The following is a 111,600-nucleotide window of genomic DNA, read 5'->3' on the forward strand; positions in this document are numbered from 1 at the left end:
CCGCTGGGTCACCAACCAGAACACGCGCTGGGGCTCGTGCACCCCGGCGGAGGGCAGCATCCGTCTCTCCCACCGTCTTCAGGGGATGCCCGAGTACGTCGTCGACTACGTACTGCTGCACGAGCTGGCCCATCTGCTCGTCCCCGGACACGGCCCCGACTTCTGGCGGCTGCTGGAGGCGTACCCGCGCACCGAGCGGGCCCGGGGCTACCTGGAGGGGGTGGCCGCGGCCGCGCGGCTGCCGCATCCGCCGGGAACGCGCGGCGAGTGACAGGGCCGCCGGGGGCGTCCGGTACCGCCGGACTGTGTTTGTGTACCGGGTCTGTACCGACTTCGTCCGGTGTCGGAGTTTGCCGTTAGCCTGGCGCGACGCACTCGCATTCGGGACGGGGGACGGTCGTTACGCATGCCCAGGGAATTCCAGCGCGGCCACAAGGCCAGGATCAGTGACCTGACCGCGGGGACGGATCTGTACGTAGGCGTGCAGATCTCGGCACCCGGACTGACCGTCGACATCAGCTGCTTCGGGCTGGACGCCGACGAACGCCTCTCGGACGACCGTTACTTCGTCTTCTTCAACCAGCCGAAGTCCCCCGAGGAGGCCATCCAGCTGCTGGGCGCTCAGGCAGGCGACACGGAGTCCTTCCGGGTCACGCTGGAGAAGATCCCGCCGCACATCCGGAAGCTGTCGTTCACGGCCGCCGTCGACGGTGCCGGGCAGATGTCGCAGATCGAGTCCGGGTACCTGCGCATCGTGGCGGGCGGCGAGGAGGTGGCCCGGTACGCGTTCGACGGCTCGGAGTTCTCCACCGAACGGGCCGTGATGCTGGGCGACTTCTACGTCAAGGACGTGTGGCGGTTCGCGGCCGTCGGCCAGGGCTTCGACGGGGGCCTCGAGGCGCTGCTGAAGAACTTCGGCGGCGAGGTCCTGGAAGAGGAGGAGGGCTCCGCCGCGGGCCAGGACCCGCAGCCCGGTGCCGCTTCGGGCTTCGCCCCGCCCGCCCAGGCCACCGCGCCCCCGGAGTTCGCCGTCCCCTCCGGGCCGGCCGCACCGGCCCCTCCCGCTCCCGCTCCGGTCGCTCCCGCTCCGGTCGCCCCTGCTCCACTCCCGGCCGCCCCCGCGCCGCCACCCGCCGCGCACGGCTTCACGCCGCCCCCGGGAGCCACCCCGCCGCCCCCGCCCCCGGCGCCGGGTCCCGCGCCCTCGGTGCACGCGGCGCCGACGATCATCGCCCCCCTGACCCCGCCCGGCGGCCCGGTCCCGCCGCCCGCCCCGGCACCCATGCCCTACGGGCAGCCGCCGTACGGCCAGGCACACGGTCAGACCCCGCCCCCGCCACCCGCCCAGTACCAGGCACCGCAGGCCCCGCCCCCGCCTCCCGGCTACGGTCACCAGCCGCCGTTCGGCCAGGTCCCCGGCCGGCCCGCGCCCTACGGAGCGCCGCAGACCGCTCCCCAGGCCGCCGGAGTGTCCGCCGCGCTGAACCTGTACAAGGAGGCGCCCACCGGCCGGCGCTGGACCCTGCAGAACAGCAAGCTGGTCCGCGCCGACCTCGGCACGGAAGGCGGCCGGCCCGTGCTGGCCCGGCAGGGCAGCATGGTGCTCTACCAGGGCAAGGTCGACTTCACCTACAAGGGCGCCGGCTTCGCGGGTCGGATCACGGGCAACGTCACGGGCCAGGAGATGCAGCTGATGCGCTGCACCGGCCAGGGCCAGGTGTTCTTCGCCGAGAACTCCACCCATCTGCATCCGGTCGAGCTCCAGGGCGACGCGATCTGCGTCTCCGCCGAGAACGTGCTCGCCTTCGACGAGAGCCTGGAGTACGAGGTCCGCCGCGTCGAAGGACACGGCATCCCCGGCGGCGCCCTGTTCACGATGCAGTTCCAGGGCACCGGCACGATCGTCGTCAAGACGCACGGCACACCGGTCGTCCTGCCCGTGACGCCGACGACGTTCGTCGACTCCAACGCCGTGGTCGCCTGGTCGGCCGCCGCCCAGGTGATCGTCTCCAGCCAGGTGCGGATGCGCCGCAACGCCTACCCGGGCGACACCGGAGAGGGCGTCAACCTCCAGTTCCGCGCAGCCCCCGGCAATTTCGTCGTCGTCCAGCCCTACGAGGTCTGAGGGAGCCCGTCATGAACCAGCCGCTCGCGGGTTACGCCCCCGCACCCGTCACCGCGCGCATGGAGAACCACGGCAGCCACATGCTGAAGGTCGCCATGCAGACCGGGAACGACCTCTTCGCGCGCGTGGGCTCGATGGTCGCCTACGAGGGCTTCATCCAGTACGAGCCCAGCCCCTCGGCCGTGCGCCAGATCGCGCGCGACTGGGTCACCGGCGAGGGCGCCCCCCTGATGAAGTGCACCGGTGACGGACTGCTCTACCTCGCCGACTACGGAGCCAACGTCGTCGTCATGAACCTCGGCGGTGACGCGATCTCCGTCAACGCCACCAACCTGCTGGCCTTCGACGCCGGCCTGACCTGGGGCGTCGAGCGGGTCAAGGGGCTGGCGAAGTTCGCCGGGCAGGGCCTGTGGAACACCAGGATCTCCGGACAGGGCTGGGTGGCGCTGACCTCCTGGGGCGAGCCGATCGTCGTCGACTGCGGCGAGGGCGAGAACGAGACCTATGTCGACCCGGACGCCCTCGTCGCCTGGTCGCCGAACCTGAAGGTGAAGGGCAAGCGCAGCTTCAGAGCGCAGTCCCTGATCGGCCGGGGCAGCGGAGAGGCCTACCAGATGGCCTTCTCCGGTCAGGGCATCGTCGTCGTACAGCCCAGCGAGGACAGCACCGACCGCCTGCGGACGCGCGGCTGAGGGGGAGACAGGAGACCATGCAGAGCCCGCTTTTCGCCTTCAACGAAGCCCAGACGCAGGAGCGCTGGAGCCTGCAGAACAAGCAGATGCTGCGCGTCACCCTGGAGGGCCACGACGACATCCTCGCCCGCAAGGGCGCGATGGTCGCCTACCAGGGCATGATCGAGTTCGACGCCGAGTACCAGACCGGCAGCCAGGCACGCACGCGCGCGTACACCGGCGAGGGCCTTGACCTGATGCGCTGCCACGGACAGGGCACGGTCTACCTCGCCAACCTCGCCCAGTACGTGCACATCATGGACGTCGAACAGGACGGCCTGACCGTCGACAGCAGCTATGTGCTGGCGATGGACTCCTCGCTGTACCACGAGGCCGTCGCCGTCGACAGCATGTACGGCATCTCCGGCTCGGGGAAGTACCAGCTGAACATCACCGGCCACGGCAGGGTCGCACTGATGACCTCCGGTGCGCCGCTGCTGATGCAGGTGACGCCGGACAAGTACGTCAACTGCGACGCAGACGCGATCGTCGCCTGGTCCACCGGCCTGCGCGTACAGATGCAGGCCCAGACGCACTCCACCGGCGTGTGGCGGCGCCGCGGCAACACCGGCGAGGGCTGGGAGCTCAGCTTCATGGGCAGCGGCTACGCGCTCGTCCAGCCCAGCGAGCTGCTGCCGCCGCAGAACGCGGTGATCGGGCAGGGCCTCGCCGCGCAGTTCGGCATGGGGCAGCAGGGGGCGCGGGGACAGAACCAGGGGAACGTCTGGGGCTGAGCCGAGGCCACGGGCAGGGGCGACCACCACCGGTGGTCGCCCCTCGCATGGTCAGAGCACGGTCAGAGCCTGGCGCGCGTCGCCTCCAGCAGGCGGACGACCGACTTGTCCGCCACGTCCGGCACGTCGTCGTAGGCGAACCAGCGCAGGTCCAGGGACTCGTCGCTGATGGCCGCGACCGCCCCGCTCGGCGCGAGCGCGGCGTACTGGACGTCGAGATGCCACGCGCACGGCGTGTGGTGGCGGTCGAGGCGGACGGGACCGCCGGGCAGCAGGACCAGCCCCTCGATGCCCGACTCCTCGGTCGCCTCGCGCAGGGCGGCGTCAGCCAGCGTGGCGTCCTCCGGCTCGCAGTGGCCGCCCATCTGGAGCCACATGCGCAGCTTCCTGTGGAGGGTCAGCAGCACCCGGCCGCGCTCCGGGTCGATCACCAGGGCGCTCGCCGTGATGTGCCCGTCCGCGCAGGCCTTCCACAGGCCGTCCGGACGCGTCTGCAGGTGTTCCAGGTAGAGCGGGCGCAGATCCTCCTGCTCCCCGTACTCCCGCAGGACGAGGACCGCGTCGTCGTGGAGGCTCACTCGGTGTTGTCGCCCTTGCGGTTCTCGGCGTCCTTGTCGTCTTCGGTGGTCCCGGTGGTCTCGGTCTTCTTGTGCAGGTCCGGCTTCGGCGCGGAACCGCCCGCCGCCTCGCCGAGCATCCTGTCCAGCTCGGAGAAGTCCATCTGCTCGCGGTGCACGAAGCCGTCCGGGTCGTCCAGGTCGGCGGCGGTGGGCAGCATGTCCGGGTGCGCCCACAGGCCGTCGCGGCCCTCCACCCCGCGCGCGTCGGTGAGCGAGGCCCACAGACGGGAGGCGTCCCGCAGCCGGCGCGGGCGCAGCTCCAGGCCGATCAGCGTGGCGAACGTCTGCTCGGCCGGGCCGCCCGAGGCCCGGCGGCGGCGCAGCGTCTCGCGCAGCGCGTCGGCGGACGACAGACGCGGCTTGGCCGCCGCGTGCACCACGGCGTCCACCCAGCCCTCGACAAGGGCCAGAGCGGTCTCCAGGCGGGCCAGGGCGGCCTTCTGCTCCGGGGTGTCCTCCGGCTGGAACATGCCCTGCTGGAGGGCGTCCTGCAACTGCTCGGGGTTCTGCGGGTCGAACTGGCCGACCACGTCCTCCAGCTTGGCGGTGTCGACCTTGATCCCGCGCGCGTACCCGTCGACCGCGCCGAACAGGTGCGAGCGCAGCCACGGCACATGCGAGAACAGGCGCTGGTGGGCGGCCTCGCGCAGGGCGAGGTACAGCCGCACCTCCTCCTTGGGCACGCCCAGGTCCTTGCCGAACGCCTCGATGTTCAACGGCAGCAGCGCGGCCCTGCCGGCCGGGCCGAGCGGCAGACCGATGTCGGTCGAGCCGACGACCTCGCCGGCCAGCACGCCGACGGCCTGGCCGATCTGCGTGCCGAACATGGCGCCGCCCATGGAGCGCATCATGCCGATCAGCGGGCCGGCCATGGCCTGCATCTCCTCCGGCAGCACGTCGCCCATGGCGGCGCCGACCCGCTCGGCGACCGGGTCGACGAGCTCCTGCCACGCCGGCAGGGTGGCCTCGACCCACTCCGCGCGGGACCACGCCACCGCGGAGCCGGCGCCGGACGGCAGGGACGTCACGTCGTCCAGCCACAGGTCGGCGAGCCGGACGGCGTCCTGGACCGCGGTGCGCTCGGCGGGACCGACGCTGGCGTCCTTGGTGCCGTCGGAGGTGCCCTGGGAGACCGTCTGGCGGGCGATCTGCTTGGCCATGTCCCAGTTCACCGGCCCGCCCTCGTAGGAGAGCATCTGGCCGAGCTGCTGGAACGCCGCGCCCAGGTCGGTGCGGTTCAGCGAACCGAACATGGCTGCGAGCGGATTGTCGGCGCCGGGCCCGCCAAAGCCTCCGGCTCCGGGCAGTCCGAAACCGAACGGGTTGGCCGGTCCCTGCTCACCGCCGCTCTGCTGGTCCTTCTTCTTGCCCTCGTCGCCGTCGTCCGGCTCCTCCGGCGGAAGGCCGAATCCGAATGGGGTGTCACTCACGGGGTTCCTCGGCTGGTAAGGCCACCGGTTCTCTCCGGCGGCGCGGCTGCCCGACAACACCACCCAGCGTAGACACCGCGAGCGGTTCGGGCCTCGGTGCTTCGCCGACAGAACGCCTGCGGCAGGATGGATGCCACCTGGTACGTACGCGTCATTCGCGCCCGTATGTGAAGACAACCGCTGGAGACGCCCGGTGAGTTCCCCAGATCCACAGGTTCGCGCAGCGCGAAACCACGAGAGCACTCCCGCCGCGCGCGGGCCCGTCGTCGCGGTCACCGGAGCCGCCCGCGGGATCGGCGCGCTGCTCACCGAGCGGCTGGCAGAGTCCGCCGAGGTCAGGCAGGTCATCGCCATCGACGAGCGGCGCGGGGAGTGCGCGGCGGCGCAGTGGCACATCCTCGACGTGCGGGATCCGGTGATCGCGGAGAAGCTGCGCGGCGCGGACGTCGTGGTGCATCTGGCGCTCGACCTCGACCTGGAGACCGATTCGGCCGCCCGGACGGCGTACAACGTCCGGGGGACGCAGACCGTGCTGACCGCGGCGGCGGCGGCCGGGGTGCACCGCGTGGTGCTGTGCACCTCAGCGATGGTCTATGGGGCGCTGCCGGACAACGAGCTGCCGCTGTCGGAGGATGCGGAGCTGCGGGCGACCGCCGAGGCGACCGGGGTCGGGGACCTGCTGGAGATCGAGCGGCTGGCGCGGCGCGCGCCGCGGGCGCACCCCGGGCTGAACGTCTCCGTGGTCCGGCCCGCGGTGCTGGTCGGCGGCACGGACACCGCGCTGACCAGGTACTTCGAGTCGCCGCGCCTGCTGGTCGTGGCCGGGTCGCGGCCCGCGTGGCAGTTCTGCCACGTGGAGGACCTGTGCAGCGCCCTGGAGTACGCCGTGCTGGAGAAGGTCGACGGGGAGCTGGTCGTCGGGTGCGACGGGTGGCTGGAGCAGGAGGAGGTCGAGGAGCTCAGCGGGATCCGCCGGATGGAGCTGCCGTCGGCGGTCGCGCTGGGGGCGGCGGCCCGGCTGCACCGGATCGGGCTCACGCCGTCTCCGGCGGGGGACCTGGCGTACACGATGTACCCGTGGGTGGTGAGCGGCAGCCGGCTGCACGACGCCGGATGGCGGCCGCGGTGGACCAACGAGGAGGTCCTCGAGGCGCTGCTGGAGGAGGTGTCCGGGCGGCACACGGTCGCCGGGCGGCGCCTGGGCCGCAAGGACGCGACGGCGGCGGGGGCGGCCGGGGCGACGGTGGCCCTGCTGGGCGCGGCGGCGGTGGTGCGGCGGGCCCGGAAGGCACGCCGACGCTGAGAGGCAAACCGCGAGGCCTTTCGGACGCGGCCGTCCCCGTATGAGGCAGTCCCTGTACGAGGCACCCCCCTGTACCAGGCACGTCCTGTAGGACACTCCGAACCCGCACGCGCGCGTGCGGGGTGATCGCGCTATTCCCCGGCCTTCCGCGTGTGCGGCACGATGGACGCATGGCAGCCACCAACGATCATCCCGGCGAGTACGCCGCCGAGGACCCCATCAAGCTGATCGGCGTCAGGGAGACCCCGCTTTCCCTGGACGAGGTGTTCAAGGCGCTCGGGGACGACGCCGCCGGCGGGACCGCGCTGTTCGTGGGGACCGTGCGGAACCACGACGGGGGCGCGGGTGTCGACGCGCTCGGGTACTCCTGCCATCCCAGCGCGGAGGCGGAGATGCGCCGGGTCGCCGAGAAGGTCGCCGCCGGGTACCCGGTCCGGGCGCTGGCGGCCGTGCACCGTGTGGGGGACCTGCAGGTGGGGGACCTCGCCGTCGTCGTCGGGGTGTCGTGTCCGCATCGGGGCGAGGCCTTCGAGGCCTGCCGGAAGCTGATCGACGACCTCAAGCACGAGGTGCCGATCTGGAAGCACCAGAGGTTCTCGGACGGTACCGAGGAATGGGTCGGCGCCTAGCTCGCCGGCGTCCGGCGCTCGGAGACCCGTCGCCGCAGTTCCGGTTGCGTAACCGAACCCCTGGCGTGAGCGTTGTCAGTGCGGATGGTTAATCTGCTGATCAGTCAGTTGCTGTCGCTCATCTGGGGTTGGGAGGTCGGCATGGCGGCGCTCGCCTGGTTGCTGATTCCGTTTATGGCTGCGATAGGCGCCGGACTGTGGGGGAGCTGGGCGAACCGGACCCGCAAGGCGCGCAGCGACGGTCCCGAGCTGGACGGTTACGCCCGTTTCCGTGAGGCCATGGAGAGGTCCCACTCCGGTACATGAGCGTTCCGCCCTGACGGTGCGCTGACAGAACCGTCCCGTACTGTCGAGTCATGCCACGCCGCACCGCGACGATGCTCGCCTCCACCCTGATGCTGATCGCGCTCCTGTGCGCGGGAGTCCTGTTCCCCGTGCCGTATTCGGAGATGTCACCGGGGCCGACGGTCAACACCCTGGGCGAGCACGGCGGCGAGCCGGTGCTGCAGATCTCCGGCCGCAAGACCTACCCGGCGGACGGCCACCTCAACATGACCACCGTCCGGGTCACCAGCGCCGAATACCGCATGAACCTCGTCGAGGCCGTCTACGGCTGGCTGGCGCACGACAGCAAGATCGTCCCGCACGACACGCTCTACCCCGACGGCAAGACGGAGGAGCAGTCGACCCAGGAGAACGCCGAGGAGTTCACCCTCTCCCAGGAGAGCGCCAAGGTCGCCGCCCTGAAGGCACTCCGTATCCCGGTGCAGTCCTGGGTGATCGTCTCCACGGTCGTCAAGGACACCCCGGCGCAGGGCAGGCTGCACGCGGGCGACGTCATCAGGGCCGTCGACGGCGCGCCGGTCAAGCAGCCCTCCGACGTCTCCAAGCTGGTCACCAAGCACGAGCCCGGGCAGAACGTGGTCTTCACGATCGTGCCGGCCAAGGAGCAGGCCGACGCCGCGAAGCAGCACAGGACGGCGACCGTCACCAAGGACGTCACCATCACGACCGCGCAGTCCGCCGACACCGGGGCCAAGCGGGCCATCGTCGGGATCTCCGCCGGGACCGATCACACGTTCCCGTTCACGATCGACATCAAGCTCGCCGACGTCGGTGGCCCGAGCGCGGGACTGATGTTCGCGCTCGGCATCTACGACAAGCTCACGCCGGGCAGCCTGACCGGCGGGAAGTTCGTGGCCGGCACCGGGACGATAGACGATGACGGCAAGGTCGGCCCGATCGGCGGGATCGAGATGAAGACCGTCGGCGCGCGCAGCAAGGGTGCCCAGTTCTTCCTCACCCCCGCCGAGAACTGCGCGGCCGCCGCCAAGGACACCCCCTCGGGGCTCACCCTCGTCAAGGTGCACACGATGGGCGACGCGCTCACCGCACTGAAGGACATCCGCGGCGGCAAGACCGCCGATCTGCCGAAGTGCACGGCCAAGGGCTGACGGGCAGCGCCCCGGCCGTGTACCGGACGGGTACCGAAGGGCGGCGGGCGGAGCTCAGTCCTCGAAGGTCGCGGCCAGGGCCTCGGCCAGCCCCGGCACCAGGTCGGCGCCGGTGAGAACCTCCGTGGCGGAGTCCTTCTCACGCAGGCGCAGGGCCGACTCGCGGGCGCCGTCGCGCAGGACCGCGACCGTCATGCGGACCTCCTGGCGCTCGGGGTGAACGGCCACCCACTTCGCCAGCTTCGGCCCGTCCAGTCCCTGCGGGACCTGCGCCTCGGCGGACGGGGGCAGCATCAGGCGCTCCACGGTCAGCGCGCAGCCGGCCACCGCATCGGGCCAGGCGATGGTGGCGAGGAACTCGTCGAGGGGCCGGTCGGCCGGGACCTCGTCCTGCTCGACCGGGGTGAGACCGGAGGTCTCCTGCTCGTCCTCCAGGCCGAGCTGGGCCGCGAGGGCGGGTTCCTGGGTCCGCAGCCGCGCGGTGTCTACGAGGGCGAAGAGGCGAGCGGGCTGGTCCCAGCCGAGGCCGGAGGCGTACTCGTCGATTTCGAGTACCGCCCGGGTGAGCGGGTTCGCTGCCATGGGAGTGTTGGACATGGTCACAATCCTGCCTCGTTCCTGGGCGGAATCGGGAACCGAGTAAACGGTGAGTAAGTTGCATAGGTGTGGGCCCACGATTCCGGGGGCCCACCGTACGGTCCACGGACTCGGGGGCCTGACGCAACGAAACCGAACCAACAGCGACTTTCGAGGTGCACACCTTGGCTTTCCAGATGCCGGACCGCGGCGGAGGCCCGACAGGGCCGCGGATGAGAGTGGGCCGTCCGTCCCGGCGTGCCAGGACCCTGCTCATGACACTGGGCGTCCTCGCCGTCCTCGGCATGGTCTTCGCCATGTTCGCGGGCTTCTGGACGGACTGGTTGTGGTACCGGTCGGTGCACTACTCGTCCGTGTTCACGACCACACTGTGGACCAAGATCGGACTGTTCTTCGTCTTCGGCCTGCTGATGGCGGCCGCGGTCGGACTGAACATCTGGCTGGCGCACCGGCTGCGGCCGCCGCTGAGCGCCATGTCGATGGAGCAGCAGAACCTCGACCGCTACCGGATGAGCATCGCGCCGTACAAGAAGTGGCTGCTGTGCGGCATCACGGCGCTGGTCGGGCTGATCGCCGGTGCCTCCGCCGCGAGCGAGTGGCGGACCTGGCTGATGTGGGTCAACGGCGTGCCGTTCGGCAAGCAGGACCCGCAGTTCCACCTGGACGTCTCCTTCTACGCCTTCGACCTGCCCTGGTACCGCTTCCTGCTGGGCTTCGGCTTCGCCGCCACGATCCTGTCCCTGATCGCCGCGGTGCTCACCCACTACCTGTACGGCGGGCTGCGCGTCACCAGCCCCGGCGCGCGTGCCACGGCCGCGGCGACCGGGCACCTGTCGGTGCTCCTCGGCGTCTTCGTGACGCTGAAGGCGGTGGCCTACTGGCTCGACCGGTACGGACTGGCGGTGAAGTCCAGCGACTTCAAGGCGACCGGAAACTGGACGGGCCTGAGGTACGTCGACGCCAACGCCTATCTGCCGGCCAAGACGATCCTGTTCTGCATCGCCGTCATCTGCGCGGTGCTGTTCTTCGCCACCCTGTGGCGGCGCACCTGGCAGCTGCCGGTCATCGGGTTCGGCCTGATGGTGCTCTCGGCCATCCTCATCGGCGGCCTGTACCCGGCGATCGTGCAGAAGTTCCAGGTCGAGCCGAACGAGCAGGCCAAGGAAGCCCCGTACGTCCAGAAGAACCTCAAGGCGACCCGTGAGGCGTACGGCATCGACGACTCCAAGGTCGCCGACTACGCGGGCACGAGCAGTACCCAGGACAAGGCGAAGCTGCGGGACGCCGCCGCCGACACGGCCAGTTACCGGCTGATGGACCCGAACATCGTCTCGCCGACGTTCGAGCAGCTCCAGCAGGTGCGCAACTACTACGGGTTCCCGTCCAACCTGGCCGTCGACCGGTACAAGACCAAGGACGGCAAGGTCCAGGACACCGTCATCGGCCTGCGCGAGCTGAACCTCGCCGGGATCCCGAAGAACAACTGGATCAACGACCACTTCCGCTACACCCACGGCTACGGCGTGGTCGCGGCCAAGGGCACCGAGGCCGACTCCGAGGGCCGCCCGGTGTTCACCGAGTACAACCTGCCGTCCACGGGCGACCTCCCGCGGTACGAGCAGCGGATCTACTACGGCGAGAAGACCAGCACCTACTCCATCGTCGGCGGTCCCCAGAAGGAGATCGACTACTCCGACGACAGCGGTGAGAAGACCACCAGCTACAAGGGGAACAGCGGTGTCAGCCTCTCCAACCCGCTGAACCGGGCCGCGTACGCGATGGCGTTCAGCGAGCCGCAGATCCTCTACTCCGGCGCGATCGGCGACGGTTCGCGGATCCTGTACAACCGCACGCCCAAGCAGCGCGTCGAGGCGGTCGCCCCGTGGCTGACGATCGACGGCGTCTCGTACCCGGCGGTGGTCGACGGGCGCGTCCAGTGGATCGTCGACGCCTACACGACCACCAACGGCTATCCGTACTCCTCGCGCACCACCCTCGGGGACACGACGCTGGACTCGCTGACCGCCGCCAACAACCAGCGGGTGGTGGCCCAGCAGAACCAGGTCAACTACATCCGCAACTCGGTCAAGGCGACCGTCGACGCCTACACGGGCGAGGTCAAGCTGTACCAGTGGGACACCAAGGACCCGGTCCTGAAGACCTGGATGAAGGCGTTCCCGGGCACGGTCGAGCCGAAGAAGGACATCTCTCCGGAGCTGATGTCCCACATCCGGTATCCGCAGGACCTGTTCAAGGTGCAGCGCGAGCTGCTCACGCGCTACCACGTCACGGACGCGCAGACCTTCCTCAGCGGCAGCGAGGTGTGGCAGATCCCCAACGACCCGACCAACAAGTCGGGCGACGCGGTGCCGCCGTACTACCTGAGCCTCAAGATGCCCGGTGAGTCGTCCCAGACGTTCTCGCTGACGACGACGATGACGCCGAACGGCCGTGACAACCTGAGCGCGTTCATGACGGTCAACGCCGACGCGAACACGAGCGACTACGGCAAGATCAGCATCCTGAAGCTGCCCACGGGCAAGACGATCGACGGCCCGAAGCGGGTGCAGAGCCAGTTCAACTCCGAACCCTCCATCGCCGAGTCCATCCGGCTGCTGAAGGGCGGCGACTCGGAGGTCGAGTACGGCAACCTGCTGACGGTGCCGCTCGACGGCGGACTGCTCTACGTGGAGCCGGTCTACCTGCGCGGCGGCGGCCTCAAGTACCCGCTGCTGCGCAAGGTCCTGGTGACGTACGGCGGGAACACCGCGTTCGAGGACACGCTCGACAAGGCGCTCAACAAGGTCTTCGGCACGGAGGGTTCGACCACCGAGCCACCCGGCCCCGAGACCGGCGGCGGTGGCACCGGCAGTGGCAAGACCAACCCGCCGCCGTCGAGCAACCCGACGGTCCAGGAGGCGTTGAAGGACGCCCAGAAGGCCTTCGACGACGGTCAGACCGCCCTGAAGAACGGCGACTGGCAGGCGTACGGCCAGGCGCAGAAGGACCTTCAGGACGCGCTGAAGCGGGCCGAGGACGCGCAGGCGGAGAAGGCCGGCGGCAGCGGGAAGAACGGCGCCGGCAAGGGCGGCGCGAGCCCGGGTGCGAGCGCCGGTCCGACACCGGACAGCAGTCCGAGCGGTAGCCCGAGCGGGGGCTGATCGCTCCCCCTCTAGCCCAAGGGCCCGGATCCGTACTGCGGATCCGGGCCCTTCGCCGTGGGCGAACGCATGTGCCGACAGGCCCGGCGGCCGTGCCGCCGTGGGGAGTTGGGCGATCTGTGTTTGACTTGTCTCTCTGTGGGCATGTCGACAAAACGCTGAAGTGACCTCACTGGCTGGGGTATTACAGATGTACCCGGGTTGCAGGTGGTGCGACGATGGACGTTATGGGGGACAAGGCAACTCTGTTCGAGACGGGGCGATTTGTGCAGGCTTCCGACTCCGAGGAGACCGGAGGCGAGACCCGGGACGAGTCCGTGGCGGCCGCCGACGAGGCCGCCGAGCTGGCGCGCCGTCGCCTCGCCGCCGAGGCGGGCGACGTCGAGGCCATGAGCGTCCTCGGGGCCATGCTGCTGCGCCGCGGCGATCTCGACGGAGCCGAACCCCATCTGCGCTCCGCCACCGCGGGCGGTGACCGCGCCGCGGCCAACAACCTGGGAGTCCTGCTCCACCAGCGTGGATATGCCGACGAGGCCGCCGGGTGGTGGCGTATCGCCGCCGTCGCCGGCTCCGCGGCGGCCGCGCACGCGCTCGGGCGGCACCACCGCGAGCGCGGCGACGAGCCCGCCGCCGAATACTGGCTGCGCCAGTCCGCCGAGCAGGGGCACGTCCTCGGCGCCTACGTCCTCGCCGACCTGCTGGAGCACCGCGGCGAGACCGGGGCCGAGCGCTGGATGCGGGTCGCCGCGGAGCGGGGGCACCGGGAGGCGGAGTACCGGCTGGCGCGGGCGCTGGACCGGCGGGCCGGGGGAAAGCCCGGTGGCGACGGGGCCGGACTGATGGCGGAGGCCGAGCAGTGGTACCGCCAGGCCGCCGCGCGCGGGCACCGGCGGGCCGCCCTGCACCTGGGCGCCATCCTGGAGCGGCGCGGCGACCTCAAGGAGGCCGGCCGCTGGTACCTGACCTCCGCCAAGGACGGCGAGGCCAGGGCCGCCTGCGCGCTCGGGTTCCTGCTGCGGGACGCCGGCGACGCCGAGAACGCGGCCCTGTGGTGGCTGAGAGCCGCGCAGGACGGCGACGGCAACGCGGCGAACGCGCTGGGCGCGCTGCACGCCGAGCGCGGCGAGACGCAGACCGCCGAGCGGTGGTACCGGGCGGCGATGGACGCGGGCGACATCAACGGCGCCTACAACCTCGGGCTGCTCTGCGCCGAGCAGGGCCGTACCGCGCAGGCCGAGCAGTGGTACCGGCGCGCGGCCTACGCCGGGCACCGGGAGGCGTCGAACGCGCTGGCCGTCCTGCTGCTCCAGGGCGGCGACACCGGCGGGGCCGAGCCGTGGTTCTCCAAGGCGGCGGAGGCCGGGAGCGTCGACGCCGCGTTCAACCTGGGGATCCTCTACGCCGGACGGAACCTGGACCCCCAGGCCCTGCGGTGGTACGAGCGGGCGGCGGCGGCCGGGCACACGGAGGCCGCGTTGCAGGTGGGGATCGCCCGGCTGCGGGCGGGCGACGAGCGGGCGGCCGAGCGGCACCTGCGGTGCGCGGCCGGCGGCGGGAGCGCGGAGGCCGCGTACCGGCTGGCCACCGTGCTCGACGCCCGGCGCCCACCGGCGCCCGCGCACGGGCTCGGGGAGCCGGCGATCCAGGAGAAGACCGAGTGCGAGGAGTGGTACGAGCGGGCGGCCGGCCAGGGGCACCGGCGCGCGCAGGTGCGGGTCGGGATGCTGGCCGCGGCCCGTGGGGACGTGGTCGAGGCGGCGCGGTGGTACCGCAGGGCGGCGGAATCCGGGTCCCGCAACGGCGCGTTCAACCTGGGGCTGCTGCTCGCCCGGGAGGGCAGTGAGCCCGAGGCGGCCACGTGGTGGGCGCGGGCGGCCGACGCCGGGCACGGGCGGGCGGCGCTGCGGCTCGCCCTGGTGCACGCGCGGCGCGGCGAGCTGGCCGAGGGACAGGGGTGGGCCGACCGGGCCGTGGCGCTGGGGCCGGCGGAGGTCGCCCAGCGGGCCGCGCGCCTGCGGGACGCGCTGCGCGAGGAGCTGTCGGCCTGACGTGGATCACCGGCGCCCCCGTAAGCGATTTGCTTCTTGGTCCGCCGGTCACGTAATGTTCCATTCATCGACGCGGGGTGGAGCAGCTCGGTAGCTCGCTGGGCTCATAACCCAGAGGTCGCAGGTTCAAATCCTGTCCCCGCTACTGAAGGCCGAGGGCCGGAATCCGATCAAGGGTTCCGGCCCTCGGTGTTTCCGGAGGCGCTCCCGAGGACGGATCACGAAAGAAGGACCCCCGGCACCGTCGAGGTGCCGGGGGTCCTTCTCACGAGTGTGGCGGGTCAGGCCGCCGCGCAGTTCGGGCACAGGCCGCGGTACGTGACCTCCACGTCCGAGACCGTGAAGCCGAAGCGCTCCGAGTCGGGCAGGTCGGCCAGCGGGTTGCCGCTCGGATGGACGTCGCGGATCGCGCCGCAGCCGGCGCAGACCAGATGGTGGTGCGGCTGGTGCGCGTTGGGGTCGTACCGCTTGGCGCGCTTGTCCGTGGCGACTTCCAGGACCTCGCCCAGGGAGACCAGCTCGCCCAGCGTGTTGTAGACGGTCGCCCGGGAGATCTCGGGCAGCTTGGCGACAGCCCTGGCGTGGACCTCGTCGGCCGTCAGATGGACGTGTTCGCCGTCGAGGACCTCGGCCACCACGCGCCGCTGCGCGGTCATCCGCCATCCGCGTCCGCGCAGCCGTTCCAGAAGGTCACTCATACCGACCAGCCTAACAGCAAGGGGAAATAGTTCCCGAACCAGTGTGACTTTGGAGCTCCACTTGACTTGGACTAAGTCCATTGTAGGATCGAGGCTGGCTTTGGCCAAGAGACAGGCACGATGGAAATGACCCAGGAGGCGACGTGACCCAGGGGCCGCTCACGACGGAGGCCGGTGCTCCGGTTGCCGACAACCAGAACAGCGAGACGGCGGGCGTCGGCGGCCCGGTGCTCGTCCAGGACCAGCTCCTGCTGGAGAAGCTCGCCCACTTCAACCGCGAGCGCATCCCGGAGCGCGTGGTGCACGCCCGTGGCGCCGGCGCCTACGGCACCTTCACGGTCACGGCCGACGTCACCCGGTACACGCGCGCCAAGTTCCTCTCCGAGGTCGGCAAGCAGACGGAGACCTTCCTCCGCTTCTCGACCGTGGCGGGCAACCTCGGCGCCGCCGACGCGGTCCGCGACCCGCGCGGCTTCGCGCTGAAGTTCTACACCGAAGAGGGCAACTACGACCTCGTCGGCAACAACACCCCGGTGTTCTTCATCAAGGACGCCATCAAGTTCCCCGACTTCATCCACACCCAGAAGCGCGACCCCTACACGGGCAGCCAGGAGGCGGACAACGTCTGGGACTTCTGGGGCCTGTCTCCGGAGTCGACGCACCAGGTGACCTGGCTGTTCGGCGACCGCGGCATCCCGGCGTCGTACCGGCACATGAACGGCTACGGCTCCCACACCTACCAGTGGAGCAACGAGGCCGGCGAGGTCTTCTGGGTCAAGTACCACTTCAAGACCGACCAGGGGATCAAGAACCTCACCGCCGGTGAGGCCGCAAGGCTCGCCGGTGAGGACCCCGACTCCCACCAGCGCGACCTGCGCGAGGCCATCGAGCGCGGCGAGTACCCGACCTGGACCGTGCAGGTGCAGATCATGCCGGCGGCCGACGCGGCGGCCTACCGCTTCAACCCGTTCGACCTCACCAAGGTGTGGCCGCACGAGGACTACCCGCCGATCGAGATCGGCAAGCTGGAGCTCAACCGCAACCCGGAGAACGTCTTCGCCGAGGTCGAGCAGTCGATCTTCAGCCCCGCCCACTTCGTGCCGGGCATCGGTCCCTCCCCGGACAAGATGCTCCAGGGCCGCCTCTTCGCGTACGGCGACGCCCACCGCTACCGCGTCGGCATCAACGCCGACCACCTGCCGGTGAACCGTCCGCACGCCACCGAGGCGCGCACCAACTCACGTGACGGCTACCTGTACGACGGCCGCCACAAGGGTGCGAAGAACTACGAGCCGAACAGCTTCGGCGGGCCGTTCCAGACGGACCGGCCGCTGTGGCAGCCCGTGCCGGTCTCCGGCGTCACCGGTGACCACGAAGCGGCGGTCCACGCCGAGGACGACGACTTCGTCCAGGCCGGCAACCTCTACCGCCTGATGTCGGACGAGGAGAAGGAGCGCCTGATCGGCAACCTGGCGGGCGCCATCTCGCAGGTCTCGCGCGAGGACATCGCCGAGCGCGCGATCGGCAACTTCCGTCAGGCGGACGGCGACTTCGGCAAGCGGCTGGAGGCCGCGGTCCAGGCCCTGCGCGGCTGATCTCCAGCACTGGACCGCTTGTCGTGGACGGCGGGCCGGATCCCTTCGGGGGCCCGGCCCGCCGGCGTGCGTTCAGGCCGTGCCCGCACCCGCGGCCGCCACGTGCTGCCGGACCGGCGCCCAGCAGCGGATGATGTCGCGGACCGAGACGATGCCCGCCGGCTCGTCGTGGTCCAGGACGATGAGGTGCCGGAAGCCGCCGCGGGTCATGGCCCGGGCCGCCTCCTCCAGGGTCCAGGACGGCGTGGCGAACACGACGTCGGTGGTGGTGTGCGCGTGTACACGCTCCGTGTCCGGGTTCTGGCCCAGGCCCACGGAGTTGAGGACGTCGCGTTCGGTGAGGATGCCGATGCCGCCTGCGTCCGGGTCGTGGACGACGGCGGCGCCGACATGGCGCGCGGACATCAGGGCCGCCGCCTGTCGGAGGGTGTGTGCGGGACCGATGGTGAGGACCACCGTGCTCATGGCGTCGCGGACGAGCATGGGATGGAGCCACCTCCTCGGGGAATCCGGCTGATGCGTGCCCGGCGCCGAAGGCGCCTGTGGATCACTGCACAAGTTCACAAGTGAGGGAACTCCCAGAGTCTCAGGCAAAGCGGGGGCCAACAAGGGGGCGTGCGCGGCCGGCCGGGGGCGGGCGCACGCGTTCCCTGTCGAGCGTCAGCGCTGGTTGAGATACCCCAGCATCTCGCCGTGCAGCAACCCGTTGGACGCGGCGGCGTTGCCGCTGTGCGGACCGGGGCGGCCGTCGAGGCCGGTGAAGGTGCCGCCGGCCTCGGTCACGATGATCGCGTTCGCGGCCATGTCCCACAGGGACAGCTCCGGCTCGGCGCAGAAGTCGATCGAGCCCTCGGCGACCATCATGTACGGCCAGAAGTCGCCGTAGGCGCGGGTGCGCCAGACCGCGCGGGTCAGGTCGAGGAAGCCGTCCAGCCGGCCCCGCTCCTCCCAGCCGCCGAGCGAGGAGTACGAGAAGGAGGCGTCGGCGAGTTCCGCCACGCGGGACACCTGGAGCCTGCTCGCCTGCGCCAGGCTGCGGCCCGTGAAGGCGCCGTGGCCCTTGGCGGCCCACCAGCGGCGGCCCAGGGCGGGGGCGGAGACGACGCCCACGACGGGCTGGTAGCCGCCCGCGCCGGCCTCCATCAGGGAGATGAGAGTGGCCCAGACCGGGACGCCGCGCACGTAGTTCTTGGTGCCGTCGATCGGGTCGACGACCCAGCGGCGGGGACCGGTGCCCTCGATGCCGTACTCCTCGCCGAGGACCGCGTCGCGGGGGCGGGCGCGTTGCAACTGGCCGCGGATGAGTTCTTCCGCCGCCTTGTCCGCTTCGCTGACCGGGGTCATGTCCGGCTTCGTCTCGACCTTGAGGTCGAGGGCCTTGAAACGGTCCATGGTCGCGGCGTCGGCGGCGTCCGCGAGGACGTGGGCCAGGCGCAGGTCGTCGAGGTAGTCCGGCATGCGAGAACCGTATCCGTCCGGGGCGACACGGGGCTACGGGGGCCGGGTGGCCCGGTGTGCGGAAGTGCCGCGTGACGCGGGTGCGGCGCCCGCGGTGGCGCGTACATGCTGTCACGGACCCTTGACAGTGCGTTCGGGGACGTCAAATCTGGGCGCAGAGCCGCTCGCCCCAGGGAGGCGATGATGCCTGCAGCGCGGGAATCCCTGCTGGACGCCGCCTACACGGCGCTGACACGGCGGCCGTGGTCCGCGGTACGGATGGTCGACGTGGCCGCGGCGGCCGGGGTCTCACGGCAGACGCTGTACAACGAGTTCGGCAGCAAGGAGGGGTTCGCGCGGGCCCTGGTCAGGCGAGAGGCGGACGGCTATCTCGCCGGGGTCGAACGGGCCCTGACCGCCCCCGTCGACCCGCGCGAGCGGCTCACCGCCGCCGCCGAGTGGACCGTGTCCGCCGCCCGGGACAACGCGCTGGTGAAGGCGATGCTCACCGGCTGCTGGAGCGGACGGCTGCCCTCGCCGACGCTGTCGGCGGTGCCGTCCTCCAGCGCGGTTCCGGCCCAGCGCCGGGCCGACGGCCCGCTGCCGTCGCCCGGCGACTTCGTGGCGATCGTCCGCGACCGCGCCGTGACCCTGCTCTCCGCCCCCGGCACGCCCAGGGCGGACACCGCCGAACTGGCCCGCGCCTGCGAGCTGGTGATCCGCCTCGCCCTGTCGTGCGTGGTGGCGCCGCCGGGCCGGGAAGGGGTCGCCGAACTGGTACGCGGCGCGCTCCCGCGCCAACCGGGCTGACCGGCCCGCCCTCCGCGCCGTCGTGTCAGTGCGTGGAACCGGACAACTGGAGCCCGATCACCCCGATGATGACCAGGCTGATCGAGACGATCTTCAGCGTGGAGACCAGGTCGCCGAGGAAGACCATGCCGTAGATCGCGGTGCCCGCCGCGCCGATGCCGGTCCACACCGCGTACGCGGGGCCCACGTCGAGCTTCTTCAGGGACAGGGTGAGCAGACCGAAACTGCCCAGGGCGAAGCAGCAGAAGGCGACGGTCGGCCAGAGCCGCGTGAAGCCGTGCGACAGCTTCAGGCACACGGCGAAGCCGGTCTCGAGCAACCCGGCAACGATGACCAGCAGCCACGCCATGTGCTGTCCTCCCGTGGGTCCGCATGCCGTGACCGCTTGGTCGTGCTTGGGGCAGGTCATGATCCGGCTCCGTGCGATTATGCACTTGCCGGACACCACCGCACCCAAACAACGCGGAGGTCAGTCGCCTTCCCTGCGCTCCCGCGTGGCCAGCAGCCGGCGCAGCGAGTACAGCCGGGCCGGGTCCGCGTGCCCCTCGACGACCCACGCGTCCAGCGCGCAGTCCGGCTCGTCGTGGCTGCACGCGCGCGGGCAGCCCTCGGTGCCCGGTTCCAGGTCGGGGAAGGCGTGGATGACCCGGGACGGCTCGATGTGCGCGAGCCCGAACGACCGTACGCCCGGGGTGTCCACGACCCAGCCGGCCGCGCCCGCCAGCGGCAGCGCGAGCGCGGAGGTGGTGGTGTGCCGTCCCCGGCCGGTCACCGCGTTCACATGTCCCGTCACCCGCCGCCGCTCCGTCGGCACCAGCGCGTTGACGAGTGTCGTCTTGCCCACGCCGGAGTGGCCGACGAACGCCGTGACCTTCCCGTCGAGATGCTCGCGCACCCGGTCCGCGGCGGCGCCGGCGTCCAGCTCCGCGCGGCTGGTGACGACGTAGGGGATGTCCAGATCCCCGTACAGCTCCAGGAGTTTGTCCGGCGGGGCCAGGTCCGACTTCGTCAGGACCAGCAGCGGCTCCAGACCGCCGTCGTACGCCGCCACCAGGCAGCGGTCGATCAGCCGGGGGCGCGGCTCGGGGTCGGCCAGCGCGGTGACGATGGCCAGTTGGTCGGCGTTCGCGACGACCACGCGCTCGTAGGGGTCGTCGTCGTCCGCGGTGCGGCGCAGGACCGAGGCGCGCTCCTCGATGCGGACGATGCGCGCGAGGGTGTCCTTCTTCCCGGTGAGGTCACCGACCAGGGCCACCCGGTCGCCCACGACGGCGGCCTTGCGGCCGAGTTCGCGGGCCTTCATCGCGACGATCGCGCGGTCGTCGACGAGGCACGTCAGCCGTCCCCGGTCGACGGTGAGGACCATGCCCTCGGCGGCGTCCTCGTGCTTGGGGCGGATGTTCGTGCGCGGCCGGTTGCCCCTGCGGTTGGGGCGGCTGCGGATGTCGTCCTCGTCGGTGTGCTTGCCGTAGCGGCGCATGGCGTGATCCCCGCGTTCCTACGCCCCGAGCATCCCGGTCCACAGATCGGGGAAGTCCGGCAGTGTCTTCGCCGTCGTCGCCACGTTCTCGATCTGCACGCCCTCGACCGCCAGGCCGATGATCGCGCCGGCCGTCGCCATGCGGTGGTCGTCGTAGGTGCGGAAGACCCCGCCGTGCAGGGGGCGCGGGCGGATGCGCAGGCCGTCGGCCGTCTCGGTCACGTCACCGCCGAGCTCGTTGATCTCCTTGGTCAGCGCGGCCAGGCGGTCGGTCTCGTGCAGCCGCAGATGGGCCACGCCCCGCAGGGTCGAGGGCGAGTCCGCGAGCGCGGCGACGGCCGCGATGCCCGGGGTCAGCTCGCCGACCTCGCCGAGGTCCACGTCGATGCCGTGCACGGCACCCGAACCGGTGAACACCAGGCCGTAGTCGGTGAGTTCGCAGGAACCACCCATCTCGGTGAAGATCTGCCGCAGCCGGTCACCCGGCTGGGTCGTCCGGGCCGGCCAGTCGGGGATGACGACCTTGCCTCCGGTCACCAGCGCCGCCGCGAGGAAGGGCTGGGCGTTGGACAGGTCGGGCTCGACGACCAGGTCCCGGCCGAGCAGGGCGCCCGGGGTGACCCGCCAGACGTTCGGCTCGCCGCCCGACTCGGGGGTGTCCACCTGGGCGCCGACCGCACGCAGCATGTCGACCGTCATCCGGATGTGCGGCAGCGACGGCAGCGACGACCCGGTGTGCCGGACCTCCACGCCCTGGTTGAAGCGCGGTCCGGACAGCAGCAGGGCGCTGACGAACTGGGACGAGGAGGAGGCGTCGATCTCGACCGGCCCGCCGTCCAGCGCGCCGCTGCCGTGCACGGTCATCGGCAGCGCGCCGCGGCCGTCGTCGTCGATCCGGGCGCCGAGGACGCGCAGCGCGTCGATGACGCCGTCCAGCGGACGCTCGTACGACCGCGGGTCGCCGTCGAAGCGGATGGGGCCGTCGGCCAGCGCGGCGACCGGCGGCAGGAAGCGCATCACCGTGCCGGCGTTGCCGACGTCGACCGTGGCCGGGCCGTGCAGCCCCGCGGGGATCACCCGCCAGGCCTCCCCGGTGCCGTCCGGCCCCACGCCCTCGTCGATGCCGACGCCCATGGCCCGCAGCGCGCCGGCCATCAGCAGCGTGTCGCGGGAACGCAGTGGGCGGCGCAGCCAGCCCGGCTCGGAGGCGAGGGCGGCGAGCACCAGGGCACGGTTGGTGACGGACTTCGACCCCGGCACGTGGACCGTCGCGTCGACGGCTCCGCTCGCGTGCGGGGCGGGCCAGAGGGCGGTGTGCGCGGGGTTCGGGGCCATGTCCCCACCTTAATGGGCGGCCCTGGTTCGGGTACGGCCGCGTAGTCGCTGGTCGCGCCCCACTGCGGAGCCGCACACGGGCACGCTCGCACGCCCCTCGGAGCCCGTCGCCGCCTTCCCGCCCGCCCGGCGAGGGGGGACGGACGAGGCAGGCCGGAGGGACCGCCTCACTCCGCCAGCAGCCACCGCCCGCCGCCGATCAGCGAGCACAGCGAGACCGCGTGGAACAGGAACAGCCACAGCGCCGCCGGGACGTGCGTCAGCCGCGACAACTGGTCCGCGTCGGAGTCCCCGGCGCCCCCGCGCGCCCGCTTGGCCTGGAGCTCGAAGGCCGGGCGCACCCCGCCGAGCAGCAGGAACCACACCACCGCGTACGCGAACGCGGCCTGCACCTGGGGCCCGGTCAGCCAGGACACCAGCAGGAACGTGCCACCGGTGAGGAGCACGGTGAGCGCCCCGTAGGCGTTGCGGATCATCACCAGCATCGCCACCAGCAGCGCCGTGGCCACCCACAGCAGCAGCGTGATGCGACCGGTGGCGAGCAGGGCCGCGCCACCCAGGCCCAGCAGCGGGGGAGCGGTGTAGCCGGCCGCCGCCGTGAGGATCATGCCGATGCCGTGCGGCTTGCCCCGGCTGACGGTCAGGCCGCTGGTGTCGGAGTGCAGGCGTATGCCGGTCAGCGTCCGTCCGGTGAGCAGCGCCACCAGCCCGTGCCCGCCCTCGTGCGCAATGGTGATCGCGTTGCGCGAGACGCGCCACAGGCCGTGCGGGACGACCACCGCGAGCGCGGCGGCCGCGGTGGCGAGCACCACCCACAGGTCGGGGTCGGGCTGGGTGCCGACGAGCCGGTCCCAGAGATCGGGCAGCGCGGTGGCGGCGAGGCTGTCCATGTTTCCGAGTGGCTCCCTGTCCGTGTGCGAGGTCTGGCAGTGTTGCACGTATGTGCGGACGGTATGCAGCGAGTCGCGGCCCCGAGGATCTCGCCCCAGTCTTCGAGGTCCAGAAGTGGGACCCGGAGGAGACCCTGGAGCCCGACTACAACGTGGCCCCGACGAAGGAGGTCCTCGTCGTCCTGGACCGTCCCTTGAAGGACGCCGACGACCGCCGCCCGGTTCGCCAGCTGCGGAAGCTGAGGTGGGGGCTCGTCCCGTCCTGGTCGAAGTCCCCCGAGGGCGCCGCCCGGATGATCAACGCGCGCGCGGAGACCGTGCACGAGAAGCCGTCGTACCGCCGCGCCTTCGTCGCCCGGCGCTGTGTCGTGCCCGCCGACGGCTACTACGAGTGGGTCACCGGCACCCAGGAGCGGGATCTGGAGGTCGAGGGCAGGCGCAAGCGGCCGCGCAAGCAGCCCTACTTCGTGACCCCGGCCGACGGGTCGGTCTTCGCGATGGCCGGGCTCTACGAGTTCTGGCGGGACCGGACACTGCCCGACGACCACCCGCGGGCCTGGTGGGCGACCTGCTCGGTGATCACCACGGACGCCGAGCAGACGCCGCTGGCGGTGGCCCCGGCCGAGGGGCCGAGCTCGCTGGCCGACATCCACCCCCGGATGCCGCTGATGCTGACCCCGGACCGCTGGGACGCCTGGCTGGACCCGGCCCGCACCGACCCGGACGACCTGCGCGCGCTGCTCACCCCGCCGCCTCCCGGCCTGATGCGCGCCTACGCGGTGTCCACGGCCGTCAGCAACGTCCGCAACAACGGACCGGAGCTGCTCGAGGAGCTCGCGGCACCGGAAGAGGGCACACTCTTTTGACGTGAGCGACGTGAGCGACGTGAGCGACGTGAGCGACGTGAGCGACCTGAGCGACGTGAGCGACCTGAGCGACGTGAGCGACGTGAGTGACGGGAACGACATGAGCGACGTGAGCGAGATCGTCGAGACGGAAGCGGGCGCGGCCCGGATCACCTGGCACCGGGCCCACGGGGCACGTCTGGTGCTCGCCGTGAGCCACGGAGCCGGCGGCGGCGTCGAGGCCCGCGACCTCCAGGCCCTGGCGCGCACACTCCCCGGGCACGGGGTCACCGTCGCGCTGGTCGAGCAGCCCTGGCGGGTGGCCGGCAAGAAGGTGGCGCCCGCGCCGCGGACGCTGGACGCCGGCTGGCGCGGCCTGTGGCCCGCCGTCAGCGGGCCGGGGCTGCCGGTGGTCGCCGGCGGCCGGAGCGCCGGGGCACGCGTCGCCTGCCGTACGGCGCCCGAGCTGGGCGCGCACGCCGTGCTCGCCCTCAGCTTCCCGCTGCACCCGCCGGGCAGGCCCGAGAAGTCCCGCGCCGACGAGCTGCTCGGCGCGGGGGTGCCCACGCTCGTCGTCCAGGGCGGCAACGACCCGTTCGGCAGGCCCGGGGAGTTCCCGGAGGGTCCCTACCGGCTCGTCGAGGTGCCGTACGGCGATCACGGCTTCGTCGTGCCGAAGCGGGCGGGGATCACGCAGGACCAGGTCCTGGAGATCATCACCGAGGGCGTCGCCCAGTGGATCGCGTCACTCCCGTGACCCCCGGGAATGCCTGGCGGACCGCTGCTGTTGAGCCGGTCAGTAGTGCCGCTCAGCGGCGCCGACGTCACACGAGAGGAAGTCCGCCGCATGGGTTCGACCGTTTGCCCGAGCCGCAGCAGCCGCACTGACCTGGACTGGACGGTGCTGCACGCGGCGAGGACCGCTTCTGTTCGAGCGGCGGCAGACACGGCTCGTCGTCTATCCTCCGATTCGAGTGGAACCGCATTCGGTGCCACGACGTCGCTTGAGGAGGTGGGTCCGGTTCCCGGTACCGACGCAGGGACCGACAACGGCCAGGCGGAGCAGCCCGAGGGCCGGGGCACGGGCGTGGGCGCATCCGCGGAGTCGACGGCCGCGCGCAGCGCGCGCTTCGAGCGGGACGCGCTGGAGTTCCTCGACCAGATGTACTCGGCCGCCCTGCGCATGACGCGCAACCCGGCCGACGCCGAGGACCTGGTGCAGGAGACGTACGCCAAGGCGTACGCGTCCTTCCACCAGTTCCGCGAGGGCACCAACCTCAAGGCGTGGCTGTACCGCATCCTCACCAACACCTTCATCAACTCCTACCGCAAGAAGCAGCGCGAGCCGCAGCGCAGTGCCGCCGAGGAGATCGAGGACTGGCAGCTCGCCCGTGCCGAGTCGCACATGTCGACCGGTCTGCGCTCCGCAGAGTCGCAGGCGCTCGACCACCTGCCCGACTCGGACGTGAAGGAAGCGCTCCAGGCGATCCCCGAGGAATTCCGCATCGCCGTCTACCTCGCGGATGTAGAAGGCTTTGCGTACAAGGAGATCGCGGACATCATGGGGACACCCATCGGGACGGTGATGTCCCGGCTGCACCGGGGCCGCCGTCAACTCCGCGGCATGCTCGAGGACTACGCCCGCGAGCGCGGACTGGTCCCGGCCGGCGCCGGAGAGTCGAACGAAGCGAAAGGCTCGGGCTCATGAGCTGCGGAGACCCGCACGAGACGGACTGCAGTGAGGTACTCGACCACCTCTACGAGTTCCTCGACAGTGAGATGCCGGACGTCGATCGCACCAAGTTCGAGCACCACTTCGAGGAGTGCTCGCCGTGCCTCGAGAAGTACGGCCTGGAGCAGGCCGTGAAGAAGCTGGTCAAGCGGTGCTGCGGGCATGACGACGTCCCCGCCGACCTGCGCGCCAAGGTCATGGGGCGGCTCGATCTGATCCGCTCCGGCCAGGCCGTCCCCGAGCACGACGTGACCGCGGCACCGGTGACTCCGCAGGAGTCCTGACCCGCCGCGCGCGGACACCCGCGCGGCGCCCCGCCGGCCCCCCTTCGCACCTACCGCCCGCACCCGGCGCTCGCACAGACGTCGGACGCGCCTCGGACATGCGTGCGGACCCGCTTCGGGCACCCACCCGGACGCTCTCACCCGAACGTGCTAATCCCCGGGTCTTCGGCCCGTGGACTCCCGGCTGTGCGCCCTACGCTCCCACCCTGGACAGGCATGACGGGGGAGGGGCGGCATGGAGGCGGTTCCACCGCGAGCCCGTGCGTACGTCGCCTGTGCCGTCCTCGGCGCCCTGGCCTGTCTGCTGCCGCTGCCGGTGACGCCCACCCCCTGGTGGGCGGTCGCCCTGCTCGCCGCGGTGTACGCCGGGTGCAGGCAGTTCGCCCGGCTCGGCTTCGCCGGACCCTTCTACCCCGTACTGCTCGCGGCGGTCTTCCTGCTGCCGCCGCCCGCCGCCGCGCTCGTCCCGCTGCCCGGTGTCCTGCTCGCCCGCGCCGGACGGCGGCCCGAGGGGCTGCGCCGGATCTGGCGGGCCGCGCAGCTCGCCCTCGCGGTGTGGGCGGCCGCTCGGGTACACGGGGCGCTGGGTGGCCGGGACGCCGTCAGCGGGTGCGACTTCCCCTATGTCCTCCTCCCCGCGGGCGCCGCCGTGCTCGCCTTCTGCCTGGTGCTGACGGCGCTGGACGGCGGGGTCCTCGCACTCGCCGAGCACGTGCCGGTGCGGCGGGCCTGGCAGGAGCTGTTCGCCCGGTCGCCGGCGCCCATCGCGGTGCACGGGCTCGCGGGGCTGATGATGGCCGTGCTGTGGCTCAGCCCCTACGGTCCGGTCGCCGCGCTGCTCGTGCTGCTGCCGATGTGCGTGTCCGGCTGGGTGTACGCCCAGTACCACCGGGAGCGGTCCGCGCACCGGGCCACCATCCGCGCGCTGGTGCAGGCCGTCGACATCAAGGACGGCTACACGCGCGGGCACAGCGAGCGGGTGGGGCAGGCCTCCATGCTGATCGCGCGCGAGCTCGGCATGGACGACGAGCGGGTCGAGGTGCTGCGGTTCGCGGGCATCCTGCACGACGTGGGCAAGCTGGGCGTCCCCACTCGGCTGCTGCGCAAGGACGGGCCGCTGACCCCCGAGGAGCGGCGCGTGATCGAGCTGCACCCCGAGTACGGGCACGAGATGGTGCGCGGGATCTCCTTCCTGGGCGAGGCGCGCTCGGCGATCCTGCACCACCACGAACGGCTCGACGGAGGCGGCTACCCGTACGGGCTGACAGGTGGTCAGATCCCGGAGAGCGCACGCGTGGTGGCCGTCGCGGACGCCTTCGACGCGATGACGTCCACCCGGTCCTACCGGCGGGCCCGGCCGGTGCCCGCCGCGCTGGCGGAGCTGGAGCGCTGCGCGGGCAGCCAGTTCGACCCGCGGATGGTCACGGCGCTGGTCCGGGCCCTGGACCGGTACGGCTGGCACCCGGCGGTGACCGCGCAGGACGGTACGCCCGTCGCCCCGCCGGCACCGTTTTGTGCCGTCCCCGGCACCACGGGCCCGACGGTGGCGGCTTTCGGCGGCGCGGAGGACGCGCCCGTCGTTCCGGCGCCGCGGTACGCCCCCGAGGACGGTGGCCCTGGCGGCGCGCCGGAGCGGTCCGCGGGCGGCCGGCCGGAAACCCGTCGATGAGCCGGTCCCTCCTGCTGCTCCTCATCCGCGGCGCGGCGGTCCTGGTCGCCCTGCTGTCCCTCGCCGTCACCCTGTGGACCGGCCTCGAGGAGCGCGGGGCCGCCCTCGCCTTCGGACTGCTGGTCCTCGTCGGCGAACTCACCCGGTGGACCGGGTCAGAGGCCCGGGAGGCCGCGCCGCTCGGCGCCGCCGGGGCGCTGTCGTACGCCCTGCTGGGCGAGGACGCCGGCCTGCCCAGCCACCACGGCGCCTTCCAGGTCGTCGCCGTGGTGCTCGCCGCCTGCCTCCTGGGCGGTGTGCCGCACATCGCGCGTGGGTGCGGGCGGACGCTCGACCATCTGGTGCGGCGGATCCTCACCGTCGCCTTCGCCGCCGTCTGCTTCCAACCCCTTTACGGTAAAGGGGTGTTCCGGGGGTGGGTCGGTCCGGCGTACGCCCTGCTGCTGCTCGCTCTCCTGGTGCTCACCGCGCTGTGCGACGCCGTGCTTGCCGCCGTGCAGGCGCACTGCCGCACCCGGTGGCCGTTCGGCCCGCTGCTGCGGGAGGAGCTGCGGAGCCTGCTCGGGATCGGCTCGGCGGTGTGCGCGACCGGCGCGGTCATGGCCCTCGCCGTCGCCGTGGCCGGACTGTGGGCGCTGCCCGTGTTCTCGCTGCCGCTGCTGCTCACCCAGCTGTCCCTCAGACGGTACGCGGCCGTGCGGAGGACCTACCGTCAGACCATCGCCTCCCTGGCCCGGGCCACCGAGGTCGCCGGGTACACCCCGGCCGGGCACGCCCGGCGGGTGGCCGCGCTCAGCCGGGCCGTGGGCCGGGACCTGGGCCTGACCGAACCGGAGCTGACCGTCCTGGAGCACGCGGCCCTGATGCACGACATCGGGCAGCTCAGCCTGGTCGACCCGGTGCCCGCCGGGGCCACCGCGGGGCTGCCCGCCGAGGAGCAGCGGCGGATAGCGCTGCTCGGCGGGGCCGTGGTGCGGCAGACCGGGGTCGACGCCCGGGTCGCGGTGGTGGTGGAGCGGCAGGCCGACCCCTGCCGGGAGCAGCCGCTGGCCGCGCGGATCGTGCGGGCGGTCAACGCCTACGAGGAGAAGGCGCGCGACGCCGGCCCCGGCGGACCGCTCACGGCCTTGGAGGAGCTGCGGCTGGCGGGGGCCGGCGCGTACGCCCCCGAGGTGGTGGAGTCACTGGGCAGGGTGCTGTCGAGGGACCGCCTGACGCTTCCCGCCGAGGGGTAACCCATGGGTAATGAGCGTCCCTCCAGTCGTACGTGGTTGGATGCGAATGAGAGGGTGTCCGGGGGCAGAAGCCGACCCACTCGACGGAACTGGCAGGCGGGAATCGTGAGGATCTTCGGCAAGGGACGGCACCGGCCCTCCGCCTCCTGGCGGCAGGCCACCGACCGGGCGTTCACTCTGATCGGCGACGGCCGGTACGAGGACGCGGGCGCGCTGCTGACACGCGCCGCCGATCTGGAGCCCTGGCTGGCCGAGTCCTGGTTCAACCTCGCCCTGCTGCACAAGTTCCGGCACGACTGGGAGCAGGCGAGGGCGGCGGGCCTGCGGGCCGTGGCCCTGCTGGAGAAGGAGACCGGGGCGCCCGACTGGTGGAACGTCGGCATCGCCGCCACCGCCCTCCAGGACTGGCCGCTGGCCCGGCGGGCCTGGCAGGCGTACGGACTGAAGGTGCCCGGAAGCGCGGCCGCCGCCGGGGAGCCGATGGGCATGGAGCTGGGCAGCGCGGCCGTGCGGCTGTCGCCGGAGGGCGAGGCCGAGGTGGTCTGGGGCCGGCGCCTGGACCCGGCCCGGATCGAGGTGCTGTCCATCCCGCTGCCCTCCTCGGGGCGGCGCTGGGGCGAGGTCGTGCTGCACGACGGCGTGCCCCACGGGGAGCGGACCACCGCGGCCGGCCACACCTACCCCGTGTTCGACGAGATCGAGCTGTGGGCGCCGTCGCCGGTGCCCACCTGGGTGGTCCTGCTCGAGGCCGCCACCGAGGCCGACCGGGACGCGCTGGAGCAGCTCGCCGCCGACGCCGGCTTCGCCGCCGAGGACTGGTCGTCGTCCGTACGGCTGCTGTGCCGGATGTGCTCGGAGTCGCGGATGCCGTCCGACGAGGGCGACGGCGTGCACCTCGACCCGCACGACCACAGCGAGCCGGGACACCCCGGACCGCTCGGGCACCGCACCGACGGGCAGCTGTGGGTGCCGGAGCGGGAGTGCGGAGTGGCCGCTCCGGCTGCCCTGGTCCGCGGGCTGCTGGACGGGTGGGTGGCCGACAGCCCGGACTCGCGGGACTGGCGGGACCTGGAAGAGGTCTGTTGAGGGCGCCGGTCCGCTCAGGGCCCTCGGGCGGGTCCGCCATGGCCGGCCGAGTCTTCCCGGCACAGTCGCATATCGGACACTCCTGGGCCGGGTCGGGGGCGCGGGCCCCGTACCCTGTATCAGAATTCACTCCCCGTTCTTGTCAGGAAGGCGTACGTCGGTCATGGCGCAGCAGGACACCGATCAGCAGCACGCGGGCGTGCTCCCCGTCGACGACGAGGGGTACGTCGTCGACACGGAGGACTGCGAGGAGCGCGAGACGGCCTGGCGTGAGCGCGGCACCTCCCGGCCCATCACGGTCGTCGGGAACCCCGTGCTGCACAAGGAGTGCAGGGACGTCACCGATTTCGGCGAGGAGCTCCAGCAGCTGGTCGCCGACATGTTCGCCAGCCAGCACACCGCCGAGGGCGTGGGCCTGGCCGCCAACCAGATCGGCGTGGACCTGAAGGTCTTCGTCTACGACTGCCCGGACGACGAGGGTGCCCGGCACGCCGGGGTCATCTGCAACCCGCGGCTGGTCGAGCTGCCCGCCGAGCGGCGCCGGCTGGACGACAGCAACGAGGGCTGCCTGTCCGTGCCCACCGCCTACGCCCCGCTCGCCCGCCCCGACTACGCCGAGGTGACCGGGCAGGACGAGCAGGGCAACCCGATCAAGGTGCGGGGCACCGGCTACTTCGCGCGCTGCCTCCAGCACGAGACGGACCACCTCTACGGCTACCTCTACATCGACCGGCTCTCCAAGCGTGAGCGCAAGGACGCGCTGCGGCAGATGGCCGAGAACGAGCCGCGCTACCCCGTGGTCGCCAACGACTGAGCCCCTGCCGCCCGTTGGGGCGCGCATGGCCTGTGCACACGGCGCCCGACCGGAACGTCCGGTCGGGCGCCGTACTTGTGTCCTCACCCATTCGATCCTCTGTGCGCTTCTGGTGATTCGTAATCAGTCACACAAGGGGAGATTCACGGCATCCCGGGGTGATGAATGGAGCAAATCCGTTCCCAGAACGGTCAGTTGTAGTGCTGAATGGGGGTGCGGGGATACGTGAGGGCGTGCGCCCGGCACGGCGGAAGGGCGTGCGCCACCGGCGGCTGAGAGGGGTTTGTTCGTGCCAGCTTTCCCATACAGCACCACACCGACGACGACAGCGGTCGCAGTCCCACCATCGCTCGCACTTCCGGTGATCGAGGCCGAGTTTCCCAGGCAGTTGCACGGGTATTGGCCCCAACCCCAGGAGAAGACACGCAGCTGGCTGCTGGAAAAGCGGCTCATGCCGGCGGACAAGGTGGAGGAACACGTTGACAGCCTCTGCTACACCGACCTCATGGCGGGGTACTTCATCGGCGCCCCCGACGAGGTGCTCCAGGCGATAGCGGACTTCAGTGCGTGGTTCTTCCTCTGGGACGACCGCCAGGACCGCGACGTCGTCCACGACCGGCCCGCCGCCTGGGAACGGCTGTGCCGCGCGCTGCACACGGCCCTGGACTCCCCCCAGGACCACCTGCACCATCAGGACCCCCTGGTCGCGGGGTTCGCGGACACCGTGCTGCGGTTCTACTCGTTCCTGTCGCCGCGGTGGAACGCCCGCTTCGCGCGGCACTTCCACGCGGTGATCGACGCCTACGAACGGGAATTCCAGAACCGTACCGGGGATGTCGTGCCCACGGTCGAGGAATACCTCGCACTGCGCCGGTTCACCTTCGCCCACTGGATCTGGACCGACCTGCTGGAGTCGAGCGCCGGCTGTGAACTCCCGGACGCCGTCCGGAAGAATCCAGCGTACCGGCGTCCGGCGCTGGTCAGTCAGGAATTCGCCGCCTGGTACAACGATCTGTGCTCACTGCGCAAGGAAATAGCGGGCGACGAGGTGCACAATCTCGGGATCAGTCTCGTCAAACACGACGGGTTGAGCCTGGAGGAGGCGATCGCGGAAATGCGCGGGCGCATCGAGGGGTGCGTATCCGAATTCCTGCTCGCGGAACAGGAGGGATTGCGTTTCGCCGACGGCCTCGCGGACGGCACGGTACGGGGTAAGGAACTGAGCGCCGCCGTAAGGGCCTGCCTCGGCAATATGCGGAACTGGTTCAGTTCCGTCTACTGGTTCCACCACGAGTCCGGCCGGTACAGGGTCGACAGCTGGGAGGACCCGGCCACACCCCCGTACGTCGACGACGAAGGGGCGAGTGGGAAATGACCGCCGAATCAGTGCGGTCGGAAGCCCGGCGCAACGCCCCGGGACCGCACGAGCCACCGGTGGCCGGGGGCGGGGTGCCGCTTCTCGGCCACGGTCTGAGACTGGTCCGCGACCCGCTGGCCTTCATGTCCCAACTGCGCGACCACGGCGACGTCGTCCGGCTCAGGCTCGGCCCGAAGACGGTGTACGCGGTCACCACGCCCGCTCTCACCGGCGAGGTGGCCCTCAGCCCCGAATTCATCATCTCCGGTCCACTGTGGGAGTCCCTGGAGGGCCTGGTCGGCAAGGAGGGGGTGGCCACCTCCAACGGCGCGTTGCACCGGCGCCAGCGCCGCACCATCCAGCCCGCCTTCCGGCTCGACGCCATCCCCGCCTACGGGCCGGTCATGGAGGAGGAGGCGCACGCGCTGACCGAGCGCTGGCGGCCCGGGGAGACGATCGACTGCGCCTCGGAGGCCTTCCGGATCGCCGTGCGCATCGCCGCCCGCTGCCTGCTGCGCGGCCAGTACATGGACGAGTGCGCCGACCGGCTGTGCGACGCGCTGGCCACCGTCTTCCGCGGGATGTACCAGCGGATGGTGGTGCCGCTAGGACCGCTGTACCGGCTGCCGCTGCCGGCCAACCGCGAATTCAACCGCGCGCTGGCCGATCTGCATCTCCTTGTCGACGAGATCATCGCCGAGCGCCGGGCATCCGGCCGGAATCCGGACGATTTGCTGACGGCATTGCTGACGGCGAAGGACGACAATGGCGAGCCCATCGGGGAGCAGGAGATCCACGACCAGGTGGTCGCGATACTCACTCCGGGCAGCGAAACGGTGGGCGCCACGATCATGTGGCTGCTCCGGGTGCTCGCGATACACCCGGAACACGGCGACCGGATCCGCGCGGAGGTTGAATCCGTGACCGGCGGCCGCCCCGTCGGATTCGACGACGTCCGCAGTCTCACGCACACCAACAATGTCGTCGTGGAGACGATGCGTTTGCGGCCCGCCGTATGGGTATTGACGCGGCGGGCGGTGACCGAGACCGAACTCGGTGGCTATCGCATTCCGGCCGGAGCGGACATCATCTACAGCCCTTACGCCGTCCAGCGCGATCGGCGCTCGTATCCGGACAACCTGGAGTTCGACCCGGACCGCTGGCTTCCCGAACGAGCCAAGGACGTACCGAAATATGCCATGAGCCCGTTCGGAGTGGGTAACCGCAAGTGCCCCAGCGACCACTTCTCGATGGCGCTTCTGAGTCTGTTCACCGCCGCGGTGGCGACGAAGTTCCGCTTCGAGGAGGTTCCCGGGTCGGACGGCACGCCCCGGGTCGGTATCACCCTGCGCCCGCAGAAGATGCTGGTGCGGCCGGTGCTCAGGTGACGTGAGCGGCGCGGCGCGCGTTCAGGCGGCCTGCGGGCCCCGGAACGCGCGCCGGTAGGAGTTCGGGGTGGTGCCCAGCGCGCGGACGAACTGGTGCCGCAGCGCCGCCGCGGTGCCGAACCCCGTACGGTCCGCGATCGTGTCCATGGTCTCGTCCGTCGCCTCCAGCAACCGCTGTGCCAGCAGCACGCGTTGGCGCAGCAGCCAGCGGTACGGAGTGGTGCCCGTCTCCTGCTGGAAGCGGCGGGCGAAGGTCCGCGGCGACATATGGGCGCGGGCGGCGAGCTGTTCGACGGTGACCTCCTGGTGCAGGTGCTCCTCCATCCAGACCAGCACCTGGCCGACCGTGTCGCAGGAGGACTTCGGCAGCGGCCGCTCGATGTACTGGGCCTGCCCGCCGTCGCGGTGCGGGGGCACCACCATCCGCCGGGCGATCTTGTTGGCGACCTCCGGGCCCTGTTCCTTGCGCACGATGTGCAGACAGGCGTCGATGCCGGCGGCGGTGCCGGCCGAGGTGATCACCGGGTCCGCGTCCACGTACAGCACGTCCGGCTCGACCATCGCCCGCGGGTAGCGCCGGGCCAGTGTGTCCGCGTGCCTCCAGTGCGCCGCGCAGCGCCGCCCGTCCAGCAGGCCGGCGGCGCCCAGCACGAAGACGCCCGAGCAGACGCTGAGCACCCGCGCGCCCCGGTCCACCGCCCGGCGCAGCGCGTCCAGCAACTCGGGCGGGTAGTCGTGCGAGGTGATGGCGTCCGTGGCCGGCACCGTGATCAGGTCGGCCTCCTCCAGCCGGTCCAGGCCGTGCGGTGTCGAGACCGTGAGGCCGGGGACATGGGTGCTCAGCGCCGGGCCCTCCGCTGAGACGACCGCGAAGTCGTAGACCGGCAGCCCCTCGTCGCTGCGGTCGAGCCCGAACACCTCGCAGACCACGCCGAGTTCGAAGGGGTGCACTCCGTCCAGCAGCACGGTGGTCACGTTTTTCAGCATGGCTCCAGTGTGCCCCCGCGGTGGCAGGATTTTGAAGGTGTACGGCAGTCCTGCCACTCACGGTAAGGAGCGTCCGGCGCCACAGTGGTGTCCATGACTACGACACAGACGCAAGGCCTGATCTCGATGCTCGTCGTCCTCGGACTCCTGGTCCTCATGGTCCTGCCGTCGGTGGTCGGCATCGTCCACGACCGACGTGCCGACCGCCGGATCCGTCAGGCCCACGAGGACCGGGAGGCCCGCGAGAGCCGCGACGAGGCTCAGAAGTCCTCGTCCAGGTCGACGGTGCCCTCCACCGCCACCTGGTACGCCGACGGGCGCCGCTCGAAGAAGTTGGTCAGCTCCTGAACGCCCTGGAGCTCCATGAAGGAGAAGGGGTTCTCGGAGCCGTACACCGGAGCGAAGCCGAGGCGCGTCAGGCGCTGGTCGGCGACGCACTCCAGGTACTGCCGCATCGAGTCGGTGTTCATCCCCGGGAGGCCGTCACCGCACAGGTCGCGCGCGAACTGGAGCTCGGCCTCGACGGCCTCCCGCAGCATGTCGGTGACCTGCCGCTGGAGGTCGTCGTCGAAGAGGTCCGGCTCCTCCTTGCGCACGGTGTCGACCACGTCGAAGGCGAAGGACATGTGCATCGTCTCGTCGCGGAACACCCAGTTGGTGCCGGTGGCCAGACCGTGCAGCAGGCCGCGGCTGCGGAACCAGTAGACGTAGGCGAAGGCGCCGTAGAAGAACAGGCCCTCGATGCACGCGGCGAAGCAGACGAGGTTGAGCAGGAAGCGCCGGCGGTCCGCCTTCGTCTCCAACTGGTCCAGCTTCTCCACCGAGTCCATCCACTTGAAGCAGAACTCGGCCTTCTCCCGGATGGAGGGGATGTTCTCCACCGCGGCGAAGGCGGCGGCGCGGTCCTCCGGGTCGGGGAGGTAGGTGTCCAGCAGCGTCAGATAGAACTGGACGTGCACGGCCTCCTCGAACAGCTGCCTGCTCAGGTACAGGCGCGCCTCGGGGGAGTTGATGTGCTTGTACAGCGTGAGCACCAGGTTGTTCGCGACGATCGAGTCACCGGTGGCGAAGAAGGCCACCAGCCGTCCGATCAGGTGCTGCTCGGCCGGGCTCAGCTTGGCGAGATCGGCGACGTCCGAGTGGAGGTCGACCTCCTCCACGGTCCAGGTGTTCTTGATGGCGTCCCGGTAGCGCTCGTAGAAGTCCGGGTAGCGCATCGGACGGAGCGTCAGCTCGAAGCCGGGGTCGAGCAGGTTCTTGGTCTCGCTGGTCATTACTGGCAGGCCTCGCAGGACTCGGGGTTTTCCAGGGAGCAGGCGACCGCCTCGGGGTCCGGCGTCGCCTGGACGGGGACGGTGGCGCGAGCGGCCCGCGCGATCCGGGTCGCGGGGCGGGAGCGCAGGTAGTAGGTCGTCTTCAGGCCCTGCTTCCAGGCGTAGGCGTACATCGAGGAGAGCTTGCCGATGGTCGGCGTCTCCATGAACAGGTTCAGGGACTGGGACTGGTCCAGGAACGCGGTGCGGGCCGCGGCCATGTCGATCAGGCCGCGCTGCGGGATCTCCCACGCCGTGCGGTACAGCGTCCGCACGTCCTCGGGGATCCAGGCGAAGTCCTGCACCGAGCCGTTCGCCTCGCGCAGCGCCTCGCGGGTCCGGGCGTCCCAGACGCCTAGTGCCTTCAGATCGTTCACCAGGTACGAGTTGACCTGAAGGAACTCCCCGGAGAGCGTCTCGCGCTTGAAGAGGTTGGAGACCTGCGGCTCGATGCACTCGTACACGCCCGCGATCGAGGCGATGGTGGCGGTCGGGGCGATGGCGAGCAGCAGCGAGTTGCGCATGCCGACGGCGGCGATCCGCTCGCGCAGGGCCGCCCAGCGCTCCGGCCAGGTCAGCTCGACGTCGTAGTGGTCGGGGTGCAGCACGCCCCGGGCCGTACGGGTCTTCTCCCACGCGGGCAGCGGGCCCTCGCGCTCGGCGAGGTCGGCCGACGCCTCGTACGCGGCGAGCATGATCCGCTCGGCGATACGGGTGGACAGGGCCTTCGCCTCCGGGGAGTCGAAGGGCAGCCGCAGCTTGAAGAAGACGTCCTGAAGGCCCATGGCGCCCAGGCCCACCGGCCGCCAGCGGGCGTTGGAGCGGCCCGCCTGCTCGGTCGGGTAGAAGTTGATGTCCACCACGCGGTCGAGGAAGGTGACGGCGGTGCGGACGGTCTCGTCCAGCCGCTCCCAGTCGATGTCCCCGCCGGCCACGAACGCGCCGAGGTTGACCGAACCCAGGTTGCACACCGCCGTCTCGCCGTCGTCGGTGACCTCCAGGATCTCCGTGCAGAGGTTGGAGGAGTGGACGACGTGGCCGGGCTGTGCCGTCTGGTTGGCGGTGCGGTTGGCGGCGTCCTTGAAGGTCATCCAGCCGTTGCCGGTCTGCGCGAGGGTGCGCATCATGCGGCCGTACAGGTCGCGGGCCGGCATGGTCTTTTTCGCCAGGCCCCGCGCCTCCGCGGCGCGGTACGCGGCGTCGAACTCCTCGCCCCACAGGTCGGTCAGCTCCGGCACGTCCGCGGGGGAGAACAGCGACCACTGCCCGTCCGCGTTCACCCGGCGCATGAACTCGTCCGGGACCCAGTGCGCGAGGTTGAGGTTGTGCGTCCGGCGGGCGTCCTCGCCGGTGTTGTCGCGCAGCTCCAGGAACTCCTCGATGTCCGAGTGCCAGGTCTCCAGGTAGACCGCGGCGGCGCCCTTGCGCCGGCCGCCCTGGTTCACGGCGGCCACCGAGGCGTCCAGGGTCTTCAGGAACGGCACGATGCCGTTCGAGTGCCCGTTGGTGCCGCGGATCAGCGAACCGCGGGAGCGGATGCGGGAGTAGGCGATGCCGATGCCGCCGGCGTGCTTGGACAGACGGGCGACCTGGAGGTAGCGCTCGTAGATCGAGTCCAGCTCGTCCCTGGGGGAGTCGAGCAGGTAGCAGGACGACATCTGGGGGTGACGCGTACCGGAGTTGAAGAGGGTGGGGGAGGAGGGCAGGTAGTCGAGGCGGCTCATCAGCCCGTAGAGCGCCTCGACCTCGTCGACCGACCGCGCCGTGTCGTCCTGCGCGAGACCCGCCGCGACCCGCAGCATGAAGTGCTGCGGCGTCTCGATCACCTTGCGGGTGATCGGGTGCCGCAGCAGGTACCGGCTGTGCAGGGTGCGCAGGCCGAAGTAGCCGAAGCGGTCGTCGGCGGCCCGGTCGATCAGCGCGTCCAGGCGGTCGGCATGGGCGCGTACGAACTCGGCGGTCCGGTCGGCGATGAGGCCCTCGCGGTGGCCCACGGCGACCGAGTCGGTGAAGGAGGCGACGCCCTGGGACGCGGCCTCGGCGCGGACGGTGAGGGTCAGCAGCCTGGCCGCGAGCCGGGAGTAGGCGGGGTCCTCGGAGATGAGCCCGGCGGCCGCCTCCGTGGCCAGCTCGCGCAACTCGGCCTCGTCGGCCCGCGCCGACCGGCCGCGCAGCGCGGCGGCGGCGACCCGGCCGGGGTCGGCGTCGGGGAGGTCGGCGGTCAGCTCGGTCAGGGTCCGCAGCAGTACGGCACCTGGACCGTCGGTTTCCGGAGCTGTGACTGAAACCGGGTCTGCTGGCGCGATGGTCACGTGGAGCTCTCCCTCGCTCGGCACGGGGCCTCGCCGAGGGCAGGGGGCGGCACACGAGCGCACGCGGCGCCGCGTCCACCGGCCCATTCCACGAGGCCCGGACGTCAGGGCACCCGGACCGGACGGCCGGGCGCACTGTCGGCAGGTCCTCGGACTGACGCTCGTGGCGGCCCATGGGGGCATATGTGCACGAGTACACCGTTGCGGGACAGTTCCGGATTCGCACCGGATTCCCCTGCGGCGACAGTGAGCACGAGCATACATCTTGTGCTGAGTGAGTCGGGCACCCCCATATGTTGTGCCGCGTCGACTCCGGAACGTGTCAGAATGTCAACTCGTAGGTGAGCAGCATGATGTCGTCCAGGTGCGGGAGGGGGTTCCAGTCCCGGCCCGGCGTGCGGACGAAGCCCAGACGCTCGTAGATGCGGTGGGCGGTGTGCATCGTGCCCTGGGTGGACAGCACCACGCGGACACAGCCCTCCACGGCCCGTGCCCGGTCCAGGCAGGCCCGTACGAGGGCCTCGCCGACGCCTCGGCCGCGCGCCGTGTGCGCGACCGCGAGCATCCGTATCTCGGTCTCCCCGGGACCGGCGAGGTCGGCCATGGGGCCCGCGCCGGGGACGAAGGTCACGCCGCCGAGCACCGTCCCGTCCGCCACCGCCACCAGCACCTCGGCCGCGACCGCCCGCTTGGCCACGTCCCGCAGCTCGTCGAGATACCCGTCGCTCTCACCGAAGTCGAGGAGCCCGTCCCGGAGGTAGGCCTGGGCGGTGATCTCACCGAGGGTGCCGTACTCGCCGGGTTCCACCGGCCGGATCGCGATGTCCATGGCCCGAGTGTGCCGCACGGGCACGGCAGCGGGCCGCCGGATTTCTCCGGCGGCCCGTGGGATGCCCCTCCCGGGTGTCAGTGCGGGGCCGCCGCCGTGGCCGGCGGGAGCTCCACCTCGACGCCCGGGTCGCCGGCGTCCGCCGTGTAGTCCTCCGGCCGGGTCTCGTCCACGCCCTGAGGCGCCTTGACCGCCCTCAGCACGAACGTCAGGACCACCGCGACGACCGCGTTGAGCACGAACGCCGTCAGACCGATGTAGCCGATCTCGCCGATGCCCGGGATCTCCTTCGCCGAGCCGCCGAAGTGCTTCTGCGTCGGCGAGGCGACCCCGTAGGCGGCGACCGTGCCGTAGACCATGCCGACCGCCCAGCCCGCCAGCAGCGCCCAGCGGTGGAACCAGCGGGTGAACAGTCCGCCGACCAGGGCCGGGAAGGTCTGCAGGATCCAGATGCCGCCGAGCAGCTGGAAGTTGATGGCGACCGTCTTGTCCATGGTCAGGACGAAGACCAGCGCGCCCACCTTGACCAGCAGCGACACGATCTTGGAGACCCGGGTCTCCTCCTTCGGTGTCGCGTGCGGGCGGAGGAAGTCCTTGTAGATGTTGCGGGTGAACAGGTTCGCGGCGGCGATCGACATGATGGCCGCCGGCACCAGCGCGCCGATGGCGATCGCCGCGAACGCCACCCCCGCGAACCAGTCCGGGAACATGGTCTCGAACAGCTGCGGAATGGCCAGCTGGCCGTTCTTCACCTGCACGCCCGCCGCGATCGCCATGAAGCCCAGCAGGGCGAGCAGGCCCAGCATCAGCGAGTACAGCGGCAGGATCGTGGTGTTGCGGCGGATCACCTCGCGGCTGCGCGAGGACAGGGTCGCGGTGATCGAGTGCGGGTACATGAACAGCGCGAGCGCGGAGCCCAGGGCCAGCGTGGCGTACGTCCACTGGCCGGCCGCCGCCGGCACCAGACCGCCCGTCCCCGACTCGCTGAACTTCTGGTCCGCCTTGGCGAACACCTCGCCGAAGCCGCCCAGCTTGATCGGGATGTAGATGATGGCCACCGCGATCACGATGTAGATCAGGGTGTCCTTCACGAACGCGATCAGCGCGGGCGCGCGCAGTCCCGACGAGTAGGTGTACGCCGCCAGCACACCGAAGGCGATCAGCAGCGGCAGGTCCTTCACGAACCAGTGGGTGCTGTCGCCGCCGCCGACGCCCATCACGTCAAGCACGGCCTGGATCCCCACCAGTTGGAGCGCGATGTACGGCATGGTCGCGAGGATGCCGGTGAGCGCCACCGCCAGCGACAGGCTCTTGGAGCCGAACCGGCCGCGGACGAAGTCCGACGTGGTCACGTATCCGTGCCGGTGGGACACCGACCACAGCCGCGGCAGGAACGTGAAGATCAGCGGGTAGACCAGGATCGTGTACGGCACCGCGAAGAAGCCGGCCGCGCCCGTGGCGTAGACGGCGGCCGGCACGGCCACGAAGGTGTAGGCGGTGTACAGGTCGCCGCCGAGCAGGAACCAGGTCACCCAGGTGCCGAACGACCGGCCGCCCAGGCCCCATTCGTCCAGGCTGTGCTCGTTCTCGGCACGGCGCCAGCGCGCGGCCAGGAAGCCCATGACGGTGACGAGCAGGAAGAAGAAGACGCAGACGCCGAGCGCGACGCCGTTGACACCGTCCTTCACTTGACCGCACCCCCGTCCTCGGCCGTGGCGGTCCGGGCGGCCTGCGAGGCCCGGGCGGCGCGCTGATCACGCAGCCACAGCCGGTACGCGGTCATCGTCAGGGCCGCGGAGAGGACCACCCACAGCATCTGGTACCAGTAGAAGAACGGGATCCCTATGAACACCGGATCCGTCTTCGCGTACGATCCCACCCACAGCAGCGCCACGAAGGGGGCGACGAGGCAGAGGGCGATGACGACCCGTAAGGGTGTCACCACCGCTCTGGTGGCTTCCGGGGCATTCGACATGTGGCGACTCCGTCCCCTAGCTGATCACCGGCGAGCGTCCGTGCAGTGCGCAGGCAATCTAGGTCACGGTGTCACACGTGCGGAATCCCTCGTGCGCATGACGCCGCGGACCGCCACGAGATTCTTACGCCGTCACAAGACCCTTACTCCTGCGGGCGCTTGAGACGTGCCACGAACTTGTAGCGGTCCCCGCGGTACACCGACCGCACCCACTCCACCGGCCGGCCCTCCCGGTCCAGGGAGTGCCGGGAGAGCAGCAGCATCGGCAGGCCCACGTCGGTGCCGAGCAGGCCCGCCTCGCGCGGAGTGGCCAGCGAGGTCTCGATGGTCTCCTCGGCCTCGGCGAGATGGACGTCGTAGACCTCGGCTAGGGCGGTGTAGAGGGAGGTGTACTTCACCAGGCTGCGCCGCAGCGCCGGGAAGCGCTTGGCCGACAGGTGGGTGGTCTCGATGGCCATCGGCTCGCCGTTGGCCATGCGCAGCCGCTCGATGCGCAGCACGCGCCCACCGGCGGTGATGTCGAGCAGCTCGGCCAGGCGGTCGTCGGCGGTCACGTAGCCGATGTCCAGCAGCTGCGAGGTCGGCTCCAGGCCCTGGGCGCGCATGTCCTCGGTGTAGGAGGTCAGTTGCAGCGCCTGGGAGACCTTCGGCTTGGCCACGAAGGTGCCCTTGCCCTGGATGCGCTCCAGCCGGCCCTCGACGACGAGTTCCTGGAGCGCCTGCCGCACCGTGGTGCGCGAGGTGTCGAACTCGGCCGCCAGGGTCCGCTCCGGCGGGACCGGAGTGCCCGGCGGCAGCGTCTGGGTGATGTCGAGCAGGTGCTTCTTCAGGCGGTAGTACTTGGGCACGCGCGCGGTACGGACGGTCGCCCCACCCTCGTTCTCCGCACTGCTGACGTCGGTGCTCATGCTCCGCCTTCCCGGCTCCAGTGCCGAAGCGGCCGACGTCCCGTCGGCCCCGGCTCACATCGTGGCACGGCTTCGCGTGCCGGGTGGCCACCCGTACGCTCCGTGATCTCCTCTGTATACCGTTGCGACTCCGGCTGGTCTAGTCCATCGCCCCGGCCAGGGCGGGTGGTCCACCTGGCCAGGGCGGCCGGCGGGCCGTGTGCGGCCGCCACTGGTCCGGTGGAACGTGGGCGTCCATTTTGCCGGACGAACAATGAAAGGTCCCTGCATATCGCGGTCGCATAACGGACCACGTGAGCGGGTCGGTGCACTCTTGACAGCCCTATTGGTCTGGGCCAAGCTCCCCGTACTGGTCTACACCATTGGTCCAGGTCCCGGCCCCACGGGCGGTTACGCGCCGACGCTCGGATGTCGCTCAACCGCGGGGAGGCAGGGGGGTTTGTGGCATCCCTGAGGAGGGTGGCGTGAAGCGCAAGCTGGTAGCCGCGATCGGTATCGCGGGCATGATGGTCTCCATCGCGGCGTGTGGGGGCGGCAAGGACGACAACGGGGGCAAGGCCAAGACCGGCAAGGACGGCTACGCCGGCCAGACCCTCACCGTGTGGGTGATGGACGGCTCCTCCCCGGACCAGTGGCAGAAGGACGTCGCCGCGGCCTTCGAGGCCAAGACCAAGGCGAAGGTCAAGTTCGAGATCCAGCAGTGGGACGGCATCCAGCAGAAGCTGACCACCGCCCTGTCCGAGGAGAACCCGCCGGACGTCTTCGAGATCGGCAACACCCAGACCCCGGCCTACGCCAAGACCGGCGGCCTCGCCGACCTCGCGGACCTGAAGTCCTCGATCGGCGGCGACTGGACCGATTCCCTCAACAACTCGTCCGTCTTCGACGGCAAGCAGTACGCGGCACCGTGGTACTTCGCCAACCGCGTCGTCCTCTACAACAAGAAGCTCTGGGCCGACGCCGGCGTCAAGGACACCCCCAAGACCCGCGACGAGTTCTACGCCGACCTCAAGAAGGTCGGTGACAAGACCGGCGCCGAACCGATCTACCTGCCCGGCCAGAACTGGTACCACTTCGTCGGCCTGGTGATCGGCGAGGGCGGCGAGCTGGTGAAGAAGGACGGCGACAAGTACGTCTCCAACCTGGCCGACCCGAAGGTCGCCGCCGCCATGGAGACCTACAAGAAGTTCCAGGCCCTGTCCAAGGCGCCCAAGGACAAGGACGAGGCCCACCCGCAGCAGGGCGAGGTCTTCGCCAAGGGCAAGGTCGGCGCCTTCATCGGCATGGGCTGGGAGGCCGGTATCGCGATCAAGGCCAACCCGAAGATCGAGAAGGAGATCGGCTACTTCACCATCCCGGGCGCCGCGGCCGACAAGCCCGAGGGCGTTTTCCTCGGCGGCTCCAACCTCGCCGTCGCCGCGGGCAGCAAGAAGCAGGAGCTCGCCAGGGAGTTCCTGAAGGTCGCCCTCTCCGACCAGTACGAGGGCCAGCTGGCCAAGGAGAACGGCGTCATCCCGAACAAGGAGGCGCTGCAGAGCAACCTCCAGGGCAACGCCGTCGCCGAGGCCGCCGCCCCGGCCGCCGCGGGCGGTGGCACCACGCCGCTGATCCCGGAGTGGGCCGCAGTGGAGAACGAGCCGAACCCGGTCAAGGCCTACATGACCGCCGTGCTGAACGGAAAGTCCCCGGCCGAGGCCGCCAAGCAGGTCGAGGGCGAGTTCAACAAGCGTCTGGCGCAGAAGCAGTAGCACCGGGTGAGCCGGGGCGGAGTGGCCGTACCACGGACGGCCGCCCCGCCCCGGCACCTGTACGTGGGTCGACGTACCTAGGGCCCCTCGGCCGAGAAGAGAGATCGCGAGCATGACCGTGCAGACCGAACGGCCGCCCTCAGGCCCGGTGGACGCCCGTAGGGCGGACGGCCGGGCACCCGGCGGTCCGATACCGCGAGCCGCCTCGCGCAGCGGCGGGTTCGCCCCCTATCTGTTGCTGCTGCCCGCCTGCGCGGCCACCGTGCTGCTGCTCGGCTGGCCGCTGCTGAAGGACTTCCTGCTGTCGTTCCAGAACCTCAACATGACGCAGCTGATCCAGCACGTCACCGAGTGGAACGGCATCGACAACTACAAGGAAACCCTCACCAGCGAGGACTTCTGGCGGGTCACGCTCCGATCGGTCCTGTTCACGGCCGTCAACGTCGCCCTGATCATGGTCCTGGGCACGCTGATCGGCCTGCTGCTCGCCCGCCTCGGCAAGCGCATGCGGTTCACGCTGCTGATCGGCCTGGTGCTGGCCTGGGCCATGCCCATCGTGGCGGCCAGCACCGTCTACCAGTGGCTGTTCGCCCAGCGCTTCGGCGTCGTCAACTGGTTGCTGGACAAGCTCGGCTGGCACTCGATGGCCGACTACAGCTGGACCAGCAGCCAGATGTCGACGTTCTTCGTCATCACCGCGCTGATCGTGTGGGGGTCCATCCCGTTCGTCGCGATCAACCTGTACGCGGCGACCACCACCATCCCCGTCGAGCTGTACGAGGCGGCCTCTCTCGACGGCGCCGGTGCCTGGCGGAGCTTCACCACGGTCACCCTGCCGTATCTGCGGCCCTTCCTCTACGCGACGACCTTCCTGGAGATCATCTGGGTCTTCAAGGCGTTCGCACAGGTCCTTCTCATCAACACCGGCGGCCCGGACCGGCTCACCGAGATCCTGCCCGTCTACGCCTACGTCGAGGGCATCGGCAACCAGCACTACGGCATGGGTGCGGCGATCGCCGTCCTGACCATCCTGATCCTGCTCGGCCTGACCGCCTACTACCTCAGGATCGTGCTCAAGCAAGAGGAGGACGAGCTGTGAAGCGCTCGCTCTTCGGCCGCCTGTGGCCCAACGCCACGGCCGTCGTCCTGTTCATCGGCTTCGTCTTCCCCGTGTACTGGATGTTCTCCACGGCGTTCAAGCCGACCGGCGACATCATCTCCGAGGACCCGGTCTGGTTCCCGGTCGACTTCACCTTCGAACACTTCAAGACGGCGACGCAGGTCGACCACTTCTGGACGTACGTCACCAACTCGGTGACCGTCACGGTCCTCGCCGTCGTCTTCTCGCTGATCATCGCGCTGGCCGGCTCCTTCGCCCTGGCGCGGATGCGGTTCAAGGGGCGGCGCGGCTTCGTCATCGGCTTCATGCTGGCCCAGATGGCGCCCTGGGAAGTCATGATCATCGCCATCTACATGATCGTGCGGGACGCGTCGATGCTGAACAGCCTCGTGCCGCTGACGCTCTTCTACACGATGATGATCCTGCCCTTCACCATCCTGACGCTGCGCGGCTTCGTCGCCGCCGTGCCCAAGGAACTGGAGGAGGCGGCCATGGTGGACGGCTGCTCCCGTATGACGGCCTTCCGCCGGGTCATCCTGCCGCTGCTCGCCCCGGGCCTGATGGCCACCTCACTGTTCGGCTTCATCACCGCCTGGAACGAGTTCGCCCTCGTGCTGGTGCTGAACAAGGACATCGAGGCCAAGACGCTGCCGCTGTGGCTGTCCAGCTTCCAGACCCAGTTCGGCGACGACTGGGGCGCGACCATGGCCGCCTCCTCCCTCTTCGCCGTCCCGATCCTGGTCCTCTTCGTCTACCTCCAGCGGAAGGCCGTCAGCGGCCTGACCGCGGGCGCCGTGAAGGGATAACGCCACCCGATGACGACAATCGCCAGCGGCACCGACACACTCACCCGCGACGCGCTGACCGTCCTCCAGCCCGGCTTCACCGGGACCACGGCCCCCGACTGGCTGCTCCGGCGCCTCGGCGAGGGCCTGTCCTCGGTCGGCCTGTTCGGCCGGAACATCGCCTCGCCCGAACAGCTGGCCGCCCTCACCGCCCAGTTGCGCGCCGAACGCGAGGACGTCCTGGTCGCCATCGACGAGGAGGGCGGCGACGTCACCCGTCTGGAGGTGCGCACCGGCTCCAGCTTCCCCGGCAACCACGCGCTGGGCGCGGTGGACGACGTGGAACTGACCCAGGCCGTCGCGCGCGAACTCGGCAGGCGGCTGGCCGAGTGCGGAGTGAACTTCAACTGGGCGCCCTCCGCGGACGTCAACTCCAACCCCGGCAATCCGGTCATCGGCGTACGGTCCTTCGGTGCCGCCACCGACCTGGTCGCCCGGCACACCGCCGCCTACGTCACCGGCCTCCAGTCCGCGGGGGTCGCCGCCTGCACCAAGCACTTCCCCGGGCACGGCGACACCGCCGTGGACTCCCACCACGCGATGCCCCGCATCGACGTGGGCGCCGAGGTGCTCCAGGAACGCGAGCTGGCCCCGTTCCGCGCGGCGATCGCCGCCGGCAGCAAGGCCGTGATGAGCGCCCACATCCTGGTGCCGGCCCTGGACCCCGACCTTCCGGCAACGTTGTCCCGCCGGGTGCTGACCGACCTCCTGCGCGGCGAACTCGGCTACGAGGGCCTGATCGTCACCGACGGTATGGAGATGCGGGCCATCGCGGACAACTACGGCATCCGGCGCGGCAGCGTCCTGGCCATCGCCGCCGGGGCCGACGCGATCTGCGTGGGCGGCGGACTGGCCGACCAGGAGACCGTGACCGGTCTGCGCGACGCCCTGGTCGCCGCGGTCCGCTCCGGCGAACTGCCCGAGGAGCGGCTGGCGGACGCGGCCGACCGGGTCCGCGCCCTCGCCCGCTGGACCGCCGCGGCCGCGGGCCCTGCCGGGACGCGCGGCGACGCCGACCCGGTGGTCGGGCTGCGGGCGGCCCGGCGAGCGCTGCGCGTCACCGCCGCGGAGGGCTTCACCCCGCTCACGGATCCGCCCTATGTCGCCGCCCTCACCCCCGTCGCCAACATCGCCGTCGGCGACGAGACCCCGTGGGGCGTGGCCGCCGAGCTCTGCCGCCTCCTGCCGGGCACCCGGACGGGCAGCTTCGCCGGCGAGGACGCGGGCCGCGCGGCCCTTGAGGAGGCCGGCACCCGGCGGGTGGTGGCCGTCGTCCGCGACGAGCACCGCCACCCCTGGATGGCGGCCGCCCTGGACACCCTGCTCGCGGCCCGCCCGGACACGGTGATCGTCGAGATGGGCGTCCCCCAGGCGCCCCCACGAGGCGCCCTCCACATCGCCACCCACGGCGCGGCCCGCGTCTGCGGCCGAGCGGCGGCGGAGGCCATCACCGGCGAGTGAACCGCCTGCCGGCGCCCACACCGCCGCCGGCCACTCGACCGCCCGGGTCCGTGACCTCCCGGCGCACCACCGGTGACACACAGCAGACAGCGGCGCTCCGGTGGGCCAGGAGTGGGGAGGTGTTTCTCCCTGGCGACGTGGACGGTGGCGGCCCGGGACCGGGCCGGTGAGGTGGCCCGCTGGGCCGGGAGCGGTGAGGTGTTCCCTTCCGGCTGACCTGGGCAGTCGACGCCTGGGACCCGTTCCGCGAGGCCATCCGCAGGCCCGGGAGCCAGCCGTGCCGGCCGACCCGCCCCGGGATTCCTCCCGGCCGACCCTGGCGCGTCGGCTCGGGCTTCCGTGGCGAGATGGGGGCGGGGCGGCGCCGGCCCCGGTCGGCGTCCAGCCGGCGGGACGCTCGCCCGGCGCTGCCGCCTCGGGACTGCCCGCCGCCGCGGTTGTGACCCCGCCACGCCCGCCGCCGTGGCGGCACCATGCGTGTGAGGCCGCCCCGGCCAAGCCTTACGGCTGTCGACTCGGCGACGCCGGCCGCCCCCTGCGGGGTGGCCGGCGTCTGCGTGCCCAGAACCATGCGAGTGGCTAGATGCCCTGCCAGTCAGGCTTGTTGGTGTACGCATGGCGGAAGTAGTCGGCGAGCTTCAGCTTGGACGCGGCGGCCTCGTCGACGACGACCGTCGCGTGCGGGTGGAGCTGAAGGGCCGAGGCGGGGCAGACGGCGGCCAGCGGGCCCTCGACGGTCGCCGCGACCGCGTCCGCCTTGCCCTCGCCCGTGGCCAGCAGCACCAGGTGCCGCGCCTCCAGGATCGTCCCGATGCCCTGCGTGATGACGTGGTGCGGCACCTGGTCGACATCGCCGTCGAAGAAGCGTGCGTTGTCGACGCGGGTCTGCTCGGTCAGGGTCTTGATCCGGGTGCGCGAGGCGAGCGACGAGCACGGCTCGTTGAACCCGATGTGCCCGTCGGTCCCGATCCCGAGCAGTTGCAGGTCGACACCGCCGGCCTCGGCCAGGGCACGGTCGTAGGCCGAGCAGGCCGACAGGACGTCCTCGGCGGTGCCGTCGGGCCCGAGGAAGGCGTCCATCCCGATGCCGAGGGGCTCCAGCACCTCCCGGCGCAGCACCGAGCGGTAGGACTCGGGGTGGTCGGCGGGCAGCCCCACGTACTCGTCGAGCTGGGCGATCCGCGCCCGCGAGATGTCCGCGGCGCCGGAGCGCACCTTGGCCGCCAGCGCCTCGTACACGGGCAGGGGAGTGGAGCCCGTGGCTACGCCGAGCAGGGCGTCGGGCTTGCGCCGGAGCAGCCGCGCCATCGCCTCGGCGATGAGTTCGCCGCCCGCTCTGGCATCCGGAACGATGACAACTTCCACGCTGGGCCTGCCGATCTGAGGAGGATCTGAAGGGGACGGACCCGACAACGGGGGTCGTGTGGTTTAGACCAATCCAAGCCCAATCTAACAGAGTCGGGCCCGTCCGCGCCGTGCTCCTCCGCCCGCGTGCCCGAGGCGGTGGGGACGGCCGCCCGGGGCGGATCGCGACCGGCGTTACACGGTGTGAGCCGGGGAAGTCGAGGCGCTCACGGAAATCCACCGCGCCATCCGGCCCCGCCGCCGAGCCGGGCGGGCTAGGCTGCGGGGAGCGTGCCGGGAGATCCGGTCGGCAGGCCGGCCCGGCTCCGTCCCGACCGGTCGTTCGGTGAAGAAAACACAACAACCGCCGTCCCGGACATGGACAGGGCAAGTGGTCTAGTCCAGAATGCTGTGAGGCGTCTCGAAGAGCGCACGCGCGCGGCACCGGCCGCGCACGACAGGTGAACGCACGAGCCTCCGTCTTCCCCGCACAGGAAGGCGGACCGAGGATCCGGAGCTCTCTGCCCTGACTGCCCCGGTTCCTCATCCTTCGGCCGACCGGGACCGCACGCCCGCGGCCGATGCTGCTCCGGGCTGCGGTGCCGGGAGGGTTGAGGGTCCCTCTCAGGCGCCGCGGCCCGCGGGTGTCTCCGGGGCCCGCCGCCTCCGCCTATTTCAGGACCGTACAAACACGCGGGTACGCTCGCAGACGTGCCCTCCATGAACGAACTCGTACGCCAGCACACCGCGCTCGACGACTCCGATCTCGAGTGGCTGCACATGCTGGTCTCGGAGTGGCAGCTGCTCTCCGACCTCTCCTTCGCCGACCTGGTCCTGTGGGTCCCCACCCTGGATGGCACCCGGTACGTCTCGGTCGCCCAGATGCGGCCCAACACCGGACCCACCTCCTACCAGAACGACATGGTCGGCCACCTCGTCCCGCGCGGCCGCCGCCCGATGCTGGACGCCGCGCTCGACGAGGGCCGGATCGTGCGGGAGGGCGACCCTGAGTGGCGCGAGGAGGTCCCGGTCCGCGTCGAGTCCATCCCGGTGCGGCGGGAGGGGCGCGTCCTCGGCGTCATCGCGCGCAACACCAACCTGCTGACCGTGCGCACCCCGAGCCGGCTGGAGCTGACGTATCTGCAGAGCGCCTCGGACCTGGCGCAGATGATCGCGGCCGGTTCCTTCCCCTTCCCGGACCAGCAGGTCGACATGGACGCCTCGCCGCGCGTCGGCGACGGCCTGATCCGGCTGGACGCGGACGGCATCGTCCAGTACGCCTCGCCCAACGCGCTCTCCGCCTACCACCGCCTCGGCCTCGCCGCCGACCTCGTCGGCCACCACCTGGGCGAAGCCACCGCCGAACTCGCCCCCTCCCGGGCCCCGGTGGACGAGGCGCTGGTGAAGCTGGCCAGCGGCTGGGCGCCCCGGGAGTTCGAGATCGAGGCCCACGACGGGGTGATCCAGTTCCGGGCGATCCCGCTCAAGCCCAAGGGCACCCGCATAGGTTCGCTGGTGCTGCTCCGGGACGTGACCGAACTGCGCCGACGCGAGCGGGAGTTGATCACCAAGGACGCGACGATCCGGGAGATCCACCACCGGGTCAAGAACAACCTCCAGACGGTGGCGGCCCTGCTCAGGCTCCAGGCTCGGCGCATCGAGTCCGAACGTGGCCGGGAGGCCCTGGAGGAGGCGGTCCGCCGGGTCGGGTCGATCGCCATCGTGCACGAGACGCTGTCCCAGAACCTGGACGAGCGCGTGGAGTTCGACGAGATCGCCGACCGGGTGCTGGCGATGGTCGCCGAGATCTCGCCGGGCAAGGTGACCGGGCGGCGCAGCGGCCGCTTCGGGATCCTGGACGCCGAGGTCGCCACCCCGCTGTCGATGGTGCTGACCGAGGTTCTGCAGAACGCCCTGGAACACGGCTTCGGCGAGGGCGAGACGGGGACGGTGGAGGTCTCCGCGGTCCGCGGCGGCACCTCGCGCGAGGCCCGACTGCTCGTCACCGTCCAGGACGACGGCGTGGGTCTGCCTGACGGCTTCGACCCGCACAATTCCGGCAACCTCGGCCTCCAGATCGTACGGACCCTGGTCGAGGGGGAGTTGGGCGGCACCTTCGACATGGTGCCGGCCCCGGAGCGTGGCACCCGGGTGGTCCTCGACATTCCCGTGCAAGCGCACAAGTAGCCCGCACGGCAACAGCATCGGACCCCGCACAGCAAAGAGCCTCGGACCGAAATCGGTCCGAGGCCAGTCGCTCGTTGCGGCTTGTGTGCGCATCGGGGGTACTGCGCGCTGCGGCTCGGGGGCGGGAGATGCGTACTCGCTGTACGCGCCGCCAAGCTCAGGCTGTCAGCGGGGTGGCTGTGGTCAGGCGGAGGCCTGACGAGCCCGGTTGCGGGCGGCGCGGCGCTTCATCGCGCGGCGCTCGTCCTCGCTGAGACCACCCCAGACGCCGGAGTCCTGACCGGACTCGAGCGCCCACTGCAGGCACTGCTCCATAACCGGGCAGCGACGGCAGACGGCCTTGGCTTCCTCGATCTGCAGCAGCGCAGGACCGGTGTTGCCGATGGGGAAGAACAGCTCGGGGTCTTCCTCGCGGCAAACGGCGTTGTGACGCCAGTCCATGGCTGCTACCTCTCTTGGTGTGACGTGCTGTTGCTTGTGAATGTGAACGCTTTCACGAATCCCTCAACAAGGGAAGGGCCGACTGCCAGGTTCCCTGGCGTGGTCCTGTGATTTGGAGAGGGGTTCCGGTGATCTCTGGGGCCCGTGTGGTGGGCCGTCCCGATCGCCACGTAGAGACTCGCAAACCTCAGCGGCGGATACAACCCCTTCCGGAAAGTTTTTTTTGATTCCTCGGTGTCGACTAGGTCACAGCCGTACTTCCATGGGGTGGATCCTGGCCTAAACGTTCGAGTGAAAGGACTTTGGGCCCTTCTACTCACACAATCACACGCAGTGCACGGCGTACGCCTGTGAACGTCACGCTTCTACGCAGCCCCAGGTGGTCACCGTCCATCTGGAGGGGGAGCGGCACCTTCGAATGCAAGGTGAAGCGGCTCAGATCGTGCAGGGAGGCCGCATGCCTGCCATGGGGGCCGCGGTCGGGGGACGAAGTGAGCAACTGGGTGCCATACCGGGCAACCGCGGCGGTGGACAGACGGCTGAGACCGAGCACGTCGAGCCCGGTATCGAACGAGGACTTAGGCGACGTGTACATCGGGCGATTGCCGAGATACGTCCACGGCGAGGTGTTCGAGACTATCGCCACCACCAGCTCGGTGAGCGGGTCCTCCCCGGGCCGCTCCAGGGTGATCGTCCCGTGCCGGCGGCTCTGCTCCCCGAGGAACTGGCGGACCACCTGCCGTACGTACAGGGCGTGCGTGGACTTCTTGCCGCGCTCGCGCTGCTGCTCCACGCGGCCGACCACACCGGCGTCGAAGCCGAGCCCGGCGTTGAAGGTGAACCAGCGCTCCGGCACCGCCGCGTCGTCGGTGCCGGGCGTGCCCGAGGCCAGCCCCAGGCCGACCGTGCGCTCGCCGCCCCGGCGCAGGGCGTCCAGGATCGCGCCGGTGGCCTCCACGGCGTCGTTGGGCAGGCCCAGGGCGCGGGCGAAGACGTTGGTGGAACCGCCGGGCACCACCGCCAGGTGCGGCAGGCGCTGGGGATCCGGGCCGCGGTGCAGCAGGCCGTTGACGACCTCGTTGACCGTGCCGTCGCCGCCGAGGGCCACGATCAGGTCGATGTCGTCGCTGTCCGCGGCCTGCCGGCCGAGGTCGCGGGCGTGGCCGCGGTACTGGGTGGTGACCGCGTCCAGCTTCATCTCGCTGGCGAGCGCGTGGATCAGGACGTCGCGCGTACGTGCGCTTGTGGTGGTTGCCGCTGGATTGACCACGAGTAGTGCACGCATGAGGTGCAGCGTACCTACCGGACAGTACCCGCCCCACCCCGAGGTAGGGACTGGGTAAGAGATCGGGACGTGAGCCTGCACACGGTGGTCCGTGCCGCGAGGGCTACGCTGCTGGGGTGAGCAGTGACCGCAACCCCACCCCCAGGACCACGGACGCCCCGGACGCCGCGGACACAGCGGGGCCGCGCCCGCGGCGGCTGACGTACGCGGCGGCGCTGGCCGCCCTGGAAGGGCTCGTGCTGGTGGCCGGCGGGATCTGGATGCTCGTCGCGGGCATCAGCGGCCACGAGGGCGACCGGCAGACCGGCGTCACCGGGGGCATCACGGTGCTCGTGCTCGCGCTGCTGCCGCTGCTCGCCGCCCGCGGACTGCTGCTGCGCCGCAGCTGGAGCCGGGGACCGGCGGTCATCACGCAGATCATGGCGCTGCCCGTCGCCTACACACTGCTGCGGGCCGACGGTGTGGCCATCCCGGCCGGCATCGTGCTCGCCGTGGTGGCCGTGGCGTCGCTGGTGTTGCTCGTGAACCCTGAGACGACGCAGGCCCTCGGCATCAAGGGCCCGGGCCGGGCCGGGGAGACCGGGCAGCGATAGCCCCGCGGCCGGCCTCCGCCCCGGCCGTCCCGGTCCCCGTGGCCCTCGCGGCCTTTCCGCTACTCCTCCACCAGCAGCTTCTCCCGCAGCTGGGCCAGTGTGCGGGCCAGCAGCCGGGAGACGTGCATCTGCGAGATGCCGACCTCCTGCGCGATCTGCGACTGGGTCATGTTGCCGAAGAAGCGCAGCAGCAGGATCCGCTTCTCGCGCGGCGGGAGATCCTCCAGCAGCGGCTTCAGTGACTCCCGGTACTCCACGCCCTCCAGCGCCTCGTCCTCTGCGCCCAGGGTGTCCGCGACCGCCGGGGACTCGTCGTCCGTGTCGGGCACGTCCAGCGACAGCGTGGAGTAGGCGTTGGCCGACTCCAGGCCCTCCAGGACCTCCTCCTCGGAGATGGCGAGCTTCTCGGCGAGCTCGTGCACCGTCGGGGAGCGGCCGTGCAGCTGGGACAGCTCGGCCGTCGCGGTGGTCAGCGCCAGGCGCAGCTCCTGGAGCCGGCGCGGCACACGCACCGCCCAGCCCTTGTCCCGGAAGTGCCGCTTGATCTCGCCGACGACCGTCGGAGTCGCATACGTGGAGAACTCCACGCCGCGGTCCGGGTCGAAGCGGTCGACCGACTTGATCAGGCCGATGGTGGCGACCTGCGTGAGGTCGTCCAGCGGCTCGCCGCGGTTGCGGAAGCGGCGCGCAAGGTGCTCGACGAGCGGCAGGTGCATGCGGACCAGCTGGTTGCGCAGCTCGGCGTACTGCGCGCTGCCCTCCTTCAGGGAGCGCAGTTCGACGAACATGGCACGCGCGCCACTGCGGTCGTGAGGGTCGTGTCGCGCGTTGTGCACGATCGGTGCGGCCCGCGACCCGGCCTCGGAGTCTCGCTCGTGCTCGCTCATCGTCCCGCCCGCTGCCCTTCCCCGAGCCCTCGCCTCCTTCCCCGAGCCCTCGCCGTTCTCGCCTTCGCTCGAACAGGGGGAGTCCCCGTGAGGGGGAGGACCGCCGTGGCCGGCGACCAGCGCCTCGTCCTCCGGGTGGGGCCTGGCCTGCTCGGGGATGCCGTCGATACCGTCCGCCGCGCGCCGGGCCGCGGCCGGACCGCCCCGGGCGGCCCCGCCCGGGGCTCCGGCCCCGTCCGCGCGGGCGGGAGTCCCGCCCTCGGCCGGCATCTCCCGTGTGCCGCGCTCTTCGTCCCGCACCGGCCCGTCCCCGTTCCTCACGCCGGCCCGGGTCCCGCGCCGCGCTGTTTGTAGAGGCTGATCGACACGGTCTTGTCGTCGTCCACGGCGGAGGAGACCTTGCCCGCGAGGGCGGACAGGACGGTCCAGGCGAACGTGTCCCGCGAAGGCGCGTGACCGTCCGTCGTCGGGGCCGAGACGGTGACCTCGAGCGAGTCGTCGACCAGCCGGAAGACACAACTGAGCACCGAGCCGGGCACGGCCTGCTGGAGCAGGATCGCGCAGGCCTCGTCCACCGCGATGCGCAGGTCCTCGATCTCGTCGAGGGTGAAGTCCAAACGGGCCGCGAGACCGGCCGTGGCCGTCCGCAGCACCGACAGGTAGGCACCCGCAGCCGGCAGCCGGACCTCCACGAAGTCCTGGTTCGCCACGGGCTCGCCTGCGATCTGGGACACCCTCACCTCCAAGGTGGTACAAGCTCTCTCAGGGCCGGGGGCATCCCCCCGGGACAACGCGATACATGGTTCAGCGGTGACGCTACCGCGCGCCCGGCCTTTCTGTCCCGGAGCCCCAACCCCTTGCTGTCACTCATAGTAAAGCTACGCATACGCTCCGTGGCTAGAGGTTCTGCGGGCCCAAATGGGAACGGCGGGCGCCGGGTTGACGTACCCACACGTCAGACGGTCGAACCGTCCCCGATTCCGGTCACACCAGCACGTGGTCCACGAAGCACCAGCGCCAGTCCTCGCCGGGCTCGAAGGTCCGCATCACCGGGTGTCCGGTGTCCTTGTGGTGCTTGGTCGCATGCTGTCCCGGCGAGGAGTCGCAGCATCCGACGTGGCCACAGGACAGGCACAGCCGCAACTGCACCGGATGCGTGCCGTCCGCCAGGCACTCCGGACACGTGTCGCTCTCGGGCTCGGGCTCCGGATGCGGCAGCGTGCCGGCGTGCGTGCACTGTTTCATGATTGCCAGATTACGACGGGCGTGCGGGTGACCGCGCGGAAAGCGGACGGGCGACGAACGATGGGTGGGCGAGGACCATGGACGTAGTGCCGCTGCTGTTCCTGGTGGCGGGCAGTGCCGCGGTGGCCGGGGCCGCCCGGCGCACCCCCGTACCGGCGCCCCTGCTGCTGGTCGCGGTCGGACTGGCGGTCGCCTACGTCCCCGGCGTCCCCGCCTACGCCCTCGACCCGGGCGTGGTCCTGCCCCTGCTGCTGCCGCCGCTGCTGTACACCTCCGCCATCGACAGCTCCTACCTCGACCTGCGCGCGCAGCTGCGGCCCGTGGCGCTGCTCTCCGTCGGGTACGTGCTGTTCGCGACCTTCGTGGTCGGCTGGGCCGTGTACCTGCTGGTGCCGGGACTGCCGCTGACCGCGGCGCTGGTGCTGGGCGCGGTGGTGGCGCCGCCGGACGCGGTCGCGGCGACGGCGGTGGCCCGCCGGGTCGGGCTGCCCTCGCGGATCACCACGATCCTCCAGGGCGAGTCCCTGCTCAACGACGCCACCGCGATCACCGCCTACCGGGTGGCGCTGGCCGCAGCGGTCGGCGAGGGCGCGACCTGGGCGGGCGGCGTGAGCGAGTTCCTGATCGCGGCGATCGGCGGCGTCGGAATCGGGCTGGTGCTGATGGCGCCGCTGCACTGGCTGCGCACCCACCTGAAGGAGGCGCTGCTGCAGAACACGCTCTCTCTACTGATCCCGTTCGTCGCCTACGGCGTCGCCGAGCAGGTGCACGCCTCCGGCGTCCTGGCCGTCGTCACCGTCGCCCTCTACCTCGGCCACCGCGCGTGGGAGGTCGACTTCGCCACCCGGCTCCAGGAGGACGCGGTGTGGCGGATGGTGGCGTTCGTCCTGGAGTCGTCGGTGTTCGCCCTCATCGGACTTCAGCTGCCGGTGGTCCTCAAGGGCCTCGGGGCGTACTCCGGGCCCGAGGCCGCCTGGTACGCGGTCGCCGTCTTCCTGGTGGTCGTCGCCACCCGGTTCGTGTGGGTGTACCCGGCGGCGTTCCTGCCCCGGCTGCTGTCCCGGCGTGTCCGGGAGCGCGAGGAGAACCCCACCTGGAGGGGCGCGATGGTCACCGCGTGGGCCGGGATGCGAGGCGTGGTGTCCCTGGCCATCGCCTTCTCGATCCCGGTCACGCTGCACGACGGCGCGCCCTTCCCGAAGCGCAACCTGCTGCTCTTCCTGACCTTCACGACGGTCATCGGGACCCTGGTGGTGCAGGGACTGACGCTGCCGCCGCTGATCCGCGTGCTGAAGTTCCCCGGCCGCGACGTACGGGCGGAGACCCTGGCCGAGGCGAACGCGCAGGCGCAGGCCTCCCTGGCCGCCGAGCGGCGCCTGGACGAACTCCTGGCCGACGAGCGCAACGCCCTGCCCCCGCCGCTCGCCGACCGGCTCCGCGCGGTCCTGGAGCGCCGCCGCAACTCCGTCTGGGAGCGGCTCGGCCAGGTCAACCCGGTCACCGGCGAGTCGGTCGACGACACCTACCGCCGGCTGTCCCGGGACGTGATCAGTGCCGAGCGCGCGGTCTTCGTACGCCTGCGGGACGGCCGCTACATCGACGACGAGATGCTGCGCACCCTGCTGCGCAGGCTGGACCTGGAGGAGGCGGCCGCCTACCGGGAGGCGGCGTGAGCGACCGGGCGGGGCCTTTGAGGGGCCGAGTGGGGGGCGTCCGGGTGCCGGGCCGGGTGGTGTGGTGAGGGGCCGGGCGGGGCCTCCCGGAGGCCGCGTCGTGACGTCCAGGTGCCGGGTCGGGGCGGGAGGGGCCCGGGCGGCTCAGGCGGGTGCGGGTGCGACCGTGATGGCGGGGTGGTTCGGACGGGTGCGGGTATGACGGCCGGGTAGCAGCGTCCGGTCGACGGGCGGCTCAGGCGGGCGCCGGGAAGGGCCTCCCTGTGACGACCGCGGCGATCGTCGTCCCGCGCGGGAAGGCGCCCTCGCCGGCCAGGGTGACCAGGCCGTACAGCAGCTTCGCGACGTAGAGGCGCTCGACGGGGACTCCGTGCCGGGCGGTGAAGTCCTCCGCGAAGGCGTCGAGTCCGGCCGGGACACGGGCGTAGCCGCCGCAGTGGAAGCGCTCGTCGAGCGACCACGTGCCGCGCCGGGCGCCGAAGGCCCGCTCCTGGAGGGCCTCGATGTCCGCCGCCAGGAAGCCGCCCCTGAGGACCGGTATGCCCAGGGCGCGCCGGCCGGGCGCGAGCCCGGCGGCCAGGCCGGCCAGGGTGCCGCCGGTGCCGCAGGCCAGGGCGACGACGTCCGCCTGCTCGCCCAGCTCCTCGCCCAGGGCCCGGCAGCCGCGTACCGCCAGGGCGTTGCTGCCGCCCTCGGGGACCACATGGGCCTCCTCGGCGTCCGCGGCGCGCAGCAGGGCCGCCAGCGTCTCGGGCTCGGCCTTGCGGCGGTACGTCGACCGGTCGGCGAAGTGCAGCCGCATCCCGTCCGCCACGCAACGCGCCAAGGAGGGGTTCAGCGGGCGCCCGGCCAGCTCCTGGCCGCGGACCACGCCGACCGTCGGCAGGCCCAGCAGACGGCCCGCGGCGGCCGTCGCACGCAGGTGGTTGGAGTAGGCGCCGCCGAAGGTCACGACCGTCCGGCCGGCCGCGGCCCGCAGGTTCGGGGCGAGTTTGCGCCACTTGTTGCCGGTCAGCTCCGGGTGGATCAGGTCGTCGCGCTTGAGGAGCAGCCGCAGGCCGTGACGGGAGAAGCGGTCGTCGGCGACCTCCTGGAGGGGCGAGGGCAGCCGGGGGGACAGCGCGGCGAGGCCGGGGGCGGCGGAGCTGGTCACCCGGCCATTGTCCCCGCCCGGCCCGGACGGTGGCACGGCCGCCGAGCTGCCGCGAATCCGCTGGTCACGGAAGGGGGAACCGCCATTTCTGCCCGGGGCGACGGTGATCCATTCCCGCTCTTTCGGGTAATAGCACGACCACGCTCCGTGATGGAAGGCTGGCGCACGCAAATCGATGCACGGCGCCGAGCGTGCCGGGCATGAGCGGGAAGGCAATTCTCTATGTCGGTAGGCGAAGAGGTCCGCACGGAGCAGGACCGGCCGCAGCAGAGCCTCGGCACCGCGGCCGCGCGGAACCTGGCCACCACCACCAAGTCCGTTCCCCAGATGCAGGAGATCAGCTCACGCTGGCTGCTGCGCATGCTGCCCTGGGTCGACGTGCAGGGCGGCACGTACCGGGTGAACCGGCGGCTCACCTACGCCGTCGGCGACGGCCGCATCACCTTCGTGAAGACCGGCGACCGCGTCGAGGTCATCCCGGCCGAACTCGGCGAACTGCCGGCGCTGCGGGGCTATGAGGACGACGACGTGCTCTCGGAGCTGGCCCGGCGCTGCCGCCAGCGTGAGATCGAGGCGGGCCAGGTGATCGCCTCCTTCGGCAGCCAGACCGAGGAGGTGTACCTGCTGGCGCACGGCAGGGTCCAGAAGGTCGGCACCGGCCCCTACGGCGACGACCAGGTCCTCGGCGTCCTCGCCAACGGCGCGTACTTCGGTGAGCAGTCGCTCCTCGACCCGGACGCCATCTGGGAGTACACGGCCCGCGCGGACACCGCGTGCACCGTCCTCGTGCTGTCCCGCCACGACTTCGAACAGGTCGCCGACCGCGCCGAATCACTGCGCACCCACCTCCGGCAGCAGGTCTCGATCCCCGAGCAGGGCGCCAACAAGTACGGGGAGAAGGCGGTCGAACTCGCCGCCGGACACAGCGGTGAGCCGGACATCCCGCACACCTTCGTCGACTACGAGGCCAGCCCCCGCGAGTACGAACTGAGCATCGCGCAGACCGTTCTGCGCATGCACTCGCGCGTGGCCGACCTCTACAACCAGCCGATGAACCAGACGGAGCAGCAACTCCGGCTGACCGTCGAGGCGTTGAAGGAGCGCCAGGAGCACGAGCTGATCAACAACCGCGACTTCGGCCTGCTCCACAACTGCGAGTACGACCAGCGGATCCACCCGCACGACGGCGTGCCGAGCCCCGACGACATGGACGAGCTGCTCAGCCGGCGGCGCGGCACCAAGCTGTTCCTCGCCCATCCGCGCGCGATCGCCGCGTTCGGTCGCGAGCTGAACAAGCGGGGCCTGGTTCCGGAGACCATCGACATGGGGGGAAACCGCATCCCCACCTGGCGCGGTGTGCCGATCTTCCCGTGCAACAAGATCCCGGTCACCGAGGCGCGGACCAGCTCGATCATCGCCCTGCGGACCGGCGAGGACGACCAGGGTGTCATCGGGCTGCGCGCGAAGGGCATCCCCGACGAGATCGAGCCGAGCCTGTCCGTGCGGTTCATGGGCATCAACGAGCAGGCGGTCATCAAGTACCTGGTGACGGCCTACTACTCGGCGGCGGTGCTGGTGCCTGACGCGCTGGGCGTCCTGGAGAACATCGAGGTCGGCCGTTGGCGCTGATCACGCGCGCCGGCTCCCGGTGTCCCGGCCCGCCGGGCCGGGTACACCCGGGGGGTACGCGCCCAGTTCCGGCTGCGGAAACGCCGCCGTCCGCGGTCTCTTCGCGGGGCATCGGATGTGGATCGGATGGTTGAGTTCATGACGGAGACGACGCGTCGCCCGACCGGCGTGCCCCGCCCCGCCGGGGCCAAGTGGCCGACGGGACCCGGCTCCGCCGAGACCCTTCCCCGGCCCGCCGCCGGCGGTGGCACGGGCGGACCGGCGGCTTTCGACGGGCACGACGGGCACGACGCGGCGGTGATCCTCGAACGGTCCCGGGCGTCGGTCGATCCCGAACTGCGGACGGCCGTCGCCTCCCTGCCCGCCGCGATGCGCCGGATCGCGCGCTACCACTTCGGCTGGGAGCACGCGGACGGCAGCCCGGCCGCGGGCAACGGGGGCAAGGCCATCCGTCCGGCACTGGTCCTCACGGCGGCCACCGCGCTCGGCGGGCCGCCCGCGCGGGCGGTGGCGGCGCGGGCCGCGGCGGCGGTGGAGCTGGTCCACAACTTCACGTTGCTGCACGACGACGTGATGGACCGGGACGCCACCCGACGGCACCGGCCCACGGCGTGGACGGTGTTCGGCGAGAACGACGCGATCCTCGCCGGAGACGCGCTCCAGGCGCTGGCCCTGGGGCTGCTCGCCGAGAACCCGCATCCGGCGTCACCGGCCGCCGCCGCCCGGCTCGCGGCCTGCATCGTCGAACTGTGCGAGGGCCAGCGGGCGGACACCGCCCTGGAACGGCGCGCCCCCGGCGAGGTCACGCTCGCCGAGGTGCTCGTCATGGCCGAGGCCAAGACGGGCGCGCTGCTCGGCTGCGCCTGCGCCGTGGGGGCCCTGTACGCGGGAGCGGGTGAGGAGGAGGTCGGGGCGCTGGACGCGTTCGGCCGGCAGGCGGGGCTCGCCTTCCAGCTGATCGACGACGTGATCGGCATATGGGGGGATCCGGCCCGCACCGGGAAACCGGCCGGCGCCGACCTCGCCGCCCGCAAGAAGTCCCTGCCGGTGGTCGCCGCGCTGACCTCCGGCACCCCGGCCGCGGCCGAACTGGCCGAGCTGTACGCCCGGCCCCACCAGCAGGGGGAGGAGGAGCGTATGACGCTGGTGGTGGAGCGGGCCGGCGGCCGGGACTGGGCGCAGGCCCAGGCGGCCGACCGGATGGCCCGGGCCGTGGACGACCTGGCCCGCGCCGTACCGGATCCGGCGAACGCGGGCGGCCTGCTGGCCCTGGCCGAGTTCGTGACCAGACGCACCAGCTGACCGCGCCGGGGAGGATCCCGGAGCCGCCGGGTCCGTACGGCTCCTGACCTCGTACGGCCGCCGGCGGCTCCGGTGCGGCGGTCCCCGCACTGCCCCACGGCGTGCGCGGACCGCCTCTTTCGCTTAGGCTCAACTCCCGTATTCTGAGAGGCACTTGAGCTGAGAGGGCGGAAGATGGGCGTGGGCATCCGGGCGGCGGGGGAAGACGACCGGGAACTGGTCGTGCGGCTGCTGGACGAGGCCTTCCAGGACGACCCGGTCAGCGGCTGGGTCTTCCCGGAGCGGGAGTACCGCCGGACGACCCACCACCGGCTGATGGCCGCCTTCACCGACATCGTGCTCGCCGAGGGCCGGATCGACGTGACCGAGGACGGCACGGCGTGCGCGCTGTGGCTGTCGATGCCGGCGGCCGACGGCGACGGTCCGGACCGCGCGGACGGCGGGGACGGCGGGGACGAGGCCGACGACGCCGTGCGGCTGCGCGAGAGCGTCGACCCGGCGAACGCGCGGGTGGAGGAGATCGCCCGGCTGATGGCCGAGTCGCATCCGGCGGACCGCGCCCACGAGTACCTGTGGATGATCGGCGTCGCACCGGCCCGCCAGGGGGAGGGCCTGGGCAGCGCCCTCGTCCAGCACGTCCTCGACCACTGCGACCGCGAGGGCCTGCCCGCCTATCTGGAGGCCAGCAGCGAGCGCAGCACGAAGCTCTACGAACGTCTGGGCTTCACCTACGCCGACCGCACCCTCGACATCCCGGACGGCCCCCGGATGTGGCCGATGTGGCGTGAACCCGTCACCGGCCGGGACAGGTCCTGACCCCGCGGACCCTCCGGGCTCAGGACCGCTCGTCCCGCGACCGCTCCAGGAAGCGCAGCATGTTCCCGGCCGGATCGCGGAAGGCGCAGTCGCGCACCCCGTACGGCTGGTCCGTCGGCTCCTGGACGACATCGGCGCCGTACTCCTGGACGCGGGCGAAGAGGGCGTCGCAGTCGGCGGTGCTGAAGATGACCCCGCGCAGCATGCCCTTGGCCAGCAGCCGGGCCATGGCCTCCCGGTCGGCGGGGGAGGCGTCCGGATTCGCCGCGGGCGGCTCCAGGACGATCTCCACGTCCGGTTGCAGCGGCGACCCCACGGTGACCCACCGCATCCCCTCGAAACCGACGTCGTTGCGGACTTCCAGCCCCAGCACGTCGCGGTAGAAGGTGAGCGCCTTGTCGTGGTCGTCGACGGCGATGAAGCACTGGCGCAGTTTGAGGTCCATGCCCTCACGCTAGTGCTGCGACCGGAAAGCTTCACCGGCTCGCGACGCCACTAGGCCCTGTCGTCAAATTCCCGCCTGCCCCGCGACGCCTGGCACGCACTCTCGCCACACCGGGCGAAAGCCCAAGTACGTCCAGTACGAGGACTTCCGCCCGGCACGCCGAGAGCACGCACCAGACGCCGCGGAGCCGCCCTTCGGGCGACGACGGGAATGTGACGACAGGACCTAGGGCGCGGGCGGCGGTCCCGCTCGCCTGGGGCGGGTGAAGGTCCGGACCACGCAGGCCGGGATCACGGCCCCGTCGTCGTGCGACCGCGCCCGGTAGGCGCTCGGGGTCTCGCCGACGAGTTCGGTGAACCGCGAGCTGAAGGATCCCAGCGACGTACAGCCCACCGCCAGGCACACCTCCGTCACGCTCATGTCCCCCCGCCTGAGCAGCGCCTTCGCCCGCTCGATACGCCGCGTCATCAGGTACCCGTACGGCGTCTCCCCGTACTCGGCCCGGAAACTGCGCTGGAAGTGCCCCGGCGACATCAGCGCGGTCCGCGCGAGCGCGGCCACGTCCAGCGGCTCGGCGTAGTCACGGTCCATACGGTCACGGGCCCGCCGCAGCCGCACCAGGTCCTCGGGCGTCACTCCGCCAGCATGCCACGCCGGCCGCCGGCCACGTGGCGGGAGAAAAAGACCGCACCCGGGCCGCATGGACGCCGTGTTCGGCGGTCTGCGGGCCGGGTGCGGGCCGGGTGACCGAGCGGTCGAGGAGACCGCGGGTCGGAAAACGTGATCGAAGGTCAGGCCTTCTTGGTCTCCCAGAAGATCTTGTCGATCTGGGCGATGTAGTCCAGCGCCTTCTGGCCCGTGGCCGGGTCGGTCGAGGCCTTGGCGGCGGAGAGGGCCTTCAGCGTGTCGTTGACCAGCTGGTGGAGCTCCGGGTACTTCTCGAAGTGCGGGGGCTTGAAGTAGTCGCTCCACAGCACGGAGACGTGGTGCTTGGCCAGTTCGGCGCGCTGCTCCTTGATGACGGTGGCACGCGTCTGGAAGTGCGGGTCGTCGTTCGCGGCCATCTTCTCCTGGACGGCCTTCACCGACTCCGCCTCGATGCGGGCCTGGGCCGGGTCGTACACACCGCAGGGAAGGTCGCAGTGTGCGCTGACCTTGACCTTGGGGGCAAACAGGCGGGAAAGCATGGAGCCATCCTTCCTCGTGATCGTCTTCTCAGGTGGGACATTACTCCCTGCCAGGTGTGTTTTCGCGAGTGCCCCCTAGGGCTTAGGACAAAAGTCCGGGGTGAGACTGAGACTGGTGGAGGAACGTGACCGGGGAGGTGCCGGGGATGCCGGAGCTGTCGCAGGAGACCGAGGGCAGGGGCGCCGTACTGCCCTTCGGGCTGGCCGAGGTGACCGGGCCGTCCATGGTGCCCACGCTGCACCACGGGGACCGGCTCGTGGTGCAGTACGGCGCCCGGATCCGGCCCGGTGACGTGGTGGTCCTGCGGCATCCGTTCCAGCAGGACCTGCTGGTCGTCAAGCGCGCCTCGGAGCGGCGCGACAGCGGCTGGTGGGTGCTGGGCGACAACGCGTACGCGGGTGGGGACAGCACCGACTACGGGGCTGTGCCCGAGGATCTGGTCCTGGGCAGGGTGCGGTTCCGCTACCGGCCGCGCGGACGCGCTCAGCGCTCGCCGCTGGCGCTGGTGCGCTGGGCGCTGTCGGCGGCCCGGCCCGTGTTCACCGACCGGTCGGCCTCCAGGCGCTTGCGGGCCCGGTAGGCGGCGACGTTCGCGCGGGTCGCGCAGCGGTCGGAGCAGTAGCGGCGCGAGCGGTTGGTGGAGGTGTCCAGGTAGGCGTTGCGGCACGGCGCCGCCTCGCACAGGCCGAGGCGGTCGACGCCGTACTCCGTGAGGTGGAAGGCCAGCCCCATCGCCGCGATCGCCGCGTAGCCGGCGGTCGCGTTGGACGGGTGGTCCGCCAGGTGCATGTGCCACAGCGGGCGGCCGTCGTCGTCGCGGTGGTCGTGTCCCGAGATCTGCGGGCTCACCGGGAACTCCAGCAGCAGGGAGTTCAGCAGGGCCACCGCGAGCGTCTCGTCGCCCTGGTCGGCCGCCTCGAAGACCGAGCGCAGCCGGCCCCGCACCGAGCGGAAGCGCGTGACATCGGCGTCGGCGGCGCGGCGGGCCGCGGAGGAGTTGGCGCCGAACAGGTCCCGGATCGCGTCGACCGAGGTCAGAGTGTCCTTGCCCCGAGCCGGTTCCTCGCTGTTGACGAGCCGTACGGCGTAATCCGAGTAATAGGCCAGTTCCACTTGTAGTCCTTACGGAGGCGCTCTATGGTCGGGGGAGCGGTCGGGTAACAGCCGGCTGGCCTTCAAGGGTATTACGTGGCGTGGGCAGGGAGGGCTGCGATGACGGACACGAGGACGGGCATCACCGCGGAGGGGGCCGACTGGGTCGCCTGGCAGGAGAGCTGGGACCGCCAGCAGGAGTGGTACATGCCCGACCGCGAGGAACGCTTCCGCATCATGCTCGACATGGTCGAGGCGCTCGTCGGCACCGCCCCGCGCGTCCTGGACCTCGCCTGCGGCACCGGCAGCATCACCGCCCGGCTGCTCGCCCGCTTCCCCGGGGCCACCAGCACCGGCGTCGACCTCGACCCGGCGCTGCTCGCCATCGCGCGCGGCACCTTCGACGGCGACGACCGGGTCTCCTTCGTGACCGCGGACCTCAAGAACCCCGACTGGCCGGCGAAACTGCCGTACGACTCCTACGACGCCGTCCTGACCGCCACGGCCCTGCACTGGCTGCACAGCGAACCCCTCGCCGCCCTCTACGGCCGGGTCGCGGAACTCGTCCGCGACGGTGGTGTCTTCATGAACGCGGACCACATGATCGACGAGACCACCCCCAGGATCAACGCGGCCGAACGCGCCCAGCGGCACGCACGCATGGAACAGGCCAAGCGGGCCGGCGCCCTGGACTGGGCCGAGTGGTGGCAGCTGGCCGCCAAGGACCCGGCCCTGGCCGAACCGACGGACCGCCGCTTCGAGATCTACGGCGAGCACGCCGACGGGGACATGCCGTCCGCCGCCTGGCACGCGCGCGTACTGCGCGGCCAGGGCTTCACGGAGGCCCGCCCGGTGTGGTGCTCGCCGTCGGACACACTGCTGCTCGCCCTCAAGTAGGGCTCCCGCGCACCGCACGCGGGAGGGGCGGTACGGGATCCATCCCGTACCGCCCCTCGTCCGTTCTCGTCCCGGCCCTGCTACAGCACCTTCGACAGGAACGACTGCGTGCGCTCGTGCTGCGGGTTCGTCAGGACCTCGCGCGGATGGCCGGATTCCACCACCACGCCCTCGTCCATGAAGACCAGGCTGTCGCCCACCTCGCGGGCGAAGCCCATCTCGTGGGTGACGACGACCATCGTCATGCCGGACTCGGCGAGGTCGCGCATGACGTCGAGGACGTCACCGACCAGTTCCGGGTCGAGCGCCGAGGTCGGCTCGTCGAACAGCATGAGCTTGGGGTCCATGGCCAGGGCGCGGGCGATCGCCACGCGCTGCTGCTGACCGCCGGAGAGCTGCGAGGGGTAGTGCCCCGCCCGGTCGGCCAGGCCCACGCGCTCCAGCAGCTGCACGGCCCGGTCCCTGGCCTCGCCCTTGTTCACACCCTTGACCTGGACCGGCGCCTCGATGACGTTCTCCAGCGCGGTCATGTGCGGGAACAGGTTGAAGCGCTGGAAGACCATGCCGATGTCCCGGCGCTTCAAGGCGACCTCGCGGTCGCGCAGCTCGTACAGCTTGTCGCCCTGCTGGCGGTAGCCGACGAGCTCGCCGTCGACGTACAGCCGGCCCGCGTTGACCTTCTCCAGGTGGTTGATGCAGCGCAGGAACGTCGACTTGCCGGAGCCGGAGGGGCCGATGAGGCAGAACACCTCGCCGGGCCTGACCTCCAGGTCGATGCCCTTGAGCACCTCCACCTGGCCGAAGGACTTGTGGACGCCCTCGGCCTTCACCATCGCGACGCCGGCGTCGCGCACGGTGGTGTCCTGCTTGGTGAGCTTGTCGGTCATGCCGTGACCTTCCTGCTGGAGAAGGACGTCAGGTGCGCCCTGACCTTCTGCCACGGCGTCGGCGGCAGGCTGCGGCTGGAGCCGCGGGCGTAGTACCGCTCGATGTAGTACTGGCCGACGCTCAGCACCGAGGTCATGATCAGGTACCAGGCGGCGGCGAGGAAGTACATCTCCACCGGGGCGCCGGAGACCTGGCCGATGTCCTGGGCGTAGCGGAACAGCTCCGAGAACTGGACGGCCGCCACGAGCGAGGTCGTCTTCAGCATGTTGATGACCTCGTTGCCGGTCGGCGGCACGATCACCCGCATGGCCTGCGGGATGACGATCCGGCGCAGGGTCTTGGAGTGGCTCATGCCCAGCGCGTGGGCGGCCTCCGTCTGGCCCTCGTCGACGGCGAGCAGACCGGCGCGGCAGATCTCCGCCATGTACGCCGCCTCGTTCAGACCCAGGCCGAGCAGCGCCGTCAGGAGCGGCGTCATGAAGTTCGACCAGTAGTCCTTGTAGAACGGCATCAGGTTGATGTACTCGAAGACCAGGCCCAGGTTGAACCACAGGAACAGCTGGACCAGGACCGGGGTGCCGCGGAAGAACCAGATGTAGAACCAGGCGATGGACGAGGTCACCGGGTTCTTCGACAGGCGCATCACCGCCAGGATGATGCCGCCGACGATGCCGATCACCATCGACAGGACCGTCAGCAGGAGGGTCTTGCCGACGCCGGTGATGATCCGGTCGTCGAAGAAGTAGTCCGGAACCGCGTGCCAGTTGATCTTGCCCTGGCCGAACGCGTAGATGATCGCGACCAGAATCGCGATCGCGACGGCGGCGGTGAGGTACCGCCCGTAGTGCCGGACCGGAATGGCCTTGATGGCCTGCGGTCCGGCCGGGGGCGTGTCCTTGGTCCCCGCCGTCTTGTCGATGTCAGCAGTCACGGGTGTCGCCTCTCAGCGGCTGCTCGGCGCGGTCACTTGCCGCCGTTGATGACGGATTCCTTCACGGCACCGTCCTGGACGCCCCACTTCTCCAGGATCTTCTCGTACTCGCCGTTCTGGATGATCGCGTTCACCGCGGCCTGGAGCGCGTCGCGCAGCTGGGTGTTCGCCTTGCTGACGGCGATACCGTACGGGGCGGCCTGGACCTGCGGGCCGACGACCTCGAAGTCGTTGCCGCCGCCGGAGGTCTTCACCGCGTACGCGGCGACCGGGAAGTCGGAGGAGACCGCGTCCGCGCCGCCCGAGCGCAGACGGGTCTGGGCCTGCTGGTCGTCGTCGAACGGCTCGATGGTGAGCTTCTTGTTGGCCGGGCACTTCTTCGCCTCGGACTTCGCGAGGTCCTCCGAGACGGTGCCGCGCTCCAGGGCGATCTTCTTGCCGCACAGGTCGGACCAGCTGTTGATGCCCTTGGTGTCGCCCTTGCGGGTGTAGATCGAGACACCGGCCGTCAGGTAGTCGACGAAGTCGACGCCCTCGCCGACCTTCTTGCCCGTGCTCGGGTCGATGCCGTCCTGACGGCTCTTGTTGTCCGTCATGGCCGACATCGCGATGTCGTAGCGGTTGGACCGCAGACCGGTGAGCAGGGCGTCGAAGGTGCCGTTCTCGAAGTCGAAGGTCACCCCGAGCTGCTTGCCCAGGGCGGCCGCGACGTCGGGGTCGAGGCCGACGACGTTGCCGGACTTGTCCTTGAACTCGACCGGCGCGTACGCGATGTCGGAGCCGACCTTGACGGTGCCCTTTTCGCGGATCTGGGCCGGGAGCTTGTCGGCCAGCGGGGCCGTCTTCGCCGAGCCGCTGCCCGACGGCTCCTTCTTGTCCTTGGTCTGGTCGCCGCAGCCGGTGAGGATCAGGGCGCCGGTGACCACGATCGCACCGACCGCAGCTAGCCGGGAGTGCGCGGCGGTCGTACGACGGGTGGAGCGTGCGGTCATTGTGGTTCCTCCGGCTGATGGATGGAGCTGCCGACGGGGCGACGAGAACACACACCTTCGGGTGTTGCGACCTCGTGTGATTGACCGCATCTTGCCATTGGGGCTGCGCCAATCAGGGGAGTCGCCATGTCAAAATCGGATAACGGGTGACCCCCGAACCGCGCGGAGCGGCTTCGGCAAAGCCGGACCATCTGCGGGAATGCCTTCTTTCGGCCGGAAGACCTTCGGCCCGTCTCAGGATGCGGTCTGCCGGGACATGGTGTTTGAGTGCAGTTGCGGCTTTGTCGGGCAATCGACGACGAGTTGTCCCCATATTGGGCCAAGTGCCGCGCCTCCGTCATGTGACCTCGACGTTATGGACTCGTCGTTGACGCCGGTCGTCCGGTAAGAAGGTTCTCTACACCCCTCATCCGGGGCTCGGACGCGTGTGCGGCGCGCCCGTCGCGTAGAGGACCGAAGGCATCACTCACGGTCCGTGCGCGGTCCCGCCCGCTCCTCACCAGGAGCGGCAACCCTCAAACCATGAACACTTTAAGGGGTAAAACGAAGTGGCAGCGGAGATCGTCAATCCTCGCAGCGACAGCGGTACGGATCAGGACGGCGGGGCTGAGCCGCTCGATTCCTTCGATCCGGCCTTCGCGCTGCACCGCGGCGGCAAGATGGCCGTGCAGGCCACCGTGCCCGTCCGCGACAAGGACGACCTGTCCCTGGCGTACACGCCCGGCGTCGCGCGCGTGTGCTCCGCCATCGCGGAGCAGCCGGAACTGGTCCACGACTACACGTGGAAGTCGTCCGTGGTCGCCGTCGTGACCGACGGCACGGCCGTACTGGGGCTCGGTGACATCGGCCCCGAAGCCTCCCTCCCGGTGATGGAGGGCAAGGCGATCCTGTTCAAGCAGTTCGGCGGCGTGGACGCGGTGCCGATCGCGCTGAACTGCACCGACGTCGACGAGATCGTCGAGACCGTGGTGCGCCTCGCGCCGTCCTTCGGCGGCGTGAACCTGGAGGACATCTCGGCCCCCCGGTGCTTCGAGATCGAGCGCAGGCTCCAGGAGCGTCTGGACATCCCGGTCTTCCACGACGACCAGCACGGCACGGCGGTCGTGACCCTCGCGGCGCTGCGCAACGCGGCCCGGCTGAGCGGGCGGGCGATCGGGGACCTGCGGGCCGTCATCTCGGGCGCGGGCGCGGCCGGTGTGGCCATCGCCAAGATGCTGATCCAGGCCGGCATCGGCGATGTCGCGGTCGCCGACCGCAAGGGCGTGGTGTCGGCCGACCGCACGGACCTGACGCAGGTCAAGCGCGAGGTGGCCGAGTTCACCAACAAGGCCGGCATCAGCGGTTCCCTGGAGGGCGCGCTGGCCGGCGCCGACGTCTTCATCGGCGTCTCGGGCGGCACGGTACCGGAGAAGGCCGTGGCGTCGATGGCCGAGGGCGCGTTCGTGTTCGCCATGGCCAACCCGAACCCCGAGGTGCACCCCGAGGTCGCGCACAAGTACGCGGCGGTTGTGGCGACCGGGCGCTCGGACTTCCCCAACCAGATCAACAACGTTCTGGCCTTCCCCGGCATCTTCGCGGGCGCGCTCCAGGTGCGGGCGTCCCGGATCACCGAGGGAATGAAGATCGCGGCGGCCGAGGCGCTCGCCGGGGTCGTCGGGGACGACCTCGCCGCCGACTACGTGATCCCCTCGCCGTTCGACGAGCGGGTGGCCCCGGCCGTGACCGCGGCGGTGGCCGCCGCGGCCCGCGCCGAAGGCGTGGCGCGTCGCTGAGCCGACCCGAACGGCCCCGTCCCCCGAGGACGGGGCCGTTTCCTTTTCTCCTCCTGCCCGGTGCTCTCCTGCCTGGCAAGAGGGTGAGCGTCACAGAGGCGCGTGGTTCCGCCGGCCGGAGCGCACCCCTATGGTCAAGGTCATGTTCGCTGTCTACGCCGCCCGAATCGACCGCGACCAGCCGCTGAGCGGCCTGGAGTCGGGGGAGCGCCCCGCCCCCGGGACCCGACCCGGCTGGAGCACGGTCAACGTCAGGGCCGCCTCACTGAACCACCACGACCTCTGGTCGCTGAGGGGGGTGGGGCTGTCCGAGGACAAGCTGCCCATGATCCTCGGCTGCGACGCCGCCGGCGTCGACGAGGACGGCAACGAGGTCGTCCTGCACTCCGTGATCGGACAGAGCGGGTACGGGGTCGGGCCCGGGGAGCCCCGGTCCATCCTCACCGAGCGCTACCAGGGCACCTTCGCCGAACAGGTGGCCGTGCCGACCTGGAACGTCCTGCCCAAGCCCAAGGAGCTCTCCTTCGAGGAGGCCGCCTGCCTGCCCACGGCCTGGCTCACGGCGTACCGCATGCTCTTCACCAACGCCGGAGTGCGTCCCGGCGACTCCGTACTCGTCCAGGGAGCCGGCGGCGGTGTCGCCACGGCCGCGATCGTGCTCGGCAAGGCGGCCGGGCTGCGGGTGTTCGCCACCAGCCGGGACGAGGCCAAGCGCAGGCGCGCGGTGGAGCTGGGCGCCGTGGAGGCGCTGGAGCCGGGAGCGCGGTTGCCGCAGCGGGTGGACGCGGTGATCGAGACCGTCGGCGCGGCCACCTGGTCGCATTCGGTCAAGTCGCTGCGGCCCGGCGGCACGATCGTCATCTCCGGGGCCACGAGCGGCGACCGGCCGTCCCACGCCGAGCTGACGCGCATCTTCTTCCTGGAGCTGAAGGTCGTCGGCTCGACCATGGGCACCAAGGACGAACTGGAGGACCTGCTGTCCTTCTGTGCTGCCACCGGGGTCCGTCCCGTCATCGACGAGGTGCTGCCGCTCGACCGGGCCCGCGAGGGCTTCGAGCGGCTGGAGTCGGGCGGCCACTTCGGCAAGGTCGTGCTCACCACCTCCTGACTCTCGCCACCTGTTCTCCGAACGGCGGGCCCGGGCGTCTTCCGGGCCCGCCGTTCGTCTGCCCGCGCCCAGGGCGTCTCCGGCCCCTCGAATGTCTCCGACCCCCGGATATGTCAACCATGGTTGACGGGTCCCGGTGTGTCAATGTAGGTTGACAGCATGACCGAAGCAACGGATCTCGCCGAGCGCGCCGGCGACCGCGATCCCCGAGTCGGGCTGCGGGCTGTCGCCGCGCTGCGCCGGCTGCTCGAGCAGCTGGAGGCGGTACAGGTGCGCAGTGCGCGCAACCAGGGCTGGTCGTGGCAGGAGATCGCCGCCGGGCTCGGAGTGAGCAGGCAGGCCGTGCACAAGAAGTACGGGAGGCAGTGATGTTCGAACGGTTCACGAAGGACGCCCGGGCCGTGGTGCGGGGGGCGGTGGAGTACGCCGAGGACGCGGGAGCGCAGTCTGTGGACGCCGAGCACCTGCTGCTCGCCCTGCTCGACCGCGAGGGCAGCCGTGGGTCCTTCGCGCTGGCGGCGCTGGGGCTCGACGAGCGCGGGGAGCCCGTGCGGCAGGCGCTGCACGACGCGCGGCGGCGCGCGGGCCTGTCCCGGGCCGACACCGACGCCCTCGCGGACCTGGGCATCGACGTCTCCGAGATCGTCTCCCGGGTGGAGGAGACGCACGGTGTTGGGGCGATGTCCGGCGACCGGCAGGGCAAGGGTGCCTGGCCGGGCCGCCGCGCCTTCGGCCGGAGCGCCAAGGACACGCTCGAAAAGGCCCTGCGCTCGGCAATGGCCCACCACGACCGGCACATCGGCGACGAGCACATCCTCCTCGCGCTGACCGTCCGCCCGGGCGTGCCCGCCGAGGCCCTCGCCGACCACGGTGTGACCTACGAGTCGGTGACCCGCGTGCTGTACGGCGGGGGACAGGCGCGGGCGGCCGGTTGAGTCGAGGGGCGGCCGCCCGAGTGGGCCGGCGGGCGGCCGTCAGACCTTCGGGCGGTGCAGGAGCGAGGCGATGTGGGCCGCCGCCGTGGACAGATGGCGGCGGGTCTCACGGAGCTGGTCGGCGGTGATGCCGTTGTCCCGGGCCGTGTCGCGGATGTCGTCGCGGAAGCGGTCCAGCAGGCGGTCCAGGTCGCGGGCCGGATCGCCGGTGAGGTCCTCGTGCGCCCAGGCCGGTTCGTAGTCGGCCGGGAAGTCCTCCGGGGTCGTGGAGTACTCGGGGCGGGCCGTCGTGCGGCCCACGTAGTCCTTGCCGAAGTCGCCGAACTCCTTGGCCAGTTCGGTCAGGCCCTCGCGCACCCCCGTGGGCCAGTCGCCCCGGTTGAAGTGGTCCTGCACCTGCTCCTGGACCCGCTTGGCGATGCGCTGCAACTCCTCCTGCGCCTGGGTCCGCGCCTGCTCCTGCGCCTCCTTCGCCTGCCGCCGGGCCCGCTGGGCCTCGTCGCGCGCCCTGCGGCTCTCTTCCTTCGCGCGCCGCGCCTGCTCCTTCCACTCCTGCTTGACGCGCCGCATCTCCTCCTTGGCGGCCTGCCAGGCCTCCTTGTCGTCGGCCTTGACGTGCTCTCCGTACTCTCCGCGTTCCCCGGCGCCCTCCCGGGCCTGGGACGCCGCCACGCGCATCTCGCGCCGCAGATCGCCCGCGGCGCCGCGCACATCGGCGCGGATCTCCGCGGCGAGTTCGGCGACGGACTCGCGGATCTCCAGTTCCAGGTCGGCCAGTTCACCACTGCGGTCGGCCAGTTCGGCGCGGCCCGCGTCCGTGATCGCGTACACCTTGCGGCCGCCCTCGGTGGTGTGCGTGACCAGGCCCTCGGCCTCCAGCTTGGCCAGCCGCGGATACACCGTGCCCGCCGAGGGGGCGTACAGGCCCTGGAAGCGCTCCTCCAGCAGCCGGATCACCTCGTAGCCGTGGCGCGGGGCCTCGTCGAGCAGCTTGAGCAGGTAGAGGCGCAGGCGGCCGTGGGCGAAGACGGGAGGCATGTCAGAACACCTTCTTGTCGGTCGTGCCATTGCCGGTACCGCCGCTGGAATCCCCGGCCGGGCGGGCGTCCCGCGACTCCGCCTCCCACGGTCCGTCCTCCGCCGGCGGGCGCCGCAGCAGCGCGATGGAGCCGGAGACGGTGGTCGCCTTCAGCCGGCCGTTGCCCGCGCCGAGGCGGCCGGTGATCCGCTTGGCACCCCACTGGCCGCTGACCTTGAGGTCCTCGAAGGCGTTGGACACCGTCCCGCTCGCGGTGTTCGCGTCCACCTGCGCGTCCGCCGGGTGGGGGAGCCGGATGGCGATCTCGCCGGAGACGCTGGTCAGGCTGACGTCGGTGGGGCCGCCCGTCGGGTCGAGGTCGACGATCATCGACCCGCTCACCGAGTCCGCTTTGACCGAGGGACCGGCGCCGTCGACCACCGTCAGGTCGCCCGAGACCGAGTTGAACCGCAGATCACCGGAGAGGGCCTGCGCCTCCACGTTCCCCGACACGGTGTCCGCGCGCACCGGGCCCGTCAGGCCCACCAGGGTGGTGTCCCCGGAGACGCCCTTGACCTCCGCGCGTCCGTCGATCCCCGAGACCGTCGCGCCGGCACCGACCACGCCCAGCTCCACGCGCGCGCTTGCCGGAACGGTCACGGAGACCACGGCGCTGCGCCGCCAGCCCTTGCTGTCCAGCCACTTGAGGAAGCCCTTCCAGGGCAGGTCCTCGTACGCCACCGTCAGCGTCCCGCCCTGCTGGGTGACGATCAGGGGCGGCCCCTCGATCTCCGAGACCTCCAGGCGGGCCGGGCCCTCGTCGGCACCCACGACGTTCACCGCTCCGTGCACGATGCGGACGTTGAGTGCGGTCACCGGCTCGTCGAAGGTGAGCTTCCTGGGCTCACCGACGGACCATTCGGACATGGTGCAGACCTCCCCGGACGGGACGCGACACGCCATATCGCGTCGCCTGCTATCCACGATATATCGCGTTCACGGGAAGTCAAGACACTCGTTCCGGTGAGGCAGGGGCAGGTCCCCTGAAAAGCGAACAGGGCACCCCCTCAAGGGGGCGCCCTGCACCGAACGGACGTCGGTCCCTACTCGTCGTCCTCGTCGTCCTCGTCGTCCAGCCGGGCCAGCCAGGTCGCCAGCCGCTCCACCGGCACCTCGAAGTCCGGATTCAGGTCGACGAAGGTCCGCAGCTGCTCGGCCAGCCACTCGAAGGTGACCTCCTCCTCGCCCCGCCGCTTCTCCAGCTCTTCGATGCCACGGTCTGTGAAGTACATGTGGTCAAGGATAGGTGCGCCGAAACGACCGGGCCGCACCCCCGTTCAGGGGGTGCGGCCCGGTCAGGTACGGCTCGCGGGAGCGGTTACGCCTCGAACACCTCGCGCACGAGCTGCTCCTGCTCCGCCTGGTGCCGCTTCGCGGAACCGACGGCCGGGGAGGAGCTGTGCGGACGGGAGATGCGGCGCAGGCGCTCGCCGGCCGGGATGTCCGCGCCGACCGCCAGGTCCAGGTGGTCGATGAGGTTCAGGGCGATGAACGGCCACGCACCCTGGTTCGCCGGCTCCTCCTGGGCCCACAGGTACTTCTCCGCGTTCGGGTACTTGGCGATCTCCGCCTGGAGCTCGGCACCCGGCAGCGGGTACAGGCGCTCGAGGCGGATGATCGCCGTGTCCGTCACGCCCCGCTTGCGGCGCTCGGCGTCCAGGTCGTAGTAGACCTTGCCCGCGGTGAAGACGACCTTCTTCACGGCCGCCGGGTCCACCGACGCGTCGCCGATGACCGGACGGAACTGGCCCGTGGTGAACTCCTCCGCCTTCGACGCCGCGGCCTTCAGGCGCAGCATCGACTTCGGGGTGAAGACGACCAGCGGCTTGTGGTGCGGGTTGTGCACCTGCCACCGCAGGAGGTGGAAGTAGCTCGACGGCAGGGTCGGCATCGCGACCGTCATGTTGTTCTGCGCGCAGAGCTGGAGGAACCGCTCCGGGCGGGCGGAGGAGTGGTCCGGGCCCTGGCCCTCGTAGCCGTGCGGCAGGAGCAGGGTGACGCCGGAGGTCTGGCCCCACTTCTGCTCGGCGGAGGAGATGAACTCGTCCACCACCGTCTGGGCGCCGTTGGTGAAGTCGCCGAACTGCGCCTCCCACATCACCAGCGCGTCCGGGCGGGCCAGCGAGTAGCCGTACTCGAAGCCCATCGCCGCGTACTCGGACAGCAGGGAGTCGTAGACGTTGTACCGGGCCTGGTCCTCGGACAGGTACAGCAGCGGGGTGAAGTCCTCGCCCGTCTCACGGTCGATGATCACCGCGTGCCGCTGGCCGAAGGTGCCGCGGCGGGAGTCCTGGCCGGACAGCCGGACCGGGACGCCCTCCAGGAGCAGCGAGCCGATGGCGAGGGTCTCGCCCATGCCCCAGTCGATCGTGCCGTCCTCGACCATCGCCGCCCGGCGCTGGAGCTGCGGCAGCAGCCGCGGGTGGACGGTGATGTGGTCCGGGATGTTGACCTGGGACTCGGCGATGCGCTTGACGACCTCGGCGGAGACGGCCGTGGACACCGCGACCGGGAAGCCGTCCTGCGGCGCCTGGACGTCCCCGGAGGCCGGCTGGGAGGTGGCCTCGCGGACCTCGGTGAAGACCTTCTCCAGCTGGCCCTGGTAGTCCTGGAGCGCCTGCTCGGCCTCTTCCAGGGTGATGTCGCCCCGGCCGATCAGCGACTCGGTGTAGAGCTTGCGCACCGAGCGCTTCTTGTCGATCAGGTCGTACATCAGCGGCTGGGTGAAGGCCGGGTTGTCCGACTCGTTGTGACCGCGGCGGCGGTAGCAGATGAGGTCGATCACCACGTCCTTGTTGAACGCCTGGCGGAACTCGAAGGCCAGCCGCGCCACGCGGACCACGGCCTCCGGGTCGTCGCCGTTCACGTGGAAGATCGGGGCCTCGATCATCCTCGCCACGTCCGTCGCGTACATGGACGAACGCGAGGACTCCGGGGCGGCCGTGAAGCCGACCTGGTTGTTGATGACGATGTGGACCGTGCCGCCGGTGCGGTAGCCGCGCAGCTGCGACATGTTCAGGGTCTCGGCCACCACGCCCTGGCCCGCGAAGGCCGCGTCGCCGTGGATGGCCACCGGCAGGACCGTGAAGTCCGTGCCGCCCTTGTTGATGATGTCCTGCTTGGCGCGGGAGACGCCCTCCAGGATCGGGTCCACCGCCTCCAGGTGGGAGGGGTTGGCCACCAGCGAGACGTTGATCTGCTCGCCGTCCAGGCCGGTGAAGGTGCCCTCGGCGCCCAGGTGGTACTTCACGTCGCCGGAGCCGTGCATCGACTTCGGGTCGAGGTTGCCCTCGAACTCGCGGAAGATCTGCGCGTACGACTTGCCGACGATGTTGGCCAGGACGTTGAGACGGCCGCGGTGGGCCATGCCGATGACGACCTCGTCCAGGCGGGACTCGGCCGCCGAGTCGATGACCGCGTCAAGCAGCGGGATGACGGACTCGCCGCCCTCCAGGGAGAACCGCTTCTGGCCGACGTACTTCGTCTGCAGGAAGGTCTCGAAGGCCTCGGCCGCGTTCAGCCGGCGCAGGATGCGCAGCTGCTCCTCGCGCTCCGGCTTGGAGTGCGGGCGCTCCACACGGTCCTGGATCCACTTGCGCTGCCTGGGGTCCTGGATGTGCATGAACTCGATGCCGACCGTGCGGCAGTACGAGTCGCGCAGCACGCCGAGGATGTCGCGCAGCTTCATCAGCGTCTTGCCGGCGAAGCCGCCGACCGCGAAGTCGCGCTCCAGGTCCCACAGGGTGAGCCCGTGCTCGGTGATGTCCAGGTCGGGGTGCTTGCGCTGCTGGTACTCCAGCGGGTCGGTGTCGGCCATGACGTGGCCGCGGACCCGGTAGGAGTGGATCAGCTCGAAGACGCGGGCGGCCTTCGTGACGTCGTCGTCGTGCGAGGCGTCGATGTCCTTGAGCCAGCGGACCGGCTCGTAGGGGATGCGCAGCGACTTGAAGATGTCGTCGTAGAAGTCGTGCTCGCCGAGCAGCAGGTTGGCGACGGCGCGCAGGAACTCGCCGGAGGCGGCGCCCTGGATCACCCGGTGGTCGTAGGTCGACGTGAGCGTCATGACCTTGGAGATGCCGAGCTTGTTCAGGGTGTCCTGGGAGGTGCCCTGGAACTCAGCCGGGTAGTCCATGGAGCCGACGCCCATGATCACCGACTGGCCGGGCATCAGCCGCGGCACGGAGTGGACCGTGCCGAGACCGCCGGGGTTGGTGAGGGAGACGGTGACGCCGGTGAAATCGTCCATCGTCAGCTTGTTGTCGCGGGCGCGACGGACGATGTCCTCGTAGGCCTGCCAGAACTCGAAGAAGTTCAGCGTCTCGGCCTTCTTGATGGCGGCCACGACGAGCTGGCGGTCGCCGTTGGGCTTGACCAGGTCGATGGCCAGACCGAGGTTGACGTGGTCCGGCTTGACCAGGGTGGGCTTGCCGTCCTTCTGGGCGAAGGACCAGTTCATCGACGGCATCTGCTTGATGGCCTGGACCATCGCGTAGCCGATGATGTGCGTGAAGGAGATCTTCCCGCCGCGGGCCCGCTTGAGGTGGTTGTTGATGACGATGCGGTTGTCGAACAGCAGCTTCACCGGGACGGCGCGCACGGACGTGGCCGTGGGCAGCTCCAGCGAGGCGTTCATGTTCTTCGCGACCGCGGCGGAGGGGCCACGCAGCGTGACGAACTCCGGACCCCCGGGTGCCTCTGCGGCGGGCTCGGCCTTGGCAGCGGGCTTCGCCGGCGCCGGGGCCTGAGCGGCGGGCTTCGCGGGAGCCGGAGCGGCTGCCGCGGGCCGCGGCGCGGCCGGAGGCTGCGCGGGAGCGACCGGAGCGGCGGCGGCCTGCGGAGCGGGCCGGACCGGGGCGGCCGGAGCGGCGGGCGCCGCCTGAGCCGTGGTGGTGGTCTCCGCGGCCCCCGCGACCGCGGTACCCGCCGGAGCCTGCGGGGCGGCGGCCCCGGGCCTGTAGTCGGCGAAGAAGTCCCACCAGGCGCGGTCTACGGAGTTCGGGTCCTGGAGGTACTGCTGATAGATCTCGTCGACGAGCCACTCGTTGGCACCGAACGCGGCCGCGGGGTTCTTCCCGGCTTGGTCGGTGTCGGTCGAGATGCTCGAGTTACTGGGGGACTGTGGCGACACGGCGGCAACCGCCCTCTTCCGCTTCACAAGAATGATGGACAGCGGGAATAAAGGCTACGCCCCTGAAGGGGGGAAGGTCAGGTCGGGCCACTCCTTCGTCATGTAAGTCACATCAAAACCCGGGTTTCGGGGCTTGAAATGGCGGGAAACAAGCGTAGTTCCGCTGCGCCAGGGAAGGGGGGACCCGGGCCTGACCCCTGTGGGATGCAGGCCCCGGCCTGATCACACGTGTCCGCCTGCGCGGATGCTCGTGGATCTTGGGGTTCGTGATTGAACTTTACGTCAACTTGGCAAAGAGGGCAGGCCCGGAAGAGTGACGAGGATCCGGCAGCCCCGCTCGGATTCGGCCACCCCGATCCGGCCGCCGTGCAGATCCACCGCCCAGCGGGCGATCGCCAGGCCGAGTCCGGTGCCGCCGTCGCTGCCCGGGCCGTGCGGCCGGTTCACCGAGCCCCGGTTGAAGCGCTCGAAGACGCGGTGCCACTCCGAGCGCGGGATGCCGGGCCCCTCGTCCAGGACCTCCAGCTCCAGCGACTGCGGCTGCGGGCCGCGCCGCGCCTTCACCGTCACGCGCCCGTGCGGCGGGCTGTGCTTGACCGCGTTGTCGATCAGGTTGGCGACCACCTGGTGGATGCGCTCGGGGTCGGCGTGCGCGGTCAGCTCGGGCGGAAAGACGTCCAGGTGCAGATGGACGTCCGTACGGGTGTGGCTGCCGGAGTCGGAGGCGATGCCCGCGCGGGCCGAGGCGACCATGTTGGCCTCCTTCAGCACGCCCGACAGGTAGGGCCACACCTCGAAGCGGCGCAGTTTCAGCGGCACCACGCCGTTGTCGAGGCGGGACAGGTCCAGCAGCGTCTCCACCAGCCGGCCGAGCCGCTCGGTCTGCTTCAGTGCCGTGCGCATGGTCTCGGGGTCGGCCTCGGTGACCCCGTCGACGATGTTCTCCAGCACCGCGCGCAGGCCCGCGATGGGCGTGCGCAGCTCGTGCGAGACGTTCGCCACCAGCTCCTTGCGCTGGCGGTCCTGGGCCGCCAGCTCGTCGGCCATGCGGTTGATCGTCTGGGCCAGGTCGCCCAGCTCGTCCCGGCGGTTCTCGCGCACCCGGCGCGTGTAGTCGCCGTGCGAGATGGAGCGGGCCACCGTGTTCATCTCGTCCAGCGGCGCGGTGAGCGAGTGCGCCACGAACTGCGTGATGAGCAGTGTGGCGATCATCGAGAAGACCGTGATGAAGCGCAGCTCGGTCGCCGTGCGCACCGCGATCATCAGCAGACCGGTGGTGATCAGCACCGATATGACGACCAGCGCGCCCAGCTTGGTCTTGATCGAGAACGGGCGCACGCCACCCCAGGGCTCGCCCTGGTCCCTCCGTGCGGCCGGCCCGTCGCTCACGGTGTCGGTGTCTCCAGCGCGTAGCCCACGCCGTGCACCGTGCGGATCCGCTCGGCGCCGATCTTCCGGCGCAGCGCCTTGATGTGGCTGTCCACGGTCCGGGTGCCGGAGGCGTCCGCCCAGTCCCACACCTCCGCCAGCAGCTGCTCGCGCGAGAGCACCGCGCGCGGGGTGTTCGCCAGGCAGACCAGGAGGTCGAACTCGGTCGGGGTGAGGTGGACGTCCTCGCCGCGTACGCGCACCCGGCGCTGGGCGTGGTCGATCTCCAGCTCGCCCAGGCGCAGGATGCCGCTGCGCGGGGTCGCCGCGGCCAGCGCGGCCCGCTCCATGCGGCGCAGCAGCACGTGCACGCGTGCGGCCAGCTCCCGCATCGAGAACGGCTTGGTCATGTAGTCGTCCGCGCCGACCCCGAGGCCGACCAGCATGTCGGTCTCGTCGTCGCGCGCGGTGAGCATCATCACCGGCACCGGGCGCTGGGCCTGCACGCGGCGGCAGACCTCCAGGCCGTCGAAGCCGGGCAGCATGATGTCGAGGATCAGCAGGTCGGGCTGCCAGGCCTCGGCGGTGTCCACGGCGGCCGGCCCGTCGCCCGCGGTCTGCACGAGGAATCCCTCGGCGCGCAGGCGGGTGGCGATGGCATCCATGATGGTCTGGTCGTCCTCGACCACCAGGACCCGGCGCTGGGCGCCCGGGGTGGCCGTCGTGCCGTTGTGCGCGGTGTGTGTCTGCTCCATCGCCCGCCCCTGAGTGTGCTTTCCGGAATCCGTGGGGTGATTCCTTGACTGCGCGTAGTTGCGATTGACGCTTGAATGATCGGCGCCAAGGGAGCAGCGTACGGGGACTCCCCACACCTTTGCTATCCAGGTAGGACCGCGAGATGCACGACGTCCGGAACGCCCCGGGCAACGGGGACCTCTTCGGTGCGCACCTGTCGGAATCCGACATTCCGCAAGGTTCCTTCAAATTCCGCAGATGGCTTCGCGGACCACACGGCGAGTACCCCGCCCGGCTTCAACGCCCTTGCGCAGCTTGTCAGTCCGGCCTGTCCGTACAGCTCCTGGTTGTCCTCGGTGACCGTCCAGTCGGGGCCGTTGTCGATGTCCAGGCACAGCGCGTCGAACGTGTCGGATGTCTCATTGACGTAGGCGATCAGATCTCCTTCGACGATCTCGGTGCGCGGGTCGGCCAGCGCGCGGGCGGTCAGCTCGGCGAGGGGGCCGCCGCGGTGCCAGTCGATGATCGCGCGTTCGCGTTCGACAACGGTGATCCGTCCCCAGTGCGGGTCCGCCGCGGCGTGCGCGAGTGAGAAGCCGACACCGAGGCCGCCGATCAGGACGCTCGGTGCCCGCCGCTCCGGCAGCGCGGTGAGCGCCGCGTCGACCAGGAGGCGCTCGGAGCGTCCGTCGGAGGTGTCCATCAGGAAGCAGCCGTTGGCGATGATCTGCAGCAGTGCCCCGTGCCGGCGCAGCACGACCTCGCCGTGGGGGCCCTCGCGGCGGTCCAGCACCTCGGGGGCGTCGTACGAGCCGGTCATGGGGTCATCCTGCCCCAACGGACCCGTACGGCCACATGAATTAAGGGTGACACCCGTGTGCGAGCGCGTCGCGGGCTTCGCCCGTCTGCGGGGTTGCCGGGCCCGCTGGGGTCGCCGGGAACCTAATAGGTTGCTGAGAATTGTTGCGTGGGTGGCGTCGGTCATGGACAGGGGCGCCCGGCACACGAAGTGTGGAGCGCGACGGAAGGAGTGCCGCACCGTGGAACGGACCGCGACGGCCGGCCCCTCGGGCCCGCCGGCACCTTCGGGTCGCCCCCTGCCTCCGGACGCCGTCATGGACGAGGGCGCGGACGGAGGCGCGGACACGGCCGTGGCCGACGTTCCGGTACAGGTGTCGCAGGCGCTGTACGGGATGCCGCAGCAGCGGGCGCACGGCGCCGTCCTGGGAGGCGGGCGCGCGGAACCGGCCCGCTCGGCGCGGCCCGCCGTGGGATTCAGAGGGCTGCGCGGTCTGCGTCCCTGGCGGCTGCTGCCCAGCCCCACCGGCACCCCCTTCACCTTCGGGTACGCGGCGCTGCTGGTCGTCACCTCGCTCGTCGCCCGGTACGCCGATCCCGCGGTGGTGGACGCCCTGCAGCAGAGCTCCAGCACGGATGTCGCCCACCTCGTGCGGGCGCCCCTGCTGGTGCTGCCGGCCAGCGCGCTGTGGATCGCGGGCGGCGTCGTGTCGGCGTACTCCCTGTGCTTCCTGCTGGTCCTCACCGCGCTGGAACGCCGGATAGGCGGTCTGCGCACCGTCGGCGTGTTCCTGTTCGGGCACGTCCTGGCCACCCTCGCCACCGAGGTCCCCGTCGGGCTCGCGGTGCTCACGGGCCGCCTGCCGGGCAGTTCGGCGCACCGCCTCGACTACGGCATCAGCTTCGGCGTCGCGGCCAGTCTCGGCGCCCTGGCCGGCCTGCTCACGCCCTGGCTCCGCTGGCCCCTGCTCACCCTGTTCGTGGGCATGCTGGTTCAGGACCTGGCCGCGTTCGACGATCCGATGACGAGCTGCGGCCATCTGATCGCGGTGGGGCTCGGCGTGGCGACGTGGCCGGTGATACGGCGCTGGCGGCGGACGCGTCTCGCGGAGGCGGGTGCCGCGCCCGGGACGGCCTGAGCCTCTTCCGGCTCCCTGTCCTGTCTGCCCTCTCTTCCTCTCTCCTTGCTCTCCCTTCTCTCCTCTGTCTCCCTTCTCTCCTCTGTCTCCTTTCTTTCTCCCTCCTTTCTGCCTGTGTGTGCTGTTTGTGGATGCCCGATCGCTCAGAGCGAACAGATGCCGGGGAACAATCGACCGGCGTCGTGCATTGAGTCGGCATAGCTCAACTTGACTGCCGAAGGGAAGATCATGGCTGCTGAGTCCACTGCCTTCACACCGCTCACCCTGCCCGTGCTGCCGCTCGACGACGAGGTCGTACTGCCCGGGATGGTGGTTCCGCTCGACCTGAGCCACGCCGAGGTACGGGCCGCGGTGGAGGCCGCGCAGGCCGCCGCGCGGGACGAGCCAGGCAAGCCCAGGGTGCTGCTGGTGCCGCGGATCGAGGGGACATACGCCAAGACCGGTGTGCTGGGCACGGTCGAGCAGGTGGGCCGGCTGGCCGACGGTGACCCGGGCGCGCTCATCCGCGGCCGCGGACGTGTGCGGATCGGCGCCGGGACCACCGGTCCTGGCGCGGCGCTGTGGGTCGAGGGGACCCGGATCGAGGAGAACCTGCCCGAGCCGCTGCCCGGCCAGGTCGCCGAACTGGTGAAGGAGTACAAGGCGCTCGCCACCGCCTGGCTGCGCAAGCGCGGCGCCTGGCAGGTGGTCGACCGCGTGCAGGCAATCGACGACGTCTCCGCGCTCGCCGACAACTCCGGCTACTCGCCCTTCCTGACCACCGAGCAGAAGGTCGAGCTGCTGGAGACGGCCGACCCGGTGGCCCGTCTCAAGCTCGCCACCCAGCAACTGCGCGACCACCTCGCCGAGCAGGACGTGGCCGAGTCCATCGCCAAGGACGTCCAGGAGGGCGTCGACAAGCAGCAGCGCGAGTTCCTGCTGCGGCGCCAGCTGGAGGCCGTCCGCAAGGAGCTGCGCGAGCTGAACGGGGAGAGCGACGGCGAGGAGTCCGACGACTACCGCGCCCGCGTCGAGGCCGCCGACCTGCCCGAGAAGGTCCGGGAGGCCGCGCTCAAGGAGGTCGACAAGCTGGAGCGCGCCTCCGACGCGTCCCCCGAGGGCTCCTGGATCCGCACCTGGCTCGACACGATCCTCGACATGCCGTGGAACGAGCGAACCGATGACAGTGCTTCCGCTTACGACATCCAGGGCGCCAAGGCGGTCCTGGACGCCGAGCACGCGGGTCTGGAGGACGTGAAGGAGCGGATCACCGAGTACCTGGCGGTGCGCAAGCGGCGCGGCGACCGGGGCCTGGGCGTGATCGGCGGGCGGCGCGGCGGTGCCGTGCTCGCGCTCGTCGGGCCGCCCGGTGTGGGAAAGACCAGCCTCGGCGAGTCCGTCGCCCACGCGATGGGACGGAAGTTCGTGCGCGTCGCCCTGGGCGGCGTCCGCGACGAGGCCGAGATCCGCGGTCACCGGCGTACGTACGTCGGCGCGCTGCCCGGGCGGATCGTGCGCGCCGTCAAGGAGGCCGGGTCGATGAACCCGGTGGTCCTGCTGGACGAGATCGACAAGGTGGGTTCCGACTTCCGCGGGGACCCGGCCGCGGCCCTGCTCGAAGTCCTGGACCCGGCGCAGAACCACACCTTCCGGGACCACTACCTGGAGGTGGAGCTGGACCTGTCCGACGTCGTCTTCCTGGCCACGGCCAACGTCCTGGAGGCGATCCCGGAGGCGCTGGCCGACCGGATGGAGATCGTGCGCCTGGACGGCTACACCGAGGACGAGAAGGTCGTCATCGCGCGCGACCACCTGCTTCCGCGCCAGCTGGAGCGGACGGGCCTGCACCGGGACGAGGTGACGATCGAGGAGGGCGCGCTGCGCAGGCTCGCCGGCGAGTACACGCGCGAGGCGGGTGTGCGCACCCTGGAGCGGTCCATCGCACGGCTGCTGCGCAAGATCGCGGCGCAGCACGAACTGGGTGAGCGGGAGCTGCCGTTCACCGTCACGGACGGTGAACTGCGGGGGCTGATCGGCCGTCCGCACCACGTACCGGAGTCCGCCCAGGACCCGGCCGAGCGGCGGACGTCCGTCCCGGGCGTGGCGACGGGCCTCGCGGTCACCGGGGCCGGCGGCGACGTCCTCTTCGTCGAGGCGTCCCTGGCGGACCCGGAGACGGGCGCGGCCGGGCTGACCCTGACCGGTCAGCTGGGCGACGTGATGAAGGAGTCCGCGCAGATCGCGCTGAGCTTCCTGCGCAGCCACGGCGCGGAACTGGAGCTGCCCGTGGGCGATCTGAAGGACCGGGGTGTGCACATCCACTTCCCGGCGGGCGCGGTGCCGAAGGACGGTCCGAGCGCGGGCATCACGATGACGACCGCGCTCGCCTCGCTCCTGTCCGGCCGCCTGGTCCGCACGGACGTGGCGATGACCGGCGAGGTCTCGCTGACCGGGCGTGTCCTGCCCATCGGCGGCGTCAAGCAGAAGCTGCTCGCCGCCCATCGCGCGGGTGTGACGACGGTGGTCATCCCCAAGCGGAACGAGCCCGACCTGGACGACGTACCGGCGGAGGTGCTGGACAAGCTCGACGTCCACACCGTCACCGACGTCCGCCAGGTCCTGGAACTGGCCCTGACCCCCGCGACGAACGGCGCGTCACCGGAGATCCCGGCCGCCGCGTAGCGCTGCCGCGCGGTGAGCGGTTCATTGGGGCGCAAGTACGGCCCACCTCGGCTCACCGCCGTGGCCTGCCGGCCGCCAGGCGCCGTTGCCTGATGGCAGGCCACCGCGGCCGACGCGGGAGGCCCGACCGGGTCGCCCGCGCCGCGAGCGCGGCTAGCCTCTGAGCATGTGGCCGTGCCCCGGGTTTCCGGCTCTATCGCCACCCCGTGGACTTCGGCTGAACCAGCGCGCGCTGGGGCTGACCCAACTGCCACACCCCCGGGCTCCCGCCGAGCACCATGCCCGGGGCCTCCGGCTGTATCGCCGCGCCGGGGTCTGCGGCTTTATCGCCATGCGCGAGATGTGCCGAATCGCCGCCCTGCCCAGGCGCCCGGCCGAACCGCCGTGCCCCCGCCGGGGGAGGGGCTGAGCTGACGAGCCCCGGGGTTCCGGGCCGAACTCCCGGCCAGGCCACCCCCGGGGCTCCGGGCGATGCCGCCGCCTCCTCGGCTCCGGTCGAGACGTTGCGCCCCCGGGGCGGCGGGGGGCGTGGGGTTCCGGGGCGCGCCCGGTGTGGGCCGCCGCGCTTGCGCCGGGGGCGCCCCGGGCCCCGGTCGGGGCGACTCCCTGCCCCGGCCGGGGAGTCGGGGGCCAGTGCTGCGACTGGAAAGGTTCACCGGCTCGCGACGCCCGGCACGGCTCCCCCAAGCTCTTCGAGCAGGGGGGACCCCCAGCCGCGTTGTCGCATCACCCGAGTACATCCAGTACGCGGGTGATGCTCCGCCTTGCGATGTACCGCACCGGACGCCGCGAGCTTTCCGGCAAACCTTCCCGGTCACAGCACTAGCCGTTGGCGAGTGCCTGTACGCGGTCCAGCGCGCCGTTGAACTTGTCGTGGTCGCCGACCGTCGGGCCGGACGACGTGTACTGCCACATGGTGTAGTAGCCCCAGCCGGCCGGCAGGGTGCCCGGGTCGGAGGCGTAACGGGCTATCCACAGCGGGTTGTTGGTGGCGAAGCCGCCGTAGTTGCCGGTGCACTGGGTCCACCAGCTGGTGGCCGTGTAGATCACGGCGTCCCGGCCCGTGCGGGCCTTGTAGGTGTTCAGGAAGTCGGCGATCCAGCCGACCATCGCGCTCGCCGTCTTGCCGTAGCAGGCGGCCCCGTAGGGGTTCCACTCGATGTCGAGGGCGCCCGGCAGGGTCTTGCCGTCGCGGGACCAGCCGCCGCCGTGGTCGACGAAGTAGTTGGCCTGGGCGGCGCCGCTGGTGGTGTCCGGGGTCGCGAAGTGGTACGCGCCGCGGATCATGCCGACGCCGTACGAGCCGTTGTACTGCTGGGCGAAGTAGGGGTTCGTGTAGTACGTCCCCTCGGTGGCCTTCGTGTACGCCCACCTGACGCCGCTGTTCCACAGCGTGGACCAGGCGACGTTGCCCTGGTAGCCGGACACGTCGACGCCCTCGGTCTGGGTGGCGTCGCCGCCGGCCGGCGTGCCGCCCTGGCCGTCGTGCGGCACGACGCCCATGCCCATGTAGGCGGAGCCGCGGGCGGGCACGGTGGCGGCGGCGGAGGGGAGGGTGAAGAGCAGGGAGAACGCGGCGAGCAGGATTCCCGCGGCGGTGAGCCGCCGTACGCGGGCCGTTCCGGATCTGTGCACGGACATGACGTGCCTCCGAAGCTCGGTGGTGCTCGGTGGGGGGATACGGGCATGACCCGGTCACGGCCATGTCCCGGTCGCGCTGACGAGCAGGGCCACGCCGGCCCGCGACCGCGGGCGACAGCAGTGGCGTGAGCATGCCGGTAATTGCCTGGCAACGAAGCTACGCACGTAGACCGGCGCCTGGGAAGGGGGCCCGGAGTCTGCCGATGGTCCACGCCTGCGAAATACTGACGGAGCTGCGGTGATGGCGCCGACTGGCGGAAACTTTCAGGAACGGGAAACCTTCAGGCAGGGGCTGACGTGCACGAAGACGCAAACGGCGGCGGACGCGAGGGCGCGTCCGGCACGGCACCGAGTGGTGCGGACCGGGAGTTCCTGTCCCTCGAACGGGAACTGACGGTGCTGCTGCGGCGTGCGCGGGCCAACCAGGGTGAGATGGCCCGCGAGGTCCACCCCCATCTGGAGCCCGCCGCCTACGGACTGCTGGTCCGCCTGGAGGAGTGCGGCCGCCAGCGCGCCACGGAGCTGGCCGGCTACATCGGCGTCGGCAAGGCGACCATGTCACGCCAACTGCACGCACTGGAGCAACTCGGCCTGGTCGCCCGGGAACCGGACCCCGCCGACGGCCGGGCCTGGCTGGTGGCCCTCACCGACGACGGCCGCCGCCGGGTCGGTCAGGTGCGCGAGGCCCGCCGTGCCCGCTACGTCAGCCAGCTCGCCCACTGGGACCGCCGCGAGGTGGCCGAACTGGCCCGGCTGCTGCACGAGTTGAACGAGGTCACGGAGAAGTAGCCGGCCCGCGGCCCCGGCCGCTCACAGCTCCACGAACACCACCGTCGCGTCGTCGTGCGTCTTGCTGCGGCGCAGATACGTCCGCTCCTCCTTGTCGGCCGTCTCCAGGGCCCGCACCCGGCCCACGAGCGAGCCCGCACCCTCCTCGCGCACGAGACCGAGGCACCGCGCCCAGTCACCCGCCTGGAACTTCTCCACCCACCGCGCCGCCCCGTCCGTCAGCGCGGCCAGCGCGCGGACCTCGGCGCGCGGCACGCTGCCCGTCACGGCACGGGCGGCCACCGAGGGATCCGCCGCCGCGGTGAAGAAGCCGCCCTCCTTGTTGCGCACGACGGCGTCGATGAGCGCGTCCGTGGCGAGCGAGGCCCGGGGAAGCCGGGCCAGCCGGTCGTCCAGGACCGGGGTGACCGGACCGTCGGGGGACTCCAGCAGCAGGACCGAGTCGGACAGCACCAGGTACTCGACCGCCTCCGCCGACCAGCGGGCCAGAACAACGGTTGCCTGTGGCGTGCGCGGGTGAGAAAGGTCACAGGTCGGAGCGTGTGACTCGGCGGTACGGAGGATCGCGCGCGAAAGAATCTCCGGCAGTGTCAGATCTCGGCAGGAAACCGTCAGTTCGGTCAGCGCGCCGCCCAGTCGGGCGGTGAACCAGGAGACCGAATGCGAACACCCCGTTCCGGTCCGCGGCGGTGTCACCCCGTCCAGGACGACAAGGCAACCGCCCTGTCCAGACGCGGGTAGTCCGATACTCGCGAAGTCCTCGTTGGGGCAGTCGGGACGGCCGGGCTCCGAAACAACCTCAGTGCGCATCCGGCCAGTCTGCACGAGCCCTTCACAAGCCCTGCGAAAGGGTGGCAACCATCCGGGATTCGGTGCGGTGACGCAGGTCAGCCGCCTGTTTTGGGTGCAATTGGATCACTCCGGCAAGGCGTGGCGGCGAATACTGCCAAAGCCCGCCGCGGACGTCCAACCGGCCCACCGCGCCGTGCCCGCGCATGCGCCGGAGGAACTTGCCCGCCAACTCCCCTCCGGGGTTCACTCCTTCGGGTGGCCGGTCGGACGATGCAGGACCACTGCCCACCGGCACTGGGAGGGTCGGGAACCGATGCAGGTCCCCCCTGCTCGAGCGGAGTCGAGAGCGTGGGGAGGGTGTACGCGCCTGTCCGCGCCAGCTGACGGGCACCACCCGGGCCCATGAGTACACGAGTACAGGAATGCGAGCACCGGTGCAGAAGAAGCGGCCTCGGCGCGCAGGCAAGCAGACGGCCATGGCAGGAGACCCGGCGCAGACGCCCGGCACGCCCCCCGTCACCCCCGTCGGCAAGGGCCGTCCCACGCATGTACGCAACCGTCTGATCGCCGCCGTCGCCGTCGTGGCCGCCGCGGTGGCGGGTGCGGGCGCGCCCTCCCTCATAGCCGCCTCCGGGCAGGTGAACGACTCCCAGAACCTGGTGACGCTCGCCGGGCAGACCCAGGACGCGCTCACCCTCGCCCACTCGCTGGCCGACGAGCGCGACGAGGTCACCTCCTACGTCGCCGCCGGCCGCCCCGGGTCGAAGGCGCCCTCCGAGCAGCGCAGTACCCGCGTGGACCGCCAGGTCGACGAGCTGCGCGCCGACCAGGACATGCCGGCCTGGTTGCGCAAGGACCTCGACGGCATCGCCGCCGTGCGCCGCTCCGCGCTCACCGGGCAGAGCGCCGCCCTCCAGGTCCACCAGGCCTACTCCGCCGCCATCACCGACCTGCACAAGCTGGCCGAGCGGCTGGCCGAGCGGATGCCCACGCGGGCCGGCTCCGGCGCCCACGCGCTCGCCGAGCTCGACGCCGCCGTCCAGCAGGCCGCCGCGGCCCGCGGGCTGCTGCTCGCGGCGCTGAACGTGCCGCACACCACGCAGACCGTCTACGACCCCGTCACCGGCCTGCCCTCGCAGACCGCCACCTCGTCGGAGGCCGACACCAAGCAGCGCGACGTCCTGAGCGCCGCCGCCCAGCAGGCCCGGCTGCGCTCCGACGCCGCCTTCGCCGGCTTCCGCGACAACGCGCCGCAGGAGGCCCGAGCGTCGTACGACTCCACGGTGAGCGGGGCCGAGGTCGACACCGCGGAGAAGTACCTCGCCTCGCTCACCCAGCAGCCGACGCTCTCCGACAGCGACCTGGACACCAGCGTCAAGAAGGCCGACGCCGCGCTCAGCGCCCGCCTCGACCTGATGCGCGGCGCGGAGTCCTCTCTGTACGACCGCCGCACCAAGGACCTGGCGCAGCTGCGTGACGACGACGTCACGGCGCTGGAGATCCGCATCGCCCTGCTCGGCGCCCTGCTGCTGGTCACCATCGGCATCGCCACCGCGCTCGCCCGCACCCTGACCCGGCCGCTCGCGGTGCTGCGCCTGGGCTCGGCCCGGCTGGCCGGCGCGCAGGACCCGGCCACCGAGGAACCCGTCAAGTTCAACGGCCGCAACGACGAGTTCGCGCAGGTCGTCCGCTCCGTCAACACCCTGCACGCGCAGGCCGTCGTGCTCGCCGAGCGGATCGCCACGCTGGAGACCGACCGCAAGCACCTGGTCGGCCAGCGCCAGAAGATGGCCGACGCCCGCGAGGAACTGCGCGCGGAACTCGCCGACTCCGCCGCCCAGCTGGAGCGGCTGCGCAGCGGCATAGGCGGCAGCTTCGTCAATCTGGCGCTGCGCACGCTCGGCCTGGTGGAACGGCAACTCGCCGTCATCGAGGGCCTGGAGGACCGCGAGCAGGACCCCGACCGGCTGTCCACCCTCTTCAAGCTCGACCACTTCGCCACGGTCATGCGCCGGCACAGTGAGAACCTCCTCGTGCTGGCCGGTTCCGAGCACGTCCAGCAGCACGCAGGACCGGTCCCGCTGGTCGACGTCGTGCGCGCCGCGGTCAGCGAGATCGAGCGCTACGAGCGTGTCCGTATCGCCGCGCTGCCGTCGCACACGCACGTGGCGGGCTTCGCGGCGGACGACCTGTCCCACCTGCTGGCCGAACTGATGGAGAACGCCACCTCGTTCTCCCCGCCCGACCAGCCCGTCGAGGTCTCCGGCTGGCTCCTGGAGAACGGCGAGGTCATGCTCTCCGTCCAGGACGGGGGCATCGGCGTGCCCGAGGAGCGGCTGGCCCGGCTCAACGGCCGCCTCACCGAGTTCGACCCGAAGTCCGCCTACGACAAGGAGGGCGACCAGGGTCTGGGCCTCGGCCTGTACGTCGTGGCCCGTCTCGCCCACCGGCACGGCGTGCGCGTGCAGTTGCGCGAGCAGAAGCAGGGCGGCATCGCGGCCGTCGTGGTCGTCCCCAAGTCCGTGCTGGCGGCCGCGCCCGCCTCCGCCGTCGCGGACTCGGCTTCGGCCCCCGGAGAGGCCCCCGCGGTCTCTCTGCCCGGCGCCGACGCCGAGGCCAACTCCAACGTCCTGCCCGCCCGCGCCGAGGGCACCGACCCCCTGGTCGCGCTGGCCGAGAAGGCCGTGCGCGAGGCGGAGTCGGCGAACGTGGAACCGGCCACCGGGGAACCGGCGGACGAGGAGCCGACGGACGAGGAGTCGGTGAGCGAGGAACCGGCGGACGAGGAACCGGCATCGCCGTCCGAGACGACGATGGAACTCCTGCTCCCGTCGCCCGCGGGGGAGCCGGACCCGGCGCGCCCGCACCCCGACCCCACCGACTTCGGGCAGGGCCCGTCCGCACCCGACCGGGAAACCCCCACGGGTACCGCGGCCGGGAGTGAACCGGCCGAGGACGAGACCGAGGCCGCGGCCCCGCTCCCGCGGGACACCCGTGCCGAGGGGAACGAACCGGCCGGAGGCGGCATCGAGGCCGCCCGCACCACACTGCCCCCGCAGCAGAACACCCCCGCCGACGGCGAAGCCGAGGCGGAACACCACCGGACCCCCGATGCGCCGGAGGACGAGGTCACCGCCAAGGGCCTGCCCAAGCGGACCCCGAAGATATCCGCCCCCGCCCCGGCCCCGCGCCAGCGCAGCGCTTCCGTGGACGCCGAGGCACTCCGCCGCCGCCTGGGCGGGTTCCACCGGGGAGCACGGGAGGGCTACCGCGAGGCGGAGGCGGAGGCGGAGATCGCCGACCAGAACACGGGGGGCACAGTCGAGGAGGCAAGCAGTTGACCGCGCCCAGTACCTTCGGACTGAGCAGTGAGGCCCGCAACCTGCACTGGCTGCTGACCAACCTCGTCGAGGAGGTCCCCGGCATCGAATCCGTGGCCGTGGTCTCCTCCGACGGGCTCCTGCTCCTCTCCTCGGACCCCGGCCGCAACGACGAGGCCCGCCACGCCCGCGAGACGCGCACCGGTCCGCGCGGCTCCGCCGCCGACCTCGCCACCATCGTCTCCGGCATCGGCAGCCTCACCCTCGGCGCCGCCAAGCTGATGGACTCCGGTGCGGTCAAGCACACGATGGTCGCGATGGACGAGGGCAGCCTGTTCGTCATGTCGATCAGCGACGGGTCGCTCCTCGGCGTGCACGGCTCCGCGGAGTGCGACATGAGCGTCGTGGCGTACCACATGGCGCTCTTCGTCGGCCGCGCCGGACACGTCCTGACGCCTGAACTCCGCAGCGAGCTGCGCAAGTCCCTGGAAACCGACGGGAGTACCCAAGGAGCGGCCCGATGAGCGGTACATCCAAGCTCCCCGTCCGCGGCGGCGACCGCAAGGCCTCCCGCGTACGCCCCTATTCGCTCACCGGCGGCCGTACCCGCTTCGGCCACGTCCTCCTGGTGGAGACGTTCGTGGCCGCGCTGGAGGCCCCGGAGGAGCGCAAGGAGCTGGCCAACGGCTCGTTCGCCAACCAGGGCATGCCCGAGGTGCGGGCCATCGTCGAACTGTGCCGCCGGATGCGGACGGTGGCCGAGATCGCCGCGCTGCTGAAGATGCCGCTCGGTGTGGTCCGCGTGCTCCTGAGCGACCTCGCGGACCAGGGAAAGATCCGTGTGTACGGAACCGGAACCGGTCATGGCACGGGCCGGCCGGACCGCGCGCTGCTGGAAAGGGTGCTGAGTGGACTCCGCCGTCTCTGACGCCGCCGTGGGCGTCCCCCCGCTCGTCGAGGCCGACGAGGCCCCGCAGCCCTGGCAGACGGACCGCACCCGTGCCCCGGTCGCCACGAAGATCGTGGTGGCCGGCGGCTTCGGCGTCGGCAAGACCACGCTGGTCACCGCCGTCTCGGAGATCACGCCTCTGCAGACCGAGGCGCTGATGACCGAGGCGAGCGAGGAGACCGACGACCTCACCGAGACGCCGGACAAGGTGACGACCACCGTCGCCATGGACTACGGCCGGCTCACGCTCGACGACGACCTCGTGCTCTACGTGTTCGGTACGCCGGGCCAGCAGCGGTTCTGGTTCATGTGGGACGACCTGGTGCGCGGCGCGATCGGTGCCGTGGTCCTGGCCGACACCCGCCGTCTGAAGGACTGCTTCCCGGCGCTGGACTACTTCGAGAGCTGCGGGCTGCCGTACGTCGTCGCTGTCAACCACTTCGAGGGCAGTGAGCAGTTCGACTCGGAGGACGTGCGGGAGGCGCTGACGATACCCGCACACATACCTGTCATGATCATGGACGCGCGGCGCCGGATCTCGGCCATCGAGACCCTGCTGGCCCTCGTGGCCCACGCACTCGAGGAGACCCCGGAGTAGTACCGGCTCCCCGAGCAGTCCAGCGAGCAGTCCCGAAGTCGTAGGAGGCAGCACCCGTATGCGGAAGATACTCGTCGTGGGGGCCGGGCAGTCCGGTCTCCAGCTGGCCCTCGGACTCCAGTCGCACGGGTACGAGGTCACCCTGATGTCGAACCGGACCTCGGACGAGATCCGCACCGGCCGGGTCATGTCGACGCAGTGCATGTTTCATACGGCTCTCCAGCACGAGCGCGACCTGAATCTGAACTTCTGGGAGTCCCAGGCCCCGAACATCGAGGGACTCGGCGTCTCGGTCGCCGCCCCCGGCTCCTTCGACCCCGGTCCCTCGCAGCGCGCGATCGACTGGGTGGGCAGGCTCGACGGGTACGCACAGTCGGTCGACCAGCGGGTGAAGATGGCCGGCTGGATGGAGACGTTCGCCCAGCGCGGCGGCCAGCTCGTCATCCACGGCGCCGCGGTCGGCGACCTGGACTACTTCTCCCGCACGTACGACCTCGTCCTCGTCTCGGCGGGCAAGGGCGAGCTGGTGAAGATGTTCGAGCGGGACGCCTCCCGCTCCCCGTACAGCGAGCCGCAGCGCGCGCTGGCGGTGGCGTACGTGCACGGCCTGGGACCGCGCCCGGAGCACCCTGAGTTCGACGCGGTCCGCTGCAACCTGGTGCCCGGCGTCGGCGAGATGTTCATCATGCCGACCTACACCCTCTCCGGCCGTGCCGACATCCTCTTCTGGGAGGGCATACCCGGCGGCCCGCTCGACGCCTTCCGTGGCGTCAAGGACCCGTCAGAGCACCTCGCCCTGACGCTGGACCTGATGAAGACGTTCCTGCCCTGGGAGCACGCCCGGACCGCCGGCGTCGAACTCACGGACGCGGGCGGCACGCTCGCCGGCCGTTACGCCCCCACCGTGCGCCAGCCGATCGGCCGGCTGCCCGGCGGCGGCGTGGTCCTCGGCGTCGCGGACGTCGTCGTCGCCAACGACCCGATCACCGGTCAGGGCTCCAACTCGGCCTCCAAGTGCGCCGCCGCGTACCTGGCCGCCATCCTCGAGCACGGCGACAAGCCGTTCGACGAGGAGTGGATGCGGCAGGCGTTCGACCGCTACTGGGCCACCGCCCGGCACGTCACCAAGTGGACCAACGCCATGCTGGCCCCGCCGCCGGAGCACGTCCTGAACGTCCTCGGGGCGGCGGGCCAACTCCAGCCGATCGCCGACCGCTTCGTGAACTGCTTCGACGACCCGTCCGACCTGGAGAACTTCTTCTTCGACCCGGACAAGGCCCAGGCCTACCTCGCCGAGGTCTCCGAGGCCTCCACCGTCTAGAGACTCGCGTCCGGCCCGGCCTGGGCGCCCTCGGGGAGTCTCGGCGGTGTGTACCGCCGCAGGGGCTCCCCGCCCGGATCGGGCCGTACGGCGCCCAGCACCGGGTTGGCCGCGACCGGTGACACCTTCACCTTGGTTCCGGGCCGTGGGGCCTGCACCACCATCCCGTCGCCGAGGTAGAGGGCGACATGCGTGGCCCGCGGGAAATAGACGACCAGGTCGCCGGGCCTGAGATCGCGGAGCGGGATGCGTTTCAGCCGGGCCCACTGCTCCTGACTGGTGCGCGGGATGGGCGTCCCGGCGTGCTCCCAGGCCTGTGAGGTCAGCCCCGAGCAGTCGTACGCCTGCGGGCCCACGGCGCCCCACTGGTAGGGCTTGCCGAGCTGGCGCACGGCGTAACGCACGGCCTCGTCGCCCTCCTGTGACGGCGTGCGGGCACCGCTGAGCGCCCCGGAGGCCAGGAACGAGCTCTGCGTCGCGGTGATCCCGTTCGTCTCCGTCCGGGCGAGCGCCGTCACCTGCTCGGTGCTGAGCGAGGCCAGCAGTTTCTCCACGTCGCGCAGTCGTCCCTGGACGTCGTCCCGTGCCTGCTGCTGCCGCCGGGCGAGCACGAGCCGGGTGCCGACCGCCTTGCGGGCCGCGCGGGCAAGGTCGGCGGCCTTCTTCTCGTTGCCGGTGAGCCGGTTGACCGTCTCCGCCCGCTCCCGTGCCAGTCGCCGGATCAACTCCCCCTCCGTCAGCGCGTGCTGCGGGTCGGGCGCCAGCAGCAGCCGCAGGTACGGGGAGAGTCCGGTGCTGCTGCCCTGGTACTGCTGAAGAGCCAGCCGTGCCGCCTTCGCGCGGCTGTCGTTCAGGGCACGCCGGGCGGCGCCGAGGTCGGCGTCGAGGCGGTCGGCCTCGGTGCGCTGCTGCTGCAGCCGCTCGGCGGTGGCGTTGTAGGTCTCGGTGGCCTGATCGGCCTGCCGGTACAGATTGTGAAGATCCGTCAGCAGCTGGGCGACGGACCGCTGTCCGGGCTGCTGCGGCCCCGGTACGGCCACGGCGGCCGCCGGTACGAAGGCGGCCTGTGCCGCCACCGCCGCCGTACACACCAGACGTGGAACCCTTCCTGACACGTCATCACCTCCCGTGCGGGGCGGTGTTTCCGCTCCGCACCGTGAGGATTCGACGTATGAACGGATTTTCTGAGCCGATGGTGCTGCGTACGGCGCAACGAGGTCACCCGTCGGTGTCGCTCGGCTTGCCGCCGGCCCGGCCCTCCGGCTTGGACCACGGCCATTTCAGCCGGCCGCCGCTCCTGCCCTCGGGGTCGAACTCGTACTTCCAGCCCTTGGGCAGTCCCAGGCGCTTGCTGTGCCCGCGCGGCACCCGTCGGTAGACGAGCACGGTCGGCGGGCCGCCCGCGGCGTCCGGCACCGGGATGCGGTAGGTCTTCGGCGGGTTCCCGGTGGGTCCCACCAGCACGGGCAGCACCCGCCCGTCCATCGGGCCGCCCTCGAAGGGGGTGTCTTCGCTCTTCACGGCACCAGTGTCAGCCATCCGCCGCGGCCAGTGCGCGCCCCACCAGCTCGGCGGTCTGCGCGTCCCGGGCGGCGGTCACGGTCAGCGCGGCCGCGAACTGCTCGACCAGCCAGTCCCGCAGCTCCTCGGCGGGCGGTTGCTTGTCCTCGTCCAGCCAGATCAGGGAGGCGGCCTCCACGGCCGTGATCCACATCCGCACGGTCATGCGCAGCCGGGGGCCGGGGTCCGTGACCTCCAGATGGCTCAGGATCCGCTCGGCGGCGGCCCGGCGCACGCCGTCCACGATGGCCGTCGTGCGGGAGGTCTCCACCACGCTGCCGCCCTGGAGCAGCGCGGTGAACCCGGCGTCGTGCTGGTCGACGAAGGCCAGGTACCGGTCCAGGGCGCGGGCGAGGCGGGGCAGCAGCGGGCCCTGCTGCGGTTCGTCGAAGCAGTGCCTCAGCTCGTCGGCGGCGGACCGCAGGGCGGCCTCGTACAGCTGCTGCTTGCCGCCCGGGAAGTACCGGTACACCAGCGGGCGCGACACCCCCGCCGCCTCCGCCACGTCGTCCAGCGACACCTCCTCGGGCGCCCGGTGCGCGAAGAGGGACAGAGCCGCGTCGAGCAACTGGGCCCGCCGCTCCTCGACACTGAGGCGACGGTACGCGGGACTGGACGCGGCAGGGCTCATGACCAGCAGCGTAATCGGCCTCCGCAGCCGGGGCCCAAGCCCGCGCTCCGAAGCCCCGGCGGAGCGAGCCGCCCCGCTCGGGGCCGGATCTGCTGCCGCCGGAGCGGGGGCGGCGGATTGCGCTGGCGCACCGGCGGTGTGCCGGATCACCGACACCACGGCTGTGCCGAGTGGCTCCCATGGCCCCCATGGCCCGCGGCCCCCGCATGACGGCAGCTTCCGTCGGTCATGTGGCTTCGCATGCCGCACGGGTCGGTCGGCCCGGGGGCGCTGGTGCCACCGGGGGTGTCGCCGGGGTTCGTCACCTGCTGTGGACGGTGCTGCCGCCTCGGCAGCGGGACCGGCCGGATCCGCATCGAGTCGGCGGTGCCGGACGTGGGGGAGCCGCTGTCAGGGTCCGGCCCCGTGCCGAGGCCGGCGGCCCGGGCATCGGGTGGGCCGCCGGGCCGTTCGGGCGGGGTCCGGGCGGGTCAGGCCAGGAGGCCAGAGGATCGCCAGAGGCGGCGGCCGGCTCCGCGGAGGACGCCGATGTCGTCCAGGAAGTCCGTCAGGCGCTTCGCGCCCGTCTGCATGACCTCCCGCCGGTGCCCGCTCGCCTTCACCTGGGCCATCGCCTCCCGCTTGTCGAGGCCCACGTTCGTGTACACCTCGGGGTTGACGAAGGCGACCGAGAAGACCCGGGCGAACTCGCCCGAGGTGATCCGGGTGAACTCCTGCGACCACTTCGGCGCCGTCATCATCTGCCGGCGCAACTCCTCGCGGGCGTAACGGACATGACGTGCCTCCTCCACGACATGGATCCGCGTGACGCCCCGGATCAGCGGCTGCACCCGCTCGTCCGGGAACGTCAGCCGCTGCATCCAGTCCAGGACCTCCTCACCGAGCAGGGTCGCGGTGAAGGACCCGGGGGTCGTGGAGATCGTCTTGAAGAGCCGGCCGAGGTTCTGGTGCGCCCGGCTCACCGGGTACCAGGGCGTCTCGCCCCGCGCTATCACGCGGGCGAACATCTTCGAGTGCCGGCACTCGTCCTCGATCTCGGTCAGCGCGTACCGCACATGCGCGCTCGTGGCCGCCTTGTCGTAGATGTGCCGCACGAGCAGCTGCATGAGGATCAGCTCGAACCAGATGCCGAGCGAGGCGAGCGCCGCTGCCTCGTGCCGGGAGAGCAGGATCCGCTGCTCCTCGCCCATCCGCTTCCACAGCGGCGTGTCGTACAGCGACAGCAGCTCCGGCGGCCAGAACCACTTGCCCTCCTCGAAGGGCGCGTCCCAGTCCAGTTCCCTGTCCGGGTCGAAGGAGTGCTTGGCGGAAGAGTCGAGCAGCCGCTCGGCCACCTGCTCCCGGTCCTTGAGCAGGCCGAGCGCGTCGCGCAGGCCTGCGAGCGCGCCGTCTTCCGTCACGGTCGTCATGGCTGTCCCACCTCGTCGTACGGGATGTGGTTGGGTCGGCTGGTTACCCGCGGGTCAGGTTCTCCGCCTCTTATGAGACTGCCTGTCAGCAAGCCCGTCAATCCCTTGCGCGTGACTTGTTGACTCGACGTCTACGTGTGAACCTGCGAAGTATGCCGACCTACGACCTGTACGCCAGGAATCCGGGGGACTCGCGCTGGCAGGTCCCCGCGACCGGCGCGGCTCGCTTCAGCTGGGAGTACGACAACGGCCGCGACCGCCTCCTCGCCCTCTACCAGAAGGGCAAGGACAAGCAGTGGGACGGGCAGAAGCGGATCGACTGGGACCTGGAGGTGGACCCGTACGATCCGCTCGGCACCCCCGAGGAGGCGATGACCCTCTACGGCACCCCGCACTGGGCGAAGATGACCGACCGTGACAAGGGCGAGCTGCGCCGCCACTTCGCGTCCTGGCAGTTCAGTCAGTTCCTGCACGGCGAGCAGGGCGCGATGGTCTGCGCCGCGCGGATCGTGGAGTCCGTCCCCGACCTGGACGCCAAGTTCTACTCGGCGACCCAGACCATGGACGAGGCCCGGCACGCCGAGATCTACGGCCGCTTCCTGCACGAGAAGATCGGGATGCTGTACCCGATCAACGACAACCTCCAGTCCCTCCTCGGCGACACCCTCCGCGACAGCCGCTGGGACATGCCGTACCTGGGCATGCAGGTGCTGATCGAGGGCCTCGCCCTGGCGGCCTTCGGCATGATCCGCGACACCACGAACAAGCCCCTGCCCAAGCAGATCCTCGCCTACGTCATGCAGGACGAGGCGCGCCACGTGGCCTTCGGCCGCATGGCCCTGCGCGACTACTACCGGCAGCTCACCGACGCCGAACTGCGCGAACGCGAGGAATTCGTCATCGAGGGCTGCTATTTGATGCGCGACCGCCTGCGCGGTGTGGAGGTCCTGGAGAACTTCGGCATCCCCAGGGCGGAGGCCGACGAACTCAGCGAACGCTCCGAATTCCTCCAGCTCTTCCGCCAGTTGCTCTTCAGTCGCATCGTCCCCTGCGTCAAGGACATCGGCCTGTGGGGCAAACGCCTCCAGCAGGCCTATGTCGACATGGGAGTCTTCGAGATGGGCGACTCCAACCTGGACCAGCTCATGGCCCAGGACGAGGAGATCGCCGAGAAGCTGGACGCGGAACGCTTCGCGGCCGAGGAGCGGGAGCGGGTGGCGGAGGTGGAGGAGGCGATCGAGGAAGGTCAGCGCCTCACCGGCTGATCACCCGGCTGCTCGGGCGCCCCGCCGGCCATCGGCACCGCCCGCCGGGGCGGAAACGACGCCCGCAGGGTGAACGCGTACTCCGTCGGACCGTGCGCACGGAGGTGGAGGAGCCGTTCCTCCGCCTCCGCCACCGTCGGACGGTGACCCGCCGGAACCCACCACAGCGCGGTGACCGCCTCCGTCATCCGCTCGAACCTCCCCCACTGCCTGAACGGCGTGGGGGGACCCCCACACGGCGGCGGGCCGGCATCTCGCGGTGCCGGCCCCGGTAGACGTAGGCCGTCAGGGCGTTCGCGTCCCGCCACACCGACATGTTGACGATCAGCCACGCGTCGCCGAACACCGCCACGTCCGTCGCGTTGCCGGAGTCGCTCTTCAGCCGCCAGACGAAGCCGTCCGCGGCTTCCGCGTCGGCGTTCACCGGGTCGAGCGCGTCCACGAAGTCCTTCAACTGCGGTGAGTCCAGTGGGGCGGTGAGACGGGCGATGTTGACCTGGGCGAGTTCGTACACCGATGCCGGAATCGTCATGCCCGAACGGTAGGGCGGCCGCGGTGGTCCTTGGCACCCCCGTCTCACCCAGCGGGCGGCGCGTGCAGCACCGTCTCCATCACCGCCTTGGCGATCGGCGCCGCCGTACCACCCCCGCTGATGTCGCCCCGCCGCGCGGACGAGTCCTCCACCACCACGGCGACCGCGACCCTCGGCTCCACGTCGTCGTCGCCCTGCGCCCAGGAGACGAACCAGGCGTACGGCGTACCGGCGTTGCCCAGGCCGTGCTGGGCGGTGCCGGTCTTGCCGCCCACCGTGGCCCCGGGGATCGCCGCGTTCCCGCCGGTGCCCTCGGTGACCACGTCGGCCATCAGCTCCCGCAGCCGCGCCGCGGTCGTCGGACGCATCACCTGCCGCGCGGGCCGGGAGCCGGCCGTGGAGACCGTGCCCCCGTTCCGGCGGGTGGTCCGCTCCACGAGGTACGGCGGCCGCGCCTGCCCGCCGTTCGCGACCGCGGCCGCCACCATCGCCATCTGAAGCGGAGTGGCCCGCGTGTTGTACTGCCCGATCGACGACAGCGCGAGCTGCGCCCGGTCCACCCGGGTGTCGAAGGTGCTCGGCGAGACCGAGAAGGGAATCCCCACCTTCTTGTCGTTGAAGCCGAACCCCTCCGCCGCGGCCTGCATGCCGCGCACCCCCGCGTCCACGCCCAGCTTCGCGAACACCGTGTTGCACGACCACTCGAACGCATGCCGCAGGGAGGCGTTCGCGCAGTCGTCGGCCTCGTTGTACAGCCACGTCTTCGTGCCGGGCAGCAGATACGGGTCGGGGGAGTCGGTCGGCTCGTCCAGATCCCGCACCACGCCCGCGTCCAGCGCGGCCGCCGCGGTGACCACCTTGAACGTCGACCCCGGCGGATACGTCTGCCGCACCGCCCGGTTCAGCATCGGCTGCTCCGGGTCCTCGTTCAGCCGCGCCCACACGGCCGACACCGCCGGCCTGTTCCCGGACAGCAGCGAGGGGTCGTACGAGGGCGTGGACACCAGTGCCAGGATCCGCCCCGACGCCGGCTCGATCGCCGCGACCGCCCCCTTGCGTCCGCCCAGCCCGTCGAACGCGGCCCGCTGGGCGGCCGGGTCGATCGTCGTCACCACATTGCCGCCCGGGCTCTGCCCGCCGCTGAAGCCCCGCCACAGCCCGAACCCCGCGAGCATCGGATCGGAGCCCGACAGCACCGCGTCCTCGGAGTACTCCAGGAGCGTCGTCCCGTACAGCTGCGAGGCGAAGCCGGTCACGGGCGCGTACAGCGGCCCGTCCGTGTAGGTCCGTTCGAAGCGCAGCTGCTCCCGGGTGTCCTTGGAGCCGGTGACCGGCCGGCCGCCGACCAGGATCTCGCCGCGCGGCTGCTGGTAACGGGCGATGGCGGGGCGGCGGTTGGCCCGATTGCCGCCGTACTCCGGGCTCTGGAGTACCTGCAGCCAGGCGGTGTTCACCAGCAGCGCCACCAGCAGCAGCACGCAGAAGGTCGCGGCATGCCGGATGCACCGGGTCAACGGACGGCCTCCTCACGGGTCACGGGACCACCGTCCCGTCGTACTCCCGGCGCGCCACATGGCTCACCCGGATCAGCAGCGCGACGATCGTCCAGTTGGTCACGACCGACGAGCCGCCCTGCGCGAGGAACGGCAGCGCCAGTCCGGTCAGCGGGATCAGACCGGTCACTCCGCCCGCGATCACGAACACCTGGAGCGCCATGAGCGAGGCGAGCCCGATCGCGAGCAGCCGGCCGAAGGGGTCGCGCAGGGCGAGGCCCGCCCGGTAGCCGCGCTCGACGAGCAGCGCGTACAGCAGGAAGACCGCGGACAGCCCGGCCAGACCCAGTTCCTCCCCGGCGGTGGCCAGGATGAAGTCGGACTTGACGGCGAAGCCGACGAGGATCGAGTGGCCGAGGCCCAGCCCGGTGCCGGTCACCCCGCCCGCCGCGAAGGAGAACAGCGACTGGGCCACCTGGCCGGGCCCCTGACCGGCCTCGATGGACGCGAACGGGTGCAGCCACTCCCCGAACCGGCTGCGCACGTGCGGCTCCAGCCAGCCGACCGCGACCGCGCCGGCCGCCGCGAGGAGCACCCCGACCGCGATCCAGCCGGTGCGGCCTGTGGCCACGTACAGCATGACGACGAACAGTCCGAAGAACAGCAACGAGGTGCCGAGGTCGCGTTCCAGGACCAGCACGCAGACGCTCAGCAGCCAGACCGTGACCACCGGCCCCAGCACCCGGCCGGTGGGCAGTTGCAGCCGCCACACCTGGCGGCCGCTGTACGCCAGCGCGCCGCGGTTGGCGGCCAGGTACGCGGCGAAGAACACCGCGAGCAGCACCTTCGCGAACTCGCCCGGCTGGATGGAGAACTCGCCCACCCGGATCCAGATGTGGGCGCCGTTGACGGCGGGGAAGAGGATCGGCATCGCGAGCAGGGCGAGCGCGCTGGCGACACCGAGGTAGGCGTAGTGCTGGAGCCACCGGTGGTCGCGCAGCACCAGCACCACCAGGATGAACAGCCCCACGCCCACCGTGGACCACACGAGTTGGGCGGGCGCGGCCTCGTCGCCCGGTGTCTCCAGGTCGAGCCGGTAGATCAGCACCAGGCCCAGCCCGTTGAGCAGTACGGCGATGGGCAGCAGCAGCGGGTCGGCGTACGGCGCGCGCAGGCGCACCGCGATGTGCGCGACCAGCGCGAGTACGCCGAGCCCGGCGCCGTATCCGGCTGCGCCGGGCGGGACGGTGCCGTTCCTCGCCAGGCCGACGGCGCAGTAGCCGCACACCGACAGCAGGACGGCCAGGACGATGAGGAAGAGTTCGACGCCGCGGCGCCGGGGGAGGCGGTCGGCGGGGGCGGGCGGGGCGGCCGCTGCCACGGTGGTTCCGGCCTGGGTCATGTCCGGAACCTTCCCAAAAGGGGCGACTTGTTCGCCCGGTGTGTCAGCACCAGCGCGGCGAGGGCCCGATGTTGGCGATGTGGCGCGCCGAGCCCCACGCCCAGATGCCGTCCGAGAGCAGGTACCACACGCGGTTGCCGTTCACCCCCTGGCTCAGCGTCTTGCAGTGGATCCACACGAGCCGGCCCGGCCGGGCCACCCGGAGCACCCGGAGCACCCGGCCGTCACGGTCGGGGTGGTTGCGCAGGGCGAGCGCGCCGCGGGCCGTGACGACGCCCCGGTGGAAGCGCGGGTGGCGGTGGTCGGGGTCGCCGCTGTCCTGTCCGGCCGCGCTCGGCTGGGGCGGCGTGCCCTGCTCGGGTGTCGTGCCGTGCTGGGCGGCCGCCGTCCGGTGACCGCTCCGGCCGTCGTCGTCGGCGGTGGCGGGCGCCACGGCGACCGTGGAGAGGAGGGCGCCGGTGGCTGCCGCCATGGCCAGTCGGGTGAGGGGGGAGCGCAGGGGCATGGAGCACCTCCACCTGAGGTGGCGAAGCCCTTCGAAGGCGGGCGAACCTGACTAACCGCCATATTAGGAGTGCCGCATCCCGGAGGCCCGTCACACTGCGCCATCAGGGCGCCGCCGTCTGAGGGGGCGGCACTCCGGCGCCGGGCCGGGCTCGTCCTGGGACGGGTCACCTGGACGCGGTGTCAGCCTGCCCCGCGTCGCCCGCGCCTTCGGTACTGGGGACGGTGCCGTCGGCCGTGTCCGGCCCCGAAGGCGCGGGCGGCTCCTGAGGGAGCGTCAGTGTCGCCACTGCCCCGCCCTCCGGCGCGTTGGCGAACTCCAGCCGGGCGCCCAGCACCTCCGCCTGGCCCAGGGCGATCGTCAGCCCGAGCCCGTGCCCGGTCGCGCCGCCCTCCGTACGGAAGCGCTGCGGCCCGTGCGCCACGAGGTAGTCCGGGTAGCCGTCGCCGTGGTCCCGCACGGTGACCACCGGCCCGTCCACGGTCAGCACCACCGGCGGCCGGCCGTGGCTGTGCGCGTTGGCCACGAGGTTGCCCAGCACCCGCTCCAGCCGCCGCCGGTCGGTCTCCACGTACACGTCCCGTACGACCCTGACCCGCGTGTCCGTCCCGGCGGCGGCCCCCGCCGCCCCGGCCGCCCGCACCGCTCGCTCGGCCACCGAGCTGAGGTGCCCGGCGTCCAGGGCCGGCCGCTCCCGCCCGGTGTCCAGCCGGGAGATCTCCAGCAGGTCCTCGGTGAGCGTGCGCAGCGCGGCCACCCGGTCGCGCACCAGTTCGGTGGGGCGGCTCGGCGGCAGCAGCTCGGCCGCCGCGTGCAGCCCGGTCAGCGGGGTGCGCAGCTCGTGCGCCACGTCAGCGGTGAACCGCTGCTCGGCCAGCAGCTTGCCCTGGAGCGACGACGCCATGGAGTCCAGCGCCGCGGCGACCGCGGCCACCTCGTCGTGCGGGCGGGACGCGTCCCGCGCCAGCGGGTCGTGCACGCGCGCGTCCAGGTCGCCCGCGCTGATCCGCCGGGCCACGCGCGCGGTGGCGTGCAGCCGCCGGGTCACCCGGGTCACCGCGAACGCGCCGACCAGCAGCGTCGCCCCGATCGCCAGCAACGACGACCACAGGATGGACTGGTCCAGTGCGTCGATGGTGCGGGCCTGCTGCGAGTAGTCGACCGCCACGGCCAGCGTCCGCCCCCGGTCGGCGGGCCCGGCCGCCCACATCGTGGGGCGCCCGTGGTGCACGGCGACCATCGTGCCGCGCTGTCCGCTCGCCGCCAGCCGCCGCAGTCGCTCCGGCAGCCCCTCCGGGTCGACGCCGGCGCCCGGCAGCAGCGTGTCGCCCGACTCGAACGCGGTCGTGGCGTCCTTCAGCCGGGACAGGGCGAGGGTGCGCGCCTGTCCGACGGTCTGGTCGGTCACCGAGACGTGCACGAGAACACCGAGCAGCGCGGCGAGCGCGCAGCACATCACCGTGATGAAAGCGGCGGCCTTCACCGCGAGCGTCCCGGCCCACCGGGGCAGCGCGACCCTCATCGCGCGCTCGCGACGGAGGAGGGGGTGAGGGAGGAGGGGACAGGAGAGGGGGCGGGGGAGGGCGCGTGGGCGGACGGGAGCGGGGAGGCGGCGAGGGGCGTGCGGGTACGCGCGTGCGTGGGCCGGTGCCGGCCGGTGCGCAGGAACTCGTCGCGCGAGAACACCATCGCCCGCTGCTCCGGGTCCCAGGACCACGTGGTGCGGTATTCGTACCCGGCGATCCCGGCCGGCGAGCGGATGATCACGGCCCGCCCGGCCAGCTCCACGCCGATCACCGCGTCGTCGTTGGCGAACACCTGCACCAGCCGGTGCCCCTGGAAGGTGTAGACGCGCACCGCGGTCTGGTTGGTCGGGTACAGCTGGAAGCCCAGTGCCATGTCGTCGTGCCCGTCACCGGTGAGATCCCGGTAGTACGGGCGCATGACGGGGCACCGCGACGGATCCTTCCCCGGGCCGCACTCGGCGAGCCGGTCGGCCGTGTCCTGGTACGGCGCCTTGGCGCCCGTGTAGGCGTCCGGATGCGCGGCCACCTCGGCCCGTACGACGTCCACCGGGTCGACCTCGTGGATGTCGTCGCCGGGAGCGGCGACGCCCTTGACCGTCTCGATCTGTATCTCGTCGTAGGGCCAGGCGGGGCTGGCCGCCGGGCGCAGCGAGGGCCACAGCCGGGCCGGGCTGACCGCGGTCGGCGTGGGCCCCGCGCCGCGCAGCCCGCCCGCGTCGCCGCAGGCAGCCGTCGTCGCCGTCAGCAGGGTGGCGAGGGCGGCGACCAGGGCGGAGCGTCTGCGGTACACGTTTCTCCGGTGGCTGGAGGAGAGCTGGGAGAGGGAGCGGCGCGGGTAACAGCCTCGTACACCCTATTCGTTTCGTATGGAAGTCCCTTTTGCTCGCGGGCTTTCGTTTCGCGTTGGCGCGGGCCGGTGCCGGTCGGAGCGCACGTCACCTTCGGTGAAACGGTTACTCGGCCAGCTCCTCCAGCAGCCGTGCCGTCGGCAGGCCCGTCCGCAGATAGTCGACGAACAGCTCGTTGTGCAGCGCCCAGGGGGAGCGGCGGGCGCGGATCAATCGGATCGCCTCCTCGGTGGAGCGTCCCTGGCGGACCAGCGCGTGCGCGATCACCAGCCCCGAGCGGTTGTATCCCGAGTAGCAGCGCACGAGGACCCGGCGGTCCTGGTCCAGCGCGTCACAGGCGGCTCGGGCCAACCGCATCACCCCCGCGAGCTGCGTCCCGTCCAGCGGCCCGTCGGGTATCGGCCACACATGGTGCTCGACACCCGGGTCGGGCCCGTGCCCGGGCAGCCTGAGCAGGGTCTGCACAAGATCGAACTCATCACGCACGACGGCGAGTTCCAGTTCCCCGGAGCTCGTCCTGAACTCGTGCCCGCCCATCCACAGGCCGGGCACGATCTCGCTCCACGGGCTGTCCGGAGCCGGTACGTCGGGCTGCTTCCTGCGGGTCCGCAACGGCGCCTCCCCAACTCCCCCTCCCAACCGGAGCCCGTCCTCGGGCTCCCGCCTGCCCGGCGGCGTCGGGCGTCCGACGACAGGCTCTCTCACGGTAGCCAAGTTCTTGCCCCGGGAGCACCCCGCCTGTTCCCATGGTCGTGGGGGTGATGGTGCATGAGCGGACACCGCGGACTGCGCGTCATACCGACCTGGCGCCACGGACAGGAACGGCTGTACGTCTGCCGGCCCGACGGCAGGAACATCGCCTGGTACGACCGTGAGGCCGCCCGGGTCAACCTCCTCAGCGAGGGCGAGCAGGAGGACGTGCTCCAGGCCCTGGGCCCCTTCCTCACGGGTCCGGTGGCGGTGGGCCCGCCCCCTGTGCCCACCCCCGCCGAACTCGCCCGTCTGAGCCTGCACCCGGACGACGACCTGGCCCCCAACCGCCCCGGCGAGGCGCTGTTGATCGCGCTGGACCGGGAGCCCGCCCCCGCCCACCGCCTCCGCCCGGACCCGCGCCGCCGCGCTCTGACCGCCGAGCAGACGGTGGGCGAGGCTCTGGACCACCTCGACGGCGCCGGCTGGCACGCCCTCCACTCGGTCCCGCTGCCCGGCGGCGACCGCATCCACCACCTGGTCATCGGCCCCGGCGGCCTCTTCGCCGTCCACGCCCTCTACGCGCGCAAGCAGCGCGTCCGCATCGACGATCCGATGGTCGCCCTCGGACGGCGCGACCCCGCCCCCCTTCTGCGCGACCTTCGCAGCCGGGCCGACCGGGCCTCCTACGCCCTGACGGCGGAGGTGCGCCCCATCCTGGCCCTGACGGACCCGGCCGCCCTCCGCGTCACCGCCCAGCCCAGGGGCGTACGCGTCCTGGAAACCGCCGACCTGGGCAACCTGACCCGCCTGGGCGCCGTGCTGAAACCGGCGGACGTGGAAGCGCTCCACGCGATGGCGCGGGACCGCAGGACGTGGGAGCGGGTGTGACCCGTCGGCCGGGCCGAGAGGGCGTGACCGGATGACCCGGTTCCCCCGAGCGGGTGTGACCGGATGACCCGGTTCCCCCGAGTGGGTGTGAACCGAACGGCCGGGTTCCTCCCTCACAGCCGCGCGGCCCAGCGGCAGCGTGACCTCACGGCAGCGCGGCCGCCCGCCCAGGGTCCAGCAGCGGGGCCAGCAGGTCACCGTGGTCCCGCAGCCGGGGCACGATGTCCTGCGCCCGGAACTCCAGCCGCCCCGGCGTCCGGCACCCCGCCACCTCCTCCCACGTGACCGGCGCCGAGACCGTCGGCTCCCGGCGCGCCCGCAGTGTGTAGGGCGCCGCCGTGGTCTTCCGCGCCGCGTTCTGACTCCAGTCGACGAACACCTTCCCCGGGCGCAGACTCCGCGTCATCCGGTGCAGCACCAGATCCGGCATGGCACGCTTCGCCTCCACGGCGAGCCCCTTCGCGTACTCGGACGTCCGCGCGCTCGACGCCCCCCGCACCGCGGCCAGCAGATGCAGCCCCTTCGATCCGGACGTCTTCGCGTGCGCCTCGATCCCGTCCTCGGCCAGCCGCTCCCGCAGCCACAACGCCACCCGGCAGCAGTCCACGACACTCGCCGGTGCCCCCGGATCCAGGTCGAACACCAGCCGGTCGGCCTCCGCGGGCGCCTGGACCAGCCACTGCGGGGTGTGGAACTCGGTCACCAGGTTGGCCGCCCACATCAGACTCGGCAGATCCTGCACGAGGACCATCCGCGCCGCCCCCGCCGACCTCGGCACCTCGGCCGTCGTCACCCACCCGGGCGTACCCGGCGGCACGTTCTTGGCGAAGAACACCTGCCCGTCCGGCCCGTCCGGGTACCGCAGGAAGGACATCGGCCGGTCCCGCAGATGGGGCAGCAGCGCGTCGGCGGTCGTCGCGTAGTAGTGCAGCACCTCCCCCTTGGTGAACCCGGTCGCGGGATACAGCACCTTGTCCAGGTTGCTGAGCGCGAGCCGTCGCCCCTCCACCTCCGTGATCGGCGCCATACGATAAGAAAACCATGGAAACTCCTTAAACTATGACGAATTGATCCGATCCGGAAGGTGCTGGACGTGCGATCCATTTGGAACGGCGCCATCTCGTTCGGCCTGGTCAGCATCCCGATCAAGCTCGTGAACGCGACCGAGAGCCACACCGTCTCCTTCCGTCAGATCCACACCGAGGACGGCGGCCGCATCCGCTACCGGAAGGTGTGCGAACTGGAGGATCGCGAGGTCACCCAGGCGGAGATCGGCAAGGCCTACGAGGACGCGGACGGCACCATCATCCCGATCACCGACGAGGACCTGGCCCACCTGCCGCTGCCCACCGCGAAGACGATCGACATCGTGGCCTTCGTCCCGGCCGACCGGATCGACCCGCTCCAGATGGAGAACGCGTACTACCTGGCCGCGAGCGGCGCCCCCGCCGCCAAGCCGTACACCCTGCTGCGCGAGGCCCTCAAGCGCAGCCGGAAGGTGGCGATCGCGAAGTTCGCCCTGCGCGGCCGCGAGCGCCTGGGCATGCTCCGCGTGGTGGACGACGTCATCGCCATGCACGGCCTGCTCTGGCCCGACGAGATCCGCGTCCCCCAGGGCGTGGCCCCGGACGTCGACGTCACCGTCCGCGACAAGGAACTGGACCTCGCCGACGCCCTCATGGACACCCTGGGCGAGGTCGACATCCAGGACCTCCACGACGAGTACCGCGAGGCGCTGGAGGAGGTCATCGCCGCCAAGGCCGCCGGCGAGGCGCCCCCCGAGGCCCCCGAGCCCGCCCCCGGCGGGAAGGTCCTCGACCTGATGGCCGCCCTGGAGAAGAGCGTGCGGGCGGCCAAGCAGTCCAGGGGCGAGGAAGTGGGGGAGGAGGCCGGGGAGCCGGCGGAGGAGGCCGAGGAGGCCGAGGTCAGGCATCTCCCGCGTGGCAAGCGGGCCGGCGCCGCGGCCAAGAAGACCACCGCCGGGAAGCAGGCTCCCGCCGCGAAGAAGACCGCGGCGAAGAAGACGACGGCCGCCGCGAAGAAGTCCGCGTCCAAGGCGCAGTCGTCGCGGTCCGCGAAGAAGACCGCGTCGACCGCCAAGAGCACGACGAAGAAGACCCCGGCGAAGAAGACGGCCTCCCGCAAGCGCACCGCGTGAGGACGGGCCCCGTCCGGCGCCCGCCGCACGAGGCCCGTCCCGTCACCGGCTGTCACCGGCCGTGCGTCACCGCACGCGCCGCAGCGCCAGCACGGCGTTGTGCCCCCCGAACCCGAAGGAGTTGCTGAGAACACGACGGCCTGACGACTGATCCGCACTCTTGAGCACCGCCGGCGTGCGCAACTGGGTGGCATCCCCAGGGGCCCGGGAGCTGGATACGACTCCCGGGCCCCGCCACGCTCCCGCCCGGAACCATCAGCGTTACTTCGGCAGGCGGGGGTGGACGGTCGCCCTGCGCCTCGCGCCCCAGGCGACCGCAAGCCCCACGAAGACCACGAACAACGTCAGGCCGCGGCGCGCCGGAAATCGGCCGCATAGCGCGCGCCGACGGCGAGCAGCACCCCGGACAGCGCGAGGGACAGGCTCGCCCAGTTCATCCAGCCGTAGTGAGGGTTGCTCGGGTAGACGGTGCCGTCGTCGAGGAAGCAGTCGAAACGCCGCGGCAGATAGGAGGACTGATGGTGGGTGAGGTGCCGGCGGACCTCGCTGCCGAAGCCGTCGCGACAGGCCGGAGCCGGTACCGAGTCCGCGCCGTTGCCGAACTCGTGCTCGGACACCGCGATGTCGAAGGACCCCAGTGAATGGACGGCCGCGGCCGCGAGGCCGGCCGCCAACGCGGCACGGCGCATCAGGTGCACCGGCCAGGGCAGGGGCCGTCCCGGCAGCGCCATCACGAGCGTCCCGGCCAGCGAGAACAGCGCACCGACGGCACAGACGAGGAAGACGGCGATACCCACGAGCAGCATGCCCTTCACCTCCTTGCACGAGGGGCGCCACACGTGTCCGACGACGCGCGACACGTACCCGACGACGTGTGTCCGGCCACCCCACCAGGCCCTGGAGCACTCCGGCTGTGAGGCGGGCCACTCCGCCCGTCACAGCAGTGTCACAGCAGGGCGTCAACCGGCCTGTGAAATAGTTCGGTTGGGCAATCGCGCCCCTCGCCAAAGGGAGTTGACGTGACGACGGCGGGACCCGACGCCACCTTGCTCGTGGCCCTCGATGAGGCGGTCGCCGCTCTCAAGGCTCCTCTGGAAGAGGCGGACCGCGCGCAGGGCTGGACCGACGATCTCCGGCGAGAGGTACAGGCGGAGGTCTCGATCAATCGCTCGGTGCTGCGCCGCGAGGGGCTGTTCATGGTGTGGTACCTGCGCCCCCGCCTCGACGCGTGGATGGACTACGAGGGCGTACGGCCCGGACGCCTCCGGAGCCTCGTACTGGACGTGCAGCGCCGGCTCGTGGAGGCCAGGAGCACGTCGTAGGAACGAGCCTCCGAGGGAGACCTAGGCGGCCTTCTGCGAGGCGGCGGCGTCGGGGCGCAGGTCGTCGAGGGTGAGCGGGTGTGCCGGCGGCTCGGGCAGGACGAGGTGGCGGGCGGTGCGCAGATCGGGGCCGACGTGGAGCAGCTCGCCCGCCTCCAGCAGGCGCCAGCGGGGGTTGTCGTCCATGCGCTCGCTGGCGACGACGACGGCCGGATGCCCGGTCAGGGCCTCGGAGTGGACGCGCATCCGCCCGTGACTGCCGCTGTGGTCGAGGTGCCGGGTGCCGTGCTGGCCGCCCGCCGCGCGCTCGAGGACGTACAGCTCGTGGGTGCCGGGGTAACGCAGCGCCCACAACTGGTCGGGGGTGACGAGGACCAGGTTGAGGGCGTAGAGGGGCAGGTTTTCGGCGATCCAGCGCGCGGCCCGCGCGATGCCGGTGGTGACGTCACCGCCGTGTGCGCGGGTCTCCCGGGTGACGAGGGCGAAGAACCGCTCCGAGTCGGTGTCGCCCCTGACCAGTGACCGGTCCTCGCCCAGATGCTCGTCGAGCGCGTCGAGGTCCTCGACGACCCCGTTGTGCGCGAACAGCCGCCCTTCCTGCTCGAAGGGGTGCGTGTTGCGGGCGTCCAGGCCGCCGGTCGACGCGAACCGCACATGGGCGAGGAAGGTGGCGGACTCCACCTGCCGGGCGTCCTCGGCGAACGCGCGGTCCCGGTAGGCGGCGATCGGCGCCTTGTCGACCCGCGGGGTGCCGTCCGCGTCGAAGTACCCCAGCCCGGTGCCGTCCGGATCACGGTGACTCTGCCGGCTGAGACTGTCAGGGGCGTCCAGCAGCCAGAAGGTGGCGCGGGTGCGCCGGGGCGCGCTGCTGAGTCCGAACAGACGGCACATCGGGTTCCTCCGCGGGTTGTCGGACGGCCCAGGCCGGCGAAGGTCCGTGACCGGTGACCGGTGACCGGTGACCGGCGGCCGCTCCGGCCGAAACCTTCTCCGTGTTCCCCGCCGCCAGGCCGCGAACCGGGCCGTCCGAGAGCCGGCGGTCACCTCGGCGGCGGATCGTTCGGCCTAGGCTGCTCGCCGTGCGCGGGAGGCTCGCCCATCGCCATGAGCTGGAGCCGCAGAGCCAGCCGCAGGCGGGGTGAGGAGAGGTCCAGCGGGACCGCCTCTTCGAGCTTGCGCAGCCGGTAGCGCAGCGTATTGGGATGGACCCGCAGGTGCCGTGCGGCGCTCTGCGGGTCGCCGAAGTGGTCGAGCCAGGCCGCG

105 protein-coding genes, 1 tRNA gene, 1 pseudogene and 1 riboswitch (2 of these 108 cut by a window edge) are annotated in these 111,600 nt (G+C 71.3%); of the genes and pseudogenes, 52 read left to right on the top strand and 55 right to left on the bottom strand.

What is annotated here, in order from left to right:
• From ACIQFZ_RS02255 to ACIQFZ_RS02270, 4 genes are all read left to right on the top strand, one after another.
• Positions 1 to 271 carry the final stretch of a M48 family metallopeptidase gene (locus ACIQFZ_RS02255; RefSeq protein WP_365424854.1) on the top strand. Its footprint begins 326 nt before the window's first position, so only the last 271 of its 597 coding nucleotides appear in the window; its start codon lies beyond the left edge, outside the window; the stop codon is at positions 269 to 271.
• A gap of 135 nt (positions 272 to 406) precedes the next feature.
• The gene (locus ACIQFZ_RS02260; protein ID WP_365424855.1) at positions 407 to 2,125 is read left to right on the top strand and encodes a TerD family protein; all 1,719 of its coding nucleotides are present in this window, start codon (positions 407 to 409) and stop codon (positions 2,123 to 2,125) included.
• A gap of 11 nt (positions 2,126 to 2,136) precedes the next feature.
• Positions 2,137 to 2,817: an AIM24 family protein gene (locus tag ACIQFZ_RS02265; RefSeq protein WP_402690411.1), complete on the top strand. Its 681-nt coding sequence runs from the start codon at positions 2,137 to 2,139 to the stop codon at positions 2,815 to 2,817.
• A 17-nt stretch (positions 2,818 to 2,834) separates the two neighbouring features.
• On the top strand, positions 2,835 to 3,590 hold the full coding sequence (locus tag ACIQFZ_RS02270; protein WP_365424859.1) for an AIM24 family protein: 756 nt from the start codon (positions 2,835 to 2,837) through the stop codon (positions 3,588 to 3,590).
• A gap of 62 nt (positions 3,591 to 3,652) precedes the next feature.
• On the opposite strand, the gene ACIQFZ_RS02275 is transcribed toward ACIQFZ_RS02270, so the two are convergent.
• Together ACIQFZ_RS02275 and ACIQFZ_RS02280 are read right to left on the bottom strand one after the other, a co-directional pair.
• Positions 3,653 to 4,168 carry an NUDIX hydrolase gene (locus ACIQFZ_RS02275; RefSeq protein ID WP_365424861.1) on the bottom strand — a complete coding sequence of 172 codons (516 nt, stop codon included), beginning with the start codon at positions 4,166 to 4,168 and terminating at the stop codon, positions 3,653 to 3,655.
• Positions 4,165 to 5,640, bottom strand: coding sequence for a zinc-dependent metalloprotease (locus ACIQFZ_RS02280; RefSeq protein WP_402690412.1), 1,476 nt, complete (start codon positions 5,638 to 5,640; stop codon positions 4,165 to 4,167). Before ACIQFZ_RS02280 ends, ACIQFZ_RS02275 begins: the two co-directional genes overlap by 4 nt.
• A 193-nt stretch (positions 5,641 to 5,833) precedes the next feature.
• On the opposite strand from ACIQFZ_RS02280, the gene ACIQFZ_RS02285 reads away from it, so the two are divergent.
• From ACIQFZ_RS02285 to ACIQFZ_RS02300, 4 genes are all read left to right on the top strand, one after another.
• Entirely contained in the window at positions 5,834 to 6,943 is a 1,110-nt protein-coding gene (locus ACIQFZ_RS02285) for an SDR family oxidoreductase (RefSeq protein ID WP_365424865.1), read from the top strand.
• A gap of 170 nt (positions 6,944 to 7,113) precedes the next feature.
• Complete coding sequence (locus tag ACIQFZ_RS02290) at positions 7,114 to 7,572, top strand: molybdenum cofactor biosynthesis protein MoaE (protein ID WP_365424867.1); 459 nt, start codon at positions 7,114 to 7,116, stop codon at positions 7,570 to 7,572.
• Between the two features lie 84 nt (positions 7,573 to 7,656).
• Positions 7,657 to 7,878 carry a hypothetical protein gene (locus tag ACIQFZ_RS02295; RefSeq protein ID WP_365424879.1) on the top strand — a complete coding sequence of 74 codons (222 nt, stop codon included), beginning with the start codon at positions 7,657 to 7,659 and terminating at the stop codon, positions 7,876 to 7,878.
• A gap of 50 nt (positions 7,879 to 7,928) precedes the next feature.
• On the top strand, positions 7,929 to 9,026 hold the full coding sequence (locus ACIQFZ_RS02300) for a PDZ domain-containing protein (RefSeq protein ID WP_365424869.1): 1,098 nt from the start codon (positions 7,929 to 7,931) through the stop codon (positions 9,024 to 9,026).
• A gap of 54 nt (positions 9,027 to 9,080) precedes the next feature.
• Here ACIQFZ_RS02300 and ACIQFZ_RS02305 read toward each other — a convergent pair whose 3' ends face one another.
• Positions 9,081 to 9,623 carry a PPA1309 family protein gene (locus tag ACIQFZ_RS02305; protein ID WP_365424871.1) on the bottom strand — a complete coding sequence of 181 codons (543 nt, stop codon included), beginning with the start codon at positions 9,621 to 9,623 and terminating at the stop codon, positions 9,081 to 9,083.
• Positions 9,624 to 9,799: 176 nt separating this feature from the next.
• Between ACIQFZ_RS02305 and ACIQFZ_RS02310 the strand changes: the two genes are divergently transcribed.
• From ACIQFZ_RS02310 to ACIQFZ_RS02320, 3 genes are all read left to right on the top strand, one after another.
• Positions 9,800 to 12,784 carry a UPF0182 family protein gene (locus tag ACIQFZ_RS02310; protein ID WP_365424875.1) on the top strand — a complete coding sequence of 995 codons (2,985 nt, stop codon included), beginning with the start codon at positions 9,800 to 9,802 and terminating at the stop codon, positions 12,782 to 12,784.
• A gap of 218 nt (positions 12,785 to 13,002) precedes the next feature.
• Entirely contained in the window at positions 13,003 to 14,832 is a 1,830-nt protein-coding gene (locus tag ACIQFZ_RS02315) for a tetratricopeptide repeat protein (protein WP_402690413.1), read from the top strand.
• A gap of 71 nt (positions 14,833 to 14,903) precedes the next feature.
• Positions 14,904 to 14,977, top strand: a tRNA-Met gene (locus ACIQFZ_RS02320).
• A 136-nt stretch (positions 14,978 to 15,113) separates the two neighbouring features.
• Here the strand turns inward: ACIQFZ_RS02320 and ACIQFZ_RS02325 are convergent.
• Positions 15,114 to 15,530, bottom strand: a complete 417-nt coding sequence (locus ACIQFZ_RS02325; protein ID WP_141358564.1) for a Fur family transcriptional regulator — start codon at positions 15,528 to 15,530, stop codon at positions 15,114 to 15,116.
• A 143-nt stretch (positions 15,531 to 15,673) separates the two neighbouring features.
• Here ACIQFZ_RS02325 and ACIQFZ_RS02330 point away from each other — a divergent pair, with 143 nt between their 5' ends.
• On the top strand, positions 15,674 to 17,125 hold the full coding sequence (locus ACIQFZ_RS02330) for a catalase (RefSeq protein WP_365773922.1): 1,452 nt from the start codon (positions 15,674 to 15,676) through the stop codon (positions 17,123 to 17,125).
• Positions 17,126 to 17,197: 72 nt separating this feature from the next.
• Here the strand turns inward: ACIQFZ_RS02330 and ACIQFZ_RS02335 are convergent, their stop codons facing one another.
• A complete protein-coding gene (locus ACIQFZ_RS02335) occupies positions 17,198 to 17,608 on the bottom strand; it encodes a cyclic nucleotide-binding/CBS domain-containing protein (protein WP_402690414.1) in 411 nt (136 codons plus the stop codon).
• Between the two features lie 177 nt (positions 17,609 to 17,785).
• Positions 17,786 to 18,583: a histidinol-phosphatase gene (gene hisN / locus ACIQFZ_RS02340; RefSeq protein ID WP_365416660.1), complete on the bottom strand. Its 798-nt coding sequence runs from the start codon at positions 18,581 to 18,583 to the stop codon at positions 17,786 to 17,788.
• A 180-nt stretch (positions 18,584 to 18,763) separates the two neighbouring features.
• Here hisN and ACIQFZ_RS02345 point away from each other — a divergent pair, with 180 nt between their 5' ends.
• On the top strand, positions 18,764 to 19,372 hold the full coding sequence (locus tag ACIQFZ_RS02345) for a TetR/AcrR family transcriptional regulator (protein WP_402690415.1): 609 nt from the start codon (positions 18,764 to 18,766) through the stop codon (positions 19,370 to 19,372).
• Between the two features lie 25 nt (positions 19,373 to 19,397).
• Here the strand turns inward: ACIQFZ_RS02345 and ACIQFZ_RS02350 are convergent, their stop codons facing one another.
• From ACIQFZ_RS02350 to ACIQFZ_RS02365, 4 genes are all read right to left on the bottom strand, one after another.
• Entirely contained in the window at positions 19,398 to 19,721 is a 324-nt protein-coding gene (locus tag ACIQFZ_RS02350; protein ID WP_365416664.1) for a multidrug efflux SMR transporter, read from the bottom strand.
• 120 nt (positions 19,722 to 19,841) lie between these two features.
• A complete protein-coding gene (gene rsgA, locus ACIQFZ_RS02355; RefSeq protein ID WP_402690416.1) occupies positions 19,842 to 20,852 on the bottom strand; it encodes a ribosome small subunit-dependent GTPase A in 1,011 nt (336 codons plus the stop codon).
• Between the two features lie 18 nt (positions 20,853 to 20,870).
• Positions 20,871 to 22,187: a 3-phosphoshikimate 1-carboxyvinyltransferase gene (gene aroA, locus ACIQFZ_RS02360; RefSeq protein ID WP_365416668.1), complete on the bottom strand. Its 1,317-nt coding sequence runs from the start codon at positions 22,185 to 22,187 to the stop codon at positions 20,871 to 20,873.
• A 167-nt stretch (positions 22,188 to 22,354) separates the two neighbouring features.
• Positions 22,355 to 23,077 (bottom strand): M50 family metallopeptidase, encoded by a 723-nt coding sequence (locus ACIQFZ_RS02365; RefSeq protein WP_365416669.1) that lies wholly within the window; start codon positions 23,075 to 23,077, stop codon positions 22,355 to 22,357.
• Between the two features lie 50 nt (positions 23,078 to 23,127).
• On the opposite strand from ACIQFZ_RS02365, the gene ACIQFZ_RS02370 reads away from it, so the two are divergent.
• The 10 genes from ACIQFZ_RS02370 to ACIQFZ_RS02415 all read left to right on the top strand — a co-directional run bounded on the left by ACIQFZ_RS02370 (position 23,128) and on the right by ACIQFZ_RS02415 (position 33,487).
• Positions 23,128 to 23,943 (top strand): SOS response-associated peptidase, encoded by an 816-nt coding sequence (locus ACIQFZ_RS02370; protein WP_376651324.1) that lies wholly within the window; start codon positions 23,128 to 23,130, stop codon positions 23,941 to 23,943.
• Positions 23,944 to 24,043: 100 nt separating this feature from the next.
• Entirely contained in the window at positions 24,044 to 24,679 is a 636-nt protein-coding gene (locus ACIQFZ_RS02375; RefSeq protein WP_365416698.1) for an alpha/beta family hydrolase, read from the top strand.
• Between the two features lie 255 nt (positions 24,680 to 24,934).
• Complete coding sequence (gene sigR, locus ACIQFZ_RS02380) at positions 24,935 to 25,630, top strand: RNA polymerase sigma factor SigR (RefSeq protein WP_361414471.1); 696 nt, start codon at positions 24,935 to 24,937, stop codon at positions 25,628 to 25,630.
• Positions 25,627 to 25,938 carry a mycothiol system anti-sigma-R factor gene (rsrA, locus tag ACIQFZ_RS02385; RefSeq protein ID WP_361414473.1) on the top strand — a complete coding sequence of 104 codons (312 nt, stop codon included), beginning with the start codon at positions 25,627 to 25,629 and terminating at the stop codon, positions 25,936 to 25,938. The genes sigR and rsrA overlap by 4 nt, the downstream gene beginning before the upstream one ends.
• Positions 25,939 to 26,173: 235 nt before the next feature.
• Entirely contained in the window at positions 26,174 to 27,607 is a 1,434-nt protein-coding gene (locus ACIQFZ_RS02390; RefSeq protein ID WP_365416673.1) for an HD-GYP domain-containing protein, read from the top strand.
• Positions 27,604 to 28,842 (top strand): HD-GYP domain-containing protein, encoded by a 1,239-nt coding sequence (locus ACIQFZ_RS02395; RefSeq protein WP_402690417.1) that lies wholly within the window; start codon positions 27,604 to 27,606, stop codon positions 28,840 to 28,842. The genes ACIQFZ_RS02390 and ACIQFZ_RS02395 overlap by 4 nt, the downstream gene beginning before the upstream one ends.
• 105 nt (positions 28,843 to 28,947) lie before the next feature.
• Positions 28,948 to 29,928 carry a hypothetical protein gene (locus ACIQFZ_RS02400; RefSeq protein WP_365416677.1) on the top strand — a complete coding sequence of 327 codons (981 nt, stop codon included), beginning with the start codon at positions 28,948 to 28,950 and terminating at the stop codon, positions 29,926 to 29,928.
• Between the two features lie 163 nt (positions 29,929 to 30,091).
• Positions 30,092 to 30,742, top strand: a complete 651-nt coding sequence (gene def / locus ACIQFZ_RS02405) for a peptide deformylase (RefSeq protein ID WP_365416679.1) — start codon at positions 30,092 to 30,094, stop codon at positions 30,740 to 30,742.
• 289 nt (positions 30,743 to 31,031) lie between these two features.
• A complete protein-coding gene (gene cyc1, locus ACIQFZ_RS02410) occupies positions 31,032 to 32,117 on the top strand; it encodes an epi-isozizaene synthase (RefSeq protein ID WP_365773929.1) in 1,086 nt (361 codons plus the stop codon).
• Positions 32,114 to 33,487, top strand: a complete 1,374-nt coding sequence (locus tag ACIQFZ_RS02415; protein WP_365416682.1) for a cytochrome P450 — start codon at positions 32,114 to 32,116, stop codon at positions 33,485 to 33,487. Before cyc1 ends, ACIQFZ_RS02415 begins: the two co-directional genes overlap by 4 nt.
• A gap of 21 nt (positions 33,488 to 33,508) precedes the next feature.
• Here ACIQFZ_RS02415 and ACIQFZ_RS02420 read toward each other — a convergent pair whose 3' ends face one another.
• Complete coding sequence (locus tag ACIQFZ_RS02420; protein WP_402690418.1) at positions 33,509 to 34,474, bottom strand: helix-turn-helix domain-containing protein; 966 nt, start codon at positions 34,472 to 34,474, stop codon at positions 33,509 to 33,511.
• 93 nt (positions 34,475 to 34,567) lie between these two features.
• Between ACIQFZ_RS02420 and ACIQFZ_RS02425 the strand changes: the two genes are divergently transcribed.
• Positions 34,568 to 34,822, top strand: coding sequence for a hypothetical protein (locus ACIQFZ_RS02425; RefSeq protein ID WP_365416685.1), 255 nt, complete (start codon positions 34,568 to 34,570; stop codon positions 34,820 to 34,822).
• Here the strand turns inward: ACIQFZ_RS02425 and ACIQFZ_RS02430 are convergent.
• The 6 genes from ACIQFZ_RS02430 to ACIQFZ_RS02455 form a co-directional block, all read right to left on the bottom strand.
• Positions 34,735 to 35,748, bottom strand: a complete 1,014-nt coding sequence (locus tag ACIQFZ_RS02430) for a ribonucleotide-diphosphate reductase subunit beta (RefSeq protein WP_361414491.1) — start codon at positions 35,746 to 35,748, stop codon at positions 34,735 to 34,737. The two genes, ACIQFZ_RS02425 and ACIQFZ_RS02430, sit on opposite strands and share 88 nt — an antisense overlap.
• Positions 35,748 to 38,099, bottom strand: a complete 2,352-nt coding sequence (locus ACIQFZ_RS02435; RefSeq protein ID WP_365773932.1) for a ribonucleoside-diphosphate reductase subunit alpha — start codon at positions 38,097 to 38,099, stop codon at positions 35,748 to 35,750. The genes ACIQFZ_RS02430 and ACIQFZ_RS02435 overlap by 1 nt, the downstream gene beginning before the upstream one ends.
• 122 nt (positions 38,100 to 38,221) lie before the next feature.
• Positions 38,222 to 38,376, bottom strand: a riboswitch (cobalamin riboswitch).
• Between the two features lie 45 nt (positions 38,377 to 38,421).
• The gene (locus ACIQFZ_RS02440; RefSeq protein WP_383057046.1) at positions 38,422 to 38,928 is read right to left on the bottom strand and encodes a GNAT family N-acetyltransferase; all 507 of its coding nucleotides are present in this window, start codon (positions 38,926 to 38,928) and stop codon (positions 38,422 to 38,424) included.
• 77 nt (positions 38,929 to 39,005) lie between these two features.
• The gene (mctP, locus tag ACIQFZ_RS02445) at positions 39,006 to 40,616 is read right to left on the bottom strand and encodes a monocarboxylate uptake permease MctP (RefSeq protein ID WP_365416690.1); all 1,611 of its coding nucleotides are present in this window, start codon (positions 40,614 to 40,616) and stop codon (positions 39,006 to 39,008) included.
• On the bottom strand, positions 40,613 to 40,903 hold the full coding sequence (locus tag ACIQFZ_RS02450; protein WP_365773935.1) for a DUF3311 domain-containing protein: 291 nt from the start codon (positions 40,901 to 40,903) through the stop codon (positions 40,613 to 40,615). The genes mctP and ACIQFZ_RS02450 overlap by 4 nt, the downstream gene beginning before the upstream one ends.
• Positions 40,904 to 41,046: 143 nt before the next feature.
• The gene (locus ACIQFZ_RS02455; protein WP_141358515.1) at positions 41,047 to 41,811 is read right to left on the bottom strand and encodes a GntR family transcriptional regulator; all 765 of its coding nucleotides are present in this window, start codon (positions 41,809 to 41,811) and stop codon (positions 41,047 to 41,049) included.
• Positions 41,812 to 42,275: 464 nt separating this feature from the next.
• Between ACIQFZ_RS02455 and ACIQFZ_RS02460 the strand changes: the two genes are divergently transcribed.
• From ACIQFZ_RS02460 to ACIQFZ_RS02475, 4 genes are all read left to right on the top strand, one after another.
• On the top strand, positions 42,276 to 43,559 hold the full coding sequence (locus tag ACIQFZ_RS02460) for an extracellular solute-binding protein (protein WP_402690419.1): 1,284 nt from the start codon (positions 42,276 to 42,278) through the stop codon (positions 43,557 to 43,559).
• Between the two features lie 112 nt (positions 43,560 to 43,671).
• Complete coding sequence (locus ACIQFZ_RS02465; RefSeq protein WP_383057048.1) at positions 43,672 to 44,658, top strand: carbohydrate ABC transporter permease; 987 nt, start codon at positions 43,672 to 43,674, stop codon at positions 44,656 to 44,658.
• Entirely contained in the window at positions 44,655 to 45,485 is an 831-nt protein-coding gene (locus ACIQFZ_RS02470) for a carbohydrate ABC transporter permease (RefSeq protein WP_365435650.1), read from the top strand. Before ACIQFZ_RS02465 ends, ACIQFZ_RS02470 begins: the two co-directional genes overlap by 4 nt.
• A 9-nt stretch (positions 45,486 to 45,494) precedes the next feature.
• A complete protein-coding gene (locus ACIQFZ_RS02475) occupies positions 45,495 to 46,985 on the top strand; it encodes a glycoside hydrolase family 3 protein (protein WP_402690420.1) in 1,491 nt (496 codons plus the stop codon).
• A gap of 579 nt (positions 46,986 to 47,564) precedes the next feature.
• Here ACIQFZ_RS02475 and nagB read toward each other — a convergent pair.
• Entirely contained in the window at positions 47,565 to 48,350 is a 786-nt protein-coding gene (nagB, locus tag ACIQFZ_RS02480; protein WP_383057050.1) for a glucosamine-6-phosphate deaminase, read from the bottom strand.
• A gap of 699 nt (positions 48,351 to 49,049) precedes the next feature.
• Here nagB and ACIQFZ_RS02485 point away from each other — a divergent pair.
• Entirely contained in the window at positions 49,050 to 50,516 is a 1,467-nt protein-coding gene (locus tag ACIQFZ_RS02485) for a sensor histidine kinase (RefSeq protein ID WP_383057103.1), read from the top strand.
• 183 nt (positions 50,517 to 50,699) lie between these two features.
• Here ACIQFZ_RS02485 and ACIQFZ_RS02490 read toward each other — a convergent pair whose 3' ends face one another.
• The gene (locus ACIQFZ_RS02490) at positions 50,700 to 50,957 is read right to left on the bottom strand and encodes a WhiB family transcriptional regulator (protein WP_016639615.1); all 258 of its coding nucleotides are present in this window, start codon (positions 50,955 to 50,957) and stop codon (positions 50,700 to 50,702) included.
• A gap of 316 nt (positions 50,958 to 51,273) precedes the next feature.
• Positions 51,274 to 52,242, bottom strand: coding sequence for a diacylglycerol/lipid kinase family protein (locus ACIQFZ_RS02495; RefSeq protein ID WP_383057052.1), 969 nt, complete (start codon positions 52,240 to 52,242; stop codon positions 51,274 to 51,276).
• 116 nt (positions 52,243 to 52,358) lie between these two features.
• Between ACIQFZ_RS02495 and ACIQFZ_RS02500 the strand changes: the two genes are divergently transcribed.
• A complete protein-coding gene (locus ACIQFZ_RS02500) occupies positions 52,359 to 52,835 on the top strand; it encodes a hypothetical protein (RefSeq protein WP_365431470.1) in 477 nt (158 codons plus the stop codon).
• Positions 52,836 to 52,894: 59 nt separating this feature from the next.
• Here the strand turns inward: ACIQFZ_RS02500 and ACIQFZ_RS02505 are convergent, their stop codons facing one another.
• The 3 genes from ACIQFZ_RS02505 to ACIQFZ_RS02515 all read right to left on the bottom strand — a co-directional run bounded on the left by ACIQFZ_RS02505 (position 52,895) and on the right by ACIQFZ_RS02515 (position 54,967).
• A complete protein-coding gene (locus ACIQFZ_RS02505; RefSeq protein WP_402690421.1) occupies positions 52,895 to 54,043 on the bottom strand; it encodes an RNA polymerase sigma factor SigF in 1,149 nt (382 codons plus the stop codon).
• On the bottom strand, positions 54,040 to 54,456 hold the full coding sequence (locus ACIQFZ_RS02510; RefSeq protein WP_361414517.1) for an anti-sigma regulatory factor: 417 nt from the start codon (positions 54,454 to 54,456) through the stop codon (positions 54,040 to 54,042). Before ACIQFZ_RS02510 ends, ACIQFZ_RS02505 begins: the two co-directional genes overlap by 4 nt.
• A 250-nt stretch (positions 54,457 to 54,706) precedes the next feature.
• A complete protein-coding gene (locus ACIQFZ_RS02515; RefSeq protein ID WP_365434137.1) occupies positions 54,707 to 54,967 on the bottom strand; it encodes a UBP-type zinc finger domain-containing protein in 261 nt (86 codons plus the stop codon).
• A gap of 77 nt (positions 54,968 to 55,044) precedes the next feature.
• Here ACIQFZ_RS02515 and ACIQFZ_RS02520 point away from each other — a divergent pair, with 77 nt between their 5' ends.
• Complete coding sequence (locus ACIQFZ_RS02520; RefSeq protein ID WP_365434140.1) at positions 55,045 to 56,640, top strand: Na+/H+ antiporter; 1,596 nt, start codon at positions 55,045 to 55,047, stop codon at positions 56,638 to 56,640.
• 235 nt (positions 56,641 to 56,875) lie between these two features.
• On the opposite strand, the gene ACIQFZ_RS02525 is transcribed toward ACIQFZ_RS02520, so the two are convergent.
• The gene (locus ACIQFZ_RS02525; protein WP_365434143.1) at positions 56,876 to 57,793 is read right to left on the bottom strand and encodes a pyridoxal-phosphate dependent enzyme; all 918 of its coding nucleotides are present in this window, start codon (positions 57,791 to 57,793) and stop codon (positions 56,876 to 56,878) included.
• Positions 57,794 to 58,015: 222 nt separating this feature from the next.
• Between ACIQFZ_RS02525 and ACIQFZ_RS02530 the strand changes: the two genes are divergently transcribed.
• The 3 genes from ACIQFZ_RS02530 (at position 58,016) to ACIQFZ_RS02540 (ending at position 61,540) form a co-directional block, all read left to right on the top strand.
• The gene (locus ACIQFZ_RS02530; RefSeq protein ID WP_402690422.1) at positions 58,016 to 59,422 is read left to right on the top strand and encodes a family 2B encapsulin nanocompartment shell protein; all 1,407 of its coding nucleotides are present in this window, start codon (positions 58,016 to 58,018) and stop codon (positions 59,420 to 59,422) included.
• Between the two features lie 126 nt (positions 59,423 to 59,548).
• Entirely contained in the window at positions 59,549 to 60,724 is a 1,176-nt protein-coding gene (locus tag ACIQFZ_RS02535; RefSeq protein WP_402690423.1) for a family 2 encapsulin nanocompartment cargo protein polyprenyl transferase, read from the top strand.
• A 174-nt stretch (positions 60,725 to 60,898) separates the two neighbouring features.
• A complete protein-coding gene (locus tag ACIQFZ_RS02540) occupies positions 60,899 to 61,540 on the top strand; it encodes a GNAT family N-acetyltransferase (RefSeq protein ID WP_402690424.1) in 642 nt (213 codons plus the stop codon).
• A 19-nt stretch (positions 61,541 to 61,559) separates the two neighbouring features.
• On the opposite strand, the gene ACIQFZ_RS02545 is transcribed toward ACIQFZ_RS02540, so the two are convergent.
• From ACIQFZ_RS02545 to sodN, 3 genes are all read right to left on the bottom strand, one after another.
• Entirely contained in the window at positions 61,560 to 61,985 is a 426-nt protein-coding gene (locus tag ACIQFZ_RS02545) for a VOC family protein (protein WP_365438129.1), read from the bottom strand.
• Between the two features lie 225 nt (positions 61,986 to 62,210).
• Positions 62,211 to 62,621, bottom strand: a complete 411-nt coding sequence (locus ACIQFZ_RS02550) for a helix-turn-helix transcriptional regulator (RefSeq protein ID WP_365428602.1) — start codon at positions 62,619 to 62,621, stop codon at positions 62,211 to 62,213.
• 155 nt (positions 62,622 to 62,776) lie between these two features.
• Positions 62,777 to 63,172 carry a superoxide dismutase, Ni gene (sodN, locus tag ACIQFZ_RS02555; RefSeq protein ID WP_069765939.1) on the bottom strand — a complete coding sequence of 132 codons (396 nt, stop codon included), beginning with the start codon at positions 63,170 to 63,172 and terminating at the stop codon, positions 62,777 to 62,779.
• 146 nt (positions 63,173 to 63,318) lie between these two features.
• On the opposite strand from sodN, the gene sodX reads away from it, so the two are divergent.
• On the top strand, positions 63,319 to 63,753 hold the full coding sequence (gene sodX, locus ACIQFZ_RS02560) for a nickel-type superoxide dismutase maturation protease (protein ID WP_402690425.1): 435 nt from the start codon (positions 63,319 to 63,321) through the stop codon (positions 63,751 to 63,753).
• Here sodX and ACIQFZ_RS02565 read toward each other — a convergent pair.
• Positions 63,657 to 64,286: a CGNR zinc finger domain-containing protein gene (locus ACIQFZ_RS02565; protein ID WP_383057062.1), complete on the bottom strand. Its 630-nt coding sequence runs from the start codon at positions 64,284 to 64,286 to the stop codon at positions 63,657 to 63,659. The two genes, sodX and ACIQFZ_RS02565, sit on opposite strands and share 97 nt — an antisense overlap.
• A gap of 99 nt (positions 64,287 to 64,385) precedes the next feature.
• Between ACIQFZ_RS02565 and ACIQFZ_RS02570 the strand changes: the two genes are divergently transcribed.
• Complete coding sequence (locus tag ACIQFZ_RS02570) at positions 64,386 to 65,162, top strand: class I SAM-dependent methyltransferase (protein ID WP_365428595.1); 777 nt, start codon at positions 64,386 to 64,388, stop codon at positions 65,160 to 65,162.
• Between the two features lie 80 nt (positions 65,163 to 65,242).
• Here the strand turns inward: ACIQFZ_RS02570 and ACIQFZ_RS02575 are convergent, their stop codons facing one another.
• From ACIQFZ_RS02575 to ACIQFZ_RS02585, 3 genes are read right to left on the bottom strand one after another with little or no spacing between them, the layout of a single operon-like run.
• Entirely contained in the window at positions 65,243 to 65,995 is a 753-nt protein-coding gene (locus ACIQFZ_RS02575; protein ID WP_365428604.1) for an amino acid ABC transporter ATP-binding protein, read from the bottom strand.
• A gap of 50 nt (positions 65,996 to 66,045) precedes the next feature.
• Positions 66,046 to 66,981: an amino acid ABC transporter permease gene (locus ACIQFZ_RS02580; RefSeq protein ID WP_361414539.1), complete on the bottom strand. Its 936-nt coding sequence runs from the start codon at positions 66,979 to 66,981 to the stop codon at positions 66,046 to 66,048.
• 32 nt (positions 66,982 to 67,013) lie between these two features.
• Complete coding sequence (locus ACIQFZ_RS02585; RefSeq protein ID WP_383057064.1) at positions 67,014 to 67,973, bottom strand: ABC transporter substrate-binding protein; 960 nt, start codon at positions 67,971 to 67,973, stop codon at positions 67,014 to 67,016.
• A gap of 548 nt (positions 67,974 to 68,521) precedes the next feature.
• Between ACIQFZ_RS02585 and ACIQFZ_RS02590 the strand changes: the two genes are divergently transcribed.
• The 4 genes from ACIQFZ_RS02590 to ACIQFZ_RS02605 all read left to right on the top strand — a co-directional run bounded on the left by ACIQFZ_RS02590 (position 68,522) and on the right by ACIQFZ_RS02605 (position 71,788).
• Entirely contained in the window at positions 68,522 to 69,745 is a 1,224-nt protein-coding gene (locus ACIQFZ_RS02590; RefSeq protein ID WP_365428590.1) for an NADP-dependent malic enzyme, read from the top strand.
• A 142-nt stretch (positions 69,746 to 69,887) separates the two neighbouring features.
• Positions 69,888 to 70,853, top strand: coding sequence for a zinc-binding dehydrogenase (locus ACIQFZ_RS02595; RefSeq protein WP_383057065.1), 966 nt, complete (start codon positions 69,888 to 69,890; stop codon positions 70,851 to 70,853).
• A 159-nt stretch (positions 70,854 to 71,012) separates the two neighbouring features.
• The gene (locus ACIQFZ_RS02600) at positions 71,013 to 71,222 is read left to right on the top strand and encodes a helix-turn-helix domain-containing protein (protein WP_365428584.1); all 210 of its coding nucleotides are present in this window, start codon (positions 71,013 to 71,015) and stop codon (positions 71,220 to 71,222) included.
• On the top strand, positions 71,222 to 71,788 hold the full coding sequence (locus ACIQFZ_RS02605) for a Clp protease N-terminal domain-containing protein (protein ID WP_402690426.1): 567 nt from the start codon (positions 71,222 to 71,224) through the stop codon (positions 71,786 to 71,788). Before ACIQFZ_RS02600 ends, ACIQFZ_RS02605 begins: the two co-directional genes overlap by 1 nt.
• A 39-nt stretch (positions 71,789 to 71,827) precedes the next feature.
• Here ACIQFZ_RS02605 and ACIQFZ_RS02610 read toward each other — a convergent pair whose 3' ends face one another.
• From ACIQFZ_RS02610 to ACIQFZ_RS02640, 7 genes are all read right to left on the bottom strand, one after another.
• Positions 71,828 to 72,826 carry a helix-turn-helix transcriptional regulator gene (locus tag ACIQFZ_RS02610; RefSeq protein ID WP_402690427.1) on the bottom strand — a complete coding sequence of 333 codons (999 nt, stop codon included), beginning with the start codon at positions 72,824 to 72,826 and terminating at the stop codon, positions 71,828 to 71,830.
• A gap of 1 nt (position 72,827) precedes the next feature.
• Positions 72,828 to 73,733 (bottom strand): DUF4097 family beta strand repeat-containing protein, encoded by a 906-nt coding sequence (locus ACIQFZ_RS02615; protein ID WP_365776594.1) that lies wholly within the window; start codon positions 73,731 to 73,733, stop codon positions 72,828 to 72,830.
• A 176-nt stretch (positions 73,734 to 73,909) separates the two neighbouring features.
• On the bottom strand, positions 73,910 to 74,098 hold the full coding sequence (locus ACIQFZ_RS02620) for a DUF6104 family protein (protein ID WP_030597201.1): 189 nt from the start codon (positions 74,096 to 74,098) through the stop codon (positions 73,910 to 73,912).
• 86 nt (positions 74,099 to 74,184) lie between these two features.
• The gene (locus tag ACIQFZ_RS02625; protein WP_383057071.1) at positions 74,185 to 77,994 is read right to left on the bottom strand and encodes a multifunctional oxoglutarate decarboxylase/oxoglutarate dehydrogenase thiamine pyrophosphate-binding subunit/dihydrolipoyllysine-residue succinyltransferase subunit; all 3,810 of its coding nucleotides are present in this window, start codon (positions 77,992 to 77,994) and stop codon (positions 74,185 to 74,187) included.
• A gap of 282 nt (positions 77,995 to 78,276) precedes the next feature.
• Entirely contained in the window at positions 78,277 to 79,383 is a 1,107-nt protein-coding gene (locus ACIQFZ_RS02630; protein WP_365431040.1) for an ATP-binding protein, read from the bottom strand.
• Positions 79,380 to 80,117, bottom strand: a complete 738-nt coding sequence (locus tag ACIQFZ_RS02635; protein WP_100568110.1) for a response regulator transcription factor — start codon at positions 80,115 to 80,117, stop codon at positions 79,380 to 79,382. The genes ACIQFZ_RS02630 and ACIQFZ_RS02635 overlap by 4 nt, the downstream gene beginning before the upstream one ends.
• 122 nt (positions 80,118 to 80,239) lie before the next feature.
• Positions 80,240 to 80,917 carry a spermidine synthase gene (locus ACIQFZ_RS02640; RefSeq protein WP_383057072.1) on the bottom strand — a complete coding sequence of 226 codons (678 nt, stop codon included), beginning with the start codon at positions 80,915 to 80,917 and terminating at the stop codon, positions 80,240 to 80,242.
• Positions 80,918 to 81,137: 220 nt separating this feature from the next.
• Between ACIQFZ_RS02640 and ACIQFZ_RS02645 the strand changes: the two genes are divergently transcribed.
• Both ACIQFZ_RS02645 and lon read left to right on the top strand, forming a co-directional pair.
• Positions 81,138 to 82,034, top strand: a complete 897-nt coding sequence (locus ACIQFZ_RS02645) for a rhomboid-like protein (RefSeq protein ID WP_402690428.1) — start codon at positions 81,138 to 81,140, stop codon at positions 82,032 to 82,034.
• Positions 82,035 to 82,262: 228 nt separating this feature from the next.
• Complete coding sequence (gene lon, locus ACIQFZ_RS02650) at positions 82,263 to 84,695, top strand: endopeptidase La (RefSeq protein ID WP_365776602.1); 2,433 nt, start codon at positions 82,263 to 82,265, stop codon at positions 84,693 to 84,695.
• Positions 84,696 to 85,517: 822 nt separating this feature from the next.
• On the opposite strand, the gene ACIQFZ_RS02655 is transcribed toward lon, so the two are convergent.
• Positions 85,518 to 86,336, bottom strand: a complete 819-nt coding sequence (locus tag ACIQFZ_RS02655) for a lysozyme (RefSeq protein WP_365434535.1) — start codon at positions 86,334 to 86,336, stop codon at positions 85,518 to 85,520.
• 297 nt (positions 86,337 to 86,633) lie between these two features.
• On the opposite strand from ACIQFZ_RS02655, the gene ACIQFZ_RS02660 reads away from it, so the two are divergent.
• Positions 86,634 to 87,125: a MarR family winged helix-turn-helix transcriptional regulator gene (locus ACIQFZ_RS02660; RefSeq protein ID WP_376652147.1), complete on the top strand. Its 492-nt coding sequence runs from the start codon at positions 86,634 to 86,636 to the stop codon at positions 87,123 to 87,125.
• Positions 87,126 to 87,146: 21 nt separating this feature from the next.
• Here ACIQFZ_RS02660 and ACIQFZ_RS02665 read toward each other — a convergent pair whose 3' ends face one another.
• Positions 87,147 to 87,935, bottom strand: a complete 789-nt coding sequence (locus tag ACIQFZ_RS02665; protein WP_365434540.1) for a hypothetical protein — start codon at positions 87,933 to 87,935, stop codon at positions 87,147 to 87,149.
• 458 nt (positions 87,936 to 88,393) lie between these two features.
• On the opposite strand from ACIQFZ_RS02665, the gene ACIQFZ_RS02670 reads away from it, so the two are divergent.
• The 5 genes from ACIQFZ_RS02670 to ACIQFZ_RS02690 are packed head-to-tail and all read left to right on the top strand — an operon-like array spanning position 88,394 to position 94,105.
• On the top strand, positions 88,394 to 91,258 hold the full coding sequence (locus tag ACIQFZ_RS02670; protein ID WP_402690429.1) for a nitrate- and nitrite sensing domain-containing protein: 2,865 nt from the start codon (positions 88,394 to 88,396) through the stop codon (positions 91,256 to 91,258).
• Complete coding sequence (locus ACIQFZ_RS02675) at positions 91,255 to 91,761, top strand: roadblock/LC7 domain-containing protein (RefSeq protein WP_361414572.1); 507 nt, start codon at positions 91,255 to 91,257, stop codon at positions 91,759 to 91,761. The genes ACIQFZ_RS02670 and ACIQFZ_RS02675 overlap by 4 nt, the downstream gene beginning before the upstream one ends.
• On the top strand, positions 91,758 to 92,165 hold the full coding sequence (locus tag ACIQFZ_RS02680) for a DUF742 domain-containing protein (protein WP_365776819.1): 408 nt from the start codon (positions 91,758 to 91,760) through the stop codon (positions 92,163 to 92,165). Before ACIQFZ_RS02675 ends, ACIQFZ_RS02680 begins: the two co-directional genes overlap by 4 nt.
• Positions 92,146 to 92,784 carry an ATP/GTP-binding protein gene (locus ACIQFZ_RS02685; RefSeq protein WP_365417416.1) on the top strand — a complete coding sequence of 213 codons (639 nt, stop codon included), beginning with the start codon at positions 92,146 to 92,148 and terminating at the stop codon, positions 92,782 to 92,784. Before ACIQFZ_RS02680 ends, ACIQFZ_RS02685 begins: the two co-directional genes overlap by 20 nt.
• 58 nt (positions 92,785 to 92,842) lie before the next feature.
• Positions 92,843 to 94,105, top strand: coding sequence for a styrene monooxygenase/indole monooxygenase family protein (locus ACIQFZ_RS02690; RefSeq protein ID WP_365417418.1), 1,263 nt, complete (start codon positions 92,843 to 92,845; stop codon positions 94,103 to 94,105).
• Here the strand turns inward: ACIQFZ_RS02690 and ACIQFZ_RS02695 are convergent.
• The 4 genes from ACIQFZ_RS02695 to ACIQFZ_RS02710 all read right to left on the bottom strand — a co-directional run bounded on the left by ACIQFZ_RS02695 (position 94,102) and on the right by ACIQFZ_RS02710 (position 97,705).
• Positions 94,102 to 95,220, bottom strand: a complete 1,119-nt coding sequence (locus ACIQFZ_RS02695) for an NlpC/P60 family protein (RefSeq protein WP_402690430.1) — start codon at positions 95,218 to 95,220, stop codon at positions 94,102 to 94,104. The genes ACIQFZ_RS02690 and ACIQFZ_RS02695 overlap by 4 nt on opposite strands.
• Positions 95,221 to 95,323: 103 nt before the next feature.
• On the bottom strand, positions 95,324 to 95,626 hold the full coding sequence (locus tag ACIQFZ_RS02700; RefSeq protein ID WP_365776813.1) for a hypothetical protein: 303 nt from the start codon (positions 95,624 to 95,626) through the stop codon (positions 95,324 to 95,326).
• Between the two features lie 10 nt (positions 95,627 to 95,636).
• Positions 95,637 to 96,296 carry a helix-turn-helix domain-containing protein gene (locus tag ACIQFZ_RS02705; protein WP_365417424.1) on the bottom strand — a complete coding sequence of 220 codons (660 nt, stop codon included), beginning with the start codon at positions 96,294 to 96,296 and terminating at the stop codon, positions 95,637 to 95,639.
• Positions 96,297 to 96,766: 470 nt separating this feature from the next.
• Positions 96,767 to 97,705 carry a diiron oxygenase gene (locus ACIQFZ_RS02710; RefSeq protein ID WP_361414586.1) on the bottom strand — a complete coding sequence of 313 codons (939 nt, stop codon included), beginning with the start codon at positions 97,703 to 97,705 and terminating at the stop codon, positions 96,767 to 96,769.
• Between the two features lie 152 nt (positions 97,706 to 97,857).
• Here ACIQFZ_RS02710 and ACIQFZ_RS02715 point away from each other — a divergent pair, with 152 nt between their 5' ends.
• Complete coding sequence (locus ACIQFZ_RS02715; RefSeq protein ID WP_365417427.1) at positions 97,858 to 98,970, top strand: ferritin-like domain-containing protein; 1,113 nt, start codon at positions 97,858 to 97,860, stop codon at positions 98,968 to 98,970.
• On the opposite strand, the pseudogene ACIQFZ_RS02720 reads toward ACIQFZ_RS02715, so the two are convergent.
• From ACIQFZ_RS02720 to ACIQFZ_RS02750, 7 genes and pseudogenes are all read right to left on the bottom strand, one after another.
• Positions 98,952 to 99,502 (bottom strand): annotated as a pseudogene (locus ACIQFZ_RS02720) (DUF3291 domain-containing protein). The gene ACIQFZ_RS02715 and the pseudogene ACIQFZ_RS02720 overlap by 19 nt on opposite strands.
• Positions 99,503 to 99,546: 44 nt before the next feature.
• Positions 99,547 to 101,016, bottom strand: a complete 1,470-nt coding sequence (locus ACIQFZ_RS02725) for a penicillin-binding transpeptidase domain-containing protein (RefSeq protein WP_402690431.1) — start codon at positions 101,014 to 101,016, stop codon at positions 99,547 to 99,549.
• Between the two features lie 19 nt (positions 101,017 to 101,035).
• The gene (locus ACIQFZ_RS02730) at positions 101,036 to 102,397 is read right to left on the bottom strand and encodes an FtsW/RodA/SpoVE family cell cycle protein (RefSeq protein ID WP_402690432.1); all 1,362 of its coding nucleotides are present in this window, start codon (positions 102,395 to 102,397) and stop codon (positions 101,036 to 101,038) included.
• A gap of 43 nt (positions 102,398 to 102,440) precedes the next feature.
• On the bottom strand, positions 102,441 to 102,902 hold the full coding sequence (locus ACIQFZ_RS02735) for an SH3 domain-containing protein (RefSeq protein ID WP_365776803.1): 462 nt from the start codon (positions 102,900 to 102,902) through the stop codon (positions 102,441 to 102,443).
• A 166-nt stretch (positions 102,903 to 103,068) separates the two neighbouring features.
• Positions 103,069 to 104,424 carry an ATP-binding protein gene (locus tag ACIQFZ_RS02740; protein WP_402690433.1) on the bottom strand — a complete coding sequence of 452 codons (1,356 nt, stop codon included), beginning with the start codon at positions 104,422 to 104,424 and terminating at the stop codon, positions 103,069 to 103,071.
• The gene (locus tag ACIQFZ_RS02745; protein ID WP_402690434.1) at positions 104,421 to 105,218 is read right to left on the bottom strand and encodes a hypothetical protein; all 798 of its coding nucleotides are present in this window, start codon (positions 105,216 to 105,218) and stop codon (positions 104,421 to 104,423) included. The genes ACIQFZ_RS02740 and ACIQFZ_RS02745 overlap by 4 nt, the downstream gene beginning before the upstream one ends.
• Before the next feature lie 163 nt (positions 105,219 to 105,381).
• Complete coding sequence (locus tag ACIQFZ_RS02750) at positions 105,382 to 105,888, bottom strand: protein phosphatase (protein ID WP_365417445.1); 507 nt, start codon at positions 105,886 to 105,888, stop codon at positions 105,382 to 105,384.
• A gap of 156 nt (positions 105,889 to 106,044) precedes the next feature.
• Between ACIQFZ_RS02750 and ACIQFZ_RS02755 the strand changes: the two genes are divergently transcribed.
• The gene (locus tag ACIQFZ_RS02755; protein WP_365417446.1) at positions 106,045 to 106,857 is read left to right on the top strand and encodes a nuclease-related domain-containing protein; all 813 of its coding nucleotides are present in this window, start codon (positions 106,045 to 106,047) and stop codon (positions 106,855 to 106,857) included.
• Between the two features lie 145 nt (positions 106,858 to 107,002).
• Here ACIQFZ_RS02755 and ligD read toward each other — a convergent pair whose 3' ends face one another.
• Complete coding sequence (gene ligD, locus ACIQFZ_RS02760; protein WP_365776799.1) at positions 107,003 to 107,884, bottom strand: non-homologous end-joining DNA ligase; 882 nt, start codon at positions 107,882 to 107,884, stop codon at positions 107,003 to 107,005.
• Positions 107,885 to 107,950: 66 nt separating this feature from the next.
• On the opposite strand from ligD, the gene ACIQFZ_RS02765 reads away from it, so the two are divergent.
• Positions 107,951 to 109,015, top strand: coding sequence for a Ku protein (locus ACIQFZ_RS02765; protein WP_402690435.1), 1,065 nt, complete (start codon positions 107,951 to 107,953; stop codon positions 109,013 to 109,015).
• A gap of 344 nt (positions 109,016 to 109,359) precedes the next feature.
• Here the strand turns inward: ACIQFZ_RS02765 and ACIQFZ_RS02770 are convergent, their stop codons facing one another.
• Positions 109,360 to 109,821, bottom strand: coding sequence for a hypothetical protein (locus ACIQFZ_RS02770; RefSeq protein ID WP_402690436.1), 462 nt, complete (start codon positions 109,819 to 109,821; stop codon positions 109,360 to 109,362).
• A gap of 213 nt (positions 109,822 to 110,034) precedes the next feature.
• Between ACIQFZ_RS02770 and ACIQFZ_RS02775 the strand changes: the two genes are divergently transcribed.
• Positions 110,035 to 110,337, top strand: a complete 303-nt coding sequence (locus ACIQFZ_RS02775; RefSeq protein ID WP_402690437.1) for a hypothetical protein — start codon at positions 110,035 to 110,037, stop codon at positions 110,335 to 110,337.
• 21 nt (positions 110,338 to 110,358) lie between these two features.
• On the opposite strand, the gene ACIQFZ_RS02780 is transcribed toward ACIQFZ_RS02775, so the two are convergent.
• Together ACIQFZ_RS02780 and ACIQFZ_RS02785 are read right to left on the bottom strand one after the other, a co-directional pair.
• Positions 110,359 to 111,228, bottom strand: a complete 870-nt coding sequence (locus ACIQFZ_RS02780) for a class II glutamine amidotransferase (RefSeq protein WP_402690438.1) — start codon at positions 111,226 to 111,228, stop codon at positions 110,359 to 110,361.
• A gap of 149 nt (positions 111,229 to 111,377) precedes the next feature.
• Positions 111,378 to 111,600 carry the 3' portion of a PucR family transcriptional regulator gene (locus tag ACIQFZ_RS02785; RefSeq protein ID WP_402690439.1) on the bottom strand. It continues 1,442 nt past the right edge of the window, so only the last 223 of its 1,665 coding nucleotides appear in the window; the start codon falls outside the window, past its right edge; it ends in the stop codon at positions 111,378 to 111,380.

Source organism: Streptomyces sp. NPDC093064 (assembly GCF_044754605.1).
Classification (GTDB): domain Bacteria; phylum Actinomycetota; class Actinomycetes; order Streptomycetales; family Streptomycetaceae; genus Streptomyces.

Bases quoted from the DNA above. Each gene is read 5' to 3' on its own strand.
- ACIQFZ_RS02260 (WP_365424855.1), top strand. From the start codon at position 407: ATGCCCAGGGAATTCCAGCGCGGCCACAAGGCCAGGATCAGTGACCTG.
- ACIQFZ_RS02265 (WP_402690411.1), top strand. From the start codon at position 2,137: ATGAACCAGCCGCTCGCGGGTTACGCCCCCGCACCCGTCACCGCGCGC.
- ACIQFZ_RS02270 (WP_365424859.1), top strand. From the start codon at position 2,835: ATGCAGAGCCCGCTTTTCGCCTTCAACGAAGCCCAGACGCAGGAGCGC.
- ACIQFZ_RS02290 (WP_365424867.1), top strand. From the start codon at position 7,114: ATGGCAGCCACCAACGATCATCCCGGCGAGTACGCCGCCGAGGACCCC.
- ACIQFZ_RS02295 (WP_365424879.1), top strand. From the start codon at position 7,657: ATGGTTAATCTGCTGATCAGTCAGTTGCTGTCGCTCATCTGGGGTTGG.
- ACIQFZ_RS02300 (WP_365424869.1), top strand. From the start codon at position 7,929: ATGCCACGCCGCACCGCGACGATGCTCGCCTCCACCCTGATGCTGATC.
- ACIQFZ_RS02305 (WP_365424871.1), bottom strand. From the start codon at position 9,623: ATGTCCAACACTCCCATGGCAGCGAACCCGCTCACCCGGGCGGTACTC.
- ACIQFZ_RS02310 (WP_365424875.1), top strand. From the start codon at position 9,800: ATGCCGGACCGCGGCGGAGGCCCGACAGGGCCGCGGATGAGAGTGGGC.
- ACIQFZ_RS02315 (WP_402690413.1), top strand. From the start codon at position 13,003: ATGGACGTTATGGGGGACAAGGCAACTCTGTTCGAGACGGGGCGATTT.
- ACIQFZ_RS02325 (WP_141358564.1), bottom strand. From the start codon at position 15,530: ATGAGTGACCTTCTGGAACGGCTGCGCGGACGCGGATGGCGGATGACC.
- ACIQFZ_RS02335 (WP_402690414.1), bottom strand. From the start codon at position 17,608: ATGCTCGTCCGCGACGCCATGAGCACGGTGGTCCTCACCATCGGTCCC.
- hisN (WP_365416660.1), bottom strand. From the start codon at position 18,583: ATGCCGGACTACCTCGACGACCTGCGCCTGGCCCACGTCCTCGCGGAC.
- ACIQFZ_RS02345 (WP_402690415.1), top strand. From the start codon at position 18,764: ATGATGCCTGCAGCGCGGGAATCCCTGCTGGACGCCGCCTACACGGCG.
- ACIQFZ_RS02350 (WP_365416664.1), bottom strand. From the start codon at position 19,721: ATGGCGTGGCTGCTGGTCATCGTTGCCGGGTTGCTCGAGACCGGCTTC.
- rsgA (WP_402690416.1), bottom strand. From the start codon at position 20,852: ATGCGCCGCTACGGCAAGCACACCGACGAGGACGACATCCGCAGCCGC.
- aroA (WP_365416668.1), bottom strand. From the start codon at position 22,187: ATGGCCCCGAACCCCGCGCACACCGCCCTCTGGCCCGCCCCGCACGCG.
- ACIQFZ_RS02365 (WP_365416669.1), bottom strand. From the start codon at position 23,077: ATGGACAGCCTCGCCGCCACCGCGCTGCCCGATCTCTGGGACCGGCTC.
- ACIQFZ_RS02370 (WP_376651324.1), top strand. From the start codon at position 23,128: ATGTGCGGACGGTATGCAGCGAGTCGCGGCCCCGAGGATCTCGCCCCA.
- ACIQFZ_RS02375 (WP_365416698.1), top strand. From the start codon at position 24,044: ATGAGCGACGTGAGCGAGATCGTCGAGACGGAAGCGGGCGCGGCCCGG.
- rsrA (WP_361414473.1), top strand. From the start codon at position 25,627: ATGAGCTGCGGAGACCCGCACGAGACGGACTGCAGTGAGGTACTCGAC.
- ACIQFZ_RS02390 (WP_365416673.1), top strand. From the start codon at position 26,174: ATGGAGGCGGTTCCACCGCGAGCCCGTGCGTACGTCGCCTGTGCCGTC.
- ACIQFZ_RS02395 (WP_402690417.1), top strand. From the start codon at position 27,604: ATGAGCCGGTCCCTCCTGCTGCTCCTCATCCGCGGCGCGGCGGTCCTG.
- def (WP_365416679.1), top strand. From the start codon at position 30,092: ATGGCGCAGCAGGACACCGATCAGCAGCACGCGGGCGTGCTCCCCGTC.
- ACIQFZ_RS02415 (WP_365416682.1), top strand. From the start codon at position 32,114: ATGACCGCCGAATCAGTGCGGTCGGAAGCCCGGCGCAACGCCCCGGGA.
- ACIQFZ_RS02420 (WP_402690418.1), bottom strand. From the start codon at position 34,474: ATGCTGAAAAACGTGACCACCGTGCTGCTGGACGGAGTGCACCCCTTC.
- ACIQFZ_RS02425 (WP_365416685.1), top strand. From the start codon at position 34,568: ATGACTACGACACAGACGCAAGGCCTGATCTCGATGCTCGTCGTCCTC.
- ACIQFZ_RS02430 (WP_361414491.1), bottom strand. From the start codon at position 35,748: ATGACCAGCGAGACCAAGAACCTGCTCGACCCCGGCTTCGAGCTGACG.
- ACIQFZ_RS02440 (WP_383057046.1), bottom strand. From the start codon at position 38,928: ATGGACATCGCGATCCGGCCGGTGGAACCCGGCGAGTACGGCACCCTC.
- ACIQFZ_RS02450 (WP_365773935.1), bottom strand. From the start codon at position 40,903: ATGTCGAATGCCCCGGAAGCCACCAGAGCGGTGGTGACACCCTTACGG.
- ACIQFZ_RS02455 (WP_141358515.1), bottom strand. From the start codon at position 41,811: ATGAGCACCGACGTCAGCAGTGCGGAGAACGAGGGTGGGGCGACCGTC.
- ACIQFZ_RS02465 (WP_383057048.1), top strand. From the start codon at position 43,672: ATGACCGTGCAGACCGAACGGCCGCCCTCAGGCCCGGTGGACGCCCGT.
- ACIQFZ_RS02475 (WP_402690420.1), top strand. From the start codon at position 45,495: ATGACGACAATCGCCAGCGGCACCGACACACTCACCCGCGACGCGCTG.
- ACIQFZ_RS02485 (WP_383057103.1), top strand. From the start codon at position 49,050: ATGAACGAACTCGTACGCCAGCACACCGCGCTCGACGACTCCGATCTC.
- ACIQFZ_RS02490 (WP_016639615.1), bottom strand. From the start codon at position 50,957: ATGGACTGGCGTCACAACGCCGTTTGCCGCGAGGAAGACCCCGAGCTG.
- ACIQFZ_RS02495 (WP_383057052.1), bottom strand. From the start codon at position 52,242: ATGCGTGCACTACTCGTGGTCAATCCAGCGGCAACCACCACAAGCGCA.
- ACIQFZ_RS02515 (WP_365434137.1), bottom strand. From the start codon at position 54,967: ATGAAACAGTGCACGCACGCCGGCACGCTGCCGCATCCGGAGCCCGAG.
- ACIQFZ_RS02520 (WP_365434140.1), top strand. From the start codon at position 55,045: ATGGACGTAGTGCCGCTGCTGTTCCTGGTGGCGGGCAGTGCCGCGGTG.
- ACIQFZ_RS02530 (WP_402690422.1), top strand. From the start codon at position 58,016: ATGTCGGTAGGCGAAGAGGTCCGCACGGAGCAGGACCGGCCGCAGCAG.
- ACIQFZ_RS02535 (WP_402690423.1), top strand. From the start codon at position 59,549: ATGGTTGAGTTCATGACGGAGACGACGCGTCGCCCGACCGGCGTGCCC.
- ACIQFZ_RS02540 (WP_402690424.1), top strand. From the start codon at position 60,899: ATGGGCGTGGGCATCCGGGCGGCGGGGGAAGACGACCGGGAACTGGTC.
- ACIQFZ_RS02545 (WP_365438129.1), bottom strand. From the start codon at position 61,985: ATGGACCTCAAACTGCGCCAGTGCTTCATCGCCGTCGACGACCACGAC.
- sodN (WP_069765939.1), bottom strand. From the start codon at position 63,172: ATGCTTTCCCGCCTGTTTGCCCCCAAGGTCAAGGTCAGCGCACACTGC.
- sodX (WP_402690425.1), top strand. From the start codon at position 63,319: ATGCCGGAGCTGTCGCAGGAGACCGAGGGCAGGGGCGCCGTACTGCCC.
- ACIQFZ_RS02570 (WP_365428595.1), top strand. From the start codon at position 64,386: ATGACGGACACGAGGACGGGCATCACCGCGGAGGGGGCCGACTGGGTC.
- ACIQFZ_RS02575 (WP_365428604.1), bottom strand. From the start codon at position 65,995: ATGGTGAAGGCCGAGGGCGTCCACAAGTCCTTCGGCCAGGTGGAGGTG.
- ACIQFZ_RS02585 (WP_383057064.1), bottom strand. From the start codon at position 67,973: ATGACCGCACGCTCCACCCGTCGTACGACCGCCGCGCACTCCCGGCTA.
- ACIQFZ_RS02595 (WP_383057065.1), top strand. From the start codon at position 69,888: ATGTTCGCTGTCTACGCCGCCCGAATCGACCGCGACCAGCCGCTGAGC.
- ACIQFZ_RS02600 (WP_365428584.1), top strand. From the start codon at position 71,013: ATGACCGAAGCAACGGATCTCGCCGAGCGCGCCGGCGACCGCGATCCC.
- ACIQFZ_RS02605 (WP_402690426.1), top strand. From the start codon at position 71,222: ATGTTCGAACGGTTCACGAAGGACGCCCGGGCCGTGGTGCGGGGGGCG.
- ACIQFZ_RS02610 (WP_402690427.1), bottom strand. From the start codon at position 72,826: ATGCCTCCCGTCTTCGCCCACGGCCGCCTGCGCCTCTACCTGCTCAAG.
- ACIQFZ_RS02615 (WP_365776594.1), bottom strand. From the start codon at position 73,733: ATGTCCGAATGGTCCGTCGGTGAGCCCAGGAAGCTCACCTTCGACGAG.
- ACIQFZ_RS02620 (WP_030597201.1), bottom strand. From the start codon at position 74,098: ATGTACTTCACAGACCGTGGCATCGAAGAGCTGGAGAAGCGGCGGGGC.
- ACIQFZ_RS02635 (WP_100568110.1), bottom strand. From the start codon at position 80,117: ATGGAGCAGACACACACCGCGCACAACGGCACGACGGCCACCCCGGGC.
- ACIQFZ_RS02640 (WP_383057072.1), bottom strand. From the start codon at position 80,917: ATGACCGGCTCGTACGACGCCCCCGAGGTGCTGGACCGCCGCGAGGGC.
- lon (WP_365776602.1), top strand. From the start codon at position 82,263: ATGGCTGCTGAGTCCACTGCCTTCACACCGCTCACCCTGCCCGTGCTG.
- ACIQFZ_RS02655 (WP_365434535.1), bottom strand. From the start codon at position 86,336: ATGTCCGTGCACAGATCCGGAACGGCCCGCGTACGGCGGCTCACCGCC.
- ACIQFZ_RS02665 (WP_365434540.1), bottom strand. From the start codon at position 87,935: ATGCGCACTGAGGTTGTTTCGGAGCCCGGCCGTCCCGACTGCCCCAAC.
- ACIQFZ_RS02670 (WP_402690429.1), top strand. From the start codon at position 88,394: ATGGCAGGAGACCCGGCGCAGACGCCCGGCACGCCCCCCGTCACCCCC.
- ACIQFZ_RS02680 (WP_365776819.1), top strand. From the start codon at position 91,758: ATGAGCGGTACATCCAAGCTCCCCGTCCGCGGCGGCGACCGCAAGGCC.
- ACIQFZ_RS02690 (WP_365417418.1), top strand. From the start codon at position 92,843: ATGCGGAAGATACTCGTCGTGGGGGCCGGGCAGTCCGGTCTCCAGCTG.
- ACIQFZ_RS02705 (WP_365417424.1), bottom strand. From the start codon at position 96,296: ATGAGCCCTGCCGCGTCCAGTCCCGCGTACCGTCGCCTCAGTGTCGAG.
- ACIQFZ_RS02710 (WP_361414586.1), bottom strand. From the start codon at position 97,705: ATGACGACCGTGACGGAAGACGGCGCGCTCGCAGGCCTGCGCGACGCG.
- ACIQFZ_RS02715 (WP_365417427.1), top strand. From the start codon at position 97,858: ATGCCGACCTACGACCTGTACGCCAGGAATCCGGGGGACTCGCGCTGG.
- ACIQFZ_RS02730 (WP_402690432.1), bottom strand. From the start codon at position 102,397: ATGACCCAGGCCGGAACCACCGTGGCAGCGGCCGCCCCGCCCGCCCCC.
- ACIQFZ_RS02735 (WP_365776803.1), bottom strand. From the start codon at position 102,902: ATGCCCCTGCGCTCCCCCCTCACCCGACTGGCCATGGCGGCAGCCACC.
- ACIQFZ_RS02740 (WP_402690433.1), bottom strand. From the start codon at position 104,424: ATGAGGGTCGCGCTGCCCCGGTGGGCCGGGACGCTCGCGGTGAAGGCC.
- ACIQFZ_RS02755 (WP_365417446.1), top strand. From the start codon at position 106,045: ATGAGCGGACACCGCGGACTGCGCGTCATACCGACCTGGCGCCACGGA.
- ligD (WP_365776799.1), bottom strand. From the start codon at position 107,884: ATGGCGCCGATCACGGAGGTGGAGGGGCGACGGCTCGCGCTCAGCAAC.
- ACIQFZ_RS02770 (WP_402690436.1), bottom strand. From the start codon at position 109,821: ATGCTGCTCGTGGGTATCGCCGTCTTCCTCGTCTGTGCCGTCGGTGCG.
- ACIQFZ_RS02780 (WP_402690438.1), bottom strand. From the start codon at position 111,228: ATGTGCCGTCTGTTCGGACTCAGCAGCGCGCCCCGGCGCACCCGCGCC.